The following is an 81,254-nucleotide window of genomic DNA, read 5'->3' on the forward strand; positions in this document are numbered from 1 at the left end:
GTGGTTTTTGATCTCGCGGACCGGATTTCTGTTCTTGTGTATGGCGAAATTATCGCAACGGACACACCCCAGAATATCCGGAATAATAAAGCGGTCCAGGAGGCCTATCTGGGTGCGGAGGCAGAGCATGCTTGAGGTAACTGATTTAAATGCCTACTACGGTAAAAGCCATATTTTGCAGGGGGTCAACTTCCATGTGAAAGAAGGGGAGATTGTCTCTCTTCTCGGGCGGAACGGTGTTGGGCGCTCCACAACCATTAAGTCTATAATGGGTGAAGTTCCGCCACATGGTTCAGTCCGTTTTAAAGGCAAGGAAATTGCGGGCATGAAGGAACATGAGATCGCCAATTGGGGTCTTGGATATGTTCCGGAAAACCGAGATGTTTTTCCAGGGCTGACGGTCCGGCAAAACCTGCTTCTTGGTATCAAGGATATGAAGAAGCAGGGGCGTTGGAAGATGGAAGACATGTTTGAAATGTTTCCCAATCTTAGAACCCGGGCGGATGTTGATGCTGGCGTCCTGTCTGGTGGTGAACAGCAAATGCTGACGATGTGCCGAACGCTCATGGGGGATCCTGATCTCGTTATGATCGATGAACCTACAGAGGGGCTTGCGCCTAAAATTGTAGAGCAGGTCGGCCGATTGCTTTCAGAAATTGCTAATCGAGGTGTTTCCATCTTGCTGGTTGAACAAAAACTGGCGATCGCCTTGAAGATTTCTCACCGACTATATGTAATGGGGCACGGTCATATGGTGTACGAGGGAACACCTGATGAACTTAAGGCTAATGAGCATATCCGCAAGGAATGGCTCGAAGTCTAGGCCCTGTTTGATAGCGGTTGAGAAGGCGGTGCCAACCCGGCTGCCCGGGCGGGCGCCGCCTTTCTTATTTTGATCGTGCTTTATTTCCTGTATGATTACCCCAAAAGCGCCATGCCCATATCTCTGGCGTGAAAAATATAAATGTCTGAGCAAGAGGCCCTTCATGAATAACAGTTCCATGCGCGAAACCCCGGTCACATTGGACGATAAATATGAACTTGATGAAGGTCAGGTTTTTATTACAGGGACACAGGCGTTGGTTCGTATTCCCATGATGCAAAGACAGCGCGATGTCGCCGCTGGCTTGAAGACAGGCGGTTTCATTTCAGGATATCGGGGCTCCCCGCTTGGTCTTTACGACCAAAGTTTATGGAAAGCCAAACCCTTTCTAAAAAATAATAATATTGAATTTCAGCCCGGCGTGAATGAGGATCTGGCGGCAACCAGCATTTGGGGAACCCAGCAACTGCACTTGTCCGGAAAATCAGATTACGACGGTGTTTTTGGTATCTGGTACGGCAAGGGGCCCGGTGTCGATCGGTCCGGTGATGTTTTCAAGCATGGCAATATGGCGGGAACATCAAAAAATGGCGGCGTCCTCGTATTGATGGGGGACGACCATACTGCAAAATCATCAACGGTCGCCCATCAGAGCGAACAGGCGATGGCTGCGGCGATGATCCCTGTTTTGAACCCTGCGACGGTGCAGGAATATTTGGACTATGGTCTCTATGCACTGGCTATGAGTCGTTACAGCGGCTGCTGGGTGGGAATGAAATGTCTTACCGATACAGTGGAAAGTTCTGCAACGGCCTATGTGGGCGACGATCGGGTACAGGTCAAAATCCCGGATACAATCGAAGAGCCTGCGGGCGGCGTGCATCTGCGTTGGCCAGATAGTGCAGTCGCACAAGAAGAACGCTTGGTGCGCCATAAAATTCCCATGGTCAAAGAATTCGTTCGGGTCAATGGGTTGGATAAGATCACCAAAGATAGCACGGCCCGAAAGTTTGGCATTGTTACAACTGGTAAGTCGTGGCTGGATGTTGAGCAGGCCCTGTCAGATCTTGGTATTACTCAAGAGATTGCCGAAGAAATTGGTCTTTCTGTTTATAAGGTTGCCTGTACCTGGCCGTTGGAGCCGACAGGTTTACAAAATTTTGCCAAGGGTCTGGATGAAATTCTGGTTGTCGAGGAGAAGCGAAGCCTGATTGAAGAGCAGGCCGCACGCATTCTCTACGACATGGAAGCGCGTCCGCGATTGGTCGGTAAAACAGACCCGGCAGGCGCATTTCTTCTTTCTTCCGATGGCGAATTAACGCCAGGTGAGGTTGCAAGCGCTATCGCGTCTCGATTAAAAATTCGCGACTTGCCCAAATCACTGATAGACGGAATTGCCGTGGCAGAAGCCAACGAAAGCGGAAATGCAATGCCGGCAGCACCGGTGTCAAGGTCCCCATGGTTTTGCTCAGGCTGCCCTCATAACTCGTCCACGAATGTGCCGGAAGGCAGTCGTGCCATGGCTGGTATCGGGTGCCATACCATGGCCGTTTATATGCCTAATCGCCGCACGCAGACATATACTCATATGGGGGCAGAGGGGGCTAACTGGATTGGCCAGGCACCGTTTACCAATGAAGAACATATCTTTCAAAATCTGGGGGATGGGACTTATTATCATTCTGGTTTGATGGCGATCCGGGCGGCGGCGGCCGCAGATGTGAATATCACCTACAAAATTTTGTTTAACGATGCGGTTGCTATGACCGGTGGGCAGCCCTTTGACGGCCCTTTAAGTCCTTGGCAAATCAGTCAACAGGTCCATGCTGAGGGAACGAAAAAAATCGTTGTTGTAACGGATGAGCCTGAAAAATATGACAGCCAGACGCGATGGGCGCCCGGCGTAACCATCCATCATCGAGATGATCTGGATACTGTACAGCGGACCTTAAGAGACGTTAAGGGCGTTAGTGTTCTGATTTACGACCAGACCTGTGCTGCCGAGAAACGTCGCAGACGCAAAAGAGGAACCTTCCCGGACCCAGCGAAACGGGCTTTTATCAACGAGCTGGTCTGTGAAGGCTGCGGGGATTGTGGCGTGGTGTCCAATTGCGTTTCTGTGAAACCGCTTGAAACGGAACTTGGTCGTAAGCGGGTCATCGATCAATCTTCCTGCAACAAGGATTTTTCCTGCGTCAAAGGGTTTTGCCCCAGTTTTGTGACGGTCGAAGGCGGGGCGTTGAAAAAGCCAGAGAAAAAAGAAGTCTCTTCTTCTGATATTAACGTCTCCGACCCCGCCGCCGGCTTACCTGAACCAACAACACCCGAAATATCGGGCTCCTATAATATACTTGTCACGGGTATCGGCGGAACCGGTGTCGTAACAATCGGTGCCTTGCTGGGGATGGCGGCCCATTTAGAAGGTAAAGGTGCGTCTATTCTGGACCAAACTGGTCTTGCGCAGAAAAATGGTGCGGTAATGAGCCATGTTCGCATCACGCCAACAGCGGCTGATCTTGGAGGCACGCGCATTCCCAATCAGCAAACAGACCTTGTTGTTGGGTGCGACCTGGTGGTTGCTGCCGGACAGGATGCTCTTAAAAGTTACGGGTTGGGAAGAACTCGGGCGATTATTAATGACCATGTGGTTCCGGTTGCTGCCTTTACATTGGCCCCGGATCTTGCGATGGACCGGGAAGCTTTGACCCAGTTGGTTGCGGATGCTATCGGCCGGGAAAAAGCGGAGTTTGTTGATAGTACAACGCTTGCAACAGCATTAATGGGCGATTCCATTGCCGCCAACCTCTTCCTTCTGGGCGTCGCGTTTCAAAAAGGGACCATTCCATTGAAGCTTGCCTCTATCGAGCAGGCGATCGAATTGAACGGTGTCGCGATTGAGGCAAACAAACGCAGTTTTGCGTGGGGACGCAAGGCGGTTACGGATGAAAAGCTGGTTAAGCAAATAGCGCTGCCTGAAGCTCCTTTGTCGTTTGAGAAAAAGCCTGAAACGCTGGACGAGATGATCAAACACCGTTTTGACTTCTTGACCGCCTACCAAAGCAAGCGATACGCAAAACAATATCTCAACCTTGTTGAAAAAGTAGGGCAGAAAGAAGCGGTCCTCCCCGGACAAAATGACATGTTGTCCCGTGCTGTTGCCCGCTACCTGTTCAAATTGATGGCTTATAAAGACGAATATGAAGTCGCACGCCTTTATACCAGCGGGCAATTTGCACAAAAGATAGCGGAGCAGTTTGAGGGTGATTTCAAGCTCAAGTTTCATTTGGCTCCGCCTGTTCTCGCGAAGAAAGATAAAGAAACGGGGCACCTTAAAAAGCAGGAATTTGGCCCTTGGATGATGACGGCCTTCAAGCTGCTTGCCCGGTTGAAATTCCTGCGCGGCACATCTTTGGATCCATTTGGAAAAACCGAGGAAAGAAAAGGTGAAGTTGCTCTTATTCAACAATATCGCGAAACGGTGAGTGAACTTTTGGATAAACTGAGCGCTGAAAATTATGCGTTGGCAGTCGAGATTGCTGAGGTTCCGGAAAATATTCGTGGGTTTGGTCATGTTAAAGACCGTCATCTTCTGGCGGCAAAAGCCCAGCGTGAAAGTCTGCTGTCCCGGTTCAGGAATGGCGATAATACTAAGCTCGCGGCCGAATAAAGAGGGCGAGACGTCTGAGGCCACTCGTTTGGAAACGTAATCTGTACTTGTGAAATATATAAAAAAAGGAACAAACAATGACACAGGATCTGCTTGAGACAATTGAAGACGGTGTGGCGACCCTTACGATGAACCGGCCCAGTGCCCGCAATGCGTTTACACGCGGCATGATTACAGACATGTTGGAGGCTTTGCCACGTCTGGCCGCGGATAAATCTGTACGAGCGTTGGTGCTGACGGGTGCTGAAGGAGCTTTTTGCTCGGGCGGAGATGTAAAATCTTTTGCCGACAATGTCGATAATGCGGACAGTTCGGGATATGACTTCAATCTAAAGGTTGACGAACTCAGGGCGCGGATGGAAGTCAGCCGCTTCTTACACGAAATGCCAAAACCGACTTTGGCCGTTATCCCGGGACCAGCCGCGGGTGCTGGCTTCTCGCTTGCGATGGCTTGCGACTTGCGAATTGCCCTCGATACGGCAAAAATTACGACTGCCTTTTCAAAGGTCGGCCTGTCTGGTGATTTTGGCGGATCTTATTTCCTGACCAACCTCGTCGGCGCGGCGAAAGCGCGAGAGCTTTATTTTACAGGTCGGGTTCTGTCTGGTGCCGAGGCGCTTGACCTTGGAATGGTCAATCGAATTTCAACGGCGGAAGCGCTTGAAGGGGATGCGAAAGCCTTTGCAAAAGAACTGGCCTCATTGCCGACTGTCGCAGTAGGTTTCATGAAGAAGAACCTGAACAAAGCGCTTCATTCTGATCTCAATACGGTTCTTGATTGGGAAGCTGTTCATATGATGAGTAGCTTTGAAACGGAAGACCATAAAGGCGCAGCGAAAGCATTTGTCGAGAAGAAAATGCCTGTATTCAATGGCCAGTGAAATAGAAATTTAGATATTTCAATACGAATCAGGCCTGACGAAAATCGTTGGGCCTGACGATTTAGTTAAAAATTAACCAAAAACTGATCATTCATTTGGGTGAGATCGATCGAATACCGCCCAAAAATATGGTTAATTACAAGAAAGTGCTTCTACGAGATGGCAGACAGGAATATAAAAGTTACCAGTGGAAACTTTGTTTTCTGAAGGAATGAAGCGATGAAACACATTTTTAAAGCTGTTGCAGTGATTTCAACTGCAGTTGTTTGGCTTGTCTCGGCGCAAAGCGTTACTGCGGCGACCTGTACACCGGGCGCTACTATTTTTAATGGTATTTCCGGGGCGGATTTGACAACGTCTACTCAGTGTGAATTTCATTCAGGAAATGATAGTAATCAGATCGGCACTACGATTAATCCGTTCGGTTTCAACGACTGGATATTGTCGGCCAAAAGCGACGGACCTGCGGGGGACGGAAAACTTCAGTTGTCGGGTGTAGTAAACGGCGGTACGTCCGGTGATTGGACGATCGCTGATTTTAAAGGTTACACGACAGTCATGCTTACCTTGAAGTCAGGAAACCGGTTTGCCGCGTACCTGATCGATACGGCGTTCAATTCAGGCAAATGGAACACAGCAAATGTATTGACCAATAAACACGGTCAAGCGCAGGGCTTGTCTCATATTTCTGTTTATTATTCTGCGTCCTCTTTGACAACGGTTCCGCTTCCTGCCGGGCTTCCACTCTTTGCTGCCGGTCTTGCCGGGCTAGCTTTCCTTCGGAGAAGAAAGATGAAGGCGGCGGCGTAGCCCGCGCTTTCTGGCTTTTGGCATAATTGCTGTGCTTTTGAGTGCAGTGTATGTGACTTTATGTCGCTTTCCAAAGGCTTGAGGCCTACCTTTTTATCCCTAAAATGATCGCAATCAAATTGGTTGGTTTTTTTGCGAGGTACATTTGTGGATTTCATCATACGAATATTGAAGTTTGTTCCAGTGCTGAACTGGTTCGTCAACGACGCTATTAATGGCACAGTTACCTGTAAAGTTTGTTTCATATTAAATTTTGGAATGGCCTGGTTGCTGGCCATATATGTCTTTGGGTATCCTGCAATTATCATTCCGGCATTGACATTGGTCCCACTGGTTTTTATCACGTTAATCAGCATTACTGCACAAGACTGTTTTCCAAAGACCAAAAAGGGTTGATCCAGCGGTACATCCGAGCGACTTCTTTTTCGTCGGTTTCAATTCAGTCGATGGACCTGACCTGTAGAAAGCCGATTTATGACCGAAATAGCCAGTTTGATTTTACCGCTTTTCGGTCTTATTTTTCTCGGATATCTGACCGCCCGGATAACCAAACAGAAGGAGCATGCGCTAGGATGGCTCAATACCTTTATTATCTATGTGTCCCTTCCGGCTTTATTTTTTAAGTTACTTTCTAAAACTCCTGTAGAGCAGCTGGCGAGTTGGGATTTTATTCTGGCAAACCTGTCCGTTACTTTTTTCGTGTTCCTTGTTGTTTTTTTTATCGCGTTTCTGGTTTTGCGCGCCAAGGTCGCTGAGGCAACTATTCAGGGGCTTGCCTCTGCTTATGGCAATATCGGTTATATGGGACCTGCTATTGCCATTCTCTCTTTTGGGGAGAAGGCGGCTGTCCCGGTTGCATTGATTTTTTGTTTTGAAAATATGATGCATTTTATTGTCGCGCCGACGATGATGGCGGTTGCCAGCACGCAAAAGCAGAATGTGATCCAATTGATTGCCGGTATTCTCCGGAAAATACTGCTTCACCCGTTTATAATTGCGACCTTTCTCGGTGTTTCTGCGGCGCTTATTGATCTTTCTTTGCCGCGCCCGGTTGAAGGCTTGGTTGACTATCTCGCCCAAGCCGCAGCGCCCTGCGCCTTGTTTGCGATGGGTGTTAGCCTGGCGTTGCGTCCGCTGAAACGCTTGCCCGTTGAACTGACCTATATCGTACCTGGAAATCTTATCCTGCACCCGATTTTGATGTATGTCTTTTTAAGCTGGGTTGGTGATTTTGATCCTATCTGGGTTTATACGGCGGTCCTGCTGGCAGCGCTTCCCACGGCGACAAATGTTTTTGTTCTCGCGCAACAATACGGCGTGTGGATTGAGCGGGCATCTGCAAGTATTCTGATCAACACAATATTGTCTGTGGTTACTGTGAGTGCAGTCATATATGCAATTAAAAGTGGTTTCTTCCCGCCCGACCTCTTTCCCGCATCGTAGGATTTTCTTTTAGATTTAAAATACTGGTGTTGTTATTGAAAAAAATAGCGCTACCATGAATATGTGCTCGTTCTCGTTATATGAGTGTCAGGTAAAATTATGCACCTTGTTGAAGGGCAAGGGATGAAGCAGTTGTAGTAGGGGTTTATGATAAATCTACAAACGGAATGGCCCATGTATAAAACTGTTCAATTAGTGTTGTACATCGTGAGTATTTTTTTTGTGTTGGGAGGAGGAGCAAAACCTGCTTCAGCCGAACAGCTGGTTCTATATGCTGTCAACTATCCGCCATACGAGATTGAGAAACCCGGAAAAGATGGATTGCGAGGTTTTGACGTTGAAGTGATCATCGAGGCATTTGCGCGTTCCGGTGTTGATGCTGATGTCGCCTTCATGCCGTGGAAAAGAATTATGCTGCTTGCGGAAGACGGGCAGGTCGCGGGGGCAGTTTCCTGTGCCTATCAAAAGAAGCGGGAGCGCCATTTCTATTTCACTGATCCTATCAGTACCAGCACACATTCCTTTGTTCATACTGATCGCTATGAGGGAAAACCTCTTGAGTCCCTAGAGGATGCTACCGGATTGAAAGTCCTTGTTGTGTCCGGCTACTCGTCAGAAGCCGAGTTGAAACGGGCTGGCATGGAGTATGAAACAACCAATACAGATAATCATGCTATCAGCCTGCTGCTGGAACGGTCTTACGATCTTTTTTATACGACGCGCGAATTCATGGAATATCAGGCGAAGAAAGATGGTTATGCAGATCGCATTGGGTTTTTCGATTTGCGGAAATTGCAATATCATCTTTGCTTAAGCCGGAAGTGGCCAGAGTCTGAAAAACTTGTCAGGCAATTTAATAAAGGCCTTGCCGAAATAATGGCTGACGGGACATATAACCGAATTCACGAAAAATACCGCTGAAAAGGGAGCTTCGGATTGCTAAATCATTGCTGATTGGATACAACAACTGCAATAGATTTTTACCGAATTTCGGAGCATTAATTCCATGGCTTCCTACCAGTATATATACGTAATGAACGGCTTGTCGAAAACTTATCCTGGCGGCAAGCAGGTTCTTAAGGATATTCGTTTAAGCTTCTTTCCTGGCGCCAAAATTGGCGTTCTAGGTTTGAACGGCGCGGGTAAATCTACTCTCCTGAAAATTATGGCGGGTATCGAAACAGAATTCACCGGCGAGGCGTGGGCAGCAGAGGGCGTGAAAGTCGGCTATCTGGCGCAGGAGCCTGAGCTTGATGCGACCAAGGATGTGCTTGGTAATGTGATGGATGGCGTCGGTGAGAAAAAGGCGCTTCTCGATCGTTTTAATGAGGTGTCAGCCCGTTTTGCTGAAGATCTGACCGATGATGAAATGAACGAACTCATCGCCGAGCAAGGTGATTTGCAGGAAGCCATTGACGCACAGGACCTTTGGGACCTGGAACGTCAGGTTGAGATTGCAATGGATGCCCTGCGTTGTCCAGCGGGTTCTGCTGATGTGACGACCTTGTCTGGGGGAGAGCGTCGGCGTGTGGCGCTGTGCCGTCTTCTTTTGTCCCAGCCTGATATGCTTCTTCTCGACGAACCTACCAACCATCTTGATGCGGAAAGTGTCGCCTGGCTGGAGCGTTTTCTACACGATTACAAGGGAACAGTTGTTGCCGTTACCCATGACCGGTATTTTCTGGATAATGTTGCAGGCTGGATTTTGGAGCTGGATCGCGGGCATGGCATTCCTTGGGAAGGCAACTATTCAAGCTGGCTGGATCAAAAAGAAAAACGTCTGGAGCAGGAAGGTAAGTCCGAAGACGCCCGTCGCCGGACATTGAAACAGGAGCTGGACTGGATCCGTCAAGGGGCCAAAGGTCGTCAAAGCAAATCGAAAGCGCGTATTAGCGCCTACGAAGAATTGCTTGGACAGGAAGCAGAAAAACGCGCTGATAATATGCAGATCTCTATTCCGGCTGGTCCGCGTCTGGGTGATCTGGTTGTTGAGGCTGAGGGGGTCAGTAAAGGCTTTGAAGATCGCTTGCTGATTGAAGATTTGAACTTCAAATTGCCACCGGGTGCGATTGTTGGTGTGATTGGCCCTAACGGTGCCGGTAAAACAACGTTGTTTAAGTTGCTGACAGGCGCTGAAAAACCGGATGCGGGTTCGTTCACTGTCGGCCCGACAGTGAAACTCGGATATGTGGATCAGGACCGCGATACGCTAGACCCGAATAAGAATGTCTGGGAAGAAATCTCTGAAGGCAATGAGATTATCTATCTTGGAAAACGTGAAATAAACAGCCGTGCCTATGTATCTGGTTTCAATTTCAAAGGCGCTGATCAGCAGAAAAAAGTCGGCCAGTTATCCGGTGGTGAACGAAACCGGGTGAATTTGGCAAAAATGCTGAAATCAGGCGCTAATTTCCTCATGCTTGACGAACCAACCAACGATCTTGACGTTGATACATTACGGGCACTTGAAGAGGCGCTTCTGGAATTTGCGGGCTGTGCTGTAGTGATCAGCCATGATCGCTGGTTCCTCGATCGCATTGCAACTCATATTCTTGCCTATGAAGGTGATAGCCATGTGGAATGGTTCGAAGGTAATTTCGAAGCGTATGAAGAAGACAAACGTCGGCGCTTAGGGGCTCAGGCCACTGAACCGCACCGTATTAAATATAAACCGATTAGTCGGTAAAGATGCTAAGGCGAGCGCGTTCATATTTGTACCTGATCGTAATATCAGTTTAGTCTATAACTGTTTGTGGGGGGACAGTTATGGATCACTATTCAGAATATGACGCGCTCGGCCTTGCTGAACTTGTACAGCAACGGCACATAGCGCCAATTGAGTTATTAGAGCTTGCTATCAAGCAAACCGAAGCGCTAAATCCGCATCTTAATGCGGTTATTTACCCTTTATTTGAGCGTGCGCGTGCCGAGGCCCGGAATTTTGAAGATTATTCTGCCCCTTTTGCCGGTGTACCCTTCCTGATCAAGGATCTAATTTCCAGTTATGCAGGGGCCCCAACCAGTGCAGGCTGCAAGATTCTTCAGTCGATCAATGCTGAACATGACTCTGAACTTGTCACACGTTTCAAAAAAGCAGGCCTGCTGATTTTCGGGAAAACCAATACACCAGAATTTGGTATTATGGGAATTACAGAGCCGCGTCTTTTTGGAGCCACTCATAATCCTTGGGATCTGCACAAAAGTACGGGCGGCTCAAGTGGAGGTTCTGCTGCGGCTGTTGCCGGGCGTCTGGTCCCTATGGCACATGGTGGGGATGGCGGGGGGTCTATTCGTATTCCGTCCTCTTATTGCGGTCTTGTGGGGCTGCTTCCCAGCCGGGGCCGGAATCCAATTGGTCCTGAGATAGGCGAGGCGTGGGGAGGATTGGCGCGAGAGCATGTTTTAACCCGGTCCGTTCGCGACAGTGCGGCGATGCTGGACTGCCTTGCAGGTCCGGACGACGGTCTGCCATATGGAATAGAAGCAGGAACAGGTTCGTTCCTGTCGGCGGCCGAGGCCACGTGCCGGCCGCTTAAAATTGCTTATACAACAGACGCGTTATATGGCGCTGAGGCGCATCCGGAATGTGTGAGTGCCGTTGAAAAAACCGTGAAGTTGTTGGAAGATCTCGGCCATACGGTTATTCAGGACAGGCCCGAATTCGATCGTCATTTGCTGGCTAAATCCTATTTACAGATTGTCTGTGCCTGGGTGGCATGGGAAATTGCAGAAAGTGCAAAAAAAGCCGGGAAAAAAGCTGAAAAAGGTGATTTTGAGCTGACCAGTTGGGTCATGGGGCTTGTGGGCCAGAAAAATTCTGGATTTGAACTGACCAAAGCCATTCATGCCGGTCATTCAGCCGCCCGACTGATGGGTGAATTCCACAAAAAATATGATGTCTTTTTGACAGCGACAACAGCCCGCCCTGCGGCGGAAATCGGCGCGTTATACCCGTCTGGAAAAGATGCTTTTTCGATGAGTATTCTTGCGGCGCTGCCTTTGAGAAGCCTGCTTAATCAGGCATTGGACGCTCTGGCGGAGGAGGCTCTTTCTGCTACGCCGAATACGCAACTTTTTAATCAGACAGGACAACCTGCGATGACGCTCCCTTTGTTTGAAACCAATGACAAAATGCCTGTTGGCGTCCAATTCGCGGCCGCGTATGGTAATGAACGATTGTTATATAGTCTTGCGCGGCAGTTGGAGGTTGCGATGCCGTGGCACAAACGTAAGCCACAGCTTCTTGTTTGATGGAAAGAATTGGGAATGATTGATATTGAAGAAACCGCCATACCGGACGTCAAAATAATCCGGCCTAAGCGTTTTGGGGATGACCGTGGTTTTTTCTCAGAAGTCTGGAATGCGAAACGTATGAAAGAAGCGGGGCTAGATGTTTCGTTTGTTCAGGATAATCATGCTTTTAGTGCTGAAAAAGGAACCATACGGGGATTGCATTATCAAACTGCCCCCAATGCACAAGGCAAGTTGGTGCGCGTGACCCGCGGGGTGGCGCTCGATGTTGCTGTTGATATTCGAAAAGGCTCCCCCACATTTGCCAAGCATGTCGCCGTTGAGCTTTCTGCTGAAAACTGGGCACAGCTGTGGGTGCCGCCCGGATTTGCTCATGGATACTGCACCTTGAGCGATAACGTCGAGTTTTTGTATAAAGTAACAGGAGACTACAGCCCGGAGGATGAAGCTGGCATTCTTTATAATGATCCTGAGATTGCCGTTGACTGGCGATTGGGCGCGGTTGCACCGATATTGTCTGAAAAGGATAAAATCCTGCCGCGTTTGGCTGATCAGGACAAGCTTTTTGACTACGGAGATTTTAGATGACTATTTTTGTAACAGGTGGTGCGGGATTTATTGGGTCTGCTCTTGTACGTGATCTTGTCTCTCAGGAAAAGGAACTGGTGGTCACAATCGATAAGCTGACTTACGCTGGGAGTCTGGAAAATTTGACTGAGATTTCGGGCTCTAATAATCATGTGTTTGAAAAGACCGATATTTGCGACAGTCCAGCAATCGCAGCACTGTTTCAGAAATACCAACCAAGAACTGTCTATCATCTGGCCGCTGAAAGTCATGTAGACAGGTCCATTGATGGTCCTGCAGACTTTATTCAGACCAATCTCGTTGGCACTTTCGTTATGCTTCAGTCGGCGCTCGAATATTGGCGTGAATTGACAGGCCCGGAAAAAGAGGCCTTTCGTTTTCTGCATGTTTCCACAGATGAGGTGTATGGTGAATTAGGGCCTGAAGGGTTGTTCTCTGAAACCAGTCCCTATGAACCCAGTTCTCCTTATTCCTCCAGTAAGGCCGGGTCAGATCATTTGGCGCGTGCGTGGCAGAGAACCTATGGCCTACCGGTTTTGGTGACAAATTGTTCGAATAACTATGGTCCGTACCAGTTCCCTGAAAAACTATTGCCTGTTGTTATTCTAAATGCGCTGGAAGGGCGTGAGATCCCAGTTTATGGAAATGGTGAGAATATCCGGGACTGGCTATATGTCCATGATCATTCAAGTGCGTTACAACTTGTTGTGGAAAAGGGTTCTGTTGGGGAGACCTATATGGTCGGTGGTCGTGCTGAGCAGACCAATATTATGATGGTCCGGAAAATCTGCCAGATACTGGATCAAAAAATCCCAACGGATACCCCCCGTGAGAATCTAATCAAATTTGTGACGGATCGGCCGGGTCATGATGCGCGCTATGCTGTGGATTGTTCCAAGATCGAGCGAGAGCTTGGCTGGTCGCAATCGGTTTCATTGGATGAGGGACTGGAGAAAACAGTGTCCTGGTATCTTGATAATCTGGACTGGGTTCGAAGCGTCGGTGGTGGTGTGGAAAAAGACCGCCGTGGACTGGAAGGTAAATCCGCGTGAAGGTTCTTGTGACGGGGAAAAATGGTCAGGTAGGAACGGCGCTCATAAAGGCAGCTGAAGCCATTCCGGATATCCAGATTTTTGGGTATGATCGATCTGAACTGGACATTTCCAATTCCGATCATATTCAGCACAGGCTGATTCAGACCGAACCGGACGTTGTTATAAATGCCGCGGCCTATACAGCGGTTGATCGGGCGGAAGACGATGTCGAAACTGCTTTTGTGATTAATCGGGATGGGCCGGAGCTGCTCGCTTTGTGCTGTGCTCAAAGAGACATTCCGCTGTTGCATATTTCTACGGATTTTGTTTTTGATGGGCAAAAAGAAGGGGCTTATCTTGAGACGGACCCGTGTCAGCCAATTAGTATTTATGGGCGGAGTAAGCTGGCCGGAGAAAATCAGATAAAGTTGGCGTGGAAGAAGCATCTTATCCTGCGGACAGCCTGGGTGTTCGGTGGTCAGAATAATTTTGTAAAAACAATGCAGAGGTTGGGTGCTGAACGACCAGAGATTTCAGTGGTTAATGATCAATTTGGCGGCCCCACATCCGCGATTGATATTGCAGCAGCATTATTAATGATGGCACAAAAAGCGATAGAAACCGGGTTCAATGAATGGGGCGTTTATCATTATACAGGCACGCCGTCCGTTAGCTGGTATGAATTTGCCTGTGAAATCCTGAAAGACAATAGACAACTGGTTATTCATCCCATTCCGACAACAGAATATCCCACGCCTGCAAGGCGACCATCCAATTCTGTCTTGAATTGCCAGAAAATTAGATCTGTTTTTGGTATCGAGCAGCCGGACTGGAAAACAAAACTATAAGAAAGAAAAAAATGGCACGAGAAGATTTTGGCTTTTTCTTCGACTTCAGAGTTCGATATTCTGAAATTGACGGTCAGGGGATTGTTTTCAACGCCCACTATCTGACATATTTTGACACAGCGATTACAGAATACCTGCGGCGCCCGGATTTTAACTACTCAGAGTTTGTTAAACAGTCAGGCGCGGATTTTCATCTTGTAAAGTCACTGGTCAATTATGAGCGGCCCATTGAATTTGATGCTGAAATTCAAGTGGGGTGTCGGACCGAAAAAATTGGCAATAGTTCGATCACTTTTATTCTGGAAATTTTCGAGAAAAATGGCGACATGCGCTATGCAAATGGAGAAATCATATGGGTGCTCACAGATCAGAAAAGCCATAAGACCATACAAGTTCCCGACGAAATACGGGCTATTGTTCGGTCAATTGATCTTCAATACCAGTTGGACACTGGCGCGGAATAATCCGCGCCAGTCCATTCTTTAGGCTGCTTTTTTACCTTCAAGCATTTTCTGCTTTTCGATTTTGATCGACCGAGGCTTGAGAGCTTCTGGTATTTCTCTATGCAGCTCGATATGCAGGAGCCCATTATTCATTGAGGCACCGGCCACTTTTACAGTGTCCGCTAACTCAAAGGTCTGGGTAAACGCCCGTCCAGCGATTCCTTTGTGAAGATACTCGACACCATCTTCTTCTTCCACGACTGATTTACCCGTGATTTTGAGAGAATTCTGTGTCGCTGTGATCTCGATTTCGTCTTCAGAGAAACCGGCGACAGCCATCGTGATCCTGTAATGATCCGGATCTTTCTTCACGATGTTATAAGGGGGGAACTTGTCAGCAGTTGATGCTTGCTCCAACCCTTCAAAAAGTTGCCCAATCCGGTCATATCCGATAGTTGAACGCATGAGGGGTGTAAAATCAAAATGACGCATTATCTATCCTCCTTCAGAGCAATATGTGCGTGGACCTCCCGACGATCGGCGAAGCCCTGTTTTACGATCAGACCCGATACCGGCGCCTGATGTCTAATATGTAGGAAGGAAGATTTTCTCATTCAAGAGGACAAAATAGAGAAAATTAACGAATAATGTCCTAAACTGATGATTGGAAAAGGCGGAAGGATAACCATGGGACCTGGCGAGCAACAAACACGCGTACCTCAAGCTGCGGGCACCATTTTCTTTTCACGCACCTATGATGAGGCACTTCGCTTGGTTATGGAGGCGCGTGAATACCTGCTGGGCCCGGGACGCATCGCCGTCAGAGACTTGTCGAGCGAGGGAAACTTCCGCTATGCAACAGAATCACTCCGCTTGACCACACGTTTGACCGAAACGATGTCTTGGCTGATGTTTCAAAGGGCGGTTCTGGAAGGAGAAATCTCACCTGAAGAAGCACAGGCAGATGAGTGTCACTTACAATATCAGGCAACCTGTCTTCCTGACGCCGATGAGGAAGAGCTGGACCTTCTGCCAGCGGGCCTGATTTCATTGCTCGAAAGAAGTGAAGCCCTTTACCGTCGAATTGACAGACTGGATAAGCAGGCCATTGCAAGTTTTCGAGACTCGTGACGCGGGCTCTCTAAGACCCAATAAAAAAGGCGCCGGTTAAGGCGCCATTTTCGTGCAGGTGTCTTGGTTTGATCTTATTTAAGACCGAAACCAGAGAAACGCTTGTTGAATTTTGCAACACGGCCATCTTCACGAAGGCGTTGCTGACCACCCGTCCATGCGGCGTGTGATGTTGGATCAATGTCCAATTTCAGTACATCACCTTCAGAACCGTATGTAGAACGGGTTTCGTAAGTTGTACCATCTGTCATTTCGACTGTGATGGTGTGGTAGTCTGGGTGTATATCTTTTTTCATATCGCCTCTACCCTCACGGGGATGCTGGAATTCACTAAGCCGGCCTTATATAAAAGGTTCGGTAGTCTGGCAAGCAAAGATATGCGTTTTTCAGAATTTTCTTGCAAAAAAAACTGCTAAGTTTAAATCCAAAGGCTGAAAAGCACGGCTTGGAAGTGATAGAGTGACAGATACCCCGCAATTGGAAAATCCACAATCCACCGAAAAAGTGAAGTCTAGCCTGGTTATGAACCGGCTATGGAAACTTGGCCGATTCGTCTTCCCATACTCGAAACAGTTCATCGGTGCGATGATTGCGTTGGTCTTTGCATCCGCGGCCCTTCTTTTAATCGGGCAGGCGATCCGCTTGTTGTTGGATAATGGATTTTCAGCTGGCTCTGACAATCTGGATCAGTATTTCATAGGCTTGATGGCCGTTGTCGCCTTGCTGGCGATTGCTTCTTTTGCACGATATTATCTGGTCTCCTGGATTGGAGAGCGGGTGATCTCGGATATTCGGACGGCTGTATTCAGTCATATCCTGAAACTCAGCCCGGCATTTTTTGAAATGACCCGAACCGGTGAGGTCCTCTCCCGCCTGACCACGGATACAACACTCATTCAAACAGTCATTGGGTCTTCTGTATCTGTTGCACTTCGAAACCTTTTGTCTTTTGTGGGGGGCTTGGCGCTTCTCGTTTACACCAGTCCAAAGCTGGCGGGGATGGTCCTGCTGGTGGTTCCTTGTATCGTTGTGCCGATTATTGTTTTTGGGCGTCAGGTTCGGAAGCTAAGCCGCGATAATCAGGATGGTATTGCACGCGTCAGTGCCCGTGCAGATGAAACCTTGCGATCTATCCAGACATCTCAGGCCTATACCCACGAAGATGTCGATCGGCAGATGTTTAAGGAAGATGTGGAATTCAGCTTCCGGATCGCGATTAAACGAATTCGGGCGCGGGCCTGGTTGACGGGGCTTGTTATCCTGCTGGTGTTTGGCGCAATTGATCTTGTTCTATGGATCGGGGCGAAAGATGTGGTCAATGGTGCCATGTCTCCCGGTACGTTAGGGTCTTTTGTTTTTTACGCCATTGTCGTCGCCGGTTCTTTGGGATCGCTCAGTGAAGTCTGGGGTGAACTTCAACGGGCAGCGGGTGCCTCTGAGCGCCTGCTGGAGCTGCTCACGCAGGACGTTGAAGTAAAGGCGCCTGATAACCCTGTGCCGGTCGCTCAGGAGCTTACAGAAGGGATCGAGTTTGAGCATGTCCAGTTTCATTACCCGTCTCGAAAAGATACGGCTGCGCTGAACGATTTTTCTTTAAAAATCGAACCGGGGGAAACCGTCGCCATTGTCGGACCAAGCGGGGCGGGTAAAACAACTGTCTTTCAGTTGTTGTTGAGGTTTTATGATCCGCAGTCCGGACGCCTTCTGGTGAACGGTACAGATATCACACAGGCAGACCCGAAGGCGATCCGATCGCTGACAGGTCTGGTGCCACAGGACCCTGTAATTTTTGCGGATACGGCAATGAATAATATTCGGTATGGCCGTCCAGATGCCTCCGACGAGGAAGTATATGCCGCGGCAGAAGCCGCAGCCTGTGATTTCATTGATGCGCTTCCTGAAAAATTTCAAACGGAATTCGGAGAACGCGGCATAACACTTTCTGGCGGACAGAAACAACGGATCGCCATTGCACGGGCTATTTTGCGAGATCCGGAAATTCTTTTGTTGGACGAGGCCACATCTGCACTGGACGCTGAAAGTGAAAGGTTGGTGCAGCTGGCGTTGGAGAATCTGATGAAAGACCGCACAACCTTGGTCATTGCGCACCGTCTGGCAACGGTTTTGAACGCCGACCGGATCGTCGTTTTGGAGAACGGACGCGTTATCACGCAAGGCACTCATGAAGAGTTGATGAGAGAAGACGGACTTTACGCAAAATTGGCCCGTTTGCAGTTTGATATTGGTCGAGACGCGATGACGGTTTAGGCTATACAATAATTGAGGGGCGCAAATTCATCTCCTGTCACGGAAGATAACAATAATAAAGGAGTATCCCGTGGAATTGTTAAAAGGTATTCGAGTTTTAGATCTCACGACCATGGTTTCAGGCCCTGTCGCAGCAACTATTTTGGCCGATCAAGGGGCCGACGTGATCAAGGTGGAGCCTTTGCATGGAGAGCAGATGCGCCATGTTCGGTCGTCGCATTTCGGTGTCAATCCGATGTTCTTTTCCTGTAATCGGGGTAAAAAATCGATTTCATTGAACCTGAAATCTGAACAGGGGAAAGAAGTTCTGTGGCGTCTGATCGAAACTGCCGACGTCTTAATTCAAAATTTCCGTCCCGGTGCAATTGAAAAAATGGGTTTTTCTGCAGAAAAAGTGCGGGAGAAAAACAAGTCGCTTATCTTTGTCTCGATCAGTGGATTTGGTGAAGAAGGACCCTATGCTCAAAAACGCGTATACGATCCGGTTATTCAGGCCTTGTCTGGGGCGGCAGATATTCAAGGCGATCATAAAACGGGCGAGCCACATCTTTTCAAATTGATTATCGCAGATAAAATTACGTCCCTTACAACATCTCAGGCTATTTCTTCGGCTCTCTATTCACGGGAGAAAACAGGAGAAGGTCAGCATGTGAAAATCTCTATGCTGGATAGCATGCTTTCTTTCTTCTGGCCTGAGGGGATGACAGGGCTAACATATGATGAGTATGAAGTAGACAGCTCTAAAAGTATGAGCGCGGTTGAGCCTATCTTTGCAACGAAGGATGGTCATGTAACCGCGGTGTCAATTGCCGATAGTGAATGGGCCGGGATGTGCCGGGCGTTTGGCCGGAGCGAATTGATTGAAGATCCCCGCTTTATCAACGCAATCGAGCGGTTTAATCATGCGGAAATCAGAAAGCAGATTGTTGCCGAAGAGATCGCCAAATGGACGAGCGAGGAAATCCTTGCGCGCCTGGATGCCGAGGATGTGCCCTGTGCGCCGATCCTTAAACGCGATGAATTAAAAGATCATCCGCAAATACAGACCAATGGGTCCATTCATACTTTTAACGTTCCAGGCTATGGAAAAATTAATCAGGCGCGGCCGCCCGCACAGTTCGAGCAAGCGCCATTTGATGGTATGGACCTTGCCCCTGAACTTGGGGAGCATACGGCGTCCTTGCTTGAAGAGCTCGGATATTCGAAAGAAGAAATTGACCGGTTGTCTGAGGGCCGCGCTGTCCGGCTCGCAGAGTAAGAGGCCTAGCGTTCCGTCAGTTTCAGTTCGATCCGCCGGTTTCTTAAAAAGGCAATTTCATCGTCACGAGGATCGAGAGGTTGGAACTCACCAAACCCGGTGGGTGCCAGCCGTTCTGGCGGAACACCGCGGGCGATGAGATATTTCGTCACTGACAAAGCCCGAGCGATGGACAATTCCCAGTTTGACGGAAATCGAGCAGTTTTGATGGGTTGGCGATCCGTATGACCGTCTACGCGGAGGACCCAATCAATTTCATCGGGGATGGATTTCGCAATTTCCAAAAGTGTTCGGGCAAAGGTTGCCATGCTTTCGCGCCCCTGTGCCCCCAGTTCAGCCTCTCCCAGACCAAATAAGACCTCGGACTGAAAGACGAACCTGTCGCCAACCACGCTAATGCCGGGGCGATTTTTCAACACTTTGCGCAGTTCACCAAAGAAATTGGAGCGATATTGCTGGAGTTCCTGAACTTTTTGGGCAAGCGCAAGATTAAGCCGTTTTCCAAGATCCGCAATCTGTGCTTTTTGTTCTTTATCCTTTGCTTCTGATACCTCTAACGCCGTTTCAATTTTAGCAAGCTGCTCTCTCAGAGCATTAAGCTGTGCATTGAGAAGCTCCACCTGAGCCTTGGCCTCGATCGATATTTTTTCTTCTTCGCTTAGCGCATCCTGTGTTTGAAGATAGAGGGTTTGTAATTCTGCAAGTCGGATTTCACGCTCTTCAATATCTTTTTGCGCAAGAACAGTCCGCTCTTGTTCATCGTTCAGGCTTGCTTCAAGCTCCTTGCTTCTATCGCGCAGCTCGCCGATTTCAATTTCCTTGTCAGAAAGTTTGCCGGCCAGTTTGCTAACACTGTCTTCAAGTTCTTTTCGAACGGCCTTCAGTGCGTCGATATCCCGTTTCAGGCTTTCAATTTCCTTGAGGTTTGCGGCGACCGTTTCTTTTTCGGCCTTAATTCTTGTTTCCGCCGCTTCCAGGGCCTCCTCTGTTTCCTTGGTTTTGGTTTCCTGCTTACTAAGTAATAACGTTAGCTCGTCGCGTTTGTTTTCGGCGTCAAGGGCGCGAGCTGTCACGGTGTCCAACCGAATGATGGCCGCATCCCGCTCCTGATTGGATTTGGAAAGCGTAATATTGATGTTGGTCAGATCACGTTGAAGGTCAGCGTTTGATTGTCGTTCCAATGCCAATAAGTCCGCCAGCTCGTTCACTTGTTGATTAAGCTGTTCAAGCGCGGCGTCACGGCCAGAAAGCGCCTGTGATAAAAAGAACTGTGCCAGAACAAAAACGACCAGCAGGAAAATTATCACAAGCAGAAGAGTCGTCAGAGCATCCACGAAACCTGGCCAGATTTCGTAATTGGCGCGTTGTCCATTGCGTCTGCGTGCCATCATCTACCTCTCAAGGATACTCAACTGCGCCGGTCTTCTTCGGCAATAGCGGCGATGGTTCGCGTCAGAAGTTTAATATCGCTGCGAATTTCTTGTGTTATCTGGTTTCGCCCATCTGCGATATCTTCAAGAAGGCGGGCCATATATACATCAAGGTTGCGTAAATGATTCCGGCTAGCCTGATCCAAACCGCCCTGTTCCTGAACTTGAGCCATCCTTTGCAAGACAGGTTTTAATTCCATCTGCCCTTCGACCAGTTTGACCATAAGGTCCTGCTCGGCCCGCATCTGATCCGTTAGCGCCGCAAGTTTCTCGCTGACAGAATTCATCGCATTCTCGCCAGAATGACGTCGCTCTTCATTTCGGGCTAAAGTCCGTTGCAGACTATCCAGACTTTCTGCTGTTTGTTCCAGCAAAGCACTGACATAGGCCGGGACACTTTGGTCTCCGTCAGAAATGCCGGCGGGGCCAGCAGAGGAAAAGCGGGTGATTGATGTCAGCCATTCTTCCAGATCGGTATAGAACCGGTTTTGTGCCTGTCCGGCCTGCATGTCCAGAAAACCCAGTACCAAAGACCCTGACAAACCGAACAATGAAGATGAAAAAGCAATCGCCATCCCATCGAGAGGTCGTTCCAGTCCCTTTTTCAACTCATCAAAGATCGCTGTAAAATCTCCGTCACCCACATTCAAAGTGGATATTGCGGCTCCTACAGAGGAGACCGTTTCCAGAAGACCCCAAAATGTACCGAGCAGTCCCAGAAAAATCAATACATTGATCATGTATCTGGAGATATCTCGGCCTTCCTCAAGGCGGACGCTGACGCTGTCCAGCAAGGTGTTCATGGTAACCGCGGTCAAGCGTAACGGACCGTTGTTTTCCCGAATAATGGTCGCAAGCGGGGATAGTAAAACAGGGGATGACTGAAGAGATATCCCACCCTCTGTTTTCTTCAGGCTTTCAGACCAGTTAATTTCCCGGTTGAGCATAAAGACCTGACGAAAAATAAAGCCGATACCAAAGAACAGAACAGCAAAGATAAGGCCGTTCAAATAAGGATTGGCGTAAAAGGCTTTTTCTGCGGGTCCAAACAGGAAGACAGAGATCCCGACCACAATCGCGATGAAAATCAGCATGCGAATGAGGTGGCGACGGGGCTTGTTTATCTTCGGTGTTCTCACGTCTCCTGACGTATTTAATCCTGGAAGTGTTGTCATGATTACCGCGCTATCACTATAAGGTCGACCCGATCAGGGGCGGATCCATCTGTTGGTTTACCAAGAGCCCTCACCTCAATCCGATTATTTGGGACGCCCAGTTTCATGAGTTTGGAGCGGACAACCAAAGCACGCCCAAGGGATAAACGGCGGGCAGCACTGTTACTGCCAGCGTCAGCGAAGGAAAGCAGTTGAACCCGGTCTTCAGAGGATGCAATTTGCTCCGCCAGTTTTTTCAGATCTGCCTCTGCTGAACTTGGAAGGGTTGATGTATCCGGCGAAAAGAAGATTTGTTTCAGTTCTGCCGAATTCGCAGGCGGCGTCTGCGTTTCAGGTACGGCCTTCTTGGTGATCGGGTCTACTGATTTTTGTGGCTCGATCGCGGCAACCTGCATGTCCTTCTGGTCGTCTTTAACCGAAGGTGCTTCTACAACCTTTTGCTCTGGAGTTGTTTTTGCGGTCGTGGTCTCCTTGCTTGAAGCCGTGTCAGTCGAATTTGGCGAGCTGCTTTTCTTAGAGGGGGCTTCCTGTGCGGGTTTTGCAGCGACGTCCGTTGTTTCCGCCGCCGTTGCCGCCTGATTTGAAGGCTTCTTAACCGCTGGTATCTCTGCTTCGGTTTTTGCTGTTGTTTGTTTCGGGGCTGTTACTGTTTGTTCGGTAATTTTTGTTGGCTTTTCTGCAACAGTTTCTTCTTTTTTCTCAGGCAGCTTCTTCATCTGAACCACCGGTTTTTCGGTTGGTTCAGGCTTTTTTTCAACCGTTTCAACTTTTTTGGCGATTTGTTTTTTACGAGGCGGCGCTTTTACCGCTGGTTTCCTTTTGGGCCGGCTTCCTGGCGGAACCAATTGAATGACTTCGTCGCCATCGACAATCCGGCTGCTCTTGGAATAGTCCTGAAGTGGTGTGCTTGCGGGAGAGGGGGCCGATTGGTAGGGGGGCTGCTGCTGCGGGTAGACAGCGCCCATGTTAACCTGGACGGAAGCACCGCCGGGCCCGCCAATGACAACGGTTTGAGAGTGTGCAGGTAAAGAGATGAAAAGTGAAATTGCAAGAGCGGATGTGGCCAGCAAACGACTACGCTTCAACGTCTGGGACGTTCGTCTTTTGACATTCGCCATAAATACCCCCGTTATTACTATTGGTTGCGACCAGATGGTTCTGCAACCCAAACTCTATTCAATGACTGTTTTCAACCCCTATTTTGTCAAAGAAATATGACAAACTAAGGGCCGTAAAAGGTTTCTGAGCAAATAATAACGAAGGGAAGGGCGGGGCTCAACTTTTTAGTGAAAAGCGCGCCCCACATTCTGGCTAGCGTTTTTTACGGGCTTTACGCAATATGTCCTTCATTGGACTGTTGATGCCGCTATTAGTGGCAAGAATATCGCCTTTTTCCAGCATTTTTTCGCCGCCATCGATCTGACTTACTAGGCCGCCTGCTTCTCGAACGATGACAATACCTGCCGCCATATCCCATGAAGACAGACCGTGTTCCCAGAAGCCGTCGTAACGGCCAGCGGCAACATAGGCAAGATCAAGGGCAGCGGACCCAAACCGGCGAATGCCTGCCGAAACAGCCATGATTTCGTTCGCTTCTCGCAGAAATTCTTCATGACCCGGCCGCCCGAGGAACGGAATACCAGTCGAAAGAACACAGTCCGCCATTCTGGTGCGTCCTGAAACCCGAAGACGATGGCCGTTCACAAAAGCACCTTCCCCTTTTGCCGCCCAGAAGAGTTCATCTTTCGTCAAATCCAGAATAACACCAGCAATCAGTTCCTTGCCTTCCATGACGGCAATCGAGATGGCAAAGTGAGGAATGCCATGCAAGAAATTTGTGGTTCCATCCAAAGGATCAACGATCCAATAGTGAGTTCCGTCTTTTGCCGGGACTTCACCCCCTTCTTCCATCTTGAAACCGAAGTCAGGACGGGCCCGGCTCAGTTCCTCGCGGATGGTTTTTTCTGCAGCAATGTCGGCATTGCTAACAAAATCTGCAGGGCCCTTTCTGGAAACCTGCAAATTCTCGACTTCGTTAAAATCGCGAAGGAGTTTTGGAGCCGCCTTGCGGGCAGCAGTTTCCATAACGTTAATAAGGGGTGTTTTGCGGGCCATGTCGTTACCTGATTACTAATTCATTAGGGAGAAAAAAGAGCAGTCTATTCTGCTCTTTTTGCATATTCGGATGTTTCTGTATTCACGACGATTTTCTCGCCGCTACTGCAGAAGGGTGGCACCATTATCCGCATTCCGTTTTCCAGAATGGCGGGCTTGTAAGACGATGCTGCGGTCTGGCCTTTCACTGTTGGTTCTGTTTCAGAAATTTCCAAAGTGATATGTTCAGGCAACAGAACGTTAAGGGGTTCATCTTCGTAAAACTCGATCTCCATGGACATGCCGTCCTGAAGAAACTGAGCCTTGTCGCCAACCAGATCCTTTGAAAGGGAGACCTGCTCGTAAGTGTCGGTGTCCATGAAAGTCAGCAAATCACCATCTTCGAACAGGAACTGATGGGCTTTTTGCTCAAGCCGCGCTCTTTCCACTGTCTCTGAAGAACGGAAACGTTCGTTGAGTTTGGTCCCATCGCGCAGGTTCTTAAGTTCAACCTGCAGATAGGCGCCTCCTTTACCCGGTTGTGTATGTTGAATTTTGACAGCGACCCAGAGGCCACCTTTATGTTCAATTACATTTCCGGGGCGAATTGCATTGCCATTAATCTTCATGACTGGTTTTCGTCCATTTCGTTCGTAAAATATATCGGCGCGGAACCTATCAGGTTGCCGAGCTGTTATCAATGATCCTGTTCAATGCTTCAACAGCGCGGGCCGGGCCTTCAGAATGCTGCCACACGCCACTGGAAATTGCGAGGAAATCTGCCCCGCTTTTAATGAGTGGTGCCGCATTGTCAACAGTTATCCCGCCAATCGCAACACAGGGGATTTCACAAAGAGAGGTCCACCATTGCAGAATCTCAGGTTCTGCCGCAGTTTTCGCTACTTTTGTTGTCGTGGGATAAAAAGCCCCGAAGGCGACATAGTCAGCCCCCCGTTCTGCAGCTTCCATTGCCAGATGACGTGAGTCGTGACAGGTAACACCGACGATCATGTCGTCTCCAACAATCTGGCGGGCTTCAGCATAAGGCATATCTTCCTGACCAATATGCACCCCATCAGTTCCCAGTTCCTTTGCGAGGGCTGGATTGTCGTTGATCAGAAACGCAATGCCATGACGTTCTGCGATGGGCATCAGGCGTTCGGTTGCTGCCGCAATTTCAGCCTTGTCCGCCATTTTTAAACGAAGTTGAAAACAAGCAATATCCCCACCGGACGCGGCCTCTGAAAATGCATTCTCAAAGTCGTCCAAGTCGATTGTCGGCGGAGAAATCAGGTATAGCCGAGGGCGTATTGTTTCTATGATCTTGCTCCGTTTGGTTTGTTATAAAATAGATCAGGCCTGTAACAGAGTACAGGCCTGATCGAATAAAGCTTGCTAATCAACAAGGCTCAATCAGTTGGTTTCTTCAGAAAGCTCACCGTCTCTGGCCAGGCTGGTCAATTTGCATCTTTTGATAAACGCGGCCTGAGCGGCGTCTACATTTTCTTTCTTACCCTGCCAGGTTGATAGTGCAGATGTTTGCAAGGCGCGCCCAAAGGAGTAGCTCAGCTCCCACGGATGCGAACCGGATTGATTGATCTTATTGAGGTTTGCTGTTGCCTGCTCTTCGGATTGACCGCCTGACAGAAAGACGATGCCGGGAACTGAAGCGGGAACGGTTTGTTCAAAGCAATAAATTGTTTTGGCGCTGACTTCATCTGCCTCCGCCTGCTCGGGGCATTGCAGGCCAGGTACAATCATGTTCGGCTTAAGTAGCATTTGTTCAAGTACAACCCGCTGCTTATACAATTCGTCAAAAACTGATTTAAGAGCGGTTTCTGTCACTGCATAACATTCGTCAATTGAATGAAATCCATCCATTAACACTTCTGGCTCGACGATCGGCACGATATTGGCTTCCTGACACAGGGCGGCATACCGCGCCAAAGCATGAGCATTCGTTTCAATGCAGTAGGTGCTGGGAAGCCCGTCATTGATTTCAATAACAGCGCGCCATTTGGCAAAACGGGCGCCAAGTTGGTAATACTCGGCCAATCTTTCCCGCAAACCATCCAAGCCTTCGGTGATTTTTTCACCATCGGAAAACGCCAGCGGCTTGGCTCCCATATCAACTTTGATACCCGGAATGATGCCTTGCTCTTCAAGAAGTTGAGGGATAGAGCGTCCGTCACTTGCTTTTTGTCGCAATGTTTCGTCATACAGGATGGCGCCACTGATATAGTCGGAAACACCTTTAGCCGTGAATAACATTTCCCGGTAATCACGGCGATTTTCTTCAGTGTTTTCAACACCGATCGTGTCAAACCGTTTTTTGATGGTTCCTGTACTTTCATCCGCGGCAAGAATACCTTTGCTGCGTTCGACCAGTTGGAGGGCCAAATCTTCCATTAGGATTTCAGTCATTCATCCAGTCCTTTTAAAATTTACTGCGCCATCAGCGCTTTGACGCCAGGCAGATCTTTTCCTTCCATCCATTCTAGGAAGGCACCGCCGGCCGTTGAAATATAAGTAAAGCTATCGGTGACATTCGCCTTGGAGAGGGCGGCGACGGTGTCCCCACCACCCGCGACAGATACCAGTTTATTATTTTGCGTCTGCCGTTTGGCGACCTCCGCAATGGCAAATGTTCCCGTGCCAAATGGTTCGATTTCGAAGGCGCCAAGCGGGCCATTCCAAATCAGGGTTTTGCAATCGGTCAAACGTGAGCAGATGTGCGAGACAGTCTGAGGCCCCGCATCTAGGATCATTTCCTCGGAGCCGACTTCCAGGACGCTTGCTGTCCGGTTTTTTGCATGCTCTTTAAACTCTTTTGCCAAAACGCCATCCTCGGGCAAAATAATGTCGCACCCAACGGCTTCAGCTTTCGCAAGGATCTCGTTGGCCGTGTCGGCAAGATCATGTTCGCACAGAGACGCACCAACATCGACACCTTTTGCGTTCAGGAACGTATTCGCCATTCCGCCGCCAATCACAAGATTGTCGACTTTTTCAATCAGATTAAAAAGTAAGTCCAGTTTTGTCGAGATTTTTGCACCGCCCACTATGGCCATTACGGGCCGGGCCGGGACTTCAAGAGCCGCCGAAAGGGCTGTTAATTCGGCTTCCATATTTCGGCCAGCATAGGCTGGCAGTAAACGCGCAATGGCCTCAGTCGATGCATGAGCCCGATGAGAACATGAAAAGGCGTCATTAACATACAGATCGCCAAGGGCCGCGAGGGAGGCCGCAAAATCAGCATTATTTTGCTCTTCTCCGGCAAAGAAGCGAACATTTTCCATCAAAATGACACCTGCGCTGCCGGTTGCGCGAATGGCATCCATCGCCTCATTGCCCACACAGGTATTAAAGAAACCGATCTTAATTCCTAGTCTTTCCGACATCGCATGGGCAACCGGTTCCAATGACATGTCGGGAACAATTTGGCCTTTCGGGCGGCCAAAGTGACTGAGAAGGACCACCGTCGCGCCCTTTTCAGTGAGTTCCTTGATGGTTGGAGCCACTCTGTCAATACGGGTAAAATCAGATACTTTACCGTCGTTCATTGGAACGTTCAGATCCACACGAACCAGAACAGTCTTTCCATTCGCCTCTAGTTGATCAAGCGTCTGGTATGCTGTCATTTGAGTGTACTCCACTATCCTTTGAATTATCCGAGATTTGCCATAACCAGAGCCGTGTCGCTCATACGGTTCGAAAAACCCCATTCATTGTCATACCAGCTTAGAACGCGAACGAAAGTGCCTTCAATAACTTGCGTTTGGGTTAGGTCAAACGAAGAGCTGGCTGGATTGTGATTGAAGTCAATCGATACCAGCGGTTCATCATTTGCGTTCAGAATGCCCTTGAGGCGTCCGTTTGCCGCTTCAAGAACAGCCTCATTAATTTCCTGGGCGGTTGTTGAGCGTTTGGCAACGAAAGTCAGGTCAATCATGGAAACGTTTGGCGTAGGTACCCGAACGGATGTGCCGTCAAGTTTTCCTGCAAGCTCTGGAAGCACCAGACCAACCGCCTTCGCGGCTCCTGTAGAGGTTGGAATAATTGACATGGCAGCGGCCCGGGCCCGGCGCATATCACCGTGTAACGTGTCCAAAACCGGCTGATCGCCTGTATAAGCATGCACCGTTGTCATGAACCCGTGTGCGATACCAACGGTTTCATTCAGGACCTGGGCAACAGGCGCAAGACAGTTGGTTGTGCAGGACGCGTTGGAAACAATCTTATGGCCTGCTTCCAGTTTGTCATGGTTTACACCATAAACAACGGTCAGGTCCACCTCAGTGCCCGGGGCTGAAATCAGCACTTTTTTTGCGCCAGCTTCCAGATGGGCCTTTGCTTTATCTGCATGGGTGAAAATACCGGTGCATTCGAAGGCGATATCAACGTTTAATTCACCCCAAGGCAAATCGGCGGGATTGCGCTCTGACGTGACCCGAATAGGTCCGCGTCCCAAATCCATGCTGTCTTCGGTGACTGTTACGTCTCCCGGAAAACGGCCATGCACACTGTCATATTTTAACAAATGCGCATTGGAGCTAACAGAACCCAGATCGTTGATTCCGACGACCTCGATATCCGTGCGACCCGACTCATAGATTGCACGAAGGACGTTTCGGCCAATACGTCCAAACCCGTTAATTGCAACACGAACAGTCATCTTGTCATACACTCCTGTAAACAGAAACGGTCGGAAAAACCCGCCCGGTTATCATCAAAGCTGTTTTTTTGCCGCTTCCACAACGGCTTCGCTCGTAATATTGAAATGCTTGTACAAATCTCCAGCAGGGGCCGAGGCACCAAAACTATCGAGACCAACAAACTCACCTTCACGACCGATATAGCGAGACCAACCGTATGAGCTGGCGGCTTCAATGGCAACCTTGACAGTACCGGGGCCCAGCGTTTCCGTCTGATAGCTCTGGGACTGCGCATCAAACAGATCGGTACAGGGAACCGAGACAACTCGTGTGCCAATGCCTTCTGCTTCAAGGGCTTTTTGTGCGTCCAGTGCAATGCCGACTTCTGAGCCAGTAGCCAACAGAGTCACTTGTGCATCTATATTGGCAGCAGACAGTTCATACGCGCCTTTTGCAGAAAGATTCTCAGACGTGTAATCGTTTCTCACCAGCGGAAGACCCTGACGGCTCAAAGACAAAACAGATGGTGTCTTTTTGGATTTCAATGCAACTTCCCAGCATTCCGCTGTTTCGACGGCATCGGCCGGACGGAAGACGTTCACGTTTGGCATGGCCCGCAAGGATGCGAGATGCTCAACAGGCTGGTGCGTTGGGCCGTCTTCACCAAGACCAATGGAATCGTGGGTCATAACATAGATGACGCGCTGCTCCATCAAAGCGGAAAGGCGGATTGCGGGACGCGCATAATCTGTAAAGACCATGAAGGTACCACCGTATGGAATAAACCCTTTATGCAGGGCCATGCCGTTCATGATTGCGGACATTCCAAATTCACGGACGCCGTAATAGACGTAGCGGCCAGAAAAGTCCTCTGGAGTCACTGGGTCCAAATGAGACGTTTTTGTCAGATTTGATCCGGTCAGATCAGCGGAACCCCCAATTGTCGTCGAAACATGTTCATTGATAATGTTGAGAGCTTCCTGACTGGCTTTCCGGCTAGCCCATCCAGGGGCATCTTCGGTCAGTTGTTTTTTATAAGCCAGCATAGCGTCATCAAGGCTGGATGGCAGCTCGCCAGACAACGATGTTTCAAACGCAGATTTCTCATCTGTACTGAGGGCGTCGAAGGCTTTTTCCCAAGCAGAGGAGATACGGGCCCCTTTCGTGCCAACAGCACGCCAGCGATCCCGGATTGTTGCTGGAATCTCAAAAGGTGCGTGCGGCCAATTCAGTTCTTTTCGGGCAAGAGCAATTTCTTCTGCACCCAAAGGCGCTCCATGCACGCCAGAGGTGCCCTGCTTGTTCGGAGCGCCGTATCCAATGGTGGTTTTACAAGCAATAAGAGAGGGTTTGTTGCTCTCTTTTGCTTTGGCAATTGCTGTTTCAATCGCGTCTGGGTCATGCCCGTCAATCGTTTGTGTATCCCACCCCAACGCATCAAAGCGTTTTAGCTGGTTGTCTGATACAGCCAGATCCGTTTTTCCGTCGATACTGATTTCATTGTCATCCCAAAGAACAATCAGTTTTTCCAGTCCAAGATGGCCTGCGAAAGACGCGGCTTCATGACTGATACCTTCCATCAGGCAGCCATCGCCCGCGATGACATAGGTATGATGGTCAACAATATCTTTGAAGCGAGCGGCCTGCATTTTTTCGGCAAGCGCCATACCAACCGCTGTTGCCAGGCCCTGACCAAGAGGACCTGTCGTGGTTTCTATACCATCGGCGTGGCCATATTCGGGATGCCCGGCTGTCTTCGATCCAAGTTGCCGGAAGTTTTTGATCTCTTCCAGGCTCATATCCTTGTACCCTGTTAGGTGCAGCAGGGAATAGAGCAGCATTGAGCCGTGGCCAGCCGAGAGAACAAATCTGTCTCTATCAGGCCAGTTCGGCTTGGATGGATCAAATTTCAGGAATTTTGAAAACAGGACGGTTGCAACATCCGCCATGCCCATCGGCATGCCCGGATGTCCTGAATTAGCTTGTTGGACTGCATCCATGGAAAGTGCACGAATTGCATTTGCCATTTCGATAAATTTGGAGGCAGAAGGCGAAGTATTGGCGCCACTATCGTTCATATTTGACTCATTCATATCCACCGGCAGAAAGTACAGTATTCGCAGCGAAAACCCTATTCAAAGCGTTCTACAGCTGTAAATCGTCTCAGACGCCAGCGCCCGTAGCGGGTCACATTTCGGTATCCAATCTGCATGATATTACTATTTTTGCCTGTAAAAAAAGGCATGTCAAACCTCAGAAAACGCCATGCAGACCAGTTCTGGAATCGAGGCGAAGATGCCGTTCATGGGCGCGCACGTCAACCGCTTAGTTCATCTTTTGTACATGAAAATTGTATATTCTGTGCGGAATGACCAATTTCCAACAGAGGTTGACGGAGGTTGTCCTGGGGTCGTATTGTTTTCAGGAAAACTGTCGCACGCTTCTTGCATCAGCAGGGGAATTCCAGAATAAGGGGTGAAGAGATTACCGAATCGAGAATTGAGGCAGCGCTTCAGAGGCTGGAAAAAGCTGCAGAAACATTGTCTGACAAACCCGCTCAAGGGTTGCTGGATATGCGGGGACGTTCTGATCAGGATGCCGAGCTGGAAAGCTTGCGGTCGGAGAATGCGTCTCTTCGAAAGGAAATCAGTGATTTGACGGAGCGATATCAGGCGCTAAAGCAGCGTACGGATATAGTTTCAGGTCGACTGGACAAGACAATAGATGATATCGGCGCAATTCTGGAGTAAATGACATGGCTTCGGTGACAGTAAAGGTAAATGGGCGGCCTTACCCCATTGTTTGTGGTGATGGTGAAGAAGATCATCTTAAATATCTGGCTGAGTTTGTGGACAAGAAAGTCCAGGATCTGAGCAATTCAATCGCAAATGCGACGGAAACACAGTTGCTTCTTATGGCTTCTTTGTTGATTGCTGATGATTTATCTCAGGCCTACGAAAGTATCGATAAACTGAAAGATAGTGCGGATAATACCGCAGAAGATAAGTTGGAAGAGTGGGCTGAGAAACTGGAAACTATTGCACTTCAGTTAGAAACTGCCTAAATAGACTTCAGTTGCACTGCCTTGTGCGTTAGTTCTTAGATATCCTGGGGCCAATACCGAAATCCTGGGGGCTAATCCCTGACTGGACCGTGGTCCTATTATATCGGCTCCCACCTGACTTGTCAGGCCACAGAGATTTCATTCGTTCGACGGCTATGGTGGTGCAACCCTAATTCCTTAGGTATCTGACCCTTTTTGTTTGCCTGATCCAGAGTGGGGCTACGTGTTGAATACGGTCGCTCTTGAAAAAAAATCTGCTCGAAAAGCAGCCTCTGCATTGCGTAAACAGTTGCACCGCACCAGGCTAGGTATTTCTGCTGCCCGACATTTTCTTGATAGCATTCCCCTAAACGGAGGAGCGGTCGTTTCATTATATTGGCCGATCGGAAGCGAGATTGATGTATCCCCTCTGGTCGATCCATTGCTTGACGCGGGATGTGTCTGTGCGCTTCCCGTCGTGGAAGCGATAGCGCAGCCACTGGTTTTCAGGCAATGGCATAAGGATGATGTTCTGGAAAAGGGTGTGATGGATATTCCTGTTCCTGTCCCTTCCGCAAAGATCGTGATCCCGGATATCCTGGTTGTGCCGTTGCTCGGCTTTGATCGCACAGGCTATCGTTTGGGATATGGCGGTGGGTTTTACGATCGGACATTGGCGCAGCTGCGGGACGCCCGTCACTGTCTGGCTGTTGGATATGCCTATGCCGGGCAAGAGATGGAAAATCTCCCCACAGACAAATTTGATCAACCCTTGGATTGGGTTGTTACCGAAAAAGAAGCAAGGAAGTTCACGTGAAATTGTTGTATTGCGGTGATGTTGTTGGTCGTTCTGGTCGTGATGCGATCTCTGAGCATTTGCCAACGCTGAGGAAACAGCTGGCTCTCGACTTTGTAGTTGTAAATGGAGAAAATGCAGCCTCAGGATTTGGTATAACCGAAAAAATCTGCGCCGGCTTTTATGAGGCTGGGGCGGACTGTATTGTTCTTGGTAATCACAGCTTCGATCAGAAGGATATCATGTCCTATATGTCCGAAGATGCCCGGCTTATCCGTCCAATCAACTACCCGGAAGGAACCCCCGGACGGGGAGCGTCAGCATTTAAAACCCGTGCTGGCAAAACAGTGTTGGTGGTGCAGGTAATGGGGCGTGTTTTTATGGACCCGCTGGACGATCCTTTTGCAGCTGTTGATAAAATTTTGAAATCCGGTCGTCTGGCGCAAAAATACGATTTCATTTTGATTGATGTGCATGGTGAGGCGACCTCTGAAAAAATGGCTCTGGGGCATTTTTGTGATGGACGGGTTTCGGCTGTAGTTGGAAGCCACTCACATGTTCCGACAGCCGATACACAAATTCTGCCGGGCGGAACCGGATATCAGACAGACGCGGGAATGTGCGGGGATTACAATTCTGTCATCGGTATGGAAAAAGAAGAGCCAATCCGGCGGTTTACCCGGAAAATACCGTCCAGCCGTTTTACGCCAGCTTTGGGGCCTGGCACACTTTGTGGTATCTATATTGAAACCGATGATAAGACGGGTTTTACAACACGAATAGAACCAGTTCGCATCGGCGCCCGCTTGCTTCAGCATGTGCCCGACTAGCACGCATTTCGTTTTGATTGGGCCTCAGCTGTGCTAATATGAGGGTTAATCAAATGTTTGTAGTTTGTTAAGAGTGTAATGATAGCTTCCGAGGAGATGTAAAAGTACTAAGTATTCGGCGGAGATAATATTGTCCGAACCTAAAACCCATTTTGAAGTACATGGAAAACAGTCCGGAAGCTGGACTGTACAGAAAGTCTGTGACTCAAAAGAAGTTGCCATTGATTTCGCCAAGATACTCAAGTCGGGGCAAAATATAGCCTCTGTCAAAGTCCTGCAGGTCAAGTTTGATTCTAACGATCCGGTCTTCCATGACAAAGAAGTTTATTTCGATGGAGAACGGGATAAGCCAAATACTGATTCTGGTGTCGAGCTGATTGAGCCTATCTGCCAATCGGCATCTGAAATTTATCAGCCCAGTGCGCGACGCGCGATCGGTCAGCTTCTTCAAAAGCCAATGGCGCAATGGCACATTACGCCTTTGGAATTGCTTTATCACAGCAAACATTTGCAGAAATTGAATGATACTGGTCAGATCCTTCAGGGTGCTGTTCAACGGGTCGCGATCTCTCAGGTGCAGCGCACCGGCCAGAAAGTAAATGACCGTGTTTTGGAACTTTACCGCATAACAAATGAAGTCCTTAAAAACCTGAAAGACTTCAACTCTTTGGATATTGTTCCAGAAATTGAAGATGATAACCTTGTTAAGCTGATGCGCGCGGTTAAAGATCATGAGGACTGGCGTCAGCTGTTTTTGATGTCAATGGCACGCTATCTCAGCGACATAAAAACGATTGATGATAAATTCGATATCATAATGAACTGGCTTGGCAAGTATGATGATCCCGGTGTTCTGGAAATGCTGGACCGCCATGTTGCAGATTTCTTGTCTTCGTCTTCCTATTTAAGGCGTATTTTGGGTGAGGAGGAGAATCTCGGTGAAGCAATGCTCGCCCTCGTTGACCTTATTCGCGGGACCCGGCAATTCCCAGGCGGGTCGCATTCGGGCGGAGTCCGTGTGAATGCACTGTTACGGGATCAGTTCCTGCCAGAAACGCGTATGGCGTTGACGCTAAAGCTGAAAAAAACCTTGAAAGGCAACGCGTCATTTGTTTCTGGCGATCCGTTTAAAAGTGCGATTTATCATAGTAAGTTGATGTCTCGGACCCAAATCGGGAACGACGAGCATGTGGGCGGGCAGGAAGTGGTTGAAGCGTTGCGGATGCGCAGCGAAAAGATGACGGGCAGCACAACAATTGGAAATATGCTGGCTGGCCATGATAATCCGTTGGATCGCGCGGATGTCTTGCTGATGATCAGCCAGGGGCTCGTTGGTGCGGTTAGCAAGCGAACCATTGCCAATTATTTGCTTCCTTTATTGGAGAGTGGACAAAATTTTCAATATCTTACGTCCGGTAAAATACCGCCACTGACAATCCTTGCACGCCTGCAAGAGCTGCAGTCAAAGGTTGCAAAATCTGATTTTCAGGAGTTCTACAATACAAAGCTCTCTGAGCGTCTGGACCAAATGTCTGTCGATCTGATGAAAGAACTAGAAGTTTTGGAAAATTTCAAAAAACGGGCGGCGGATAATACTCAGCTTGGGTTGACGTTGTTGCAGTTGCTGGCTTCCGATAAACTGACGAAGCCGGAAGGTGCCAGAATGGTTCATGAATTCACCAGAAAAACGATCGTTTCGGCTGATTTTATGGCTGATTTGGAAAAGAAAGCCAAAACAGGCGCGTCACAGGTCGAGTTTTTTAAGACATTTTATACGGCCCTTGAGAAAACCAATATCCGCTAGCCAGACCTTCCGAAACGACCGAAGTTCGAATTATTTTCCCAAAAAATTCATTCTTGTCTTGGGTGAAGTCTACCCTTGCGTTAAATAGTAATCAGGAAAATAAATGAGCAGCTTCGGATTACGTTGTCTGATTTGTTCATTTTTGTGATTTGATGACATGGAAAATGACTTTCCATGGATGACTAAGAGAAGAAGTATGGCGGGACATTCCAAGTTTAAAAATATCATGCATCGTAAAGGCGCTCAGGATAAAAAGCGCGCCAAGATCTTTGCTAAGCATATCCGGGAATTGACAGTAGCGGCGAAGTCGGGCCTGCCAGAACCTGATATGAACCCAAGATTGAGAACCGCGATTGCGGCGGCCCGATCAGATAATATGCCGAAAGATAACATCGATCGTGCCATCAAGCGTGCGGCGAGTGGTGGTGAAGGCGAAAATTATGACGAAATCCGGTATGAGGGCTATGGCCCCGGTGGTATCGCGGTGATCGTCGAGACACTTACCGATAACAAAAACCGGACGGCAGCCGAAGTTCGTGCCGCCTTTAATAAGGCTGGCGGTGCATTGGGAGAGACTGGATCCGTTTCTTTTATGTTCGAACATATGGGGCAGATTGTTTACAGCGCTTCAGAAATCGATGGCGATGAAGTTTTTGAAGCAGCCTTAGAGGCCGGGGCTGACAATGTAGAGAGTGATGACGAAGCCCACGAAATCACCTGCGCAATGGAAGATTTCAATGATGTTCAGGCCACGTTGGAAGAGAAATTTGGCACGCCACAGGAAGCCGGCATTATCTGGAAGCCAACAAACAGTGTGCCCGTAGAAACCGAAGAAAAAGCCAATTCAATCTTTAAGCTTGTTGATGTTCTGGAAGATAACGATGATGTGCAGAAAGTGTCTGCCAATTTCGATATTCCTGATGAAATCATGGAAAAGCTGGAGACCTGAGCGGCTGAAAGGTCATGTTATAGAATGCGTTTGTTAGGTCTGGACCCTGGGTTGCGACATACAGGTTGGGGGATCATAGAAGCCGAGGGGAACTCTCTTCGGCATCTTGCCAACGGGGCTGTTGCATCAGATGCGTCCCTTGATCTTGCAGGTCGGCTAGTTCAGCTTTTTGAAGGTATTGAAAAAGTGATCGCAGAATGGCAGCCACAAGAGGCGGCTGTCGAGGAAACCTTTGTTAATAAGAACCCAGTCTCTACGCTGAAGCTTGGTCAGGCAAGGGGCATCGCTTTGCTGGTTCCGGCCCTTCATAATCTGGCCGTTGAAGAATATGCGCCCAATAAAATCAAGAAATCAGTTGTTGGCGCGGGTCACGCAGGGAAAGAACAAATTCATGCGATGGTCAGTATGCTGTTACCGGGCTGTAAAATTGCCAATGAGCATGCTGCAGATGCATTGGCCGTTGCTATTTGTCATGCTCATTATGCGGGAAGCCGTCGGCATCTGGGGAAAGCGATAACCATGGCCGGGGGTAAGGTATGATTGCAAAATTAACCGGAATACTGGATAGCACCGGCGAGGACTGGATCATTCTGGATGTAGGCGGTGTGGGGTATTTGGCATTTTGCTCTGGACGCACATTGCGCGCCCTTCCTGAGATCGGCGGGACAGTTTCTCTTCACATTGAAACCCACGTTCGCGAAGATCATATCCACCTGTATGGTTTTCAGGGTATAGGAGAGAAAAGCTGGTTTGGACTATTACAGACAGTCCAAGGCGTTGGCGCGAAAGTTGCCTTGGGAATTTTGTCTTTGTTCGGAAGTGATGAGTTGACCCAAATTGTGGCGGCTGCCGATAAGACCGCCTTGACCCGAGTGAGTGGCGTTGGACCAAAAGTAGCGGGCAGGATTGTCACTGAGCTAAAAGACAAAGTGGCGAAAATGAACCTCGGTCCAGCTGCCTTTTCAGCAAATGATGCAATTACCAAGTCGAAACCAGCTGGCCAGACAACAACAGTGGTCGCCGCAAATGATGCTATTTCTGCACTTGTCAATCTTGGATATGGTCGGGCAGATGCATTCGGTGCAGTTGCTGCGGCGGGACGGCGCCTTGGCGAAGATGCAACGGTTGAAGCCCTGATCACCGAAGGCTTGAAGGAGCTGGCTGCATGACCGATGATCGTTTAATCGGTGCAACAAAATCAGGATCGGATGATTATGAGCAACAATTTCGGCCGCAGGTTTTAGGCGATTTCATTGGTCAAAAACAAGTCCGGGAAAATCTTAGCGTTTTTATTCAGGCTGCAAAAGCGCGCGGAGATGCTCTTGACCATGTAATGTTTTTTGGGCCTCCGGGGCTTGGGAAAACAACGCTCTCACAAATCGTTGCGCGGGAACTGGGTGTTAATTTCAGGGCAACAGCCGGGCCGGTAATCAGTAAGGCCGGGGATTTGGCGGCATTGCTGACAAACCTCGAAGAAAATGACGTTCTGTTTATCGATGAAATTCACAGATTGAATCCGGCGGTTGAAGAAATTCTGTATCCGGCGATGGAAGACTTTCATCTTGATCTGATTATTGGGGAGGGCCCTGCCGCCCGATCCGTCAGAATTGATTTGCCCCCATTTACGCTGGTTGGGGCGACAACCCGCTCCGGCCTGATCACAACCCCTCTTCGCGAACGCTTTGGTATTCCGCTTCGGATGAATTTTTACGAACCAGCTGAGTTACAGCTGATCGTTGCCCGTGGTGCGCGCGTCCTTGGCGTCAAACTCAGTGATGAAGGCGCGCAGGAAATTGCCAATCGAAGCCGCGGCACACCGCGTGTTGCTGGACGGCTGTTGCGGCGTGTTCGGGATTTTGCATCTGTGGCTGGTGTTGATGTGATCTCTGCCGAGCAGGCGGATGCGGCATTGAACCGTCTGGAAGTGGATAAGCGCGGACTGGATGCAATGGACCGACGTTACCTGACCCGTATCGCCCAGGATTTTGGGGGGGGACCTGTCGGTGTGGAGACCTTATCAGCAGCTTTGTCCGAGCCTCGTGATGCGATTGAAGACATTATTGAACCGTACCTTATTCAACAGGGGTTTCTGCAAAGAACCCCTCGTGGGCGTTTATTGACAAAAGCGGCTTTTGATCATCTGGGCTTTAGCTTTCCCAAACAATTGGCCTCGCAACTGGACCTGATTGAGGAGCCGCCCCGTGAGCAGTGATCCGGCAATGATCGGTAGGATTGACTTTTCCGGTGAGCAGGGCCCTTTGCATCATTTTCCGGTGCAGGTTTTTTGGGAAGATACGGATGCTGGCGGGATTGTTTATTACGCTAATTATTTAAAATTTACCGAGCGGGCGAGGACAGATTTGCTCCGCGGTATCGGTATTAATCAGCAACAGCTGATGATCACAGAAAGTGTGAATTTCGTTGTACGAGAGTGCCAGGTTGAGTATCTGAGCCCAGCCCGTATGGATGACGCGCTTGATGTGCGCACGCACCTTTTCGAATTGAAAGGGGCAACCTTGCGGATGAAACAGGATGTCTATCGAGGCGACAATCTTTTGGTAAAAAGCACCGTTCGGGTGGCCTGTTTACATAAGAACGGAAAACCTGCCCGCTTTTCGCCGCAAATAAGGGATAAATTCCTATCAATCACTGATTTTTCAGGAGCCATGAAGAAATAATGGAAAATGACGCGCTTGTAGCTGCCCAGTCTTTGGGCGGTGTCTCTCATGATTTGTCTATGCTCGGCCTGTTCCTGAGGGCCGATATTGTTGTTCAAATTGTTATGATTGTTTTGATCCTGGCTTCTTTTTGGAGTTGGGCAATCATTATTGACAAGATCCTGAAATATCGCCGTGTCACCGCAGACTCCGACGAGTTTGAAAATGACTTCTGGTCGGGCGGGAATCTGGAAGACCTTTATCGACGTGTAGGCAACAGCCCAGATAACCCGCTTGCAATGCTTTTTTCAACAGCAATGCGGGAATGGTTGCGGTCGACAGAAAAAGGACTGGATAAGAACAGTCATACCGGCCTGCAGGCGCGTATTCATCAAGTGATGCGTGTTGCCATTGACCGTGAAGTGGAACGTCTGGAGAAATATCTCGGCTTTCTGGCAACAGTGGGCTCGACCGCGACTTTCATTGGTTTGTTTGGGACGGTTTGGGGCATTATGAATAGTTTCCAGGCGATTGCAGCTACAAAGGACACCAGTCTTGCTGTCGTGGCGCCTGGTATCGCCGAAGCCCTTTTCGCAACGGCGCTGGGACTGGTTGCCGCGATCCCTGCGGTTGTCGCATATAACAAGTTTTCCAATGATTTACAGCGCATCGTAACCCGACTTGAGGGGTTTGCTGGTGAGTTTTCTGCCATCCTGTCTCGTCAGTTGGATCAAGGATAAGGGTATGGACACCAATCATTACGATGCTTTTACAGGACAGGGCCGGAAACGCCGACTTAAGGCAATGTCCGAAATCAATGTGACGCCTTTTGTCGATGTGATGTTGGTGTTGCTGATCGTCTTTATGGTGACGGCCCCATTGCTGACTGTTGGTGTGCCGCTGGATTTACCTGAAACAAAGTCTTCAACGGTTCAGGGAAATGATGAGCCGCTGGTTATCAGCGTTGATGTGGAAGGTCGTTTGTATCTGGAAGATCTGGAAATTGAGTTGGTTAATCTAGTGCCTAAGCTACAGGCTGTTGTTGGTGCGAAGGCAGACCAACGGATCTTTGTTCGGGGCGATAAGAACGTTAATTATGGCCGGGTTCTGCAAGTGATGGGTGAAATCCATGACGCTGGCTTTACTAAAGTCGCGATGGTATCGAGTAGCTCAGCTGACAAGGCGAAAGCCAAGACTGAGAAAAAAGAATAGGCCGGTCTTCTTTGATGAAAGTATCAACGGTCATATCTGCTGGTTTGCACGGGCTTATTTTGTTGCTCATGTATACAGGCTTGCCTTTGTTTCAGGATCCCGAACTTTTGGACCAGCCAAAGGTCATTCAGGTCGAAATCGTCGATATTGCCGATATCACGAATTTGCCAAAAGATCAGCCGGCACCAGAAGAAAAAGAGCCTGAACCGAAAGAGCCGCCAAAACCAGAGCCAAAACCGGAGCCCAAACCGGAGCCCAAACCGGAGCCTAAACCCGAGCCAAAACCTGAGCCTGAGCCTGAGCCTGCCCCCGAACCTGAGCCAGCGCCAACGCCGGAACCTGATCCGGAGCCAGCGCCGAAGCCTGAGCCTGAGCCAGAGCCAGAGCCGAAGCCGGAACCTAAACCCGAGCCAAAAAAAGAAGAGGTCAAAAAGGTTGAAAAACCGAAGGCCATTCCGAAGCCAAAGATTAAACCACGGCCAGAAAAGAAGGTTGTTCAGAAAAAACCGGAACCAAAAGAGGAACCAAAGAAGAAGTTTGATCTTAGTCAGATTTCTGCCTTGCTGGACAAGAAGAAAAAAGAACAGGCGAAACGAACTGATGAAACGTCGGACACAAAAAAGTCCAAATCTGCTGAAAGGGTTGCTGCTGCGTCCGATCGGGCCGCAGACAGGTCATTGCCTTTAAGTTTAAGTGAAAAAGATGCGTTCAAACAGCAGGTTCAAAGATGTTGGAGTCCACCAACAGGAAGTGTGCGGGCGGAAGAGCTAATTGTTGAGTTGCGTATTACGCTTAATCAGGATGGTTCGGTCCAGGGACGACCGGAATTGGTTGGGAACACGTCATTTGGCGACAATTTTGAAAGAATTGCTGCTGAAAGCGCTATTCGAGCCGTCTTACAATGTCAGCCGTATCGATTGCCAATTGATAAATATGAACGTTGGCGGGATACTAGATTAAAGTTCAACCCAAGGGAGATGTTTGGACAATGAGAAATATGGTTCGCCAATTTGCTAACTGGGGGTATTGGGTTGCAGTAGGCCTTGTGCTTTCAATCGCAGTTGCCTCACCTGCTCGTGCTGAACTGGTTATTGATATTACGCAAGGTAATATTAAGCCTCTTCCTGTGGCAATCACCGATTTTTATAGCGAAACCGAAACAGCCGGGCTGGTTGGGCAGAAGATCGCCGAGGTTATCCGCGCTGATTTGGAACGATCTGGCCTGTTCGCCCCGATTGACCCGCGGGCATTCCTGCAAAAGCCTGTCGATCTTCAGGCTACTCCGGTTTTTTCTAACTGGCGCAAAATCAACGCACAAGGCCTGTCTACTGGGATGGTGCGCGCGCTGCCCGATGGGCGGATTAATGTACAGTTCCGCTTATGGGATGTTTTTTCCGAGCAGTATCTGGCCGGTTTTGGATATAAAAGTGCCGCGACCAATTGGCGTCGTACTGCCCATTTGATTGCGGATCAGATTTATAAGCGCCTAACCGGTGAAGAAGGATATTTTGACACCCGGATTGTTTATGTTTCGGAAAGTGGTCCTGCCGACCGGCGGGTGAAGCGTCTTGCGATCATGGATCAGGACGGGGAACGGCATCAATTCCTGACGGATGGCAGCAATCTGGTATTGACCCCGCGCTTTTCGCCAACTCAGCAGGAAATTACTTACCTCTCCTATTTCAACAATCGTCCGCGGGTTTATCTGTTCAACATTGATACCGGGCAGCAGGAAGTGCTGGGAGAATTTCCGGGGATGACGTTTGCCCCGCGCTTTTCTCCATCCGGAAATCAAGTTGTGATGAGCATGGCCGAGAACGGCAATTCGGATATTTACCTGATGGATTTGCGGACGCGTTCTTTAAAGCGTTTAACCAAGCATCCGGGCATTGATACGGCGCCTTCCTTTTCTCCGGACGGGACGCGGATCACGTTTGAATCAGATCGTGGCGGTCGTCAGCAGCTCTATGTAATGAACGCAGATGGCTCAAATGTGAAGCGGATAAGCTTCGGGCGTGGTAATTATGGCACACCTGTCTGGTCCCCCCGTGGTGATTTGATTGCTTTTACAAAATTGACGGGTGGTAAATTCTCCATAGGCGTGATGAGAACTGACGGTTCGCAGGAACGCATCCTGACTGAAGGGTTTCATAATGAGGGCCCTTCTTGGGCACCAAATGGGCGTGTTCTTGTGTTTTTCCGGCAAGTACCGGGAAATAAGAACGGGGTTGGTGATAAAGTTAGCTTGTGGTCTGTGGATTTGACAGGTTATAACGAAAGAGAAATGATTACTCCGCGGGATGGGTCTGATCCAGCATGGTCGCCCTTGCTTCCGTGAGTGAGCATAAGTATAGTGAAAAAGTAAGATTTTCTAGGGGGAGTATATTTCAGGGAGGGGCAGCGTCACTTCAATCGGACGTCGTTTTACTTGGAATACCCAAAAATTTAGATTTCCAGAGGATGGGAGTTAAGTAAATGCGGCTCAATCTTGGCCTTAAATTCTTGAGTATGTTTGCTGCACTGACATTGGTCGCAGCATGTGAAACAGCGCCAACGGACTCCGGCGACAGCACTGGTGGGGGCGCATCGTCCCAGGCTGGCAGCTCTTCTGGATCAACTGGCGGTACTTCTGCAAGCACTGGTTCAAATCAGGTTCAGCCTGGTAGCCAGGAAGACTTGGTTCTGAATGTTGGTGATCGTGTATTCTACGGTTTCGACAAATTCAATCTTAGCGACGAAGCGCGGGCAACTGTCCAGCGTCAGGCCGCCTGGTTGAAAGCGAACCCAACAGTGACTGTCACTGTTGAAGGTCATGCGGACGAACGCGGTACACGTGAATACAACCTTGCACTCGGCGAACGCCGTGCAACTGCTGTTAAAAACTATCTTGTAACATTGGGCATTTCAGCCTCACGTGTTTCAACGATTTCTTTTGGTAAAGAACGTCCAGTAGCCTTGGGTCATACCGAAGCTGCATGGTCTCAAAACCGTCGTGGCGTTTTGGCTGTCAACTAACAGTCTGACTACTTGATGCATAGCCCGTTGCCGGTCCAGCTTGCTGTAGACCGGCAACGGGCTTTTTTATGTAAAAATACAGGGATGGATAAAAGCCTCTGTTTGGTCACAATATTCCCTTATATATTATTCCGAATTTAAAGGTCTTTTGGCCCGTCTCTGATGAAAAGCGTGGGAAAATAGGTGCTAAGGTGAAAGAAAAATCAAGAACCGGACATCGTTATTCAATTGTCCTGATCGCGTTTGCTGCGACAACAGTTTTGTTTTCAACATTGGCCTTTTCTTCGGCTCAGGCGCAAAGCAGTGATGTTCAGGCGCTCTTGGACCGTATTAATCGCTTGGAAGCCGATCTGACGAATGTGCAGAGAAAAGTATTTCAGGGCCAAGATGTTCCGGCACCTACAATTTCTTCTAGCGGTGGCGCCATTGCGGGCGGAGAAGCTGCGGCCTTGTTGTCGTCCCGGATTGATGCGCTGGAAGGCGAGCAGAGACGGGCAACCGGAAATCTTGAGGAAATCACTTTCAAGCTGGATCAGTTGAAAAATCGGTTGGATAAGCTTGTTCTGGATATTGATTTCCGTCTCACAGATATTGAACGACGGTTAAATGGTGGTCAGTCGATCGTTGGCCAGAATACGGCGCCTGCTTCCAACTTACCCTCAACAGGAACAGCCCCTCAAAATAGCCAGCAATCCGCAGCAACGGATAGTGTATCTCAATCTGCCTCTGGAACGACGGCAGCGGGATTACCAAAAGGGACGCGGTTGCTTGGGACTTTGCGGGTGCCTGCAGATGGAACTGCGCCGGTTGACACTGCTGCGCCCGCCAATGAAAGTGCGCCCTCTGTCGCGGCAGTCGCTCCGACTGAAAATCTGGACCCAGCAGCACAGTATAATCAGGCTTTCTCAATGTTGAGTAAGGATGATTTCGCAGGCGCTGAACAAGCATTCGCCGCGTTTTTACAAAGTAATAAAGAACATGAACTTGCTGGCAATGCACAATACTGGCTGGGCGAAACCTATTACGTGCGAGGAGATTATCCCAACGCCGCCTCTTCATTTTTGAACGGTTATCAAAATTATCCGGACAGTTCCAAAGCAGCTGACAATCTGTTGAAACTAGCAATGACCCTCGGCCGGATGGAGCAAAAAGAAGAAGCGTGTGCAACCTTTCAGCAGTTGGAAAAACAGTTCAATAATCTGTCTTCTCGTCTTAAGCGGATCGCTGGTTTGGAAAAACAAAAATTCGGATGCCAGTAAGATTTGACATATGACCTGACATGGTAGTTTCCGTACAGTCCATTTTTGACGCCCACCTCAAGTCCCTTGAAATTCCTAAGGGAGGCCTCTTAAAGGTGGGCGTTGCTGTGTCTGGTGGTTCCGACAGCATGGCAGCTTGTCTGGCCGCTGTGGATTGGGCACAGCGTATGGATGTTCAAGTGGTGGGACTGACTGTTGATCACGGCTTGCGGCCCGAAGCCCGGCAGGAAGCGGAGTTGGTTGCGGAATGGCTATCAAAGATTGGAATGGAACACCATATCCTTACCTGGAAAGGGCCTCATCCACGAACAGGTATTCAACAAGCGGCAAGAAACGCCCGTTACCGTCTGTTAAAAGAAAAATGCAAGCAGTTGGGTGCCAATCTTCTGATTATGGGCCATCAACTGGAGGATCAGCTTGAAACATTCCTTATGCGCATGGCGAAAGGAAGTGGGGTTCAGGGGTTGAGCGTCATGGCTGCCACGCGCGAACAGGACGGGATTATAATAAGTCGTCCATTTCTGTCGGTCAGTCGCCAGCAACTAAGAGACTTTTTAAAAAAATCAGATCAGCAGTGGATTGATGATCCAAGCAATGACAATCCGGTTTTTACAAGAACGCATCTAGGGCGGGCCTTGGAGATCTTAGCAGACCTCCCAGAAAGTAATCTGCAATCTTTGGAAATGAGCGTCACCCGCACACAACGCGCTGATGGGGCCCTTAGCACAATCACTGAACAGTATTTGCGGACCCATGTTGTTGAAAGCCCGCTGGGATTTGTCAGATTTTCAAAGGCAGCAATTGAAGAGATGCCCGACGAGATTGCCATACGGTTTTTGCAAAGACTGTTCATTTTTGTCAGAGGGACGGGACAGGGGCCGCAAATGAGTGCGTTGGAACGGTTGCAGCATTCTCTGAAGACGGATCAGATGTCGAAGGCCAAGACTCTATTTGGCTGCCAGTTATTGCGGCAGCGCGATCAGTGGATTTTATGTCGTGAGCCGGGAAGAACAGATCTTCCTGAAAAAGAACTAACAAATAACAGAGTATGCCTGTGGGATGACCGTTTTGAAATTAGAGACACGGTGCCGGGGACAAACATCAGCGCACAAGACTGTCCTCGGGTGCGTGTTATTGGGGACGATGGTTGGCAGCAATTAAAAGAATCGCCGGAATGGCAAACGCCCGATCCTTTGCCTTCTATTGTGAAAAAAAACCTTCCTTCTATATGGATTGGCGCCAAAATCGTCTCTATGCCTCTGTTTTCCTATAATTTAGATGCCATGGGCATTGCGCAAGGGCGCTTTGAAATGGTATTCAAACCCAAATGCCATTTTTTATCGTGAGTCTGTGTAACACTGCCTATTGGATGTTCGCAAATTTGACTTATATCTATGATGTCTCCATGAAAATGGGCGTGGTTTAATAATGCTGGCCAAATGATGGCCGGATGTGCAAGGGAAGATTTTTCGTGAATCTCTTTGGAAAAAATGTGGTTCTATGGGTAGTGATTGCACTGCTTGTTGTTGCCCTCTTCAATATATTCAATGACTCATCGCAGCGGAATCCGGGTACATCACTTGCGTATTCCGATTTTCTGCAAAAAGTCGAAAACGGTGATATCCGTCAGGTAACAATTCAAGGTCAAACCATCACAGGCTCAGCCGGTGACGGGACTTCGTATTCAACCTATACGCCGCAAGGCAGCAATATAGTTGATAAGCTTGAAGCCAATAACGTTGTTATCAAAGCGGCTCCGGAAGAAGAAGGCAGCCTGTTGATGGCGACATTGCTTTCCTGGTTCCCGATGCTGCTGTTGATCGGTGTCTGGATTTTCTTTATGCGTCAGATGCAGGGCGGTGGCGGAAAAGCCATGGGTTTTGGCAAGTCAAAAGCCAAGTTGCTGACAGAGAAACACGGCCGTGTCACTTTTGAAGATGTCGCAGGCATCGAAGAAGCCAAAGAAGAATTGGAAGAAGTCGTCGACTTCCTGAAAAACCCGCAGAAATATCAGCGTCTTGGCGGTAAGATTCCAAAAGGCTGCTTGCTCGTTGGTCCTCCGGGTACTGGTAAAACTCTACTCGCACGCTCTGTCGCGGGCGAAGCGAATGTACCGTTTTTCACAATTTCCGGTTCAGATTTTGTTGAAATGTTTGTCGGTGTTGGCGCGAGTCGCGTTCGAGACATGTTTGAACAAGGTAAGAAAAACGCACCATGCATTATTTTCATCGACGAGATTGATGCCGTTGGCCGCCATCGTGGTGCCGGTCTAGGCGGCGGTAATGACGAGCGTGAGCAGACATTGAACCAGCTGCTGGTCGAGATGGATGGATTTGAAGCAAATGAAGGCGTTATTCTTCTTGCTGCAACAAACCGTCCGGACGTGCTGGATCCGGCGCTGTTGCGCCCGGGACGTTTTGACCGTCAAGTTGTTGTCCCTAACCCTGATATTATTGGTCGCGAAAAAATCCTGAAAGTTCACATGCGCAAAGTTCCTTTGGCACATGATGTTAACGCTCGGACAATCGCTCGCGGAACACCTGGATTTTCGGGTGCGGATCTAGCCAACCTGGTAAACGAAGCCGCCTTGCTGGCCGCGCGTAAATCACGGCGTCTGGTTACACATCAGGAATTCGAAGAAGCAAAAGACAAGGTCATGATGGGCACAGAGCGTCGCTCAATGGTGATGTCTGAAGAAGAAAAAGAACTGACCGCTTATCATGAAGGTGGTCATGCCTTGGTCGGTATGCATATGAAAGCATCGGATCCGGTTCATAAAGCGACAATCATCCCGCGCGGTCGCGCATTGGGAATGGTGATGCGGCTTCCTGAAAAGGACAGTTACTCGTTACGTCGTGATCAGTGTCTTGCCCATTTGGCGGTTGCCATGGGCGGCCGGATTGCTGAAGAAATGATCTTTGGTCATGATGCCGTGACGACAGGCGCCTCTGGAGACATTAAAATGGCGACGGATATGGCCCGCCGGATGGTGACCGAATGGGGACTGTCCGACAAGTTGGGACCGTTGATGTATAGTGCTAATCAGGAAGAGGTATTCCTCGGCCATTCAGTTGCGCAGCAAAAAAATGTTTCTGACGCGACAGCTGAACTTATCGATCAGGAGGTTCGCCGCTTTGTAGAAGAAGGTGAAGCGACAGCCAAGAAAATCCTGACTGAAAATGAAGAGCAGTTACATCGTATTGCTAAAGGTCTTCTGGAATATGAAACACTAAGCGGTGATGAAATCAAAATTCTGATGGAAGGTGGCGATCTTAACCGTCCAGAGGATGATGAAACACCAATGGACAAAGGTCCGGGCTCTGCGGTACCAAAAGCGGATGGTCATAAAAAGCCTGACACGGGTTCTGGCGGCATGGAACCAGAACCACAACCTGGTTCGTGATCTGCTAATGAGTGACTTCTTAAAAGGCTCCGCTTTATCGCGGGGCCTTTCCTCTTCTGATCGGATTTATTTGGCTCCCGGTCCACAGATGGCGAGCGAGCAATTTCGGCTAACCGTTCGGACGTCTGATAAATCTGTCCATTCTTTTGTTGTTAGCCGCGAAGCGATAGAGACGCTGGCGTCGGACTATCCTTTTCAAAAAGAAGAGATTAATCAGCAATTGGCACATATTCGGTCAGCCATGAATGCTCAGGATGTGTGGGGGCTTCCAACGCCTGTTGTTATGGGGATTGTCAATGTGACACCCGACAGTTTTTCAGACGGCGGTGAATTTTTTGAAGTGGACCACGCTGTTCAACATGCGAAATCGTTGCTGGATGAGGGGGCCCATATTCTGGATGTTGGCGGTGAAAGTACGCGCCCCGGCGCTAATGCCGTGACAGAGGAAGAAGAACTGGCCCGCGTAAGACCTGTTTTAAAAGCATGTCGGAACTGGCCTGTCCTGCTGTCGGCGGACACCCGGAAACCTAGAGTAATGGAGGCTGCATTAAAAGGCGGTGCGGCAATCATCAACGATGTTACGGCCCTAGAATTTGACCCTGACAGTGTGAACGTAGTCGCCCGAAGCGATGCAAAAATCTGCTTAATGCACAGTTCTGCAGATCCAAAGGTCATGCAGGATAACCCGACCTATGACCATGTACTATTTGACGTACTGGATTATTTGAAAGAGCGAATAAAGCTTTGCCGAGACGCAGGCATTGATCTTGAGCGTATTTGTGTTGATCCGGGTATTGGCTTTGGAAAGACACTGGATCATAATTTGACCCTTTTAAAGGGCTTGCCTTATTTCCATGCCTTAGGGTGTCCGGTCTTGTTGGGGGTTTCTCGCAAATCATTTATTGGAAAAATTGATCGTCCCGGTGAAGCGGCGAGCCGAATAGGAGGATCACTTTCTGCATTGCTATATGGTTTAACCGCCGGAGTTCAGATTTTCCGGGTGCATGACGTGGCAGAAAGCCGTCAGGCGATTGCCGTCTGGTCAGGCATTGATAAATGCGATCAATCAATTTAGCCTTGAAGGCATAGAATTTAAAGCGGCGAGGGGATATGACGCGCAAATATTTTGGAACAGATGGCATTCGAGGGACGTCAAATCAGCCCCCGATGACCGCGGATATTGCCTTGAAAGTGGGGATGGCGGCAGGCCGGAAATTTACAGGTCGTGGTGATTTTCGTCATCGGGTTGTGATCGGTAAAGATACCCGCCTTTCCGGCTATATGGTCGAGCCCGCGCTTACCGCCGGGTTTGTCTCCGTTGGTATGGATGTGATTTTGGTTGGCCCTTTGCCGACGCCGGCGATTGCGATGTTGACCCGTTCATTGCGGGCAGATCTGGGTGTTATGATTTCTGCGTCTCATAATCCCTATCAGGACAACGGGATCAAACTGTTTGGCCCTGATGGGTATAAGCTGTCTGATCAAGTGGAGTTGGAAATTGAACAGGGAATTGATAATCCCGACAATATCAGTCTTGCAGCCCCCAAGATGTTAGGCCGGGCAACCCGGTTGGATGATGCGCGAGGCCGCTATATTGAATTTGCCAAAAGCAGTTTTCCGCGTGATCAGCTTTTAAAAGGCCTCAAGGTTGTCGTGGATTGCGCAAATGGTGCGGCCTATAAAGTAGCACCTACTGTCCTTTGGGAGTTGGAGGCTGACGTCATCGCTATGGGGGACAATCCCGATGGATTTAACATCAATGATAACTGCGGTTCGACCTCAACAGACGCCATGTGCGCCAGAGTGGTTGAAGAGGGTGCGCATCTTGGCATTGCCTTGGACGGCGATGCAGATCGCTTGATTATCTGTGATGAAAATGGGCATCTGATCGACGGCGATCAGCTGATGGCATTGATCACTGCGAGCTGGGCGGATCGGGGCTTGTTGAAGGGTGGCGGGTTGGTGTCGACCGTTATGTCTAATATGGGGCTGGAAAAATTCCTTGCTGACAAAGGCCTTGATCTGGTGCGAACCGCCGTTGGTGACCGGTATGTCGTTGAACATATGCGCAAGCATGGCTTTAATGTTGGCGGTGAACAATCGGGGCATATGGTTCTGAACGACTTTGCAACAACAGGAGATGGTTTGATCGCAGCATTGCAGGTTCTGTCTGTGATTATTAATGAAGGGCGACCTGTCAGCGAAGTTTGCCGAAGCTTTGATCCTTATCCGCAAGTCTTGAAAAATGTCCGATATCAGGCTGGAAAACCGTTGGAAAGCCCTGCTGTAATAGCCGCGATCGCAGCAGGTGAGAAAAAACTCGCCAGTACAGGACGATTGTTAATTCGTAAATCGGGAACGGAACCTCTTATTCGTGTTATGGGCGAAGGGGAGAATATTGATATTGTCAATCAGGTGGTTGACGAGATCGTCCATGAAGTCGAGAAAGTTGCCGGTTAAGGAGCATAATTAATGTTAGGGCGTGTATTAACAGTCGCTGGGTCAGATTCTGGGGGTGGCGCAGGGATTCAAGCCGACCTGAAAACTATTACCGCATTGGGCGGGTTTGGGGCATCAGCTTTGACAGCCTTGACCGCGCAGAACACAAAAGGTGTTTTTGCGATTGAACCCATTCCCGCCAAATTTGTTGTCGAGCAAATCCGTGTGGTTTTCGACGATATTGGTTTTGATGCGATTAAAATGGGCATGTTGCACCGTGCGGAAGTTATACATGCGATTGGTGATTATCTGGATAGTGTGCGTGATTTGCCGCCGATTGTGCTGGACCCGGTGATGATTGCGAAAGGTGGGGCCGCGCTTCTTGCAAATGATGCACAGGAGGCCATTATTTCGCGTTTGGTGTCAAAACATACCACATTGCTAACTCCCAATATTCCTGAGGCAGAAAGCCTTGTTGGTCATGCGATCAAGGATCTGGATGATATGCGGGCGGCAGCGGATAAGATGCTTTCAATGGGACCGTCTGCCATCTTGTTGAAAGGCGGTCATCGGGAAGGCCCGGTGATTACGGATTTATTGGTGACCCCGGAACAGAGTTATGAATTCAGTCACCCCATGATCAAGTCACGGCATACGCATGGCACGGGCTGTACCTTGTCATCTGCGATTGCCACAGGATTGGCGCAAGGGCTGTCTTTGCATGACAGTGTGGACCGGGGGTTGCGATATGTTGAAATTGCTATTCAAAAAGCTCCGGGCTTGGGAGAGGGGCATGGCCCGCTTCTTCATGGGCACACCATCGGCGCGTTTCGTTAGGGTCGATTAAGCAAACAGGTCCGTTATAGCACTTGGATCAACCGTTGACTTTGTTGGCTCTCCCTCTGAAATAGGCGCGCCTGATGGGCCGTCGGTGCTGACAGATCCTGATGCCTCTTCAAGATTACCAGAGAGTTCAGTCTGGCGTTGAGCACTTAATTCGGCTTGTGCTTCTGCGCGTCGCTGGGATGCTGCGGCCGCTACAGCCTTATCTTGACCAGAGGGTTCAGCCGGGGCCAGCGCGGCACGTATGACCACATCCATTTTAGTGATCGTAGCCGCCGGATCTCCCGCAATAGGCGCTGTATCAATTTTTACTTCACCGCCAACGGCATACCGTTGATTGTCTGGGCCTGTTTGATACTCGTAACTCGGTGACCCTGCATATTGCCCGCCAGCAGCGGCATGGGCCTGTTCGTGGTTCCTGACTTCTCGATCCCGCCGTTCCAGAGTTTCCACCTGTTCTTGCTCGGCTTCGGTTAATCCAGATGGATCTGCAGTTTCGGTTTTGGAAGATACTGGATTTTTGTTTTCTGGGGGTTCTTCAGGCTTATGCTCAGCCCCCTCAATGGCAGGATTGTGATTACCATCCTCATGCAGTGCGCTAAACACTTCATTGGAAAGCGAAAGCAGAGAAGAATTATCTGATTTGACTGAAGGGCTTTTGTGCGTCGCAATAACGGTTTCGTTTTCTGGGATAACGGTTGCTGGGCGTGCGCCTGCTGCCGCAGCGGTTTGGGCTGCGGTCCCAACCGAAGTGGGGACGGTTGGGGGTGGAACCATTGAAGCCTGGGAAATCATCATTCCAAGGAGACCAGGATTAAATCTGGAGGTTTAATGGATTGCGTGCGGAACGGCCGGCACCATCTGTCTCTTCACCTGAAGCAATCTCGGCGCGGGCCTCATATCGATCTTCTGTTACCTGCTGTACAGGTTGATCGGAACGGGTCGCCTGTTGCTCAGTTACCTGATCAGACTGCTGCTGTAGCTGCACAGATGCCTGTGCATTTGAGGCGTCATCGCGGCGAACTTCATTGCGGGCTTCAGTTGTATTTGCTTCTTGCACCTGTTGTAGCGCGGTCACGGCTTCAACGGAGATCGAAACACCCGTTGTGGCTGGTACAGGGGGCTGCGAAGTATTTTGCGGCGCAGGGCTTGCTGCTTTTGCTTTTTCGGCTTCCGCAAATTGTTGGTCCGGTTCTGGCTTCTGAACCAGTGCAGAAGGTTGGATGCCTCCTGTCTGGGAGCCAATGGATGTGGGTAACATATACTCACCTTTCGGAAATTCTATACCGTTGTTCGCCTTCTGGCTAAGTACTGTATTCCTAATATAAATTCCTTAACAAACTCTTAATTTATGCCTAAAACCCAAGCAATTCCAATCTTCTGACGGTATTGTGAAGACTGGAAAATTGCATCGATTTGGGGCTTATAAGGCTGCAACTTTCTGAATGAAAGTCGCGAGCTCGTCTTCAGAGTTATAATAGTGGAAAGATGCGCGTACCAAGGTTGGTAACTTACGACGTTCCATATCGAAGCGGGTCGATGAAACCGAAGAGGTTGACACATTGATGTTGTCGCGCGCCAAGGTGGCCTTGATTTCTTCCGCTGAAAGCCGATCGTGGGAAAAAGTGACCATACCGCCTTTCTTTTGGCCAATATCCTGAACGGTTACTCCGTCGAGCGACGTTAGGTGCTCCCGCGCTGTTGCCGCTAGGGCGCAAAGCCTGTCGGAAGCTGCTTCGACCCCGATATCCAGAAGATAGTCAACAGCAACACCTAAACCGATTTGTGCCGCAAAATTACTTTCCCAGTTTTCAAATCGCCGGGCGTCACTCCGCATTTCATAACTGTCGCGAGATGTCCAGGTTGCGCTATGTAAATCTAGAAACGGAGGTTCCAGACATTCCAGAAATCCACTACGGACATACAAAAAGCCTGTACCGCGCGGACCTCGCAAATATTTTCGGCCTGTTGCAGATAGCATGTCACAGCCGATTTTTTCGACGTCGACGGGGATTTGTCCTACAGACTGGCAGGCATCCAATAGATATGGGATGTTATATTTCTTGGCAATTTTGCCCACGGCTTCTGCAGGATTGATCAATCCTCCATTTGTTGGAATATGGCTGATTGAAATCAGTCTTGTATTATCAGTGATTCTGTTTTCCAGTTCGAGAACATCAATTTGCCCGGTTTCATCACTGGGGACAACGTCAATTTCCACACCAAACTTCTGTTTGACCTGGATATATGAAATCACATTGCTGGCATATTCCGCTTCGGCCGTCAGGATCCGGTCACCGGGTTTAAAATGCAGTCCATGAAACCCCATAAGCCATCCAGCTGTAGCATTTTCAACCAACGCAATTTCTGACCGCTCTGCATTGATCAGCTCTGAAAGAGCATCATACACCCGCTCATAGGCAAATTGGGCTCGTGCGTGGGCCTCGTAGCCCCCAATTTCCATCTCCAGGTCAAGATGGTCAACAACAGCACGGTAGACCGGCAGGGGCATCAAGGCTGAACCCGCATTGTTAAGATGAATATGGTTTTTTGTACCGGGAGTATCTTGGCGGATTTTGTTAAGATCAAGCGTCATATCAGGATATCTTTCCCAGATTTTTTTTCAAAGCGTTCAGCAGCCTGTCTGCATCGTAATCGGTATTATATAGATGCGGTGTAACCCTTAAAGAATTTCCCCGCGCCGACACGAAAATATTTTCCGTGGCCAGTTGTTTTAATAGGGTTTCCGGGACACCGCCCTTAAACTCAAGACCTAAAAAGTGGCCAGCCCGGTATTCTAGAGGAACTGAGGTCAGGCCGAGTTTTGCACCATATTCAGCAATTTCGCTGGTTCGGTGAGTCAGGGTTTCGTAGATATCAGCGACCCCCCATTCAAGGATTTGCCGCAAGGCTTCAACGGCCATTGGCATCAGTGCAAAATTTGCACGCTGGCCCATGTCAAAACGAACGGCGCCCTGCTGAAAGTCATCTTGATAATCAACCAGTTTTGAAAAGTCTTCAGATCCTTTTCGGTTCAGCCAGTTATGCTCAATCGGTAAGCCATTCTGCTGGTGCGGGGCTGCATACAGAAAACCGACGGAATAGGGGCCCAGAAGCCACTTATAGGACGCGGCGATTAGAAAATCCGGTTGAACTTTTTGGATGTCTAACGGCATTGCCCCCAAGGACTGTGTGACATCGAGGACGAGCTTTGCTCCTACCGAGCGGAGTTTTTCGCCAATTTTTTCAAGATCCAGCAAACCACCATCTGTCCAAAGGCAATTGGGAAGGGCGGCAATGGCCGTGTTTGGCGTAATGGCGCCCAGAACAGCCGATGTCCAATCATGATCCAAGGGTTGTGCAATCGTTTTGATGTGCGCACCGGTTTCTTTGCAGAGTTCCTGCCAACTATAAATATTGGATGGAAACTGATCATTGAGAACAAGGATGTGCTGGTCGACCTCTATCTTCAGGTTTTTCGCAGCGACTGAAATGCCATAAGATGCCGATGGGATGATGGCGATGTCAGTGGCTTTTGCATTTATCAACTGAGCGAACAGGTTGCGGGCAGCATTGGATTCAGTGAAAAAATCTGTGGGTGTCAATGTCCATGGGGAGGCCTTTTTCATCACTCCTTCTACACCAGCCTTGGCCACAGATTTCAAAAGCGGGGACATATACCCGCAATTAAAATAGCAAATATCATCGGGTATATCGAAAAGGGGGCGTTGGCTGGATAACATCTGGCACCTCTAGTTTGGCAAGTAAGGGCGATTTTGATGTATATCCAGCATTTTTTTTAGTCTTTTTATTGTATCGAAGACAATAAACTTGATTTTAAGCTAGCTAGATGCGCGATCAACGCGGAACTGAAAACAGTTATTGGTCGCTGAGCGAACGTGAATAAATGCGACTTCCGCGCGATTGAACAAAGCGGCCGCTGATTTTTCCAGATCATGTTTAGCAATTATCTGGCCCGTTCCATATACGATTCTCTCCTCATCGGTGTAGCCCCGGATCAGAATGGCACCGTTATCTGAAAGGATTAGAGGCCGGGATTGTGAGGCGTCAAAAGAATCACATTTGTTGGCATGAAGGAAAATAGGGCCTTGTTCGGCATAGGGTTGGTTCGTTGAAAAAGGTTTGTAGGAGAGGACAAGATACGGCTCTCCTGGCGCGATGAAATTCAGGCAATGACGACAGGGGAGCCCGTCTCCGTCGGAGATCAAATGCTCGGGTGGGTTGCCGTGAGCGTCACGGCCATTCATTCGCAGTTTTTCTACAATTTCGGAGGACAATGGGGTGTATTTTATTGAACTCATGCAGGACCTCTTGCATTTGGGTTTCTAGGTCCCCAGAGTTTCCTGATTTCAAGGTTATTAAATATCCGGAATTCGAGATCAAATTTTCTCCGTCAGATTATTCTTTTCGCGCTGCAGCAAAAAATAATTGACAAGTTGGTTTCGATCCCTAATGTCTGCGGCGGGCCACATCCCCCCACCGGGATGCTCTAGACTGGAAGGTTTAGTTTATTATGACAGAAGAATTGCGTCCGGAGAGACGCCCTAACTCTCCTCTATTTTCATCCGGCCCTTGCGCAAAGCGTCCCGGATGGTCCCCCCAAGTTCTTGAAAATGCATTTCTCGGCCGGTCTCATCGGGCCGCTGAAGGAAAAGCGCGTCTGAAAGCTGTGATCGATGAGCATCGCGCGCTGTTGGGCATTCCAGATGATTACAAAATCGGGATTGTTCCGGGTTCAGATACTGGCGCTGTTGAAATGGCGCTATGGTCGCTGCTAGGGGCACGCCCTTCAACAATTCTTGCATGGGAAAGTTTCGGTTCCGGTTGGGCAACAGATGTTGTCAAACAGTTGAAATTGGCCGATGCGGAAGTAGTGACAGCCGGATATGGTGAGCTTCCAGATTTAAATGCCACTGACTGGAATAGAGATGTCGTGTTCACTTGGAACGGAACAACATCTGGTGTTCGCGTGCCAAATGGCGACTGGATTGCTGATGACCGGGAAGGTCTGGCAATTTGTGACGCGACATCGGCTGTCTTTGCCATGGAAATGCCATGGGAAAAACTCGATGTGGTGACCTGGTCCTGGCAGAAGGTGTTAGGCAGTGAAGCTGCTCACGGTATGCTGGTTTTAAGTCCCCGCGCTGTTGAACGGCTAGAAAATTACACACCGGCCTGGCCATTGCCAAAAGTTTTCCGCATGACAAAGGGCGGTAAACTGATCGATGGTATCTTCAAAGGTGAAACAATCAATACACCCTCCATGTTGGCGGTTGAAGACGTTTTGGATGCTTTGACGTGGGCGAAAAGCATTGGTGGTCAAGAGGGTATGATTGCCCGGACAACCGCAAACGCCAAAGTGATCTCCGATTTTGTCGAACAGTCAGACTGGCTTGATTATCTGGCAACCAACCCAGAGATCAGAAGCCCGAGTTCTGTTTGTTTGAAAATTACAGATGACTGGTTCGCTGGTTTGTCTGACGACGATCAGGCGAAAGCTGCAAAACAGTTGGTTTCCATTCTTGCAGGAGAGGGAGCGGCTTTGGACATCGGTGCTTACCGGGATGCGCCCGCAGGTCTTCGGATCTGGGCAGGTGCAACGGTTGAAGCTGATGACTTGACGGCCCTGATGCCCTGGCTGGACTGGGGCTACGCCGAACTGAAGAAAAATTTCCAGAAATAATCTGCCTTCCAGGAAGGATCACGAAAATGGTTAAAGTCCTTATCTCCGACAAGATGAGTCCAAAAGCTGCGGAAATTTTCCGCGAACGCGGCGTAGAAGTTGACGAAATCACCGGTATGAGCCCGGAAGAGTTAAAAGCCTGTATCGGTCAGTATGACGGACTGGCAATTCGCTCTTCTACAAAAGCAACGAAAGAGATCATTGAGGCGGCGACCAACCTTAAGGTTGTTGGACGCGCTGGTATCGGTGTCGATAACGTTGATATTCCTGCGGCAACGGCGGCCGGTGTCTGTGTCATGAACACGCCGTTCGGAAACGCAATTACAACGGCCGAGCATGCCATTGCCATGATGTTTGCCGTATCTCGTCATATCCCTGCCGCCAATCAGTCGACGCAGGCCGGGAAATGGGAGAAATCCAAATTCATGGGTGTTGAGCTCTATGGTAAAACACTTGGCATTATTGGTTGCGGTAATATCGGCTCGATTGTTGCTGATCGTGCCATTGGCCTTAAGATGAAAGTTGTTGCTTTCGATCCGTTTCTGTCACCAGAACGGGCTGTAGAATTAGGCGTTGAAAAAGTAGAGCTGGATGAGCTGTTCGCGAAAGTGGATTACATCTCTCTGCACACGCCAATTACTGATGGCACGCGCAATATCATCAATGCCGAAAATATTGCCAAAATGAAAGATGGTGTACGGATCATCAACTGTGCCCGTGGCGGGTTGATCGTCGAAGAGGACTTAAAAGCAGCCCTTGAAAGCGGTAAAGTTGCCGGTGCGGCTGTGGACGTGTATGCGGTAGAGCCCGCGACTGAAAATGTGCTGTTTGGTGTCGAAAATGTTGTTTGTACACCACATTTGGGAGCCTCAACGAACGAAGCACAAGTCAATGTGGCCATTCAGGTTGCAGAACAGATGGCAGATTATCTTCTGGTGGGTTCTGTGACGAATGCGTTGAATATGCCTTCTGTAACGGCGGAAGAAGCACCGAAGCTGAAGCCCTATATGGATCTTGCAAAACAGCTTGGTGGTTTTGCCGGTCAGGTAACAGAAAGCGGCCTGAAGAAAGTTCATGTGGAATATGAAGGTCAGGCAGCAGGTTTGAACATCAAACCGCTGACATCGATCATTTTGCAGGGATTATTGGGCCCACTGCTTGATAGCGTCAATATGGTCAATGCACCGGTTGTTGCTAAAGAACGCGGCATCGACGTTATGGAAAGCATTAATGACAAGGCGGATGATTATCAAACACTGATCCGGGTCACCGTTACAACGGAACAACGCAGCCGCGATATTGCCGGCACTCTGTATGGTGATAAAAGCCCGCGCATTGTCAGTATCAAAGGGATCAGCATGGAAGCTGAACTTGGTCCGCATATGCTGTATGTTACCAATAAGGATAAGCCTGGTTTTATTGGTTCTCTTGGAACATTGCTTGGTGCTGCTGGTGTTAATATCGCGACCTTCCACCTTGGCCGTAATGTTGACGTGGGCGAAGCCATCGCCCTGATCGAAATAGATTCGGAATTGACCTCTCAAACGCTCGCAGAGGTGCAATCTTTGTCCCATGTTGAGCAGGTAAAATCGCTCAAGTTCTAATCAAACAGCAGTTTTCTGCAAAAGATCGGTAAAAATAAAGAAGCGGCACCTAAAAAGTGCCGCTTCTTTGCTGTTCTTGTTGGCACATTCTTGGGAAATATGCTTTATAAGCCCATGTGATGAATAATTATTCCAAAAAAGGGCTACTGCCAGCTGGATTGGCTGACATGTTGCCGCCCGCCGCCGCCGCCGAAGCCGAAGTTAGTGAGGCCCTTATGGGTGTTTTCACAGCCAACGGCTATCAAAGGGTTAAGCCTCCTCTTATCGAGTTTGAAGAACATCTTCTGGAAGGTGCAGGCGAAGCACTGTCTTCCAAAATGTTTCGGGTGATGGATCCGGTTTCCCATCGAATGATGGGTATTCGAACCGATATTACGTTGCAGGTTGCGCGTGTCGCAACAACCCGTATGAAACAGGAAGCCAGACCATTGAGACTGTCTTATGCAGGACAGGTTCTTCGGGTTTATGGCAGCCAGCTTCGACCCGAACGCCAGTTTGCACAGGCCGGTGTTGAATTGATCGGTGCCCCGGAAATATCAGCAGATGCAGAACTCATTCTTCTTGCTGCCGAAGCATTGGATCAGCTACATATTGACGAATGTTCCATTGATCTAACCTTACCGACATTGCTTCCGACCATCTGTCAGGAATTGGGGATCGATGCCGAGCAAACCAAGGAAGCGCGTGAGGCGCTCGATCAAAAAGACGCGGCCGTCCTTGATAATTTTGGCGACGTGCTTTCACCGATCCTGAATAGCCTGCTGCATGCAGCGGGCCCTGCCGATCTTGCCCTTAAAAAACTGACAACCCTTGACCTGCCAGAACAGTCGTCCCGGCAGATCAAAGATCTTCAGGTCTTGGTTGAAACCTTGAAGGAAGCGTCTCCGGATCTCGAATTGACGATTGATCCGGGCGAGTATCGAGGCTTTGAATATCAAACTGGAATAAGTTTTACCCTGTTTGCCCGAAATGTGCGTGGTGAATTGGGGCGCGGGGGCCGCTATCATCTGGTAGACGGCGAAACGGCAACAGGATTTACTCTTTTTCTGGATAGCGTTCTGCGGGCGGTTCCTGCGAGAAAGAAAGAGAAGAAGATTTTTATTCCTTTTGGAACGGACCGGGCGAAAGCCAGACAGTATCGCGTTGATGGCTGGATCACGGTTTGTGGTTTGAAACAGGAACAGAAGAACGAAGTCGAGGCAACCCGCCTCGGATGCACTCATCTTTTTGATAAAGAGAGTGGCACTGAAATCACCCTATAACTCAGTAGTTAAGGACTTAGGTATTATGGCGAATGTAGCAGTTGTCGGATCCCAGTGGGGGGATGAAGGCAAAGGTAAACTTGTGGACTGGCTCTCTGAACGAGCAGATGTTGTTGTGCGTTTTCAGGGCGGTCATAATGCAGGTCACACGCTCGTAATTGATGGTAACGTGTACAAGCTAAGCCTTCTGCCCTCGGGTGTTGTCCGGGGCGGCAAGATGTCCATCATCGGCAATGGCGTGGTTATCGACCCCTGGGCGTTGAAGAAGGAAATCTCCACTTTGCGCGGGCAGGGTGTTGTCATTGACAAAGAGTCTTTGAAAATTGCTGAAAATGCGACCATCATTCTGCCTTTGCATGGCGAACTGGACGCGCTTCGGGAAGATGCAACTGCGGCCGTGAAAATTGGAACAACCCGCCGCGGTATTGGGCCTGCTTACGAAGACAAAATCGCCCGTCGCGCCATCCGTGTGAGTGATCTTGGAAATGAAGCCTTGCTTAAAGATAAGATCGCGACATTGTTGATGCATCATAATGCGTTGCGTAAAGGCTTAGGGGCAGACCCCATTGACGGTGATAAACTTCTGACAGAATTACTGGAAATCGCGCCTGAGGTTCTTGAGTTCTCGGACATTGTCTGGCGCCGGTTGGATGAAGCCCGCAAAGCACGTAAACTGGTCTTGTTTGAAGGCGCTCAAGGCGCGATGCTGGACAATGATCATGGTACTTATCCGTTTGTCACATCATCAAATACGTTAGCCGGACAGGCTGCTGTTGGTAGTGGTGTTGGTCCGGGCGCTGTGAATTATGTGCTTGGTATTACCAAAGCGTACACAACCCGGGTTGGTGAAGGTCCATTTCCAACAGAACTGCTTGACGAAGTCGGACAGGGGCTTGGTGAACGCGGACGCGAGTTTGGTGTTGTCACGGGCCGAAAAAGACGGTGCGGCTGGTTTGATGCTGTTATGGTTCGTCAGGCAGTTAAAACGGGCGGTATTTCCGGTATTGCCTTGACCAAGCTGGATGTTCTGGATGGCATGGATGAATTGAAGGTCTGTGTTGGATATCGTCTGGGAGATCAGACATTGGATTATTATCCATCGAATATGATTGATCAGGCCAAAGTAGAGCCCATTTATGAGACGCTAGAAGGTTGGAAAGACAGTACTTTTGGCGCCCGTAGCTGGGACGACCTTCCGGCAACAGCCGTTAAATATATTCGTCGGGTGGAAGAGTTAATTGAGGCACCGATTGCGTTGGTTTCAACAAGCCCGGAGCGCGAAGATACCATTCTTGTTCGGGATCCTTTTTCCGACTAGGAAACCGGCTTCATGATTTTTTAAAGGCGGTCTCATCGAGGCCGCCTTTTTTATTGTCGTGTCAACGATTTAGATATCTTTCCATTTCCCGAAGAAAACGCGAAATTCCTTACCTGACTTAACTTCATATTAAGATCAATTGGCCATTTTATAGCGTGGCATAAAGTTTGGTTAATTGGGTCAATGGCATCTGAGAAAAACGAAAATTCTGGTAAGAATGAAAAGCAGGACAAGACTCTTGGAATGCTCCGAGGGCGATTTAAGATCTTGCTGATGAACCCGCTTCCGCATATGGACAGTGGGAACAATAAGGCTTATGCCGTTGATGACCTTCAAAATTCAAGCGCGGTTCTGTATGCGCTAATTTCGGAACCTGGCACTCCCCACCGTGAAGAACTCGCGCAGCGCCTGACCGCCAGAAGTGCGCCGGGTATGGTTGAGTTGCACTCCCATGGACTGGTTTCGTTTGGGCCTGCGGATATACGGTATGTTTTTGTTTTTGATCTGCCTGTTCATGGCCGGGTATTTTCGTCTGAAACAGGCCCGTTGAGTGAACAGGATGTCTTGAATAAAATTGTACCGCGTGTTCTGGATACCATATTGGATTTCGCAGAGCGCGAGGAAAGTCATCGGGCTATTCGTGCCGACAACCTCTTTTACATGGATGATAACCATCTCGGGCTTGTACTTGGTGAGTGTGTCACCAGTCCAGCGGGTTCGTTGCAGCCGGATATCTATGAACCTCTCGAGAGCGCGAATTCAATGGAATATGGGCGTGGGAACGCCACCGTTATGGCTGATATCTATGCGCTTGGAGTGCTGATCGTTCATCTGTTAGGCGGGGTCCTTCCAGGTGCCGGGCGATCAAGAAGTGAACTTTATGCGGCAAAATTGCAGCATGGTAGTTATGCGGTTCTTGTTCCGAAAATTCCGGCATCAACACGGGTTGGCTTTTTATTGGCAGGGCTGCTTAATGATGACCCGACGCGGCGCTGGAATGTAGAGGTGTTGAGACGTTGGAGAGATGGTGTTTACGAGCGCCCCCGTCCCGGATTTGGTGATCGGCGAGCCCCTGGCCCCATTGTTTTTGAAGAAATTGAGTATGTATCTCCGCGCTTGTTGGCCATGGCGTTATGCCGGCGTCCGTCTCAAGGCTATGTGATGCTGGAAAACGGAAAGTTGGAAAGCTGGGTTAAAAACTCGCTGAATGACAAAGAGGCGGGTGCACAATTCGCCGAGGTTGTCTCGCGGGCGCGGAACACGTCCAGAGGGTTGCGCCGGAATGAAATTCAGGCGATCTCTCGCGCGGCTGCGATTTTAGACCGGCAAGGGTCGCTTTGGTATCGAGACGTCACCTTTTCCAGAGGGGGGATGAACGGCTTGATAGCTTACGCCTTTCAGGTTGGAGGCAGCATAAAAAACACGCTGGCCGAAATTCTGGAAAGCGGGTTACTGCTGGATATTATTTACAGTGAGAGCGGGAAGCGAAGTGGCGAGCGGAAGCGAGGCGAAGGGTGGATGAAGCTTGGGGTTGCCACTGAATGTTTCAGCTTTATGGAGAAAAAAGAGCAGGTCGGGTTTGGTCTGGAAAGATGCCTGTATGAACTTAACCCGACCATCTCTTGCCTGAGTACATCTCTAGGCGGATGCCACGTAAAAGATACGGTTCAATTGATGGACGTTCTTGAACATCTTGCCCTTAAAAATAATGGAAAAATCAAACCGTATGACAGGCATATTGCTGCCTTCATTGCAGCGCGTTCGAAGCGGTTGTTCAAAAGCGTTCAGGAGGTTGCCAATGAAAAAGAAGGGACAGTCGAGCATGTTTACAGACTGATCAATCTTTTTGCCCGTATGCAAAACATGATGAGCCCCAGTCCAAAGCCGGGTATGTGCTTATGGGTGGGGGAACTGATTAAACCTTCGATAAATAGTATCCATTCAGATATTCGCCGGGAATATGTAAAATCAAAATACGATCAAGTCAAAGAATCCGGCAGTATCGAAAAAATTCTGAAAGCAGTGGATCTAAAGAATAATCTGCGCCGGGATGCAGAAGAGTATGAGCAAGCTATTAAGTCTTTTGTTGCTGTTGAAAATAGTATTGGAGCCCTGGAAGGAGGGCGGGAATACAGAAAACGCGCCGCCCAAAAATATGGCCAGTGGATCGCCTCTGTCATTTCTATCTCCGCACTTCTGGCCAGTATGGGGCTCTCATACATGTATTTCGTTTAGAGGATAAGATGGCCGCAAAATCAAAATCAAAAGGCGCTGGTCGCAGTGCTTCCTTATTTCCGCTGATGGTTTTCATCGGTGTGTGTTCTGTTGTTGCCCCGCCAACAATGTTGGTTCTGGCATGCGGAATGATCCCCAGCGTTATTGCGATATTTCTAAACACGTCAAAAGTCCGCGGCAGCATTGCGGCCATGTTCGCTTGCAATTTGGCCGGTGTATTGCCGGTTGTCGGTTTTTTGTGGGATCGAGGGCATACGCTAAATCAGGCGGTGCGCCTTCTTTCTGACCCTTATATGTGGTTGCTGATGTTCGGAAGTGCGGGCGTGGCGGGCTTTCTATTATGGGGGGTCCCGATTTTTGTCCAAGGCGTCTATGAAGTGCAGGCCGCGCAGGTTGTTAAGCGCCTACAACGCCGGCGCGCGAAACTGATCGAAGAATGGGGTGGACAGATTATTGAGGATGCAAAAATCCAGCCGGCCAGTAAGAATAATGGAACAAAGAAATAGTTTTTTTTGTATCGACTGTACTAATATCCCCTGATCAAAGAAAAATCAAAACCAATCAGGGGAAGCAAATGTCAGATCATGTCTACTGGATTATTGAAGCGAATGTTCGCGATGGAAAATTACAAGAATTAAAGTCCCTTATGCAGGAAATGTCATCTGCGACAATGGAAGATGAGCCAGGTGCGCTGAATTACGAATGGTCTCTTAGCGAAGACGAAACCATCTGCCATATTTTCGAACGATACGCTTCTTCCGATGCAGCCATGATCCATATGGGGAATTTCGGGTCAAAATTTGCAAAACGGTTTATGGGTGTCCTTAAACCGTTTCGATGCACGCTTTATGGTGAGCCCAGTGATGCAGTCTGTGCCGCGATGAAGCCAATGGGATATGTTGCCATGAAATCGGCAGCAGGGTTTTCCCGCTAGAATCAAAGAAAGCGGCTGATTTTTCAGCCGCTTTCAATGTCTTGAAACGTTAAGGCAAAGAGCCGTTAATTCAATCTCTCTTCCAGGGCTTTGGCCTTTACAGCCTTTTGAATTTTTTCAAACGCCCGCACTTCGATCTGTCTGACGCGTTCACGGCTGATATTATATTCTTGGCTGAGATCTTCCAAAGTAAGGGGATCCTCTCGAAGACGCCGCTCCGTCAAGATATGTTTTTCCCGTTCGTTCAAGCAATCCATTGCACTTTCAAGCATTGCCCGGCGACTTTTCAGCTCCTCGTTCTCGGCATAAACCGTTTCCTGATCGGGGGTGTCGTCTTCCAGCCAATCCATCCACTCGCCTTCACTATCGGCGCGCATAGGTGAGTTTAGGCTGTGATCAGGCGCAGTCAGGCGTCTGTTCATATTGATGACTTCCGTCTCAGAAACACCAAGTTTTGTTGAAATAGTTTTAACCTGCTCGTGGGTCATATCGCCTTCGTCAATCGCCTGGATCTGACCTTTGATTTTCCGAAGGTTAAAGAACAGCTTTTTCTGAGCCGCGGTTGTTCCCATTTTCACAAGAGACCAGGTGCGCAGGATATATTCCTGTATTGCAGCGCGGATCCACCACATCGCATAAGTAGACAAACGGAACCCTTTTTCAGGCTCAAAACGTTTGACGGCCTGCATCATGCCGACATTTCCTTCGGCGATGAGTTCTCCAACAGGCAGCCCGTATCCTCGGTAGCCCATCGCAATTTTCGCGACAAGACGAAGGTGGCTGGTTACCATTTTGTGAGCAGCTTCAGAATCTTCGCGGTCCCGCCATGCTTTTGCCAGCATATATTCTTCATCCGGCTCCAACATTGGAAATTTACGGATTTCTTGCAGGTAGCGGGACAACCCCCCCTCTGGGGTAAGTGTCGGCATCGGTGTATTCGCCATAGTCCAATTCCTCTCTGTCCATGCGGCAAGTCCACTTTACTTGCTTAAGAAGCCAAGTTTTCTGGGACCCCCAAAAACCCTGTTATCTGAAGTGAAACAGGATAAAAAAGACTAAAACTACTTTCCGCGGAACGCAAAGAGTAGTTTCTTCATATCAGGTGGGAATTCTACGTCAAATTTCAAGGGCTTGTCAGTGACGGGGTGCACAAAACCGAGTGTCTGTGCATGCAGGGCCTGCCGGGGAAATTTCCGAATAACGTTCTGTCGGGCGTCTGGCAATGATTTTGTTCGGCTGAGTTTAGGGCGGGTGTATACCGGGTCTCCGACCAGTGGATGCCCTAAATGGCCCATGTGAACGCGGATTTGATGGGTGCGTCCTGTTGCCAGATTACATTTTACAAGGCAGGCGATATCATCAAAATTCTCTTCAAGTTCATAGTGGGTAAGGGCCCATTTCCCGCCACCTTCCATTACGGCCATGCGTTTTCGGTTGTGCGGATCTCTGCCGATATTAGTCTCCACCTGACCTTTAGGAGGATAAACCCGGCCCCAGACAATGGCCCTGTACGTTCGTTCAATGTCGTGCTTTTCGAATAAAGCGGCGAGTCCCTGATGTGCCTGGTCCGTTTTGGCCACAACCATCAAACCACTTGTTTCCTTATCGATGCGATGGACTATTCCGGGCCGTTTGACGCCGCCAATGCCGGATAGTGTATCGCCGCAATGAAAAAGAAGGGCGTTCACCAAGGTTCCTGTCCAGTTTCCTGCGGCAGGGTGCACAACCATTCGTGCAGGCTTATTGACGACAATAAGATGCTCATCTTCAAAGACAATGTCCAAAGGAATATCTTGTGCAACGGGATCTGGGTCCGATGCTTCGGGCACTGTAATCTGGTATATTTCGCCAGGTTTGACCCGTTTGGATGGATCTGTGACGGCAGCGCCTTCAAAGAAACAGTGACCGTCTTTGACTAAAGGCTTAACCCTGTTTCTTGAGAGTCCTCCGAGGCGTTCTGCAAGAAAGCGGTCGAGACGCTCTCCTGCGTCGCTTTCTGAAACTTCGACTTGATGTGTACCTTCAGGTGATGGCATATGGGAAGCACCAATTTATAAATAATGATTATGGTTGCTGTTATGACAGAAGAAGAAGTTCCGAACACTACTTTTTTAAAATCAGTAGTAATTATTCTGGGGATACTGATCATCGGGGTAGCTGCCGCGATTGGCGTTATCCTCTATAAACGGGCAACAGCGACCCCGCAGGCAGAAGCAGCGCAGGCAGCTGAAGCACCGCTTGCCGTCTCGCAGACATTGTCTGTAGTTCAACGGAAGTTTGGTGACATTGATATAAAGGCACCTGAAGGCATGAGTGCAATCGGAGTGACCATATCAGATGACCGCTTACTGGTGATTTATGGAACCGATCAAGCTACGCCAAAAGTGGTGGTTATCCTGAGCCAGAAATCCGGTGAGGAAATCGGACGCATTCGTCTTTGAAGACAGGATCAAATGGAAATCAGACTTTCTGCCTCAGATTATGACCTGCTATCTTCTCACGCCGCCGACTGCTTTCCAGAAGAAGCCTGTGCATTGCTGGTTGGTGAAAAGTCTGGAGAGGGCAGCGCACGTGTTTCGTCTGTGGTGGTGTCAAAAAATATTGCGGCTGATCCATTTCGGTATTTTGAGGTGGAGCCTGCAAAGCGGATTGCCGTTGAAAAAGAGGTCAGGAAAACCGATCAGTGCTTGCTTGGTGTGTTTCATACCCATCCGGAGGGTGACGCACGTCCTTCCAAAACGGATGAACGCATGATTTACGAGCCATCCCTGATCTGGTTGATTGCTTCTTCCTGTAAGGAAGGGATCGAGACCCTGAACGCTTTTGAACCGGAGCCAGAGGGTCAGGGGTTTCGCCCGATCACGTTACGGGTCGTAAAATAGCAGAGCTTAGAAGGACAAAAGGAATGAACATTAATTTCGCAAGTGATAATGCGGCTCCCGTTTGCCCAGAACTTATGGCCGCGCTTGCGACCGAAAATAATGGGCCTCGATTAGGCTATGGTAATGATGACACGACCCGCCGTATGGAAGACGCTTTCAGAACCTTGTTCGGGTGTGATTTGAAGGCCTATCCTGTCGCGACGGGAACTGCGGCGAATGTCCTGGGGCTGGCGACGATGACGCCGCCTTACGGGTCTATCTACTGTCACAGTGGTTCACATATTCAGGAGGATGAATGCGGCGCGCCGGAGTTTTATTCAGGCGGTGCCAAACTTGCCCTGTTGGACGGGGATAATGGAAAAATTTATCCGGACACACTTTCAAATGCTTTGCTTTCAGCAGGCAAAGGCGTTGTACATCACGTGCAACCAGCGGCAATCAGTCTGACCCAGATAACCGAAAGTGGCACCGTCTATACGCCTGAAGAGGTGTCAAAAATTGGAAATATTGCCAAAGAGCACGGCCTTGGGCTTCACATGGATGGTGCCCGTTTTGCCAACGCGATTGCATCCCTTAATTGTCACCCTGCTGATGTTACGTGGAAGGCAGGCGTTGATGTTTTGTCTTTTGGCGGAACCAAAAATGGTGCCATGTCGGTTGAGGCGGTTATCTTCTTTGATATGGAAAAAGCCGTCGAGTTCGAATTTCGACGGAAAAGAGGGGCGCACCTCTTTTCGAAGCAACGGTATCTGTCCGCCCAACTGGAAGCCTATCTTGAGAACCAGCTTTGGTTAAAGCTGGCGTCACAGGCGAACGCAATGGCTCGACGTTTGGCGGAGGGACTTATAAAAATGACTTCTTTTCAGCCCGAATTTCCGGTTGAAGGAAATATCGTTTTTGTCCATCTGACAGAGGAACTTGTCAGTCAATTGGAACAGGCAGGATTTCTGTTCTACGTGATGGGCACGCGGGATCAGGCAAAAGTGCGCCTTGTAACGTCCTGGAATACAACGACTGATGATGTCGATCAGTTTCTTAACATCGTCTCGGCCTAACGAATAACAGGTGCGGAGGCAATCCGGGGCAGCCTAGGCTGCCCGGATTTTATTCAAGAACTCCCGGATCGTGTTCGACAGATTGCCAATCTCTCTGGACATATGATCTGCTGAATTTTGCTGTTCCTGTGCCGCTCCTTCAGATCGGTTCGCCCCATCTTCCACTTCGGCGATGGTTACGGACACATCCCGCGTCGCACTGGACGCCTGATCGACTGTTGCCGTGATTTCGTCAATGACGTTGACCTGTTCTCCCAGTGTTGTTTCAATTTCATCCATTGACTGGTTGATCAGGGAAATTGTCTCGGTAATTTCTTCCGTCATTTTCACAGTAGAGCTGGTGGCATTCTGAATATCTGTGATCTGCGTTGAGATTTCTTCAGTTGCTTTTTCGGTTTGGCTTGCAAGGCTTTTAACTTCCGAGGCAACCACCGCAAAACCTTTTCCTGCTTCACCCGCGCGGGCCGCTTCAATCGTGGCATTTAACGCAAGCAAATTGGTTTGGCTGGCAATATTTTCAATTAAAGAAATAACCTCGCCGATCTTCGTCGCGGTTGCCGCCAGGCCGTTAATCGTCTGGTTAGCCTGACTGGCATGCTCGGCCGCTTTTCGGCTGATTTCGGTTGAATGTTTTACCCCTCGGCGCATATTGCCAACAGTTGAAGACAGGTTTTCGGCATTTTTGGCCACATGACTGACATTGTCTGATGTTTCAGCAGATTTCGCGTTCATATGGGCCGATTTGGATACTGTTTCCTGAATCATTGACCACATGCTCTGAGAATTGTTTTTCACGTTCTCGGCAGAACTCGTAACTGTTTGCATCATGCCTTCTACGGAGGCGTCGAACTCATGAATAAGCTCTTCGATCTGCTGTGATCGTTTCTCGTCTTTAAGCTTTTGACGGCTGATTTCTTCTGCCCTCTCTTCGGCTTGCTGGCGTTGCTGTTTTATCTCGGCTGCGATGGTCTCCTGTTCCGTCACATTTTCCCAAGAAACCATGGTTCGAACATGTTTTCCTTCCGGGTTTTCAACAGCAGCGAGCCTCAATTCATAGAGTTCAGAACCCACTGAAATGATTTCAGTATGAGGTAGCTTGCTGGCGTCGGAAATGGGTGCCAGTTTCTCTGCCTCAACACCGATTGCATCCCAGATTTTTTCGGGTTCATGATCATCTGAGGCCGGTTTTTGTCCTGCCGCATTGACGAAATAGATGCTGCCTTTCATCCCAACCAGCGCGGTCGCTACAGGGCTTGACTCAATCATGTGGCGGAGTTGAAAGCTGTCTTCAACGCTTTTTCGCAAAGCAGTTAAAGCATCCAGCATTTCTTTGAATTCATCCTTACCAACACGAGGCAACGGAATATCGGTACGGCCCTTGCTGATCTGGCCAAGTGCTCTGGCGAAGGATTGCAGTTTCCCAAACAGTGAAAACTTGAGAAGTAGCGCACCCACTGCCCACGCGATAACAACGCCACCAAAAATAAAGATCAGGGCTGAATTTCGAATGGTTTCACTTTCTTGTGCGAAACGGCTAACATCCCGCGTCAAAGTGGCGACCGCCCAAACATCTCCGTTAGATGCAGGAATATCAATATCAAGGCTGTTTAATTGCACGTCCTGTGATCTGACAGTCTCTTCCTCTGCTGTTTCTGACGTTTCGACGACAGTCTTTGTTGCTGTCTCCGCTGTGGCCTCTTGTGAAGGTTGTTCATTTGATTGCGGTAAAGCCTCAGGATTGGATGAGGACGTAAAATTTCGGAAATTGTCCTCTAACAGCAGATTACCGTTCACACTTCTATAAACCAGATCACCATCTAGATATTCAGCCAATCCCTTGAGATGCATCAGCGGATTTGTAACGATTTCAATAAATCCGGCAATTCGAAAGCCACCAATTGGTGCGATTACACTGTGAACGGGTAGCCCCTGTTCAGAGCGCCAGTAATATGAGAATTGCTGCCTTTGGTCAGCCTTTTCGCGAGCCTGCAACTGTTCCAGTATGGCCGTGTCTTTGGTGAGCGTTTCTCCATTTCCCAAGGACGATGTGGCTATTCTGTTCATGTCTTTGTCAAAAACGTTTGCCGTCACTAAAAAGAACTCTCCATTTCGGAAGACTTTATCATCATGAAAATTGGTAACAGCGGCGGTCATCGTTTTCTCATTTTTTTCTTTAACAGCTTTTACCAAAAGACTGAAACGGGACCAGTCCCCAACATGAGGGCTTAACTTTTCCGAATACTGTAGCCTGATCCGGTCATTCACAAGATGCTTAAGGGTTTCGGCTGAGTTGTTGCGGAAAACATCTAATGAAAAAAGCATGAAATTATCAGAGACTTTAATTTGTCCGAACATGAGAGCTGCAGACATTGTCACAGCAAGGACCACCAGTATCTTTCTCGGCGTCCAGAAAAGCGTTTTTCTAGAGAAGGACGGTAAAATCGAACTCAATAGGTGTTTGGCTTTGTCTAATGACATATTGAAAATCTCATAAAAATGAATTGTTGTATAAAAAGGAAATAATATTAGATAAATATTTCTAAATTCTTACCTCGATTTCTCTCTACGCGCTTGACACTTTCGGAAGGGGGACCGAAATAAGACCCTTAGTTATGTGAAAAGGGGAAAGTTCGTGCAGGAAAGCTTATTGAAATTCTGGGATATCGTTAAAGACGTTTGGACATCCGGTTATTTGGGATTGGATCTGAACGCTTTAATACCTGCACTCGGAATACTTCTTGTTGCGTTGGGGTTAAGAGGCATTTTCACACGCATCATCATTAACCGATTGGTCCGGTTTACCGGCAAAACCAAAAACAAGCTTGATGACCATATCGTAGAGGCGCTGGAAGGACCCATTCGGTTCGTGCCGGTCGTTATTGGCGTTTATTTCGCAATTGAAATCAGCGGACTTGCAGAAAAAGATGGCATCGATCTTTTTGCTGAAGATGTTGTGCGCTCTCTCGTTGTCGTGAACCTTTTCTGGGGTCTATATTGTCTGGTAAATCCTCTCACATTTCTTATGGGCCGGCTGGAAGAAGTTTTCTCAGCCGAGATGGTTTCTTTCCTATTGAAAGTGTTGAAGGGGATTATCATCAGCATTGGTGCGGCGACAGTATTAGAGCTTTGGGGGATTAAAGTTGGCCCCATTATTGCCGGTTTTGGTCTCGTTGGCGTCGCGGTTGCCCTTGGTGCGCAGGATCTTTTTAAAAATCTGATCAGCGGATTTTTAATCCTGGCAGAAAAACGATTTCATGTCGGTGACTGGGTGTTGGTGACCGGTGTTGTCGAAGGAACGGTCGAGAAAATTGGTTTTCGCTCAACCATGATACGACGTTTTGACAAAGCTGCGACAATTGTCCCAAACGCTGTTTTTGCTGATAAGGCCGTGACTAACTTCTCTGAAATGACCCACCGTCGGATTTACTGGAAAATTGGCGTTGAATATTCAACATCCGTGGCACAGTTGCAGGAAATTACCGGACAGATAAAACAATATTTGCTTGGGAATAGTGATTTTGCGCAACCCGATGAGGCGACACTTTTTGTGGTCACCGATAGTTTCAATTCTAGTAGCATCGACATCATGATCTATTGCTTTACCCGTACGACCAATTGGGGGGAATGGTTGGATATCAAGCAAGACTTTGCCCATGCGATTAAACAGATCGTTGAAGGTGCGGGCACTGGATTTGCCTTTCCGTCCATGTCTATTTATCAGGGGACTGAAGCTGATCAGCCAGAGGCCTATATCCCGCCATCTGAGGCGTCAAAAAAGGCCGCGAGCGAGGTGCAGGCTTTTCAGGCGGGGAACGAAGGAAGCACCTGAACGCTAGGAAACTGCAATTCGGTAGGTAAAAACCCCATTTTTTTCTTCGCTCGAAAGAAGCGGGTTGCCCGAAACATGGCAAAAATGGTCTATGTCTATTCTGGAGGCGGGATCTGTCGCAATTACCGTTAATATGTCCCCGGATCGAAGTTCTTTAATTTTCTTCTTGGCTTTCAATACCGGGAGCGGACAACTAAGGCCCGATGTATCAAGGATGTGAGACATTGCGTTCAAGAAAATTACCTGCTGTAGACTGTGCGGGCACACTATATCGATTACAAGATTGAAGGCAAGGCCGAGGCGATAGCATCTTTGCGAGGTTAAAGGACGAAAAATTCGTGCATCAAACCACGTATGGTGCTGTTTCTTTTTAGAAGGGTCCCTGATTGGTCAAAGCGCTCGTATTGGCCGCGCTCTTCTTGAAGTAGGAATTGTATGTTGTTCGGGCTTGCCAAGAACAGTGCGATGCAGGCTCGCTCAAGTGAATAATTCGATTGTCTGGCCGGAATAAGGGTCTTTGGCAGTTGGTGGAGAACTGAAAAACCGCACCAGGATGAGGAGCAGGCTTTTCCTTTGAAAAGTGTCTCGACTATTTCAATATCGCTTTTGCACAAGGGGCGGACGCCGATTTGCATCGGTTCGAAAATTTCGGTCCGTTCTGAAATGTGATCGTTTAACTTAATCACGACTGCCATTGCGATACCTGCCAGTTCAAATGAAGTGTTTTGGTACAATCCAACTGAAATATGAGCATCGCATAAACCTCTTAACAGGGCGTTGAGAAGCAAGGTTAATTTTCGAAAACTTTTTTCTTTAAGTGTTGGAAATTTTTGGGGCGGAAAGAAAATTAACCATTTTTATACAGTATTCTGCCAACTATCGTAGGATTGAATAGAATAAATTTGCCAAGTTTTATAAGGAAATACTGGGGTAAATGTCGTTGATGTCTCAAGCAGAGGAGCATAAACCAGCAGAATCAGCTGGAATGATGGCGGGTGACAGCGATTCTGCGCCAACGAAACCGATTGTGCAAACCGGACCGGTAGAGCATCACCAAATCGGCGAAATGGCACATTTTCTTAAAGCTTTTGGTCGCAACAAAGAAGAAGTTGTAAACACTCTGATGGCGAGTAGCCTGCAAATTGTCGGGCTTGACGATGTTAAAAAAGAGTATGAAGGCAGATGGGAAAAAATTGAACATCGTGTCGAAACTGCCATTAATGCATTTTTCACCAAGAAATTAAGAAAGCAAGATACGTTTGTGCAATTGGCTGAAGGACGCTTTGCATTGATTTTTGCAAATATGACCCGGGAAGAGGGGCAGGCTCGGGCGCTTGAATTGTCCCGTGAACTGATTAACCTGCTTTTTGGGCAAATGCCGGGCGTGGAACTTATTTCAGTCGAAGCAATGGTTCTTGATGTTGATTTGATCGGGGATCTAGAGAGTTTTGAGAACCTGGAAGAGGTTATCGAATATTTTCAAGATGCGATTGCAGAAGCAAGTGAACGGGAAACGACACAGTTAAAGGAAGTAGAAGAAGAACTTATCATTCAGTTTCGATCTGTTCTTAATCATCCTAAACAATTCATTTCGGCGACAGAGGTGGTTTTCGCGCTTAGAAAAGGGGATGATACCACCGTTTTGTCTCATTCTGATCCAATGCTTTCGGGTTCCACGAGAACAAGAACAGATCTTGATTTGATGGCCTTGGAAAAAACCGGTCAGGCAATGCGAGAGATGGGGCGCAAGGGCAATAAACCAATTGTCTTTCTATCGATCTGTCTGGAGACACTGGCAAACGCTTATTGCCGTAAGAACTTTCAGGATATGATGAACCGCCTTCCTGATTATACGAAACAGCATCTGATTTTGAATATTGAAGGGATCGGTCGCGGGATTCCCAACAGCCGGTATCGGCAGATTTTAACTTCTGTCACACCAAATGTTTTGGGATTTTCACTGGAGGTCGATAAAGACTGGGATTGTTTCCATGCGATTTCTGATTTACCGGTTCGGGCAATTGTCGCTTCCAGCAATGAACAAGATGACATTCCTTGGATAAAAAACCTTATTCTACAGGCAAGAGAAAAAGGGATTAGATCCGTGTGGCGTAACGTCGAAACGGATGAAGTCGCCCGTTTGGCGTTTAAGCTTGGTGTCGACTATGTGGGGGGGGCGGCTATCAGCAATTGTCAGGATAACCCGATCCGTCCTTTTTCAATCAAACGATCCTAAAACGCTTCCGCCTTGGTGAATACCGAGAATAATTCCACATGGGATGACCATAGGAATTGGTCAATCGGCGTTACATTTGACAGCATATATCCCCGATCGAGAAGAATTTCAGCATCCCGTGCATAGCTGACCGGATTGCATGAAATGAAGATGATGGTCTTTACGTTGCTGAAGGCCAGCTCTTCCACCTGCGCCTTTGCGCCGGCGCGTGGCGGATCAATGATAACCGTATCATAGGGCGCAAACTCTTCAGGTAGGAGCGGCCGCCGGAACAGATCCCGGTATTCTGCTTCAATATGAAGCATTTTTGAGTTTGCGGCTGTTTGAAGCGCCGCTGTCAAAGACTTGTCCCCCTCTACCGCATGTACGGATTTGGCTTGATGAACTGCAGGCAGAGAAAAACTGCCACATCCAGAAAAGAGATCCAGAACCTTCGCGTCTTTTGGCAGGGCATCCAACAGCATCTCGATCAGGGCATCTTGTCCTTCCTGCGTGGCCTGTAAAAATCCTCCGGGGGGTATGGCGACAGTGTCGCTGCCGATCTGGATTAGGGGCGGTTTCAGTTCGGCAATGACCTCAAGCATGTTGTCGCTCTCATTGATCAGGGCGACTCTTGACAATTTTGCTGTCTGGGCAAATGTCGCAAGACGTTCACGTGCTTCAAGATCTGCGCTGATTGGGCCGGTGATCAATAAGTCAGGACCATTTAAAGTGTCGCTGATCGTCAAGCGGGCCTGACTGTTGCGGGGCATAACTTCAGCAAGAACCGTTCTTAACGGTTTCACGAGCGCGAGAAGCGGCGATGTAATCAGCGGACATTCTCCGACATCAAAAATCTGATGGCTTCGGCGAAGATGATAGCCAATCATGACGCCTTTCTTCCGCTTGGCTGCAATAAACTCGACCCGCCGGCGAGAATATTCAGGACTGGTTCTAACCGGATCAACGGTTGTCTTTGCCGCGCCGATTGATCGAAGGGATTGCCGGATTTTTTCCTGCTTCCAATCCGCCAGAACATCTGGTTTGAGATGTTGCAGACCGCATCCACCACAACTTCCAAAATGCCGGCATTTTGGTTCCTGACGGTCCTGGGAGGGAGAAACTATTGTGTCGATGGAAGCGGCAAAACCTTTGCCGCGCTTTTCGCCAACCGTCGCCAGAATATGGTCACCACGGGCCGTGAACGGGATATAGTAAGGTCGCTCGTTGTGGTATGCGACGCCATCGCCGTTCATACCGATATGATCGACCGTTAGTTCCAGCTTATCCATCAAACTGAGCTCCCATCAGATATTCATGATTGCCATCACTTCCTGTGATCGGACTGTCAATAGAGCCGAGGCATCGCCAGCCAGGCATTTGGTTGATCCAGCGTTCCATATCTTCTTTCACCGCTTCTGCCTGTTCGATATCTCGAATAACGCCGCCTTTTCCAAGATTACCTTTACCAACCTCGAATTGCGGTTTAACCAGTGCCAATAGCATGGCCCCGGGCGCACAGAGCCCTAAAGACGCTGGCAGAAGTTTCTTTAAGGAAATGAAGCTGGCATCGGTCACAACCAAGTCAAGAGGGTCCGCTATATCGTCCGTCGTCAAATGACGGGCGTTCATGCCTTCCATATTGATGATTTGCGGATGATCGACCAGGCTGGGGTGAAGTTGATCATGACCAACATCGACAGCAAAAACCTTAGCCGCGCCTTTATGAATGAGAACCTGCGTAAAGCCTCCGGTTGAAGCCCCAATATCGGCGGCTATACGGTCTTTTATCACCGGCGAGAAATGGTCGATGGCGGCGATAATTTTGTGTGCACCGCGACCGACCCATTCGATTTCAACGGCGGCAATGTCAATCGGTGTGTAATCCCAGACTTTTTGATTTGGCTTTCGCGCAGGCAAACCCTCTACCGTCACCCGTCCGTCTGCAATCATCGCCTGAGCTTTTGCCCGGCTTTCGCAAAGACCACGGGCTACAAGCTCCAGATCCAGTCTTTTTCCCGCTTCTCTCATAAGATTACTGGGCGTTTGAGGTGGAACTGGTGTCAGTCTTATGATCCAGTGCCGTTAAGGCGATATCGATAATCTGGCGAGCATTAATACCGGCAATGTCATTCATTTTCTCAGGCTTGTCCTGATCAATATAAAGATCCGCCATACAGATCGGTCGAATTTTTAGTCCGTTATCCATTAAACCGTTCATAGCCAGGAATTGCATGACATGGCTGCCAAACCCGCCAACGGCACCTTCTTCCACAGTGATGAGAACGTCATGATTTTCGGCAAGTTGCCGTATCAGGTCCTCATCCAGTGGTTTGCAGAAACGTGCGTCCGCAACAGTCGTGGACAGGCCTTTTGTTTCCAGTGTTTCAGCAGCGTTCAAGGCTTCTGCCAGTCGGGTGCCAAACGACAGGATCGCAATCTTGTTCCCCTGCTTGAGTATACGCCCCTTACCAATTTCCAAAGGGATACCTTTTTCAGGCATATCGACGCCGACACCTTCCCCGCGCGGGTAGCGGAATGAAATCGGACCGTCATTATAAGCAACAGCAGTGGCCACCATATGCTTCAGTTCCGCTTCATCCGCGGCGGCCATGACAACCATATTGGGTAAGGTCGCCAGATAGGTTGTATCAAATGAACCGGCATGCGTGGCACCATCCGCGCCAACCAAGCCCGCCCTGTCGATGGCAAAACGGACAGGTAGGTTTTGAATGGCAACGTCATGTACGACCTGATCATAGGCTCGTTGAAGGAACGTGGAATAGATCGCGACAAAGGGTTTGATCCCTTCCGTAGCCATCCCTGCGGCGAAGGTTACAGCGTGCTGCTCGGCAATGCCCACATCAAAGCATCGGTCCGGGAAGGCTTCTGCGAACAGGTCAAGGCCAGTTCCATCAGGCATTGCGGCGGTCACCGCAACGATATTGTCATCGGCTTCGGCTTCCTGAATAAGGCTTTGGGCAAATACCTTTGTATAGGAGGGGGCGTTCGGTGTTGCTTTCGATTGTGCGCCGGTGATCACGTCAAATTTGGAGACACCATGATATTTGTCTGCAGCCGCTTCAGCTGGGGCATAGCCTTTGCCTTTTTGCGTTACACAATGAATAAGAATGGGGCCATTTTCTGAGTCGCGTGCATTCTTCAGAACCGGAATAAGATGTTCCAGATTATGCCCGTCAATGGGCCCAACATAATAAAAGCCAAGTTCTTCAAATAACGTGCCGCCTGTGACCATCCCACGGGCAAATTCTTCTGCGCGTTTTGCTGTTCTTTCCAGCGGATCTGGTAGATGAGACGCGACCTGCTTCATCAATTCGCGCAAACTGCGGTAGGAACGCCCTGACAGGAGCCGTGAGAGATACGCGCTCATTGCTCCAACCGGTGGGGCAATCGACATATCATTGTCATTCAGAATAACTATCTGCCGGCTGTTCATTGCCCCAGCGTTGTTCATAGCTTCGTAGGCCATGCCGGCACTCATGGAACCATCACCGATAACGGACACAACATTATTTTCGCGATGTTTTAAATCCCGCCCGACCGCCATACCGTGACCGGCGGAAATGGATGTGGACGAATGGGCGGCACCAAACGGGTCATAGGGGCTTTCGGACCTTTTAGTGAAGCCGGACAGGCCACCCGCCTGACGCAACGTGCGGATCCGATCCCGTCTGCCGGTCAGTATTTTATGAGGATAACACTGGTGCCCAACATCCCAGATCAACCGGTCATCCGGTGTATTAAACACATAATGAATTGCAACGGTTAGTTCCACCACGCCCAGACCGGCGCCTAGATGCCCGCCCGTCACCGAAACAGCGTCAATGGTTTCCATACGAAGTTCTTCTGCGAGTTGAAGAAGCTCTTCCATGGAAAAGCCGCGCATGTCTTTAGGGTGTTTGACCTGATCCAGAAGGGGCGTCATAGAGGTTTTAGTCACGATATAACTCGATCCTATTTTTTGCGTTCAACGGTGAAAATCGCAGCGTCTCGAAGTAAGTCAGCATTGCTATTAAAAAGGGACAAATGGCTGATAGCCTGATCCGCAAGCATCTTCGCGTGAATTTTAGCTTTTTCAAGGCCCATCAAGGAAACAAATGTGGCTTTACCCGCATCCGCGTCTTTTCGGGTGGCTTTGCCCATCTCATCGCTTTCCCCTTCTGCATCAAGAATATCATCTGCAATCTGGAAAGCCAGACCCAGATCATGTGCATAGGCTTTAAGGGCTGTAATCTGAGCCGGGGCAGCATGTCCCAAAATAGCGCCCGCTTCACAGGAATACTGGATTAAGGCCCCCGTTTTTAGCTGCTGCAAACGCGTAATGGTGCTGAGCGATATTTCTTCAGGGTCCGCATAAATATCCATGGTCTGTCCTCCAACCATGCCATGGCCGCCTGAAGCGAGAGCAAGTCTGTGAACGAGCGAGGCGCGGACACTGCCAGATGGATGGGTCTCCGGATGGGCTAGAATTTCAAACGCTAAAGCCTGCAGGGCGTCCCCCGCCAGAACTGCCAGTGTTTCATCAAATTTTTTGTGTACCGTTGGAAGCCCGCGGCGCAGGTCATCATCATCCATGCACGGCAAATCGTCATGTATGAGAGAGTAGGTATGCAGAATTTCAAGCGCCGCAGCAACCCGAACAGAATAATCACGAGAGACATCAAAAAGATCGGCACTTTGGATGACCAGAAACGCGCGCAGTCTTTTCCCGCCCGCCAGAACAGCGTACCGCATTGCCTCATGGAGATCCCTCTCCAACCCTTTATTGACGGGGAGGAGTTGATCCAGTTTCGTGTCCATCAAGGCTGCAGTTTGACGCAGCGCCTTGGCAAATTGATCTTCCATACGGTTACTCTTCGTTCTGGCTATGCTAATAATGTACGACTATTCGACATTCGCCGGCTGGGTTGAGAGGTTGCCATTTTGGCTGACAATTTTATCCACTCTTTCCTGTGCAGAACGTAATTTGTCATCACAATGCTGTTTCAGCAAAGACCCGCGTGTGTAAATCTCGATCGATTGATCCAGATCGACATTTCCTGAATCAAGCTTTTCCACAATTTGTTCTAATTCCTTCAAGGCTGCTTCAAAGCTAAGCCCTGCAATATCGTCTGGAATCTTCGCCGTATCTGCCATTCTGTCTCCTTTTGCGCCCTTATACTCTTCCCTTACGCCTCTAGCAACGCTTTCACGTGGATTTCTGCGCAGTCTGCCAATGCAACAAGGTCATAACCCCCTTCTAGAACCGAGATAAGGCGACCGTCGCAGCATTGGGCGGCAATTTCTACGAGATGCTTTGAAACCCAGTCATAGTCTGCTTCGGTCAGGTTCATATTGGCTCTCTCATCTTTAACATGGGCATCGAAGCCCGCGGAAATGAAGATAAGCTCTGGCCCGAAAGCCTTTAAGGCAGGGAAAACCTGTTCAGTCATTGCCTTTTTGAATTCACCTGATCCTGCCCCAGAAGGCAAGGGAATATTCAAAATGTTTCCCTTCCCTTTCTCGGAAGCATGACCCGTGCCGGGATAAAAGGGGGCTTCCTGATGTGTAGAAATATAAAGAAGGTTCTCTTCGCTTTCAAAAACTGCCTGAGTACCGTTGCCATGGTGAACATCAAAATCGACAACCGCTATTTTCTGTAGCCCAAATTTTTCGCGGGCATACAGCGCGCCGATGGCCACATTGCTATAAAGGCAGAACCCCATGGCAACATCTGGTTCGGCATGATGGCCGGGGGGCCTTATTGCGCAAAAGGCGTTGGTTTTTTTTTCTGTCAGAACAAGATCAACCGCATCGCAGACGGCGCCAACCGCCCGAAGTGCAGCGTCTTTTGATCCCGGAGACATAAAAGTATCCGGGTCCAGTTGGACAATACCTGATTTGGGGACACTCGCGTCGATGCTGTCCAGATATTTATCAGTATGGGCAAGTTCGAGTATCTTGCGAGATGCTTTTGAGGCATTGTGTTCGACAAGGCCGCTAAATGCTTCTCCCTCAAGACGGTTTAAGACCATTCTTAACCGGTCGGCTTTTTCTGGATGTCCGGGTCCTGCGTCATGAAAGAGGCAGTCACGGTGCGTGAAAAGATGTGTCGCCATGGGCCTTCCTGAACGTATGCTATAAAAATGATCGTTCACTTTTGTCAGATTTCTCTATTGATTTCAAATTTTGTCGGTCAAAATAGACGGAATTGTTATGAAACGGCGTTAGAACTAAGTTATGAAAATAATTAATCAAATAATAATTCTGGTCCTGTTACTCGCTGTGGGCTTTGGTGCCTGGCATTATAAAGATGAACTGCCTTTTATCGGTGCTTCAGAACAGGCAGGCGAAAAGTCGCCCCGGCGTAAGGCGCGCGCCGTTTCCGTTATTGCTGAACCTGTTCAGGTGCGGGATCTTCAGAGAACGATTTCAGCTGTTGGCAGCCTTAAGGCGCTGGAAGCGGTTGATATTACGTCAAAAGTAACGGCAAAGATCTTGAGCCTTCAATTTGAAGAGGGCAGCTTTGTTGAAAAGGGAACCGTCCTTTTTACGCTGGATGCGACTGAGCCTAAAGCGGAGCTTGCCGAATCACAGGCAGAACTGATCAACAGCCGAAAATTATACGAGCGGACCCTAAAACTTTTTAAAAGTGGCAATTCCCCTAAAGCCCGGGTGGATTTATTGTTATCTGAATTGCAAATTGCCGAAGCAAAGGTTGCCGCCAACAAGGCGCGCCTTAATGATTATGAGGTGAAAGCACCTTTCTCAGGAAAGCTTGGTTTTCGTCAGGTGAGTGCTGGATCTCTGGTTCGGCCGGGTGACGTAATCACGACCCTTGATGACGTTTCGAGTTTGAAACTGGATTTCAATCTGCCTGAAAGTTATCTGGCTCATATTCGCGAAGGGCAGGATTTTCAAGCCATCAGCGTGGCATATGCTGATCGGTTATTTGATGGCAAGGTCCAGATTATTTCGACACGTGTTGATCCGGTTACCCGGGCCGTCCAGGTTCGGGGTCTTCTTCTCAATAAAGACGGATTATTGAAGCCGGGTATGTTTTTGTCCGTCCGTCTTCAAACGGGGCTACAGAAAAATGCTGTGATGGTTCCAGAGCAGTCAATCGTGGTCTCAGCCGCAGGCCATTTTGTTTTTGTTATTAAAGAG

77 protein-coding genes and 1 other RNA gene (1 of these 78 running past the window's edge) are annotated in these 81,254 nt (G+C 49.0%); 51 read left to right on the top strand and 27 right to left on the bottom strand.

Annotated elements, in window-relative coordinates:
- From ACJAYR_RS03285 to ACJAYR_RS03345, 13 genes are all read left to right on the top strand, one after another.
- Positions 1 to 135 carry the final stretch of an ABC transporter ATP-binding protein gene (locus ACJAYR_RS03285; RefSeq protein ID WP_169543005.1) on the top strand. Its footprint begins 621 nt before the window's first position, so only the last 135 of its 756 coding nucleotides appear in the window; its start codon lies off the left edge, out of view; it ends in the stop codon at positions 133 to 135.
- On the top strand, positions 128 to 823 hold the full coding sequence (locus ACJAYR_RS03290; RefSeq protein WP_415235273.1) for an ABC transporter ATP-binding protein: 696 nt from the start codon (positions 128 to 130) through the stop codon (positions 821 to 823). Before ACJAYR_RS03285 ends, ACJAYR_RS03290 begins: the two co-directional genes overlap by 8 nt.
- Before the next feature lie 163 nt (positions 824 to 986).
- The gene (locus tag ACJAYR_RS03295) at positions 987 to 4,490 is read left to right on the top strand and encodes an indolepyruvate ferredoxin oxidoreductase family protein (RefSeq protein WP_415235274.1); all 3,504 of its coding nucleotides are present in this window, start codon (positions 987 to 989) and stop codon (positions 4,488 to 4,490) included.
- 77 nt (positions 4,491 to 4,567) lie between these two features.
- The gene (locus ACJAYR_RS03300) at positions 4,568 to 5,371 is read left to right on the top strand and encodes an enoyl-CoA hydratase (protein ID WP_415235275.1); all 804 of its coding nucleotides are present in this window, start codon (positions 4,568 to 4,570) and stop codon (positions 5,369 to 5,371) included.
- A 219-nt stretch (positions 5,372 to 5,590) separates the two neighbouring features.
- Positions 5,591 to 6,181, top strand: a complete 591-nt coding sequence (locus tag ACJAYR_RS03305) for a VPLPA-CTERM sorting domain-containing protein (protein WP_415235276.1) — start codon at positions 5,591 to 5,593, stop codon at positions 6,179 to 6,181.
- A gap of 474 nt (positions 6,182 to 6,655) precedes the next feature.
- Positions 6,656 to 7,624 carry an AEC family transporter gene (locus tag ACJAYR_RS03310; protein ID WP_415235277.1) on the top strand — a complete coding sequence of 323 codons (969 nt, stop codon included), beginning with the start codon at positions 6,656 to 6,658 and terminating at the stop codon, positions 7,622 to 7,624.
- Between the two features lie 207 nt (positions 7,625 to 7,831).
- Positions 7,832 to 8,545, top strand: a complete 714-nt coding sequence (locus tag ACJAYR_RS03315; RefSeq protein ID WP_415235278.1) for a substrate-binding periplasmic protein — start codon at positions 7,832 to 7,834, stop codon at positions 8,543 to 8,545.
- Positions 8,546 to 8,630: 85 nt separating this feature from the next.
- Positions 8,631 to 10,310, top strand: coding sequence for an energy-dependent translational throttle protein EttA (gene ettA / locus ACJAYR_RS03320; protein WP_415235279.1), 1,680 nt, complete (start codon positions 8,631 to 8,633; stop codon positions 10,308 to 10,310).
- Between the two features lie 80 nt (positions 10,311 to 10,390).
- A complete protein-coding gene (locus ACJAYR_RS03325) occupies positions 10,391 to 11,875 on the top strand; it encodes an amidase (RefSeq protein WP_415235280.1) in 1,485 nt (494 codons plus the stop codon).
- A 15-nt stretch (positions 11,876 to 11,890) separates the two neighbouring features.
- Positions 11,891 to 12,463, top strand: a complete 573-nt coding sequence (gene rfbC, locus ACJAYR_RS03330; protein WP_415235281.1) for a dTDP-4-dehydrorhamnose 3,5-epimerase — start codon at positions 11,891 to 11,893, stop codon at positions 12,461 to 12,463.
- A complete protein-coding gene (gene rfbB, locus ACJAYR_RS03335; RefSeq protein WP_415235282.1) occupies positions 12,460 to 13,515 on the top strand; it encodes a dTDP-glucose 4,6-dehydratase in 1,056 nt (351 codons plus the stop codon). Before rfbC ends, rfbB begins: the two co-directional genes overlap by 4 nt.
- The gene (gene rfbD, locus ACJAYR_RS03340) at positions 13,512 to 14,345 is read left to right on the top strand and encodes a dTDP-4-dehydrorhamnose reductase (RefSeq protein ID WP_415235283.1); all 834 of its coding nucleotides are present in this window, start codon (positions 13,512 to 13,514) and stop codon (positions 14,343 to 14,345) included. The genes rfbB and rfbD overlap by 4 nt, the downstream gene beginning before the upstream one ends.
- Before the next feature lie 11 nt (positions 14,346 to 14,356).
- Positions 14,357 to 14,809 carry an acyl-CoA thioesterase gene (locus tag ACJAYR_RS03345; protein ID WP_415235284.1) on the top strand — a complete coding sequence of 151 codons (453 nt, stop codon included), beginning with the start codon at positions 14,357 to 14,359 and terminating at the stop codon, positions 14,807 to 14,809.
- Positions 14,810 to 14,827: 18 nt separating this feature from the next.
- Here the strand turns inward: ACJAYR_RS03345 and ACJAYR_RS03350 are convergent, their stop codons facing one another.
- The gene (locus ACJAYR_RS03350; RefSeq protein WP_169542993.1) at positions 14,828 to 15,280 is read right to left on the bottom strand and encodes an Hsp20 family protein; all 453 of its coding nucleotides are present in this window, start codon (positions 15,278 to 15,280) and stop codon (positions 14,828 to 14,830) included.
- 195 nt (positions 15,281 to 15,475) lie between these two features.
- On the opposite strand from ACJAYR_RS03350, the gene ACJAYR_RS03355 reads away from it, so the two are divergent.
- Positions 15,476 to 15,919, top strand: a complete 444-nt coding sequence (locus ACJAYR_RS03355) for a DUF1465 family protein (protein ID WP_415235285.1) — start codon at positions 15,476 to 15,478, stop codon at positions 15,917 to 15,919.
- A gap of 74 nt (positions 15,920 to 15,993) precedes the next feature.
- Here ACJAYR_RS03355 and rpmE read toward each other — a convergent pair whose 3' ends face one another.
- Positions 15,994 to 16,215: a 50S ribosomal protein L31 gene (gene rpmE, locus ACJAYR_RS03360; RefSeq protein ID WP_169542991.1), complete on the bottom strand. Its 222-nt coding sequence runs from the start codon at positions 16,213 to 16,215 to the stop codon at positions 15,994 to 15,996.
- Between the two features lie 226 nt (positions 16,216 to 16,441).
- Between rpmE and ACJAYR_RS03365 the strand changes: the two genes are divergently transcribed.
- Both ACJAYR_RS03365 and ACJAYR_RS03370 read left to right on the top strand, forming a co-directional pair.
- A complete protein-coding gene (locus ACJAYR_RS03365; protein WP_415235335.1) occupies positions 16,442 to 18,187 on the top strand; it encodes an ABC transporter transmembrane domain-containing protein in 1,746 nt (581 codons plus the stop codon).
- Positions 18,188 to 18,257: 70 nt separating this feature from the next.
- Positions 18,258 to 19,445 carry a CaiB/BaiF CoA transferase family protein gene (locus tag ACJAYR_RS03370; RefSeq protein WP_415235286.1) on the top strand — a complete coding sequence of 396 codons (1,188 nt, stop codon included), beginning with the start codon at positions 18,258 to 18,260 and terminating at the stop codon, positions 19,443 to 19,445.
- 5 nt (positions 19,446 to 19,450) lie between these two features.
- Here the strand turns inward: ACJAYR_RS03370 and ACJAYR_RS03375 are convergent, their stop codons facing one another.
- From ACJAYR_RS03375 to tkt, 10 genes are all read right to left on the bottom strand, one after another.
- On the bottom strand, positions 19,451 to 20,836 hold the full coding sequence (locus ACJAYR_RS03375) for a peptidoglycan -binding protein (RefSeq protein ID WP_415235287.1): 1,386 nt from the start codon (positions 20,834 to 20,836) through the stop codon (positions 19,451 to 19,453).
- Between the two features lie 17 nt (positions 20,837 to 20,853).
- Complete coding sequence (locus ACJAYR_RS03380) at positions 20,854 to 22,050, bottom strand: flagellar motor protein MotA (RefSeq protein ID WP_415235288.1); 1,197 nt, start codon at positions 22,048 to 22,050, stop codon at positions 20,854 to 20,856.
- 2 nt (positions 22,051 to 22,052) lie between these two features.
- Positions 22,053 to 23,168 (bottom strand): OmpA family protein, encoded by a 1,116-nt coding sequence (locus ACJAYR_RS03385; protein WP_415235289.1) that lies wholly within the window; start codon positions 23,166 to 23,168, stop codon positions 22,053 to 22,055.
- Positions 23,169 to 23,361: 193 nt separating this feature from the next.
- Complete coding sequence (locus ACJAYR_RS03390) at positions 23,362 to 24,165, bottom strand: inositol monophosphatase family protein (protein WP_169542989.1); 804 nt, start codon at positions 24,163 to 24,165, stop codon at positions 23,362 to 23,364.
- A 44-nt stretch (positions 24,166 to 24,209) separates the two neighbouring features.
- Positions 24,210 to 24,773 carry an elongation factor P gene (efp, locus tag ACJAYR_RS03395; RefSeq protein ID WP_169542988.1) on the bottom strand — a complete coding sequence of 188 codons (564 nt, stop codon included), beginning with the start codon at positions 24,771 to 24,773 and terminating at the stop codon, positions 24,210 to 24,212.
- A 49-nt stretch (positions 24,774 to 24,822) separates the two neighbouring features.
- On the bottom strand, positions 24,823 to 25,467 hold the full coding sequence (gene thiE / locus ACJAYR_RS03400; RefSeq protein ID WP_415235336.1) for a thiamine phosphate synthase: 645 nt from the start codon (positions 25,465 to 25,467) through the stop codon (positions 24,823 to 24,825).
- Between the two features lie 90 nt (positions 25,468 to 25,557).
- Positions 25,558 to 26,568: a class I fructose-bisphosphate aldolase gene (locus ACJAYR_RS03405; RefSeq protein WP_415235290.1), complete on the bottom strand. Its 1,011-nt coding sequence runs from the start codon at positions 26,566 to 26,568 to the stop codon at positions 25,558 to 25,560.
- Positions 26,569 to 26,588: 20 nt separating this feature from the next.
- Complete coding sequence (locus ACJAYR_RS03410) at positions 26,589 to 27,785, bottom strand: phosphoglycerate kinase (protein ID WP_415235291.1); 1,197 nt, start codon at positions 27,783 to 27,785, stop codon at positions 26,589 to 26,591.
- Between the two features lie 26 nt (positions 27,786 to 27,811).
- Complete coding sequence (gap, locus tag ACJAYR_RS03415) at positions 27,812 to 28,819, bottom strand: type I glyceraldehyde-3-phosphate dehydrogenase (protein ID WP_415235292.1); 1,008 nt, start codon at positions 28,817 to 28,819, stop codon at positions 27,812 to 27,814.
- 54 nt (positions 28,820 to 28,873) lie between these two features.
- Complete coding sequence (gene tkt / locus ACJAYR_RS03420; RefSeq protein ID WP_415235293.1) at positions 28,874 to 30,877, bottom strand: transketolase; 2,004 nt, start codon at positions 30,875 to 30,877, stop codon at positions 28,874 to 28,876.
- A gap of 366 nt (positions 30,878 to 31,243) precedes the next feature.
- On the opposite strand from tkt, the gene ACJAYR_RS03425 reads away from it, so the two are divergent.
- From ACJAYR_RS03425 to thiD, 22 genes are all read left to right on the top strand, one after another.
- Complete coding sequence (locus tag ACJAYR_RS03425; RefSeq protein ID WP_415235337.1) at positions 31,244 to 31,549, top strand: DUF4164 family protein; 306 nt, start codon at positions 31,244 to 31,246, stop codon at positions 31,547 to 31,549.
- 5 nt (positions 31,550 to 31,554) lie between these two features.
- A complete protein-coding gene (locus tag ACJAYR_RS03430; protein WP_415235294.1) occupies positions 31,555 to 31,863 on the top strand; it encodes a cell division protein ZapA in 309 nt (102 codons plus the stop codon).
- Between the two features lie 10 nt (positions 31,864 to 31,873).
- Positions 31,874 to 32,032: non-coding RNA, 6S RNA (ssrS, locus tag ACJAYR_RS03435), on the top strand.
- 57 nt (positions 32,033 to 32,089) lie between these two features.
- Positions 32,090 to 32,659, top strand: a complete 570-nt coding sequence (locus tag ACJAYR_RS03440; RefSeq protein WP_415235295.1) for a 5-formyltetrahydrofolate cyclo-ligase — start codon at positions 32,090 to 32,092, stop codon at positions 32,657 to 32,659.
- A complete protein-coding gene (locus ACJAYR_RS03445; protein WP_415235296.1) occupies positions 32,656 to 33,468 on the top strand; it encodes a TIGR00282 family metallophosphoesterase in 813 nt (270 codons plus the stop codon). The genes ACJAYR_RS03440 and ACJAYR_RS03445 overlap by 4 nt, the downstream gene beginning before the upstream one ends.
- 130 nt (positions 33,469 to 33,598) lie before the next feature.
- Positions 33,599 to 35,272: a hypothetical protein gene (locus ACJAYR_RS03450; RefSeq protein ID WP_415235297.1), complete on the top strand. Its 1,674-nt coding sequence runs from the start codon at positions 33,599 to 33,601 to the stop codon at positions 35,270 to 35,272.
- A gap of 196 nt (positions 35,273 to 35,468) precedes the next feature.
- Positions 35,469 to 36,221: a YebC/PmpR family DNA-binding transcriptional regulator gene (locus ACJAYR_RS03455; protein ID WP_415235298.1), complete on the top strand. Its 753-nt coding sequence runs from the start codon at positions 35,469 to 35,471 to the stop codon at positions 36,219 to 36,221.
- A 24-nt stretch (positions 36,222 to 36,245) separates the two neighbouring features.
- Complete coding sequence (ruvC, locus tag ACJAYR_RS03460) at positions 36,246 to 36,761, top strand: crossover junction endodeoxyribonuclease RuvC (RefSeq protein ID WP_415235299.1); 516 nt, start codon at positions 36,246 to 36,248, stop codon at positions 36,759 to 36,761.
- The gene (gene ruvA, locus ACJAYR_RS03465; protein ID WP_415235300.1) at positions 36,758 to 37,390 is read left to right on the top strand and encodes a Holliday junction branch migration protein RuvA; all 633 of its coding nucleotides are present in this window, start codon (positions 36,758 to 36,760) and stop codon (positions 37,388 to 37,390) included. Before ruvC ends, ruvA begins: the two co-directional genes overlap by 4 nt.
- Positions 37,387 to 38,433 carry a Holliday junction branch migration DNA helicase RuvB gene (gene ruvB / locus ACJAYR_RS03470; RefSeq protein WP_169542976.1) on the top strand — a complete coding sequence of 349 codons (1,047 nt, stop codon included), beginning with the start codon at positions 37,387 to 37,389 and terminating at the stop codon, positions 38,431 to 38,433. The genes ruvA and ruvB overlap by 4 nt, the downstream gene beginning before the upstream one ends.
- Positions 38,423 to 38,899, top strand: coding sequence for a tol-pal system-associated acyl-CoA thioesterase (gene ybgC / locus ACJAYR_RS03475; RefSeq protein ID WP_415235301.1), 477 nt, complete (start codon positions 38,423 to 38,425; stop codon positions 38,897 to 38,899). The genes ruvB and ybgC overlap by 11 nt, the downstream gene beginning before the upstream one ends.
- Positions 38,899 to 39,618: a protein TolQ gene (tolQ, locus tag ACJAYR_RS03480; RefSeq protein ID WP_169542974.1), complete on the top strand. Its 720-nt coding sequence runs from the start codon at positions 38,899 to 38,901 to the stop codon at positions 39,616 to 39,618. Before ybgC ends, tolQ begins: the two co-directional genes overlap by 1 nt.
- A 4-nt stretch (positions 39,619 to 39,622) precedes the next feature.
- On the top strand, positions 39,623 to 40,090 hold the full coding sequence (gene tolR, locus ACJAYR_RS03485; protein WP_415235302.1) for a protein TolR: 468 nt from the start codon (positions 39,623 to 39,625) through the stop codon (positions 40,088 to 40,090).
- Positions 40,091 to 40,104: 14 nt separating this feature from the next.
- Positions 40,105 to 41,082, top strand: a complete 978-nt coding sequence (locus ACJAYR_RS03490; protein WP_415235303.1) for an energy transducer TonB — start codon at positions 40,105 to 40,107, stop codon at positions 41,080 to 41,082.
- Positions 41,083 to 41,087: 5 nt separating this feature from the next.
- A complete protein-coding gene (gene tolB, locus ACJAYR_RS03495; RefSeq protein WP_169544273.1) occupies positions 41,088 to 42,428 on the top strand; it encodes a Tol-Pal system beta propeller repeat protein TolB in 1,341 nt (446 codons plus the stop codon).
- Positions 42,429 to 42,565: 137 nt separating this feature from the next.
- The gene (pal, locus tag ACJAYR_RS03500; RefSeq protein ID WP_169542971.1) at positions 42,566 to 43,105 is read left to right on the top strand and encodes a peptidoglycan-associated lipoprotein Pal; all 540 of its coding nucleotides are present in this window, start codon (positions 42,566 to 42,568) and stop codon (positions 43,103 to 43,105) included.
- Positions 43,106 to 43,296: 191 nt separating this feature from the next.
- Positions 43,297 to 44,364, top strand: a complete 1,068-nt coding sequence (gene ybgF / locus ACJAYR_RS03505) for a tol-pal system protein YbgF (protein WP_415235304.1) — start codon at positions 43,297 to 43,299, stop codon at positions 44,362 to 44,364.
- Between the two features lie 20 nt (positions 44,365 to 44,384).
- Positions 44,385 to 45,710, top strand: a complete 1,326-nt coding sequence (tilS, locus tag ACJAYR_RS03510) for a tRNA lysidine(34) synthetase TilS (RefSeq protein ID WP_415235305.1) — start codon at positions 44,385 to 44,387, stop codon at positions 45,708 to 45,710.
- A gap of 125 nt (positions 45,711 to 45,835) precedes the next feature.
- On the top strand, positions 45,836 to 47,767 hold the full coding sequence (gene ftsH, locus ACJAYR_RS03515; protein WP_169542968.1) for an ATP-dependent zinc metalloprotease FtsH: 1,932 nt from the start codon (positions 45,836 to 45,838) through the stop codon (positions 47,765 to 47,767).
- 7 nt (positions 47,768 to 47,774) lie between these two features.
- Positions 47,775 to 48,842: a dihydropteroate synthase gene (gene folP, locus ACJAYR_RS03520; protein ID WP_415235306.1), complete on the top strand. Its 1,068-nt coding sequence runs from the start codon at positions 47,775 to 47,777 to the stop codon at positions 48,840 to 48,842.
- A gap of 35 nt (positions 48,843 to 48,877) precedes the next feature.
- Positions 48,878 to 50,227: a phosphoglucosamine mutase gene (glmM, locus tag ACJAYR_RS03525; protein ID WP_415235307.1), complete on the top strand. Its 1,350-nt coding sequence runs from the start codon at positions 48,878 to 48,880 to the stop codon at positions 50,225 to 50,227.
- A 12-nt stretch (positions 50,228 to 50,239) separates the two neighbouring features.
- On the top strand, positions 50,240 to 51,043 hold the full coding sequence (gene thiD / locus ACJAYR_RS03530; protein WP_415235308.1) for a bifunctional hydroxymethylpyrimidine kinase/phosphomethylpyrimidine kinase: 804 nt from the start codon (positions 50,240 to 50,242) through the stop codon (positions 51,041 to 51,043).
- A gap of 6 nt (positions 51,044 to 51,049) precedes the next feature.
- Here the strand turns inward: thiD and ACJAYR_RS03535 are convergent, their stop codons facing one another.
- The 5 genes from ACJAYR_RS03535 to ACJAYR_RS03555 all read right to left on the bottom strand — a co-directional run bounded on the left by ACJAYR_RS03535 (position 51,050) and on the right by ACJAYR_RS03555 (position 55,371).
- On the bottom strand, positions 51,050 to 51,847 hold the full coding sequence (locus ACJAYR_RS03535; protein WP_415235309.1) for a putative metalloprotease CJM1_0395 family protein: 798 nt from the start codon (positions 51,845 to 51,847) through the stop codon (positions 51,050 to 51,052).
- A 16-nt stretch (positions 51,848 to 51,863) separates the two neighbouring features.
- A complete protein-coding gene (locus ACJAYR_RS03540) occupies positions 51,864 to 52,310 on the bottom strand; it encodes a hypothetical protein (RefSeq protein ID WP_415235310.1) in 447 nt (148 codons plus the stop codon).
- A gap of 162 nt (positions 52,311 to 52,472) precedes the next feature.
- Complete coding sequence (locus ACJAYR_RS03545; RefSeq protein WP_415235311.1) at positions 52,473 to 53,645, bottom strand: aminotransferase class V-fold PLP-dependent enzyme; 1,173 nt, start codon at positions 53,643 to 53,645, stop codon at positions 52,473 to 52,475.
- A 1-nt stretch (position 53,646) separates the two neighbouring features.
- On the bottom strand, positions 53,647 to 54,792 hold the full coding sequence (locus tag ACJAYR_RS03550) for an aminotransferase class V-fold PLP-dependent enzyme (protein WP_415235312.1): 1,146 nt from the start codon (positions 54,790 to 54,792) through the stop codon (positions 53,647 to 53,649).
- A 99-nt stretch (positions 54,793 to 54,891) separates the two neighbouring features.
- A complete protein-coding gene (locus tag ACJAYR_RS03555; RefSeq protein ID WP_415235313.1) occupies positions 54,892 to 55,371 on the bottom strand; it encodes a DUF1203 domain-containing protein in 480 nt (159 codons plus the stop codon).
- A 212-nt stretch (positions 55,372 to 55,583) separates the two neighbouring features.
- On the opposite strand from ACJAYR_RS03555, the gene ACJAYR_RS03560 reads away from it, so the two are divergent.
- The 7 genes from ACJAYR_RS03560 (at position 55,584) to ACJAYR_RS03590 (ending at position 64,106) form a co-directional block, all read left to right on the top strand.
- Positions 55,584 to 56,753 (top strand): phosphoserine transaminase, encoded by a 1,170-nt coding sequence (locus ACJAYR_RS03560; protein WP_415235314.1) that lies wholly within the window; start codon positions 55,584 to 55,586, stop codon positions 56,751 to 56,753.
- A gap of 26 nt (positions 56,754 to 56,779) precedes the next feature.
- Positions 56,780 to 58,357, top strand: a complete 1,578-nt coding sequence (gene serA, locus ACJAYR_RS03565; protein WP_415235315.1) for a phosphoglycerate dehydrogenase — start codon at positions 56,780 to 56,782, stop codon at positions 58,355 to 58,357.
- A gap of 119 nt (positions 58,358 to 58,476) precedes the next feature.
- Entirely contained in the window at positions 58,477 to 59,619 is a 1,143-nt protein-coding gene (locus tag ACJAYR_RS03570) for an ATP phosphoribosyltransferase regulatory subunit (protein WP_415235316.1), read from the top strand.
- Positions 59,620 to 59,644: 25 nt separating this feature from the next.
- Positions 59,645 to 60,937: an adenylosuccinate synthase gene (locus ACJAYR_RS03575; protein ID WP_415235317.1), complete on the top strand. Its 1,293-nt coding sequence runs from the start codon at positions 59,645 to 59,647 to the stop codon at positions 60,935 to 60,937.
- Positions 60,938 to 61,120: 183 nt separating this feature from the next.
- Positions 61,121 to 63,172, top strand: coding sequence for a hypothetical protein (locus ACJAYR_RS03580; RefSeq protein ID WP_415235318.1), 2,052 nt, complete (start codon positions 61,121 to 61,123; stop codon positions 63,170 to 63,172).
- 8 nt (positions 63,173 to 63,180) lie between these two features.
- Entirely contained in the window at positions 63,181 to 63,678 is a 498-nt protein-coding gene (locus ACJAYR_RS03585; protein WP_415235319.1) for a hypothetical protein, read from the top strand.
- A gap of 68 nt (positions 63,679 to 63,746) precedes the next feature.
- A complete protein-coding gene (locus ACJAYR_RS03590; RefSeq protein ID WP_415235320.1) occupies positions 63,747 to 64,106 on the top strand; it encodes a putative quinol monooxygenase in 360 nt (119 codons plus the stop codon).
- Positions 64,107 to 64,171: 65 nt separating this feature from the next.
- Here the strand turns inward: ACJAYR_RS03590 and rpoH are convergent, their stop codons facing one another.
- Together rpoH and ACJAYR_RS03600 are read right to left on the bottom strand one after the other, a co-directional pair.
- The gene (gene rpoH / locus ACJAYR_RS03595; protein ID WP_169542954.1) at positions 64,172 to 65,050 is read right to left on the bottom strand and encodes an RNA polymerase sigma factor RpoH; all 879 of its coding nucleotides are present in this window, start codon (positions 65,048 to 65,050) and stop codon (positions 64,172 to 64,174) included.
- 117 nt (positions 65,051 to 65,167) lie between these two features.
- On the bottom strand, positions 65,168 to 66,142 hold the full coding sequence (locus ACJAYR_RS03600) for an RluA family pseudouridine synthase (RefSeq protein WP_415235321.1): 975 nt from the start codon (positions 66,140 to 66,142) through the stop codon (positions 65,168 to 65,170).
- A 42-nt stretch (positions 66,143 to 66,184) separates the two neighbouring features.
- Between ACJAYR_RS03600 and ACJAYR_RS03605 the strand changes: the two genes are divergently transcribed.
- Genes ACJAYR_RS03605 through ACJAYR_RS03615 form a run of 3 tightly spaced genes read left to right on the top strand, consistent with a single transcriptional unit; the run spans position 66,185 to position 68,043 of the window.
- Positions 66,185 to 66,547: a hypothetical protein gene (locus ACJAYR_RS03605; RefSeq protein WP_415235322.1), complete on the top strand. Its 363-nt coding sequence runs from the start codon at positions 66,185 to 66,187 to the stop codon at positions 66,545 to 66,547.
- Positions 66,548 to 66,559: 12 nt separating this feature from the next.
- Positions 66,560 to 66,988: a M67 family metallopeptidase gene (locus ACJAYR_RS03610; RefSeq protein ID WP_415235323.1), complete on the top strand. Its 429-nt coding sequence runs from the start codon at positions 66,560 to 66,562 to the stop codon at positions 66,986 to 66,988.
- A gap of 23 nt (positions 66,989 to 67,011) precedes the next feature.
- A complete protein-coding gene (locus tag ACJAYR_RS03615; protein WP_415235324.1) occupies positions 67,012 to 68,043 on the top strand; it encodes a threonine aldolase family protein in 1,032 nt (343 codons plus the stop codon).
- 33 nt (positions 68,044 to 68,076) lie between these two features.
- On the opposite strand, the gene ACJAYR_RS03620 is transcribed toward ACJAYR_RS03615, so the two are convergent.
- Entirely contained in the window at positions 68,077 to 70,365 is a 2,289-nt protein-coding gene (locus ACJAYR_RS03620; RefSeq protein WP_415235325.1) for a methyl-accepting chemotaxis protein, read from the bottom strand.
- A 310-nt stretch (positions 70,366 to 70,675) separates the two neighbouring features.
- Here ACJAYR_RS03620 and ACJAYR_RS03625 point away from each other — a divergent pair, with 310 nt between their 5' ends.
- The gene (locus ACJAYR_RS03625) at positions 70,676 to 71,872 is read left to right on the top strand and encodes a mechanosensitive ion channel family protein (protein ID WP_415235326.1); all 1,197 of its coding nucleotides are present in this window, start codon (positions 70,676 to 70,678) and stop codon (positions 71,870 to 71,872) included.
- Between the two features lie 3 nt (positions 71,873 to 71,875).
- Here ACJAYR_RS03625 and ACJAYR_RS03630 read toward each other — a convergent pair whose 3' ends face one another.
- The gene (locus ACJAYR_RS03630; RefSeq protein ID WP_415235338.1) at positions 71,876 to 72,097 is read right to left on the bottom strand and encodes a sulfurtransferase TusA family protein; all 222 of its coding nucleotides are present in this window, start codon (positions 72,095 to 72,097) and stop codon (positions 71,876 to 71,878) included.
- A 718-nt stretch (positions 72,098 to 72,815) separates the two neighbouring features.
- Here ACJAYR_RS03630 and ACJAYR_RS03635 point away from each other — a divergent pair.
- Positions 72,816 to 74,108, top strand: coding sequence for an EAL domain-containing protein (locus ACJAYR_RS03635; RefSeq protein WP_415235327.1), 1,293 nt, complete (start codon positions 72,816 to 72,818; stop codon positions 74,106 to 74,108).
- On the opposite strand, the gene ACJAYR_RS03640 is transcribed toward ACJAYR_RS03635, so the two are convergent.
- Genes ACJAYR_RS03640 through ACJAYR_RS03665 form a run of 6 tightly spaced genes read right to left on the bottom strand, consistent with a single transcriptional unit; the run spans position 74,105 to position 80,206 of the window.
- Complete coding sequence (locus tag ACJAYR_RS03640; protein ID WP_415235328.1) at positions 74,105 to 75,379, bottom strand: class I SAM-dependent RNA methyltransferase; 1,275 nt, start codon at positions 75,377 to 75,379, stop codon at positions 74,105 to 74,107. The two genes, ACJAYR_RS03635 and ACJAYR_RS03640, sit on opposite strands and share 4 nt — an antisense overlap.
- Positions 75,372 to 76,118 (bottom strand): TlyA family RNA methyltransferase, encoded by a 747-nt coding sequence (locus ACJAYR_RS03645; protein WP_415235329.1) that lies wholly within the window; start codon positions 76,116 to 76,118, stop codon positions 75,372 to 75,374. The genes ACJAYR_RS03640 and ACJAYR_RS03645 overlap by 8 nt, the downstream gene beginning before the upstream one ends.
- A gap of 4 nt (positions 76,119 to 76,122) precedes the next feature.
- A complete protein-coding gene (dxs, locus tag ACJAYR_RS03650; RefSeq protein WP_415235339.1) occupies positions 76,123 to 78,033 on the bottom strand; it encodes a 1-deoxy-D-xylulose-5-phosphate synthase in 1,911 nt (636 codons plus the stop codon).
- A 29-nt stretch (positions 78,034 to 78,062) separates the two neighbouring features.
- Positions 78,063 to 78,953 carry a polyprenyl synthetase family protein gene (locus tag ACJAYR_RS03655; RefSeq protein WP_415235330.1) on the bottom strand — a complete coding sequence of 297 codons (891 nt, stop codon included), beginning with the start codon at positions 78,951 to 78,953 and terminating at the stop codon, positions 78,063 to 78,065.
- Between the two features lie 39 nt (positions 78,954 to 78,992).
- Positions 78,993 to 79,244, bottom strand: a complete 252-nt coding sequence (locus ACJAYR_RS03660) for an exodeoxyribonuclease VII small subunit (protein ID WP_415235331.1) — start codon at positions 79,242 to 79,244, stop codon at positions 78,993 to 78,995.
- Positions 79,245 to 79,276: 32 nt separating this feature from the next.
- Entirely contained in the window at positions 79,277 to 80,206 is a 930-nt protein-coding gene (locus ACJAYR_RS03665) for a histone deacetylase family protein (protein ID WP_415235332.1), read from the bottom strand.
- A gap of 121 nt (positions 80,207 to 80,327) precedes the next feature.
- Here ACJAYR_RS03665 and ACJAYR_RS03670 point away from each other — a divergent pair.
- The coding region (locus tag ACJAYR_RS03670) for an efflux RND transporter periplasmic adaptor subunit (protein ID WP_415235333.1) at positions 80,328 to 81,254 on the top strand (927 nt) is incomplete at its 3' end.

This window comes from Sneathiella sp., from assembly GCF_047631475.1.
In the GTDB taxonomy this organism is placed as follows: Bacteria; Pseudomonadota; Alphaproteobacteria; order Sneathiellales; family Sneathiellaceae; genus Sneathiella.

Coding starts and splice junctions, on each gene's coding strand:
- ACJAYR_RS03290 (WP_415235273.1), top strand. CDS start 128: ATGCTTGAGGTAACTGATTTAAATGCCTACTACGGTAAAAGCCATATT.
- ACJAYR_RS03295 (WP_415235274.1), top strand. CDS start 987: ATGAATAACAGTTCCATGCGCGAAACCCCGGTCACATTGGACGATAAA.
- ACJAYR_RS03300 (WP_415235275.1), top strand. CDS start 4,568: ATGACACAGGATCTGCTTGAGACAATTGAAGACGGTGTGGCGACCCTT.
- ACJAYR_RS03305 (WP_415235276.1), top strand. CDS start 5,591: ATGAAACACATTTTTAAAGCTGTTGCAGTGATTTCAACTGCAGTTGTT.
- ACJAYR_RS03310 (WP_415235277.1), top strand. CDS start 6,656: ATGACCGAAATAGCCAGTTTGATTTTACCGCTTTTCGGTCTTATTTTT.
- ettA (WP_415235279.1), top strand. CDS start 8,631: ATGGCTTCCTACCAGTATATATACGTAATGAACGGCTTGTCGAAAACT.
- ACJAYR_RS03325 (WP_415235280.1), top strand. CDS start 10,391: ATGGATCACTATTCAGAATATGACGCGCTCGGCCTTGCTGAACTTGTA.
- rfbC (WP_415235281.1), top strand. CDS start 11,891: ATGATTGATATTGAAGAAACCGCCATACCGGACGTCAAAATAATCCGG.
- rfbB (WP_415235282.1), top strand. CDS start 12,460: ATGACTATTTTTGTAACAGGTGGTGCGGGATTTATTGGGTCTGCTCTT.
- ACJAYR_RS03345 (WP_415235284.1), top strand. CDS start 14,357: ATGGCACGAGAAGATTTTGGCTTTTTCTTCGACTTCAGAGTTCGATAT.
- ACJAYR_RS03350 (WP_169542993.1), bottom strand. CDS start 15,280: ATGCGTCATTTTGATTTTACACCCCTCATGCGTTCAACTATCGGATAT.
- ACJAYR_RS03355 (WP_415235285.1), top strand. CDS start 15,476: ATGGGACCTGGCGAGCAACAAACACGCGTACCTCAAGCTGCGGGCACC.
- rpmE (WP_169542991.1), bottom strand. CDS start 16,215: ATGAAAAAAGATATACACCCAGACTACCACACCATCACAGTCGAAATG.
- ACJAYR_RS03365 (WP_415235335.1), top strand. CDS start 16,442: ATGAACCGGCTATGGAAACTTGGCCGATTCGTCTTCCCATACTCGAAA.
- ACJAYR_RS03375 (WP_415235287.1), bottom strand. CDS start 20,836: ATGATGGCACGCAGACGCAATGGACAACGCGCCAATTACGAAATCTGG.
- ACJAYR_RS03380 (WP_415235288.1), bottom strand. CDS start 22,050: ATGACAACACTTCCAGGATTAAATACGTCAGGAGACGTGAGAACACCG.
- ACJAYR_RS03385 (WP_415235289.1), bottom strand. CDS start 23,168: ATGGCGAATGTCAAAAGACGAACGTCCCAGACGTTGAAGCGTAGTCGT.
- ACJAYR_RS03390 (WP_169542989.1), bottom strand. CDS start 24,165: ATGGCCCGCAAAACACCCCTTATTAACGTTATGGAAACTGCTGCCCGC.
- efp (WP_169542988.1), bottom strand. CDS start 24,773: ATGAAGATTAATGGCAATGCAATTCGCCCCGGAAATGTAATTGAACAT.
- ACJAYR_RS03405 (WP_415235290.1), bottom strand. CDS start 26,568: ATGACTGAAATCCTAATGGAAGATTTGGCCCTCCAACTGGTCGAACGC.
- ACJAYR_RS03410 (WP_415235291.1), bottom strand. CDS start 27,785: ATGACAGCATACCAGACGCTTGATCAACTAGAGGCGAATGGAAAGACT.
- gap (WP_415235292.1), bottom strand. CDS start 28,819: ATGACTGTTCGTGTTGCAATTAACGGGTTTGGACGTATTGGCCGAAAC.
- tkt (WP_415235293.1), bottom strand. CDS start 30,877: ATGAACGATAGTGGCGCCAATACTTCGCCTTCTGCCTCCAAATTTATC.
- ACJAYR_RS03430 (WP_415235294.1), top strand. CDS start 31,555: ATGGCTTCGGTGACAGTAAAGGTAAATGGGCGGCCTTACCCCATTGTT.
- ACJAYR_RS03455 (WP_415235298.1), top strand. CDS start 35,469: ATGGCGGGACATTCCAAGTTTAAAAATATCATGCATCGTAAAGGCGCT.
- ruvC (WP_415235299.1), top strand. CDS start 36,246: ATGCGTTTGTTAGGTCTGGACCCTGGGTTGCGACATACAGGTTGGGGG.
- ruvA (WP_415235300.1), top strand. CDS start 36,758: ATGATTGCAAAATTAACCGGAATACTGGATAGCACCGGCGAGGACTGG.
- ruvB (WP_169542976.1), top strand. CDS start 37,387: ATGACCGATGATCGTTTAATCGGTGCAACAAAATCAGGATCGGATGAT.
- tolQ (WP_169542974.1), top strand. CDS start 38,899: ATGGAAAATGACGCGCTTGTAGCTGCCCAGTCTTTGGGCGGTGTCTCT.
- tolR (WP_415235302.1), top strand. CDS start 39,623: ATGGACACCAATCATTACGATGCTTTTACAGGACAGGGCCGGAAACGC.
- ACJAYR_RS03490 (WP_415235303.1), top strand. CDS start 40,105: ATGAAAGTATCAACGGTCATATCTGCTGGTTTGCACGGGCTTATTTTG.
- tolB (WP_169544273.1), top strand. CDS start 41,088: ATGGTTCGCCAATTTGCTAACTGGGGGTATTGGGTTGCAGTAGGCCTT.
- pal (WP_169542971.1), top strand. CDS start 42,566: ATGCGGCTCAATCTTGGCCTTAAATTCTTGAGTATGTTTGCTGCACTG.
- tilS (WP_415235305.1), top strand. CDS start 44,385: ATGGTAGTTTCCGTACAGTCCATTTTTGACGCCCACCTCAAGTCCCTT.
- folP (WP_415235306.1), top strand. CDS start 47,775: ATGAGTGACTTCTTAAAAGGCTCCGCTTTATCGCGGGGCCTTTCCTCT.
- glmM (WP_415235307.1), top strand. CDS start 48,878: ATGACGCGCAAATATTTTGGAACAGATGGCATTCGAGGGACGTCAAAT.
- thiD (WP_415235308.1), top strand. CDS start 50,240: ATGTTAGGGCGTGTATTAACAGTCGCTGGGTCAGATTCTGGGGGTGGC.
- ACJAYR_RS03535 (WP_415235309.1), bottom strand. CDS start 51,847: ATGATGATTTCCCAGGCTTCAATGGTTCCACCCCCAACCGTCCCCACT.
- ACJAYR_RS03540 (WP_415235310.1), bottom strand. CDS start 52,310: ATGTTACCCACATCCATTGGCTCCCAGACAGGAGGCATCCAACCTTCT.
- ACJAYR_RS03545 (WP_415235311.1), bottom strand. CDS start 53,645: ATGACGCTTGATCTTAACAAAATCCGCCAAGATACTCCCGGTACAAAA.
- ACJAYR_RS03550 (WP_415235312.1), bottom strand. CDS start 54,792: ATGTTATCCAGCCAACGCCCCCTTTTCGATATACCCGATGATATTTGC.
- ACJAYR_RS03555 (WP_415235313.1), bottom strand. CDS start 55,371: ATGAGTTCAATAAAATACACCCCATTGTCCTCCGAAATTGTAGAAAAA.
- ACJAYR_RS03560 (WP_415235314.1), top strand. CDS start 55,584: ATGACAGAAGAATTGCGTCCGGAGAGACGCCCTAACTCTCCTCTATTT.
- serA (WP_415235315.1), top strand. CDS start 56,780: ATGGTTAAAGTCCTTATCTCCGACAAGATGAGTCCAAAAGCTGCGGAA.
- ACJAYR_RS03570 (WP_415235316.1), top strand. CDS start 58,477: ATGAATAATTATTCCAAAAAAGGGCTACTGCCAGCTGGATTGGCTGAC.
- ACJAYR_RS03575 (WP_415235317.1), top strand. CDS start 59,645: ATGGCGAATGTAGCAGTTGTCGGATCCCAGTGGGGGGATGAAGGCAAA.
- ACJAYR_RS03580 (WP_415235318.1), top strand. CDS start 61,121: ATGGCATCTGAGAAAAACGAAAATTCTGGTAAGAATGAAAAGCAGGAC.
- ACJAYR_RS03585 (WP_415235319.1), top strand. CDS start 63,181: ATGGCCGCAAAATCAAAATCAAAAGGCGCTGGTCGCAGTGCTTCCTTA.
- ACJAYR_RS03590 (WP_415235320.1), top strand. CDS start 63,747: ATGTCAGATCATGTCTACTGGATTATTGAAGCGAATGTTCGCGATGGA.
- rpoH (WP_169542954.1), bottom strand. CDS start 65,050: ATGGCGAATACACCGATGCCGACACTTACCCCAGAGGGGGGGTTGTCC.
- ACJAYR_RS03600 (WP_415235321.1), bottom strand. CDS start 66,142: ATGCCATCACCTGAAGGTACACATCAAGTCGAAGTTTCAGAAAGCGAC.
- ACJAYR_RS03605 (WP_415235322.1), top strand. CDS start 66,185: ATGACAGAAGAAGAAGTTCCGAACACTACTTTTTTAAAATCAGTAGTA.
- ACJAYR_RS03610 (WP_415235323.1), top strand. CDS start 66,560: ATGGAAATCAGACTTTCTGCCTCAGATTATGACCTGCTATCTTCTCAC.
- ACJAYR_RS03615 (WP_415235324.1), top strand. CDS start 67,012: ATGAACATTAATTTCGCAAGTGATAATGCGGCTCCCGTTTGCCCAGAA.
- ACJAYR_RS03620 (WP_415235325.1), bottom strand. CDS start 70,365: ATGCTTTTTTCATTAGATGTTTTCCGCAACAACTCAGCCGAAACCCTT.
- ACJAYR_RS03630 (WP_415235338.1), bottom strand. CDS start 72,097: ATGTCTCACATCCTTGATACATCGGGCCTTAGTTGTCCGCTCCCGGTA.
- ACJAYR_RS03635 (WP_415235327.1), top strand. CDS start 72,816: ATGTCTCAAGCAGAGGAGCATAAACCAGCAGAATCAGCTGGAATGATG.
- ACJAYR_RS03640 (WP_415235328.1), bottom strand. CDS start 75,379: ATGGATAAGCTGGAACTAACGGTCGATCATATCGGTATGAACGGCGAT.
- ACJAYR_RS03645 (WP_415235329.1), bottom strand. CDS start 76,118: ATGAGAGAAGCGGGAAAAAGACTGGATCTGGAGCTTGTAGCCCGTGGT.
- dxs (WP_415235339.1), bottom strand. CDS start 78,033: ATGACGCCCCTTCTGGATCAGGTCAAACACCCTAAAGACATGCGCGGC.
- ACJAYR_RS03655 (WP_415235330.1), bottom strand. CDS start 78,953: ATGGAAGATCAATTTGCCAAGGCGCTGCGTCAAACTGCAGCCTTGATG.
- ACJAYR_RS03660 (WP_415235331.1), bottom strand. CDS start 79,244: ATGGCAGATACGGCGAAGATTCCAGACGATATTGCAGGGCTTAGCTTT.
- ACJAYR_RS03665 (WP_415235332.1), bottom strand. CDS start 80,206: ATGGCGACACATCTTTTCACGCACCGTGACTGCCTCTTTCATGACGCA.